A 115146-nucleotide genomic window follows, 5' to 3' on the forward strand; every position below is an offset into this window, starting at 1 on the left:
TGTCCCGATCGCGGACCGGTTCAGGCCGATGAGCAGGTCTCCCTCCCAATGGCCCGGCACAGCACGATCCTGCACTTCTGCTGGGCGACTGGAAATCATCACGTCCTCGCTGACATGCGCCCAAGCCTTCGCACGCGCTCTCGCTCGCGGAACGCGCAACGCGCGCCCGGTGCGCAAGCAGCCCACCAGCTCACGCTTAAGCGCACCGCGTCCTTGAATGTAGAGGGCCTGGTAAATGGCTTCGTGAGAGATGCGCATGGAATCATCATCCGGGAAATCGACCTTCAGCCGGTTGGCAATCTGTTCAGGTGACCAGCCATTGACCCATTTCCGATCACCGCGACGTGGCTTGTTTCGCCCCTTGAACGGCGCCTGCCGTGGCCCAACAATCTCACGCCCCTCAGCGTCATGCACCTTGCCTTCCAGACGCTCTTGTACGTAGTGGTGCAGCCGCGCGTTAGTCGCCAGTTTCGCTGCCTTGGGTCGTTTGGCAAATCGTTCCGCCTTCCACTGCGCGACCGAAGCACGATACTCGAGACGACCACCACGAGTTGCAGCGTTACGCGTGAGCTCCCGCGAAACGGTTGATGGGCTGCGCCCGATACGGCGGGCCATTTCGCGCACCCCCAAGCCTTTGGCCGAAAGCAATGCTATCTCTTCCCGCTCGGCAAATGACAGGTACCTACCGGATATAGGGTTCGACATGAAAAGTGGCATGCCGCCACGATAGCGGAACCAGCGAGAGCCTACCGCTTGAGATACACCAACTGCCTCTGCCGCTCTTTCGCTCGTGATGCCGGTGGAGATTTGCTTCCAAAATAGCCGCTCGGTTTCATGCCGGAGCGACGGTGCGCCCGGCGAAGGCATCGCTCCTCGCCCTGTCAACTGATACACCCGCTTTGCACTTCGCGCCATGCAACACCTCCTTGATCAAGGGTGTTGCGACGACCGGTTGAATCCGCCCAATACGTCAGCATTCGCTACAGCGAACGACTGGCCGAAGCGGGCATCGAACCGTCGGTCGGCAGTCGGGGCGACAGCTACGACAACGCGCTGGCTGAAACGATCAACGGCTTGTACAAGACGGAGCTGATTCATCGCCGCACCTGGAAAACTCGGGAATCTGTCGAGTTGGCAACCCTGGAATGGGTGGCCTGGTTCAATCACCACCGACTGATGGAACCACTCGGCTATATCCCGCCCGCTGAAGCTGAGGCAAACTACTATCGGCAACTGAAAACCGCTGCCGCTGAAACCGCATTAACTTAAACCAACCAGCCTCCACGATTCCCGGGCCGGTTCAGTCCAAGACTTACCAGGCTTTTGACCGAGACGGAATGTATGTGACGGTATCGCCCGTCGGTACCGTCACCTTCCGCTACGATTACCGTCTCAACGGCCGCCGCGAGACGTTGACCATCGGCCGCTACGGGCCGGCTGGCGTCTCGTTGGCTTTGGCCCGCGAAAAGCTGATCGACGCCAAGAAGGCCGTCGCCCAGGGCAAGTCCCCGGCGCTGGAGAAGCAGCGCGAGAAGCGCCGGCTGACCTCTGCCAAGACCTTCGGCGACATGACTGAGAAATGGCTGGCCGGGGCTCGGATGCCTTGATTTACGAGGTGGATGCGCTGATGCAGGCCATGACCACGCTGCGGCCTCAGCGGGTCGGTCTGTTGCTGCGCCACCGCCACAGCATCAAGGCCAAACGACTGCTCTTGGCGTTGGCCGAGCGCCATCGGCATGCGTGGCTGGTTGTCGCGAGGGGCTAAGAGCGGTTGACGTACGGTGGATTTGCATCTGCGCTTAGTAAGAGCGCTCAATCCGTTGAGGTCGCAAGAACGCCGGGGAGTTACCGATTACGACGCCACGGACGACGCGCTCCAGCTTACCCGCCGCAACGAGCCGCCTGAGTACCATGGTCGGCAGGCCTTGTTTGACCAGATCGCGGGCGCGCAGCAACGGTTGGCGATCGATCGGCACAGCCTTCTGGGGGAAGTCGGTGAATGAATGGGCCAGTCATATTCACTGTACAACGAATCCCGCCGTCGCCAGGCGGAGGACCGAATCTGTGGCGATGGAGGACGGGGCCTGGGTATACTGTGAGTGCGCCCCGTTCTACCGAGCCGGTAGGTAATCAAGGACGCGTTACGGACTCCGGTGGCGGATCCAGCCGTTGGGAGGATTGTTCTGGAACTGTCCGCGTGGGAGGCAATCCGAGACCCGCTGGACTTTGCATTGATAGAGTGGGTCGGTCACGCGAACATCACACCAAGTCATGACCAGCAAACGCTCTTCCACCAAGTCACATCGATCCCCGAAGCTTTCCCGCACCCACGCCCCCGATCACATGTCGCCCGCCGACTGGCAGCGCGCCTTGCGTCGGAAATTCGGGCAAGAACAGACGTTCTCGCTGGAGAATCTCGGGACGGAGACGTATTTCTCGGAATTCCGCGTCGGCAATCCGGCGTCGAACTCCAGCTATCGCGTGTCGATTCGTGGAGCCCGCCCGGGCGACAACTTTTGCGCCTGTGCCGATTACGCCACCAACGAACTCGGCACCTGCAAGCACATTGAATTCGCCTTGTCGCGACTACTGCGCAAGCGCGGCGCAAAGGCGGCCTTCGCCCGTGGTTATCAGCCCGCATTCTCGGAGCTGTATTTGCGCAACGAGGGAGGGCGAGCGGTCCATTTTCGCGCCGGCACGGATTGTCCGGCAAAGGTGGCCAAAGCGGCTGCCGCTTTGTTCGACGAGTCTCGGCGATGGCATTTGCCGGAGGTCCGTTTCGAAGATCTCGGGCGCTTTCTTTCCAGTGTGGCGAAGGCCGGGCACGAATTGCGCGCCCACGACGACGCTCTCGATTTCATCGCCGGCCGTAACGACGCGGCGCGCCGTGCCATGATGCTCGATGAGCAGTTTCCGCAAGGAGCGGCGACGCCCTCGCTGAGGAAGCTGCTCAAGGTGCCGCTCTACCCTTACCAGGCCGAAGGCGCATTGTTCGCCGTGCGTGCCGGGCGCGCCTTGATCGGCGACGAAATGGGCCTCGGCAAGACGGTGCAGGCCGTCGCGGCGGCGGAAATCCTGATCCGGCATTTTGGCGTGTCGAAAGTGCTGGTGATTTGCCCGACTTCGCTCAAGTATCAGTGGCAGAGCGAAATCATGCGGTTCTCCGGCCACGCATCGAGGGTGATCACGGGCGGCCTTGCCCAGAGGCGGGGCGAATATGCGGGCCAGGATCTCTACAAGATCACCAACTATGAGAAGCTGAAATCGGACCTCGACATGATTTCCGCGTGGGCGCCGGAATTGATCATCGTCGACGAGGCGCAGCGTATCAAGAACTGGAACACCATTGCGGCGAAAGCTCTCAAGCGAATCGACAGTCCCTATGCCGTCGTGCTAACGGGTACGCCTCTCGAGAACAAGCTGGAGGAACTCGTTTCCATCGTTCAGTTCGTCGACCAGCACCGTCTCGGGCCCACGTGGAAGCTGCTGCACGAACATCAGGTCAAGGACGAGGCGGGACGCGTGACGGGATACACGGGCCTCGACAAGATCGGCCAGACCCTGGCGCCGATCATGATACGGCGCCGCAAGTCCGAGGTGTTGCTGCAGTTGCCCGGGCGCACCGACCAGAATCTGCTGGTGCCGATGACCGAGATGCAGATGGCGTATCACATGGAAAACGCGGACATCGTGGCCAAGATCGTCCGGCGCTGGCGTAATACGAGGTTTCTGTCAGATCAAGACCAGCGGCGCCTCACCTGTGCTTTGCAGAACATGCGCATGTCGTGCAACAGCACCTATCTGCTGGACCAGGAAACCGATCATGGCGTGAAGGCCGACGAATTGGTGACGCTGTTCGAGTCGCTTTTCACGCAGCCGGACGAGAAAGTCGTGGTGTTCAGTCAATGGACGCGCACGCATGAGATCGTCATTCGCCGGCTCGAGAAACTCGGCATTGGTTACGTCAGCTTCCATGGCGGCGTGCCGTCGGAAAATCGGCCCGCGCTGGTGCAGCGCTTTCGGGACGATTCGGACTGTCGGGTGTTTCTGTCGACGGACGCAGGCAGCACAGGGCTCAACCTCCAGCACGCGTCGACGCTCGTGAACATGGATCTGCCGTGGAACCCGGCGGTGCTGGAGCAGCGCATCGCGCGCATCTATCGGTTGGGCCAGAAAAAGCCGGTACAAGTCGTCAATTACGTCGCGAAGGGAACGATCGAGGAGGGCATGCTGTCGGTGCTGGCTTTCAAGCGCTCGCTGGCGAAGGGCATCCTCGACGGCGGCGCCAGCGAAATTCTGCTCGGCGGGTCGCGCCTGACCCGTTTCATGAAGGACGTCGAAAATGTCACGGGACGCATGGGGGAGAGCGGGGTCATGGCCGCGGCAGAGGAAGCTGCGAGCGGCGCCGCCGTGTCCGGCATCGTGGCGCGTGACGCGAGCGTCGTGGAAACCGAGCTCGCCGGTGCCGGAGAGCGGCCTCAAGCTTCGGCCGTCGATACAACACAACGAGGCGCGTCCTTCGAGCCGTGGTCAGGGTTGCTGCAGTTCGGCGCGGTGCTGGCGTCGGCGTTGAGTGAGCCAGGCGATGGCGCGGTTGCCGCACACCCATGGGTCGAGCGCGATGCCGTGACGGGCGAGCGAAGTCTCAGGTTGCCGCTGCCATCGGCCGAGACGGCAAGACGGCTGACCGAGATGCTGTCGACGATCTCGGATGCTTTGCTCAACGGCAGCGCAAACCGAAGTCGCTGAACCTGGGAGTTGGGGCAGGCATCTTCGAGGCGGCTTCTTCGGGGCGCATTCGAGTCGTGCCTGGCGGTGAGATTGGGTAAGAGCTAAGCGCAAGCCCGTTCCTCTAGCGCCGCCCTGACCCACCCGAATCCCACGCGCTCTTGCTCGAGCCGCAATCCATGACGAATCCGGTTGTCACGAAGGTCGTCAAAGAGTTCGCGCTCTTGCGCCGTGAGTCGCGGCAGATCGCGTATGACCTGATCGCCTTCGTCTCCCCAGAACGCTTCATGCGCCATCAGTGTCGCGCGGTCCATCAAGAACGAGCCGGCGTGCCTGAATCGGCGGCGCAATTGATCGAGAATGGCAAAGCCGTGCGTGTCGATGTCGCCCCAGTAGTGGAGCGCACAGTCCGTGAGCCATCGCGCCGACTCTAGCGCTTCCCAACCGTAGCCCGCCCCGAAAAGCACGATCGACTGCGGAACGTCGGGAAACGCCAAAAAATTTATCTCGTTTTCGGTAATGAACACCTGGCGGCACGGCAGCGCGAGGCGCGCGAAGCTGTCGGCGTCGAGTGCGATGTCGGGCCGGCCCATGCCGGGCAGAACGGCGAGCCTCTCATCGAGCACGCGAAAGCGAATCCGATGCGGCTTCTCGCGGAACCCGTAGCGAGCAGCGAATTGGGCGGCGCCTGTCCGGCTGCTGTCGATTGCCTCGGACGGCAGCACGAGATCGAGCCATTGGGCGAGGACGCCGCGCCGCGCCTCGATGAATTTCGTGTCGACGTCGGCGATTTCGGCTTGGCGAAGATAGACGCCCGGCTGCGGATGGGCTTGCAGCCAATCGACGACTGCCAGCAGCCGTTCCCAATCGCCGGCGAATTCGAGCGCTTGCAACGGGCGCTGCGCAAGCCACGTGGTGAGCTTCGGCTGGCGGGAGCGTGTGATTTCGAGCAGCCGCTCGAACTGCGCTGCGTCGCGGCGCTTGCCGGCGACAGCGAGCGCATCGTCCAGACTGTCGACCCAAGCTGCTTGTGGCACGCGCTGCAGGCCGAGAATTCGATGATTGATTTCTCGCCATTCGATGCGTACGCGCGGTGTCGCGGCAATCTCCGTGATCCATGCGCGTACCGCATCGAAGCGTTCGGCCAATTCGGACGAGCTCGGGCCTTTTATCGGCAGACGTAGCGGAAATAGCCCCTCGGTGCCGTCCACGAGGCTTCGCAGCCATTCGCCGCGCTCCCACAGGCGTTGGAGGCGGACGCGCAGTTCGGCGGCCGTTGTCCAATTCATTGCTCGAACTCCGCCTTGCGCGCGCGGTACTCCTCGATCGACAGGTTGCGCAGCTTCGACGCGCGTCCGCCTTCGTTCTGAACGAATCCGACGCTCGAAACGAACGGCTCGATGATGTGAATCTTCTGTAGCGGCGTGACGATCAGCAGTTGCAGGTTCAGCTTCTGAAACAATGTGAGACCATACTGCGCCGATTCGTCGGAGCCTCGGCCAAACGCTTCGTCGATGACGACGAAGCGGAACGATCGAGAACGCACGGCGCCCCATTCGAGGCCGAACTGATAGGCGAGGCTCGCGGCAAGGATCGTATAGGCAAGCTTTTCCTTCTGGCCACCCGATTTACCGCCGGAGTCCGAGTAGTGCTCGTATTCGCTGTCGTCTTCGCGCCAACGCTCGCTGGCGGCGAACAGAAACCAGTTGCGCACGTCGGTCACTTTGGCGCGCCATCGCCGGTCCTGCTCGGTCAACCCTTCGCGGCCGCGGAAGCGGTCAATGATCCGTTTGACTTGCAGGAACTTGGCTTCCGAGTATTGGCTATCGTCCGAGCCGGTGAGTTCGCCCTCGGTGCAAGCGCGCAGGTCGCCCTGGAATTCGCGGATCTCGGCGTCGGGGCTGGGCTGACTCTCGAGGACGATGTATCGGCCCGCGTTGTAGTCGATTTGTCGCAACGATTCGTTGATGCGCTCGATGCGTGCCTTGATCGTCTCCCGTTCGCGCGCGAGCTGGGCGTGGAAGTTGGCGATCTCGTTGATCGTATTGACGTTGAGCAGCTCTTTGAAACGCGCCTCGAAGCGCGGCAGATCGTCCGCTTGCAGCCGCGCGAGCATGTCACGGTACTCTGAGCTCGCGTCGAGGCTCGCATCGAAGTCGGCAGTTTCGAGCTTGTAGGCATCCTTGAAGGCCGCCATGGCCTTGACGATTCGTTCGGCAAGGCGGCCGAGCGACTTCGTTTCGTTGTCGATGCGGGTTGTCAATGCCTCGCGCACGTCCCGCTCGCGGTTGTCGCACGACTCGACGGAAAGCTGGTGTTCGCCGAGAATCTCCGCTCGCAGGGCCTCGATTCGCTCTGCAAGTTCGGCATTGACTTGCTCAACGAGCGCGTGCGTCTCGCTGAGCAACGCTTGGGCTGCCTCCCGCTTGGCCAGTATGCCGCCCAGTTCCGAGTCGGTTTCCGAGATCGCCGCTTCACTCCCCTTCAACGCCAATTGCGCCGAGTCCAATTGGGCCGTTAGCTCCGCGAGGGCGTCGCTTGCCGATTCGAGGCGCGCTTTTTCGTCTGCAAGGCGCGCGATTGCAGCGGCGCAACTCGGCCAATCGATTTCTCGAAACTCGACGAACTCGCCGGCACGCGCGAGTGCTTCGAGTTGCTCTCGCACCTTGGCGTGCTCGCTTTGGGCCTCTCCCAGTCGTTGCCCGATCTCGCCGAGCCGAACCTCGAGCGCTCGCCGTTGTGCTTCGAGAGCCGCAATTTTGGCCGTGTTGCTCCAGCCGAGCACGTAGCGGCTGCGATCGTCAAGCGCGTGGCGATCGTCTTTTTCGTGGCGTTCCCCCGGCGCTTTCGCTTGGCCAGCATGCGTGATCGCGCGCGTCTCGCGCCGGAACTGCTCCTGCGTATCGCAGCATGCATAGTCGAAACGGCGGCCGATTTCGCGCTCGAGCCAGCTGTAGAACAGCGAATCGGGCTTGATCGCGAGCTTGTGCGCGAGCGAGTCGCGGTGTAACTCCATGGCCTCGACTACGCGCGCGGCGCGTTCGGCGCGCACGCGAAAGTAGACGAGCCGCCCCCGGAGATGAGTGTGATCGACCCACGCCGCGACGTTCGCATAGTGTTCGTCGGGCACGAGCAGCGACAGGCCGAAGTTGCGTAGTACGCGCTCGGCGGCGCCCTCCCAATCGCGCGCGTCCTTACGCACCTGAATGAGTTCGCCCGCGAACGGCAGGGCATCTTCCTCCAGACCGAGCGCCGAGCATAGGCTCGATCGCATCGCGACTTGTTCCTTCGGGATGTTGTTGCGTCGGGCTTTCAGGCTCGCTATTTCGTCCTCTAGCAGATCACGCCGCGCTTTCCCTTCGCGGAATGCCACGCTCCATTCGGTAATCGCATTTTGCTTTTGCGCTTCGTCGTCGACGAGCGAGCCGCGCTGCTCGGCCAGACGCTGGCGCTGGGAAACGAATGCAGCCTCATCCGTAGCCTCGGTTTCGCCGAGCAACGTAACGATGGCGGCATAGCGTTGCGCGCGTTCGCGGCGCCGCGCACTTTCTCGCTCCTGCTCGCGCATTTCGACATTGAGCTGTGCGATACGATCGCCTCCTTGTTCGGCCACGGCGCGGCGTAAATCGTCCACGCGCTGACGCGCCTGGTCTCGCGCTTCTTCGTGCCGGGCCTTTCGCGAGGTCGCCCGCGCATGATCCTCATCGAGCAATTGAAGGCGGCGCTCGATGAGGCCGAGCTTGAGTCCAGCGAAGTAGGGCTTCAATGCTTCACGGCACGCTCGCCAGCCGTCGAGAGCATGTCCTTGCTCGCTGTGGCGGTCACAGTCGTCTACGAGCGGTGTCAGCAGTTCCACTTGGCGTTTGGCTTTCAGTACCGCCTCGTGTGCGCGATTCAGATCGTCGAAGTGAGTGATCAATGCGTCGACGCGCGGTGCGATCTCGAACGGCTCGAGCATGTGGCTGCGTACGAAGTCGGTGAGATTGCCCACCGATTTCATCGATACCGTTTGATGAAAGAGCTCGAGCGCCTGCTCGCTTTCGATCCCGAAGCGCCGCCGGAACCAGGCACTGTATTTCGGAAACGTGTCCTCGATTTCGGCACCCAATCCTCGCAGCTTTTTGCGCAGTTGTGCGATGTCGGTGCCGAAGCGCGAGAAGTCGGCTGCGATCGAGAGGTTGCGCTCGGCACAGACGAAGAATCGCGCGGGTTGAGCCTGCGTGTCTTTCATCCAGAACACCTGTGCGAGTGTGACCGTGGCATCGTACCCGGCGTTACGAAATACCCCCAAGATCACCGAATAGTTGTTGTGATCTCGCAGACTCACGGGCTTGGCGGTCCCAGTGACCTCGTTGCGCTCCGACTTGTAGTAGCCGAGCACATACGAGCGCAGCGTGCGTTCCTTGCTGTCCGCGCCCGCCGCCTTGTTGTAGGCGATGCGCTGCGCGGGCACGAGGAGCGTGGTGACGGCGTCGACGAGCGTCGACTTGCCGGAACCGATGTCTCCTGTCAGCAGGCCGTTGCGGCCATCGGCCCGCAGCACCCAGACCCGCTCGTCGAAGGTTCCCCAGTTGAAAACTTCGAGCCGCTCGAGGCGAAAGCCCGTCAGGGTGTCGTCGGCGGCAAAATCGAAGCCGAGCGCGCGCGGTTCATTCATCGCGACTCTCCCGTTGGTCCGAAACCGTCGAATCTTGAAGGTGCGCCCGATAGCCCGCGAGCCGGGCGTCGAAATCGAGCAGCCATTGCGCATCGACGAATGCTTTGAGAATACGCCGCACCTCGAATGTCGGTGGCCCGCTCGTGGCCTTCATCCGGCGCAGGAAGCCCAGTTCGACGATCTTGTTCACGTGTGTATCGATCTGATCGACCAGGCGTGCCTCGTTAGTACTCGCGGGAAGGAATACGCGTGCGAGTTCGACGATGTCCTCGCGTGCAAGAACGAGCCGTGTGTCGCCGCCGCCGGCATCCCATTCCGCCAGTTTCTTTCGAAGCAGTGCGAGCAACAGGCTCACGGGGAACGAGAGTGGGCGCCGGACAACGAGCCGGGGTAGCTTGGTCTGGTCCACGCCGGCTTCGGCGTCGTGCTCGGCGCGGCTTTTTACGAAGGCGTAGCCTTCCGCCTCGTCCACGATCAGTTCGAGGCCGAGCACGGCGACGTAGTCGCGCACGTGTGTCTGCAATTCGAGCAGCGCGGTCCAGAGGCGCTCGTTTCCATCGCGATAAACCACGCCCTTGAGCAACGCGATGGCAACCGCCGGCAAATCACCTCGACCAAGCGACGAGGCTTGCTGTTCTTCCGTCATCTCTACCTTGTGAAAATCACGCGCGGCATGGTCGCACGCTTGACGATTACTGTTCCGTTGGCGTCGTTCGCCTGCCATTCGATGGTATCGGAGATGGTCTCGTCGACAGTCGCCCGAAATGATCCCGCTTCGGCGCCCAGTTGCATATAGGCGACGAGCTCGGCGAGCCCATGCGTGAGCGGCTGTGAAGCGGTCAATTCGGCAAGCGTCACTTGCGGCCGATCCTGGAGGCATCGGCGGATGTGGCCTGCGAGGCGCGCGCGATCAGCGACGATCTGCGTGTAGAGTGCAGAGGGATCGAGGTCCGCCTCGCCGGTCTCGAGTGCGACGTTGGTGATGAGAGGGCGCGGCGCCGGCACGTAAAGCGGGCGCTCCATTGGCAGTTCGATATCAGCGGATGCGGTCTCGATCTCCGTGACGGCGCCTGGCGGAGGCGCTTCGCGCAGCGCAAGCGCTTTCGTTTCGATACCACGCAGAATGTCCATGATGCGGCGGTTTTCTAGCCACGCTTGATCGTCGAGGAAGCGTCGAAGCTGCTGCGAGAGCTGAGCAACGGTGCGTTGCGTATGTTCGCCCGCTTCCAGCCAGTCATAGTGAACGCGCCGCATGCGCGCGTCGGGCCGCATTTCCATGATCGCGGGCAACTCGAGCACGCGCTCGAGCCGTTCCGAGAGTTCCTCTTGACGGCGGCTCGACATCAGGAAGTCCCAAAACGCCCGGAAGCTGCTGCCCTGATCCGAATCGGCGATCGCGTCGCGCTCGCCCATGATTTCCTCGATGAGCGCGCCCTTCGATCCTTCCCAGAGCGCGATTCGCTCGCGTACATGCCGGTCCAGCAGCCGAAAATTTTGTTCGACTTCGCGGAAGTCAGTGAGCAATTCGCGCGCCATCTGCATGAATTGCTGAAAGCGATCCTTGAGCGCGGCATCGTCTAGCAGCCGGACGTCACCCGCCTCCACACGAGCGATTTCTTCGTCGATCTGGCCGCGCCGCGCGTGGAGCTCGGCAAGACGCTTTTCCGGATCCGCCTCGCTGCCTTCGCCCATCTGCCGAAGCAGCTCGAAAAGTGTCAGGAGCCGCGATTCCGTGCCGACAAAGCTGCGTTCCGTCAGCGTGCCGAGCCACGCGATCGCTTTCTCCGCAGCGGGGGTTAGGTCGAACTGCGGTTCATCGGAACCTGGGCGATAGAACTTGCGCAACCATCCCTTTTCGGGGCCAGCCCAGTCGTTCAGATATTCGAGCGCGGGCTTCGGGAAAGCGCCTTCGCCGAGCAGTTCGCGCAACCCATAAAGCTCGTCCTCGAGTGCTTCGGCAAGAACAGGGGCCGCCACGACGCGTACGTTTGGTGCGACGAACACTCGATGCAGGAAACTGACCGCGAGCGGCGCATGATCGGAGCGTAACAGGCGCCAGGCGGGGTGCCGCGTGCGCAGCGCATCGAGGGTAGGGTAGTCGAGGGGCATCGGTACAAGATGATGGGTGCGGCACCCATGGGAAGATCGCCGACTGTGGCTCGAAAAGCCATTATCCTACCAGGGCTTCCGCATGAAGACGTGCGTCAGAAAGGCCGAGGATGGCGTCGCGCATGACGGTGTCCCAAGCCGCGAGGTTACGGATGTTCTTCAAGCTGAGCTTTTTCGGCTGGCGGTTCTGAGCCAGCGGGCAAGATTGAGCGTGATCTTGCGTAGGCTGGCCATGTTACGGGTGGCCAGCAGTTCCAGAATCGCCGTAATTTCGTTGCTCTCATCGGCTGTACTCACCTGCCCAAGACTGAGGCCATTGTTCGAGCACCAGGCCGATATTGGCCGCATGGGAGCCTTGCTCGGCGGAGAGCGCGTCGAGGAGCGGCTGCGCGTAATAGACGTTGGCGACGCTCAGGCCGCCCGCGCAAGCGAACAGCGCGACCGCGCCGCGCGGCAGCGTCGCAGACGCCGCCGGGGAATCGATCGTGCGAATCGAAGAGGCGGCAGACGCCGCTCGGGGAGCTTACATGCAGGCGTTCCGTTTTTGTGGTTGCAAAATGAAACTATTTAGTAGGGTGAATCTGATAGTTTTAAAATGAAACTAGGTGATGCAAGATGTTGGTGCAAGGCTCGATGCGGAGGCGGGATCGTGAACGCGGCGAACGGCGCGTCAGCAGGAAAGCGGGTTCGAAGCCGTGAGTCTTCCAAGTCGTCCCGTGCGTATCGCACGCCGCGCAACCCGCAACCCGCAACCCGCAACCCGCAACCCGCAACCCGCAACCCGCAACCCGCAACCCGCAACCCGCAACCCCGCGTGCCGCCGAATGCCGCCGCGCGACGGCGAGCGTGGGCGGGCCGATCCGGTCTATGCTACGGAGCCGATGTCGGCCGCGGCCGGCCGTCCCGCGAACGATCAACGAACCCGTCAAGGAGAATTGAAATGAACGCGTCCCACCCGAAACCGTGAGAGCAGAGGAAGTGGGTGGATCCTCACGGGCCAACGGCATCGAAGTGCCCAAGTGGAAAATGCACGCATTTCCCGGCAACCGGAGGATCCACGATGAACAGTATGGCAGTGGGCGTAGATATCGCCAAGAACGTGTTCCAGGTGCATTACGTCGATCAGGGCAGCGGAGAGATCGTCAACAAGCCGATCAAGCGGGCGAAGTTTCTGGAGCACTTCGCGAACCGTGCGCGGTGCCTGATTGGGATGGAGGCGTGCGGCGGCGCACACCACTGGGCGCGGGAACTGACGCGGCTGGGTCATGAGGTCAGGCTGATGCCAGCGGAGTTCGTGAAGGCATTCAACATCCGCAACAAGAATGATGCGGCGGATGCGCGGGCGATCTGGCTGGCGGTGCAGCAGCCGGGCAAGCCGGTGGCGGTGAAGACGGAAATGCAGCAGGCGATGCTGGCGCTGCACCGGATGCGCGAGCAGTTGGTGAAGTTCCGCACGATGCAGAGCAACGGACTGCGCGGGTTACTGACGGAATACGGCGAGGTGATGAGCCGGGGGCGAGCGAAACTGGACAAGGCCATCCCGGCGGCACTTGACCGGCTCGCGGAGCGCCTGCCGGCGGCGCTGATCGATACGTTGCGGGAGCAGTGGAGCGGGTTGGCGAGGCTGGACGGGCAGATCGCCGAGATCGAACGCCGGATGCGTGAATGGAAGAAGGAGGATGAAGCGGTTGCGGCGATCAGCGAGATTCCCGGCGTGGGGCTGCTGACGGCAACAGCGGCGGTGGCGATGATGGGCGATCCGAAGGCATTCAGTTCGGGGCGCGAGTTTGCGGCGTGGGCCGGCCTGGTACCGAAGCAGACCGGCGCGGGCGGCAAGGTGAACCTGCACGGGATCAGCCGGCGCGGCGACACCTATCTGCGAACACTGCTGATTCACGGCGCGCGAAGCGTGTTGAGTCATGCGAAGGAGCCCGGCCCGTGGGTCGAGCAGATGAAGAAACGGCGGCCAGCGAATGTGGTGATCATGGCGCTGGCCAACAAGATGGCGCGGACGATCTGGGCGGTGCTCGCTCATGACCGGCCGTACCGGAAGGACTACGTGAGCGTGAAGCCAGCTTGAGTGGCTCACGCAAGAGTAGAAAGATCAACGCTTAACACAGGGTGAACGTCGAAAGGTTGCGCAGCAATCGAGTGTGATGACAAATCAGGTAGGACCGGGACTCGCTAAACCTGCATGGCTTGAAGAGCTCCGAATGCTCGCCAGGAGAATGAGGTGCGAGTCAGCGTATTTCATAGGGGCCCGCAGCGGCAGGACCGGCTGCAACAAGGCCGGATATAGAGCTGCAGCCCATCCTGTCCGTTAAAACACACGAAAACTGTTGCAAACGGGACGCGTTCATATAGAAGCCATGGCACTTTCGATGTACGACGTCTCGATTCCCGCGCTGATTCGCGGCTTGAACAACCTGTCGGCCGTGCTCGACAAGGGCGATGCGCACGCGCGCTCGCAGGGCATCGATCCGGCCGAACTGGTTCGCGCGCGGCTTCGCGACGACATGTACTCGCTCGACGCGCAGGTCCAGCGGGCGAGCGATACCGCGAAGGGGTGCGGCGCGCGGCTCGCGGGCATTGCGGTGCCGTCGTTCGCCGATACGGAAACGACGTTCGCCGAGCTGCGCGCGCGCGTGGGCAAGACGATCGATTTCCTGAAGACGATCCAGCCGGTGCAGCTCGACGGCAGCGAAACGCGCACGATCGAGCTGCCGCTGCGGGACGGCGTGATGACGTTCGACGGCAAGTCGTACCTGCTCGGCTTTGCGCTGCCGAATTTCTATTTTCATACGACGACCGCGTACGACATCCTGCGGTACAAGGGCGTGCCGCTCGGCAAGATGGATTATCTCGGCGGGCGCTGACGCGCGGCCGGCGCGGACGCCGTTGTCGGTGTGGCGTCCGCGGGCGGTGATTCGAGGCAATTGGGGGCGATTCAGGGGCGGTTCGGTGACCCGGCGACTCACCGGTCGGGAATGCGCGCGATGCCGGAACAAGGAAAAACATGCCTGGGCAGAGTCTGGAGGGCGCTAGGCCCGTGATCGTCGACGATGAGGCGACGGGCATGGCGTCGGCGTATCCGGCCCGAAAGATGGGGGTGACCGAGCCGATCGCGAAGCGCGTATGTATGACGAAGCGTCGGCTGTCGGATTACGTCGCACGAAACGAGCCGGGGCGCCGGCGAGGCGCAAGAGGCGGATAGCAGAAAGCAGAAAGCAGAAAGCAGAAAGCAGAAAGCAGAAAGCAGAAAGCAGAAAGCAGAAAGCAATGACGAGCGATAGCGACCGCTAGTCTTTGCAAGCCGAACGAAGCCGAACGGACGAAAAGCCGTCCTCGACAGCCGCCCGCCGACGGCCATGCCGCGAGCGGCCGGCGTCTCGCCGGCCGAATCCGCTCCCGCCGCGCGTTCGGCTGCGCCTAGAACCTCACCCCGGTCGCGCACCCGCCCGCAAACCCGCCATTGCCGCCAACGCCGCCACACATCGCGCCGCAGCCCGACGACAGTCCGGCGGCGACGAGCGAAGCGGCAAAAACGAGGGCGCGAACACCGCGCCGAGTGGCGATCGACATTGCTTCGTTACCCTGAGCGAGCGCGGAGCGGCAAGCGCCGTGCGGTTGGAGAGGCCGGAGCAAGAATAGCGCCTTCTCTCGCGTCCGAGTCCGGATATCGAGCATTTGCTCGGACGGGCTGGACCTCGGCGCGCCGCCTGCTAAAATCCGCATGCCGCATTGTCATGAAATCCCGATGAAACTGCTTGACGCTCTAGTCGAACAACGTATTGCCGCTGCCGCCGCGCGGGGGGCGTTCGACGATTTGCCGGGCGCCGGCGCGCCGATGGAACTGGACGACGATCTGCTCGTCCCGGAGGAAGTGCGCGTCGCGAATCGGATCCTGAAGAACGCGGGCTTCGCGCCGCCCGCGGTCGAGCAACTGCGGGCGCTGCGCAACCTGCAGGACGAACTGCGCGCGGTCAGCGACCGCGCGACGCGTTGCCGTCTGCAGGCGAAGATGCTCGCCCTCGACATGGCGCTGGAGTCGCTGCGCGGCGGCCCGATGGTCGTGCCGCGCGAATACTGCCGCCGCATCGCCGAGCGTCTGTCCGAGCGCGTGCTCGGCGACGCGCAGGGCGAAGCGGGGCCGATGTGAGGCCCGCCGACGCGCCAGCAGCCGGCGTTGCACCCGACGAACCGCAATCGCCGCTCGCGTCCGCCGGCGCCGAGCGCGATCGCCGCTACATGCGCCTGGCGCTCGAAGCCGCCGAGCAAGCGCGCGCGGCGGGCGAAGTGCCGGTCGGCGCGGTGATCGTGCGCGGCGACGAGGTGATCGCCCGCGGCTTCAACCACCCGATCGGCGGCCACGATCCGTCCGCCCACGCCGAGATGGCCGCGCTGCGCGCCGCCGCGCGCGCGCTGCGCAATTACCGGATGCCGGGCTGCGAACTGTACGTGACGCTCGAGCCGTGCCTGATGTGCTCGGGCGCGATCATGCACGCGCGGATCGCGCGCGTCGTGTTCGGTGCGACCGATCCGAAGACGGGCGCGTGCGGCAGCGTCGTCGACGCGTTCGCCGATGCGCGCCTGAACCATCACACGACGGTCGAAGGCGGCGTGCTCGCCGACGAATGCGGCGTGGCGCTCAAATCGTTTTTCGCGGAGCGGCGGCAGGCGATCCGCGAGGCTCGCCGCGCGCAGCAGGCGCCCGATGCGCCGCCGCGCGACGAATGAACCGAGCGGCGCGGGGCGCCTCTAAATACGTCTGATCGATTCTTCCCAGCGAATTCATGATTTCCACGTCCCGCACGCCGCGCACCATCCGCCTGCTCGCTCCTTCCGGTTATCCGCACGACCCCGCCGCCATCGACCGCGCGCTCGAACGCCTGAGCGTCGAGCAGCATCGCGTCGAGAACGTCGACGCAACGCAACGCCGCTATCAGCGCTTCGCCGGCACCGACGGCGAGCGCGCGGGCGATCTGAACCGGCTCGCCGACGCGTCGCTGCCGCTGCCCGACATCGGCCTCGCGGTGCGCGGCGGCTACGGCGCCGCGCGAATCCTGCACGGGCTCGATTACCGGGGGCTCGAAAGCCGGCTGCGCGACAGGCCGATCGCGCTCGTCGGCCACAGCGACTTCACCGCCATCCAGCTCGCGCTCTACGCGAAGGCGCGCGTGAAGACGTTCGGCGGGCCGATGCTGTCCGCCGATTTCGGTGCGGAGGCGCCGAGCGAGTTCACGCTCGCGCATTTCTGGCAGACGCTCACGCAGCCATCGACGACGATCGTCTCCGATGTGCCGCAGACGCAAGTCGTCAACGCGTCGGGCACGCTGTGGGGCGGCAATCTGGCGATCGTCTCGTCGCTTGCCGGCACGCCGTACATGCCGCAGATCGAAGGCGGGATCCTGTTCGTCGAGGACGTCAACGAGCAGCCGTTTCGGATCGAGCGGATGATCTACCAGCTTCATCTCGCGGGCATCCTCGCGCGCCAGCAGGCGCTCGTGCTCGGCCAGTTCACGGGCGCGCGCCCGTTCGAGTACGACAACGGCTATGACATGCAGACGATGATCGACCAGGTGCGCGGCGTGATCGGCATTCCGGTCGTCACGGGGCTGCAGTTCGGCCACGTGCCCGATCTGCTGACGCTGCCGTTCGGCGCGCGCGCGGAACTCGTCGCGAACGAGCACGGCTTCAGGCTCACGATGTCGGATTATCCGTGCCTCGCGGCGTGAGCGCCGTGCGCATGCGGATGCGAAACGAAAAGGCGGGCGCCCGCCTTTTTTTGTGCGTTATTGCGCAACTAACGATCCAGCGTTGCGATACATCCGAACTGCCTTGACGTACCAGTCAGAGGCGAAATTGTTGACAAAAAATATAGATCGCTTGTGTCGATAGTCTCGGCTGCATGCGGAAAGGGCCGCATGCGATGCGCCATGGAAGGGCGCTGGTACCGATATCGGGCCAGCCATATCGCCAAGATTGTGCAAAATCACGAAACAAAATTGTTGACAATATTTATGTCCAACCTAGGATGCTGTCCGTAACGAGATGCGAACCATGACGAAGAAAGATGCCGCTCCGACGGGCGCGAGCCCCGAGTCGATCGCCGAACGGATTCGCACTGCGATCCTCGAGCATCGGCTCGCGCCCGGCACGAAGCTGACGGAAGCGCAGTTATGCGAAGTGTTCGGCGCGAAGCGCGGCCCGATCCGGCAGGCGCTCGCGCTCCTCGCGACCGATCGGCTCGTCGATCTGGAGCCGAATCGCGGCGCGTTCGTCGCGAGTCCGACGCTGCAGGACGTGCACGAGGTGTTCGAGATGCGGCGAATCGTCGAGCTCGCGGTGATGGAGCGGCTCGCGACGGGACCGGGCGCGAAGCGCCTGAAGGGCGTCGCGGCGATGATCGACAAGGAGCGCAGCGCATTCGAGCGGCGCGATTTCCCCGCGTGGATTCGCCTGTCCGGCGAGTTCCATACCGAGCTCGCGGCGCTGACCGGCAACACGCTGCTGCGCGATTGCCTGGACGGGCTCGTCGCGCGGTCGACGCTGATGTCGGCGTTGTATGAATCGCACGGGCGCAGCCCGTGCTCGTTCGACGACCATGCGCAGATCCTCGCGGCGCTCGAAGCCGGCGACGCGAAGCGCGCGGCGCAACTGATGGCGCACCATCTGCAGCATGTCGAACTGAAGATGCTCGATCGGCCGGCGCAAGGCACGGTCGATCTGCGCGAGGTGTTCGGCAATCCGGGCTGACGGCCCGGCCGCCGTCCGCTCCAAGCACTCACTGAACTGACGGAATGCCGGGAGGTCGCGCACGCGGTCGCCCGCCAGGGCGGCGCCGGGCGACCACGCTCGGGCCGCGTTTCGATGACGATCGCGCGGCTCGCCCGCGGCAGGCAAGGAGATGTCATGGCTCAGTTCAGTGTGGCGCAGCAAAGCGCCTCGTATCGGCCGAACGAAGATCGCCCCGGCGACGACCCGGACGGCGGCGCGGCGGTGCCCGCCGGCTACAGCGAACGTCTGTACAACGAAGATCTCGCGCCGCTCGCGAACCAGAACTGGGGCGCATACAACATCTTCGCATTCTGGATGTCCGACGTGCACAGCGTCGGCGGATACGTATTCGCGGGCAGCCTGTTCGCGCTCGGCCTGACGAGCTGGCAGGTGCTGGTCGCGCTGATCATCGGCATTTCCCTCGTCAACGTGCTGTGCAATCTGATCGCGAAGCCGAGCCAGCAGCTCGGCGTGCCGTATCCGGTCGCGTGCCGCGCGACGTTCGGCGTGCTCGGCGCGAACGTGCCTGCCGTGATCCGCGGGCTCATCGCGATCGCATGGTACGGAATTCAGACTTATCTCGCGTCGAGCGCGCTCGTGATCGTCGTGCTCAAGTTCTTCCCGCAATGGATGCCGTATGCGGATGTGCATCGCTACGGCTTCCTCGGACTCTCGGCGCTTGGCTGGGCGGGCTTCATGCTGCTCTGGGTGCTGCAGGCGTTCGTGTTCTGGAACGGGATGGAGACGATCAAGAAGTTCATCGACTTCGCGGGCCCGGCCGTCTACGTCGTGATGTTCATCCTCGCGGGCTACATGGTGTGGCGCGCGGGCTGGCGCAACATCGGCCTCACTCTCGGCGGCGTCAAGTATCACGGCGCCGAAGTGATTCCGGTGATGGTGACGGCGATCTCGCTCGTCGTGTCGTACTTTTCCGGGCCGATGCTCAACTTCGGCGACTTCTCCCGCTACTGCGGGCGCTATGCAGGCGTGAAGCGCGGCAATTTCTGGGGGCTGCCCGTCAACTTTCTCGCGTTCTCGCTCGTCACCGTGATCACGACGGCCGCGACGCTGCCGGTGTTCGGACAACTGATCACCGATCCCGTCGAGACGGTCGGCCGCATCGACCATCCGACCGCGGTGATCCTCGGTGCGCTGACCTTCATGATCGCGACGATCGGCATCAACATCGTCGCGAACTTCGTGTCGCCCGCGTTCGATTTCTCGAACGTCGCGCCGCGCCTCATCAGCTGGCGCGCGGGCGGGATGTTCGCCGCGGTCGCGTCGGTGTTCATCACGCCGTGGAATCTCTTCAACAATCCCGCCGTGATCCATTACACGCTCGACGTGCTCGGCAGCTTCATCGGGCCGCTGTACGGCGTGCTGATCGTCGATTTCTACCTTGTGAAGCGCGGCGCGCTCGAGCGTGACGATCTGTACACGATGTCGACGGACGGCGCGTACTGGTATCGCGGCGGCGTGAACCGGCGCGCGATCGCGGCGCTCTTGCCCGCGGCCGCGATCGCTGTCGCATGCGTGATGGTGCCGGCGCTGTCCGGGCTCGCGAACTTCTCGTGGTTCATCGGCGCGGCGCTCGGCGGCGTGTTCTATCGCGCATTCGCAAAAGCATGACGGAGTCCGTATGAAGATCAAGCTCATCAATCCGAACACGACGCAGCGGATGACCGACGCGATGGGCCGCTGCGCGCGCGAGGTCGCGGCGGCGGGCACGGCGATCGTCGCCGTGAGCCCGACGATGGGGCCGCCCTCGATCGAAGGCTATTACGACGAGGCGCTCGCGACGCCGGGCCTGCTCGCCGAAATCGCGGCGGGCGAGCGCGACGGCTTCGACGGCTACGTGATCGCGTGCTTCGGCGATCCGGGGCTGTACGCGGCGCGCGAGCTCGCGCGGGGACCGGTGATCGGCATCGCGGAGGCGGCGATGCATGCGGCGAGCGTGCTCGCGCCGGGCTTCGCCGTCGTGACGACGCTCGCGCGCACCTGCGGGATGGCGTGGCATCTCGCCGAGCGCTACGGGATGAAGCGCTTTTGCCGCAACGTGCGCGCGACCGACGTCGCGGTGCTCGATCTCGACAAGCCCGGCTCGGCCGCGCGCCGCGTGATCGTCGACGAATGCCGGCGCGCGCTCGACGAGGACGGCGCGGACGCGATCGTGCTCGGCTGTGCGGGGATGGCGGAGTTCGCGCACGAGATCGAGGCGGCGATCGGCGCGCCGGTGGTCGAGGGGGTGACGGCCGCCGTCAAATGGGCGGAGGCGCTGATTGCGCTCAAGCTCTCGACCGCGAAGCGTGGCGACTTCGCGCGGCCGCTCGCGAAACGCTACGACGGCGAGTTCGCGCGCTTCAGCCCGGGCGGCGCGCTCGCGCCCGCGCATGCCGCGTCTGCGTCTGCAGGCGCCGCGACGCCCGCCGCGTCGGGGTCCACCGCGGCGGCCTCCGACGTTTTTCCGCAACCGCACATACATTCCGTCTGACATGCACTATCCGTGTGCCCGTATGGGCGGTCCCGGGCGTTTTCGCTACACTGGGCCATCCTTCGCACCGGCCGAGCAGCGCCAGTTTCCAGGCGCGGCGCGGCCGGCGCGAACCTGCTGACGGGGCATCACTTCGCATCCAATCATGGCATTCGATCCCAACTATCCACGCGATCTGATCGGCTACGGCCGATATCCGGTGCAGGCGAACTGGCCGGGCCGCGCGCGCGTCGCGGTGCAGTTCGTGCTCAACTACGAGGAAGGCGGCGAAAACTGCGTGCTGCACGGCGATCCCGCATCCGAGCAGTTCCTGTCCGAGATCGTCGGCGCGGCCGCGTATCCGGCGCGCCACATGAGCATGGAGTCGATCTACGAATACGGCTCGCGCGCGGGCGTATGGCGCATCCTGCGCGAGTTCGAGAAGCGCAGGCTGCCGCTCACCGTGTTCGGGGTCGGCATGGCGATCGAGCGGCATCCGGAGCTCGCGCGCGCGTTCGTCGAACTCGGCCACGAGATCGCCTGCCACGGCTGGCGCTGGGTCCATTATCAGGACATGACGGCCGAGCGCGAGGCCGAGCACATGAAGCTCGGGATGGAAGCGATCGAGCGCGTGACGGGCGTGCGCCCGCTCGGCTGGTATACGGGCCGCGACAGCCCGAACACGCACCGGCTCGTCGCCGAATACGGCGGCTTCCTGTACGACTCCGATTACTACGGCGACGACCTGCCGTTCTGGATGGACGTCGAGGTGTCGGGCGGCGCGACGGCGCCGCAACTGATCGTCCCGTACACGCTCGACACGAACGACATGCGCTTCGCGACGCCGCAGGGCTTCAATACCGCCGATCATTTCTTCCACTATCTGCGCGACGCGTTCGACGTGCTGTACGACGAGGGCGACGAAGCGCCGAAGATGATGTCGATCGGCATGCACTGCCGGCTGCTCGGCCGCCCCGGCCGTTTCCGCGCGCTGCAGCGCTTTCTCGATCACGTCGAGCGGCACGATCGCGTGTGGGTGACGCGTCGCGTCGACATCGCGCGGCACTGGCGCGAGCATCATCCGTATCAGCCCGCTCGACACGAGGGGGACGCATGATAAAGGCGATGCGCTACATGCTCGGTCAATTGAATGCGATGTCGACGGATGCGTTCGTCGCGGCGCTGTCCGGCATCTTCGAGCATTCGCCGTGGGTCGCCGAGGCGGCCGCGCAGGCGCGCCCGTTCGACAGCATCGACACGCTGCATCGGACGATGAGGCGCGCGGTCGAGACCGCGGGCGATGCGCGGCAGCTCGCGCTCGTCAACGCGCACCCGGAGCTCGCCGGCAAGGCGGCGGTGCACGGCGAACTGACCGCCGAATCGACGCGCGAGCAGAGCGGCGCGGGCCTCGATTGCTGCACGCAGGAGGAGTTCGACAAGCTGCAGCGGCTGAACCGCGCGTATCGCGAGAAGTTCGGCTTTCCGTTCATCCTCGCGGTGCGCGGCTACGACCGGCACGGGATCATCGCGAACTTCGAGGCGCGCATCGATCATTCGCGCGACGAGGAATTGCGCGCGAGCCTTGAGCAGATCTATCGGATCGCGCGCTTCAGGCTTGACGATCTGATCGACGCGTGAGCGTCGGCTGAACGCTGCGGCCGGCGCGGCGCGGGGCGATGCCGCCACGCGCGGCGAAGCGGCTTTCGGCGAAGCAAAAACGAATCAGGCGATGCGCGGCGCGGCACGTTCGCCGCGACGACATCCGCCGCGGTGCGCACGGCGCGCCGCGTTTCCCGCTGCGCACGCACGCGACGACGTGCGGCGACGGCTTTCCACTCATCCGCATCACGCATCACGACAAGGACAATACGATGGCTCTTCCGCTTTCCGATCCGAACGCGCCCGAGTTCACGCGGCGCTACGTGAATCTGGCCGATCCGCGTCTCGGCGCGCAGGCGCTCGAGGCGAGCGACGATTTCTTCGCGCCGAAGGAGCGCATGCTGAATCCGGAGCCGGCCGTCTTCATTCCGGGCAAGTACGACGATCACGGCAAATGGATGGACGGCTGGGAGACGCGCCGCAAGCGTACGACGGGCTACGACTGGTGCATCGTGAAGCTCGCGCGTCCCGGCGTGATCAAGGGCTTCGACATCGACACGAGCCACTTCACCGGCAATTTCCCGCCCGCCGCGTCGATCGAAGCCGCGCACGTTTCCGAAGGCGCGCCGAACGAAGCGACGAAGTGGGTCGACGTCGTGCCGTCGACGACGCTGCAGGGCAACAGCCATCACTACGTCGAAGCGCACGACGCGAACGCGTACACGCATCTGCGCGTGAACATCTATCCGGACGGCGGCATCGCGCGGCTGCGCGTGTACGGCCAGCCGCAGCTCGATTGGGCGGGCGCGAGCAAGTCCGAGCGGTTCGATCTCGCGGCGATGGAGAACGGCGGCTATGTCGTCGCGGCGAACAACCAGCACTTCGGCCTCGCGTCGAGCCTGCTCTTGCCGGGCCGCGGCGTGAACATGGGCGACGGCTGGGAGACGCGCCGTCGCCGCGAGCCGGGCAACGACTGGGCGATCATCGCGCTCGCGCAGCCGGGCGTGATCCGCAAGATCGAAATCGACACCGCGCACTTCAAGGGCAATTATCCGGATCGCTGCTCGATCCAGGCCGCATACGTGACGGGCGGCACCGACAGCTCGCTCGTCACGCAGGCGATGTTCTGGCCGGTGCTGCTCGGCGAGCAGAAACTGCAGATGGACAAGCAGCACTATTTCGAAACGGAGCTCGCCGCGCTCGGGCCCGTCACGCACGTGCGCCTGAACATCGTTCCGGACGGCGGCGTGTCGCGCCTGCGCGTGTGGGGCACGCTCGACCAATGAAGACGCTCGCGATCGAACCGTTGACCCGCGCCGCATTCGCGCCGTTCGGCGACGTCATCGAGACGGACGGCGCGAAGCAGATCCCGATCAACCTCGGCACGACGATGCGCTTTCACGATCTCGCGCACGTCGACGTGGCCGACGAAGGCGGGCGGCCGCTCGTGAACCTGTTTCGCGGACAGCCGCGCACGCTGCCGTTCGAGGTGACGATGCTTGAGCGGCATCCGCTCGGCAGCCAGGCGTTCGTGCCGCTCGCCGACGCGCCGTATCTCGTCGTCGTCGCGCCCGCGGGCGAGCTCGATCCGGCGAAGATCCGCGCGTTCGTCACGCGCGGCTGGCAAGGCGTCAACTACGCGAAGGGCGTCTGGCACCATCCGCTCATCGCGCTTCAGGGCGTCAGCGATTTCATCGTCGTCGATCGCGGCGGCGACGGGCTCAACCTGAACGAGCAGCGGCTGCCAGAGTCGCTGTGGCTGACGGAGGATGCGTTGCGCTTGGTGTCGGCTTGAGGCTGCGCGTCGCGATGCGTGGCGCGGTGTCGTCGATGCGGTGCGATGCGCGGTACGTTACGCGCGCTCAACGGTAAGGATGCGAAGTCGTGCATGACCCAAGCGGGTCGCGATCGTGCGGAAACGGTGCGAGCTTGTCGGACGGTTCGCACTGAACGATCGGAGCACGGTCGTTTCGACATCGCGCCGCATCGACGCGGTTCCGGCTCGAGAAGAGGGATGCCCGCCAAAAAAAACAGGCTCGCAACGCGAGCCTGAAAAGCATGGCGATCGTTGGTCCGAACCGCCGAATCGCCGAATCGCCGAACCGCCGAACCGCCGAACCGCCGAACCGCCGAACCGCCGAACCGCCGAACCGCCGAACCGCCGAACCGCCGAACCGCCGATCCAACGATCCGTCAGTCCACCGGGTTGCCGGCCCGCCGGTCCGTCCGACATCTTCACACATCTATTTCGTCGCGCCGCGCTCGAACCACGCGGCGATCCGCATGCGCTCGCCGTCGGTCATGTGCGTGACATTGCCGATCGGCATCGCCTTCAGTTGCACCGCCTGCTGATAGATCCGCGGCGCGTTTTGCGCGATCTCGTCGGACGTGTCGAACATCACGCCGGCGGGCGCGCTGCCCATCAGCGTCGGCTTTGCCGAGTGGCACGCGACGCAGCGCTGCTGCAGGATCGGCGCGATGTCCTTGATCGCCACCTTCGGCGCGTTCGCGGCCTGCGCCTCGGGCGCGATCGGCTTCGGCATCGTCGCGACGAGCGCGACCAGCATCAGCGCGACGCCGCCGAGCGGCAGAAACCAGAGCTGCTGGCCGCGATGGCGCATCACGAAGAACTGACGAATCAGCGCGCCCGCGAGCATGATGATGACGAGCACGATCCAGTTGTACTGGTTCGCATACGTCATCGCGTAGTGGTTTGACAGCATCGCGAACACGACGGGCAGCGTGAAATACGTGTTGTGCACCGAGCGCTGCTTGCCGCGCTTGCCGTAGATCGGATCGGGCGTTTCGCCCTTGAGCAGCTTGTCGACCATCTTGCGCTGGCCGGGGATGATCACGAAGAACACGTTGGCCGTCATGATCGTCGCGAGCATCGCGCCGACGATCAGATACGCGGCGCGGCCCGAGAACACGTGGCACGCGAGATACGCGGCGGCGACCACGTAGACGCCGACGAACACGCCGAGCAGCTTGTCGCGGTTGCCGAGCAGGCGGCACGCGGAGTCGTAGACGATCCAGCCTGCGAGCAGGAAGCCGAGCGCGGCCGAGACCGCGACGACGGGGCCCATGTCGAGCACGTTCCTGTCGATCAGATACGTGTTCGGTGCGAGCAGGTACAGCACGAAGAAAAGGCCGAAGCCGGACATCCACGTGGTGTAAGACGGCCACTTCGACCAGTGCAGGTCTTCCGGCATCTCGGGCGGCGCGACGAGATATTTCTGCATGTTGTAGAAGCCGCCGCCGTGCACGTGCCACAGCTCGCCGAACACGCCGCGCGCCTTCGGCTGCGCGTCCTTCGGCGGCTTCAGGCTGTTGTCGAGCGCGACGAAGTAGAACGACTCGCCGATCCATGCGATCGCGGCGACGACGTGCAGCCAGCGGATCGCGAGATTCAGCCAGTCGGTGATGAAGCCTTCCATGAAACGTCTCCTGAGTCGATCGTTGTCGTATGTGGGCAGCGATACGTGGTCAGCTGCCGCGATAGGTGCTGTACGACCACGGCGACACGAGAAGCGGCACGTGATAGTGCGCGGCGGGATCGGCAATGCCGAAGCGCAGCACGACGAGATCGACGAAGCGCGGCTCGGGCAGCGCGACGCCCTGCGCGGCGAAGTAGTCGCCCGCGTGGAACACGAGTTCGTAGGTGCCGGCCGTGAGCGCCTCGCCTTCGAGGAGCGGCGCGTCGCACCGGCCGTCGTCATTGGTGAGCACGGTTTTCAGCAGGCGGTATCCGTCGGCCGAAAGCGCATGGAGTTCGATCTTGATCGCGGCGCCCGGACGGCCGTGCGCGGTGTCGAGTACGTGGGTAGTGAGCTTTCCCATTCGCAATGTCCTTGTGTAGTTGCGAGGATCGGCGGCGGCTCGATCCGATGATGCTGTGGCGGATCGAGGCTCCACGTCAGCGGCTACATACCCGTCGGCGGATCGCAGCGAGCGCCGTGCAGCCATTGTAAAAAGGTTCGGACAGGAAACCGTGAGCGATAACGAAGATAATGCGCGCCGCATGACGGCGCGCCCAAGCGCGTCCATGCGCGTCGGAGCGCGTGCGCGCGCGGGCCGCGCCGGCGGACGGCGCTCGGGCGATGCGGCGCGTCTTTGCGTTGTCCCGTGATCGAAAGTAGCCGAACATATTGGCTGCGTGAAGACGGATATGCGCGCGGCCCGCTTGCGCCGCGCGCCGCGTTGCGCGATGCTCGGCCGGTGCGCAGACGCCCGGCGGTCCGACGACGATCGCGGCCGGCCGCGCACCCCGAAGACGGCGGGTACGCCGGGTAACCGGGCCAGGGCGTTCGAACGGACGCGGCGGCGCGGTGCGTGCCGCGCGTCGCGTTCGAGCAGGACGCACCGCCTCGACGGCGGAACGATACGGAGATCGAACGACGATGGAACGACACCCGAGCGCGCGCGACGGCGCGCAATCCCTTACCCCGACCCGTCCGAAGACGCTGCTCGTCAAGCACGCCGACGTGCTCGTGACGATGGACGGCGCGCGCCGCGAGCTGCGCGACGCGGGCCTTTACGTCGAAGACAACCGGATCGTCGCGCTCGGGCCGAGCGCCGAGCTGCCCGCGCACGCGGACGAGGTGCTCGACCTGCGCGGCCATCTCGTGATCCCGGGGCTCGTCAACACGCATCACCACATGTACCAGAGCCTCACGCGCGCGATTCCCGCTGCGCAGAACGCCGAGCTGTTCGGCTGGCTCACGAGCCTGTATCGGATCTGGGCGCACCTGACGCCGGAGATGATCGAGGTGTCGACGCTGACCGCGATGGCCGAGCTGCTGCTGTCCGGCTGCACGACGTCGAGCGATCATCTGTACATCTATCCGAACGGCAGCCGGCTCGACGACAGCATCGCGGCCGCGCGGCGCATCGGCATGCGCTTTCACGCGAGCCGCGGCAGCATGAGCGTCGGCCAGCGCGACGGCGGGCTGCCGCCCGACTCGGTCGTCGAGCGGGAGCCGGACATCCTGCGCGACACGCAGCGCGTCATCGAGGCCTATCACGACGACGGCCGCTACGCGATGCTGCGCGTCGTCGTTGCGCCGTGCTCGCCGTTCTCGGTGAGCCGCGGGCTGATGCGCGATGCGGCGGCGCTCGCGCGCGAGTATGGCGTGTCGCTGCACACGCACCTCGCGGAGAACGTCAACGACGTCGCGTACAGCCGCGAGAAGTTCGGAATGACGCCCGCCGAATACGCGGAGGATCTCGGCTGGGTCGGGCGCGACGTGTGGCACGCGCACTGCGTGCAGCTCGACGCGCCGGGCATCGCGCTCTTCGCGCGCACCGGCACGGGCGTCGCGCATTGCCCGTGCTCGAACATGCGGCTCGCGTCCGGCATCGCGCCCGTGCGGCGGATGCGCGTCGCGGGCGTGCCGGTCGGGCTCGGCGTCGACGGCTCCGCGTCGAACGACGGCGCGCAGATGGTCGCCGAGGTGAGGCAGGCGCTGTTGCTGCAGCGCGTCGGCTTCGGGCCCGATGCGATGACGGCGCGCGATGCGCTCGAGATCGCGACGCTGGGCGGCGCGCGCGTGCTGAACCGCGACGACATCGGCGCGCTCGCGCCCGGCATGGCGGCGGATTTCGTCGCGTTCGACTTGCGCGCGCCGCAGTTTGCGGGCGCGTTGCACGATCCCGTCGCGGCGCTCGTGTTCTGCGCGCCGTCGCAGGCGGCGTACAGCGTTGTCAACGGGCGCGTCGTCGTGCGGGAAGGACGCTTGACGACGCTCGAGATCGAGCCGCTCGTCGCGCGGCACAACGCGCTTGCTCGCACGCTCCATGAAGCCGCGCGCTGAGCGGCGTGTTCTGCCGCTCCTCGGGCGCGCATTCGACAGGGCAATCGACGGCGCAATCTGCCGCACAGTCGGCCGCACATTCGGCTGAGCACTCGACGGCGCGCTGCGCAAACGACTTCGCCGTCGATTGCGCGATGCGCGCCGCTTGCACCGCGCATCGCGCAGCCCGCGCGCTCACATGTCGATCAGCGTGCGGGTCGCCTCGGCGACGAGCCCGCGCAGCCAGCGCACTTCGTCCGAGTAATGACAGCGCTCGTGCCAGAGCTGGTAGTACTGCATCGGCGGAAAATCGAGCGGCGCGGGCACGACCGACAGCGGCAGGAACTTCGCGTAGTGATCGGCGAAGAGCCGCGTCGTCGTGAAGATCAGGTCCGACTTCACGAGCACGTACGGCGCGAGATTGAAGTACGGCAGCGTGACGACGACGTGGCGCTTCAGGCGCTCGCGCGCGAGATGAACGTCGATCGCGCCGCGCTGGCCGACCGAGTACGGCGTCGGCGCGAGATGCGGCGCGTTCAGGTACTGGTCGAGCGTGAGACCGCCGCGCTTCGCGAACGGATGCGTGTTGCTCACCAGGCAGACGATCTCGTCGACGAACAGGTTCGACAGGTGCAGTTGCTCGGGCGGCTCCGGCCAGTTGCCGACGACGATGTCGAGCTTGCCGTCCTCGAGCGCGAGTTCGTAGTCGAACGCGGGGCCGAGCGAATGGAATTCGAGCGTCGCGTTCGGCGCGGCTTGCCGGAAGCGTTCGACGACGGTCGGCACGAACAGCACGTTCAGATAATCGGGGCAGCCGATCCGGTAGCAGCGAATCGATGTCGCCGGATCGAAATTGTGCTGCTGGAACTTGATCCGCTCGATCTCGCGCAGCGCGTTCTGCACGGGCTCGAGGAGGCGCAGGCCGTACTCGGTCGGCACCATGCCGGACTTGCCGCGCACGAGGAGCGGGTCGCCCGTGATGTCGCGCAGGCGGCGCAGCGCGGCGCTGATCGCCGGCTGCGACTGGTTCAGTTTGACGGCCGCGCGCGTCACGCTGCGCTCCATCAATAAGGTGTGCAGGACGCGCAAAAGATACGTGTCGATCGCCTCGCGTTGCTGGCTCATGCTCTCTCCGTTTATATGTGCAGGCTGATCGATCGGGGATGGGGGTATATGGTTTTTAATATGGACATAAAGGAGCGTCAAGCGCGGCTTTTTCGAATCGCTCCGCGCGGCGTGCATGATCGGCGGGGCGCGAACATTGCGCGCGGCGGACGGTGCGCTTGCGGCCTTGCCGCGCAAAGGCGATGAAGGCGCGCGACGAAGACAAGCGAAAAAAGGGATGGCGTGACGGAGCGTGAGGGACGCCGAAAGGACGACGAAAAGTCGGGCACGTCATGCGATGCGCTTCGCGCATGGCGTGCGCCTTGCCGGGGGCGCATGCCGTTCGCCGGCGACTGCCGACTGCCGACTGCGGATTGCGGATTGCGGATTGCCGGCAGAGGCGTTCTCGAATTGCCGCCGACTTCGACGATCGGCACGACGTCGAACACGTCGAACACGTCGAACGAATCGCGCTTGCGCGTCACGCACCTCCGCGACGCCGGCCGCCAGACGAGCCGAACGCATGACGCCCAACGCAAGCGGCTCGCCGAGCACGCACCGCATGAACGCGGCAAAAGCGTGCTCGACGCGCGCCGCGCGTTTGCGATGCGCCGTCCGTGTACACGGTGCGAGCGTTCCAAACGACCGTTTGACGCCGCACCCGGCGCGGCCGGTCAGTCTTCGATGCGCAGTCCGACCTTGAGCGTCACTTGCCAGTGAATCACCTGGTCGCCTTCGATGTGTCCGCGCAAGTCAGTCACTTCGAACCAGTGCAGATTGCGCACGGTCTTCGCGGCCTTCGTGATCGCATTGCGGATCGCGTCGTCGCTCGATTGGCGCGACGAGCCGGTGAGCTCGATCAGCTTGTAGACGTGGTCGTTCATGACGTTCTCCAGTGAATCGTTCGACGTTTAGTCCAGCAGCGGTGCGCGCGCATCCGTCGTTCTCGCGCATGCCTTCTTGAGTGATAGGTATGATGGGCGGCAACTTCAATCGGTATTCGAACGAGAGGAAAGGGGAAGACGTGGACGTGGGATTTTGCGGACCGGGATTGATGGGCGCGCCGATGATTCGGCATCTGCTGTCGGCCGGCCATCGGGTGCACGTATGGAACCGCACGCGCGAGAAGGCCGACGCGCTCGCCGGGCACGGCGCGCGGGTCGTCGATACGCCGGCCGAGCTTGCCGCGCGTGCGGAGACGGTGATGCTTTGCGTGCTCGACGCGCATGCGGTCGGCGAGGTCGTGTTCGGCGCGTCGGGCGTGCTCGCGGGCGATGCTGGAGAGGCTGGAGATGCCGCCGCGCGCCGCGTGCGGCGCATCGTCGATCATTCGAGCATTACGCCCGCGGCGACGCGCGCGTATGCGGCGCGTGCGGCGGCGCTCGGCGTGAGCTGGGTCGACGCGCCGGTATCGGGCGGCGTGCCGGGCGCGGAAGCGGGCACGCTCGCGGTGATGGCGGGCGGCCCGCTCGCGGACGTCGACGCGGTGCGAGCGCTGATCGGCGCGTATGCGTCGCGCGTCACGCATCTCGGCGACGCGGGCGCGGGGCAAACGGCGAAGCTGTGCAATCAGGCGATCGTGACGGCGACCGTCACGGCGATCGCGGAGGCGGTGGGGCTCGCGCAGGCGAGCGGCATCGACGCGGCGCGCCTCGCCGAAGCGCTCGCGGGCGGCTGGGCGGATTCGGTGCTGCTGCAGACGTTCGTGCCGAGGATGACAAGCGGCGGCCATCCGCCGATCGGCGCGCTGAAGACGTTCCAGAAGGATGTCGACGCGATTGCCGACGCGGCGCGCGACGCGGGTGCGGTGATGCCCGTTGCCGCGACGGTGCAGCAAGTGCTGCGACTCGGTGCGGCGATGGGGCTCGCGCAAGCCGATTTCGCGGCGTTCATCGACATCGTGCGTCCGCAGGCGAGACGGAGCGAGTAGGCGACGCGCACGCCGACAACGCGCCGCCGCCGCACGATCGCGAGGCGGCGCGCTGATGAAGAAACGGGCCGTTTCAAACGGCCCGTTTCATATGGCGATGGCTACAGCGAGCGAGGCGTCGTGTCGCCGGCGTTCGGCTGCCCGATCCCGCTTCGCAGCCCGGCTTTCACGCCCGCACCAAATTCGGGCAGGATGCGCGCGCGGGCGCGACTCGCGAACACGAGGAAGCCGAATCCGTTCGCTTCGTACCAGTAGCCGCCGTTCTCCAGCCCGTCGAGCGGCTGTTCGAGCGCGTTGGCGATCGATTCGATACAGCGCTTGCGCAGTTCGGCGATCGCGGGATACGGCGGCTGCGCGCCGCGTATGCTGCAGAGCAGGACGTCGAGGCCGGGCAGCACGTGCGCGTAGAGCACGGGCTCGTCCTGCGCACGGGCGCGCGCGATCTTCGTGTCGAGCTGGGCGAACGGCTTCGCATGACGCAGCACCGCGAGGAACGATTCCTGGCCATCCGGTTGCGCGCGTCGGCGTTTTTTCGGGAAGGACATAAACACTCGCCTCAAAAACAATTGCAAGAAATGCGGCATCCTCATGCGACCCACTCCCGGCTATGCGCGCCGCATGTCGATCTTTTATAGCATACGAAAATGCCGGCTTCACGAAGTTCGCCGATGCCACATTGCCGTGCGTCGACCGAACCGGGTGAGAGCCTACGATCGCCAAAGCCAGCGCTTTTGCGCCTGCACTGTCGTTGAGTCTCCATGATAGACCCGGTAGCGCCGCGCGTGCGACCGAACGTCGCAAAAAATGATTCGGGTATTCTCTGCCCCCGCGCGCGGCGCCGCGTCGCGCGCGGGGGCAGAGATCATCCGGACGACCCAAAAAAAAGCCCGCGCGAAGCGGGCTTGGTTGCGATCGTGCGGCGCACGCGTTCAGCGCTGCTTCAGCGAATCGCGGATCTCGCGCAGCAGCAGCACGTCTTCCGGCGTCGCGGCGGGGGCGGCGTCGGCCGGCTTGCGCAGCTTGTTGATGAACTTGACCATCAGGAAGATGATGAACGCGAGAATGGCGAAGTTGATCAGCACGGTGATGAACGAGCCGTAGCCGAACGTGGCGACGCCCGCCGCCTGCAGATCCTTGAACGATTCCGGATTGCCCTTGAACGACGGCGGAATCTGCCCGAGCAGCACGAACTTGTTCGAGAAATCCAGGCCGCCCGTCAGCACGCCGATGACGGGCATGATGAGGTCCTTCACCACCGAGTCGACGATCTTCGAAAACGCTCCGCCGATGATCACGCCGATGGCGAGATCCATGACGTTGCCCTTGACGGCGAATTCCTTGAATTCCTGGATGATGCTCATGGGCGGCTTGCTCCTGTCGAAAATGAAATGGGGCGCAGCGCAACGATTCGTTACGGCACGTTGATGGCCGTCATCATAACGAACCCGATCGTTTATCGGTAGTTCATCTGAGAAATCTTAACAAACGAGATCGATAAGAAAATGGGCCGTTTCCGGCCCATTTCGCCGTTCTAACCGTGCATCGTCAACCGTTGTTGCTCCAATCGTCGCCACTGCTGCCGAGATCGACGCCGCCGCCGCCGTCGGAGCCGCCGCTGTCCCAGCTGCCGCCCTGGCCGAAGTCGACGCCCGGATCGGCCGCGCGGCGCTGCGCTTCGTCGTCGACGATCACGTCGCGCTCGATCACGCGGTCGCGGCCGTGCGACATCGCCTGGCCGAGCAGCACGCCCGTCAGCAGGCCGCCCATGCCGCCGCCGAAACCGCCGCCCTGCTGGATCACGACGGGCGGCTGCTGCGGTTGCGGCGGATACGGCGAGTAGGGCGGCTGGCCTGGCGCGCCCGTCAGTCGATCGGCCTCCTGAGCAAACACCGAGCCCGAGTTGCCGGGCGCGCTAGCCGCGGCCGCGTTCGGATCGGGGCGGCCTTCGACGCGCGCCTTCAGGCTCGCGAATTGTTTCTCCAATTCTTCGAGTCGGTACGGCGGCGCCGGATTCTTGCCGTTCGACAGCGTCTCGACGAGCTCGCGCGCCTGCGTTTCGAGCGCCTCGATCTCGCCGTTGAGCGCGGCGGCGCCGGGTGCCGTCGACAGCCGCGCGTCGAGCTTGAGCGGGCGCACGTCGTTGAGGACGTCGGTCGCGCGCTTCAATTGCGCGCGGCGCTCTTCGTCGACGCGCTTGTCGTCCGTCGAGCGCGCGCGGCGCAGCGTCCAGCGCAGCACGAGCGCGATCGCGCCGATCAGCACCGCGATGCCGATCCACATGCCTGTCGACGGTCCGCGATGCACGGGCGCGGCGGGCGCCGCGGCGAACTGCGACTGCGCCTGCGCTTGCGTCTGCGGTGCAACGAGCATGCCGCCCGACGTCGCCGCCCGCGGCGACTGCGCGGCCATGCGGCGCGCATCGGCGCGCACGCGCGCTTCCGTTTGCGCGAAGCGCGACGGATCGGTGAAGCGCAATTGAGGATCGAGCGACTTCGCGCGTTCGATCTGCGCGAGCGCCTCGGTGGAGCGGCCTTCGCGGTCGAGCACCTGGCCGTACAGATAGCGGGCGCGCGCGTTGTCCGGATACGCGTCGATCACTTGCGAGAGCTGCGCGTCGGCGCGTTGCCAGTTGCCTTGCGCGATCGATTGCTGGATTTGCTGCAGCGACGGCACCGCCGCGCTGGCGGCGGCCGACACGAGGATCAGCGACAATCCGACGGCTGCGAGAAGCTTTTTCATGATCGGTTCGGGCGCTCGGCCCGTCTCCTTGCGGATTTTCGCGCGCGGCGGCGGGCGCGTTCGGTGCGCACCGCCGTCGCGTCGCGAAGCGTCGGCGGGCGGCGTGCCGCCGTTACTGCGCCGGCGTGTTCAGTTGCTTTTTCAGCGCTTCGAGGCGGTCCTCGACGGACGGGCCCTTGTTCAGCGCCGCGAGCTTGTCTTCGAGCGCACGGCCGCTGTTCGTGTCGGCCGAATTCAGGCGCGCGTCGGAGCGCGCGTTCGACAGCGCGACCTTGTCCTCGAGCTTCTGGAAGTCCTCGGACAGGTTCTTGCCGCCGATCCCGCCGAGCGCGGTGGCCGCGACGTCCTTCGCCTGCGCGATTTCCTGCTTCGCCTGCAGGATGTTCGAGCGCGCGTTCAGGTCGTTGCGGCGCCCGCGCATGTCGGCGATCTGGCCTTTGAGCTTGTCGACCGACGGCTCGAGCGTCTCGAGTTCGCGTGCGAGCGAGTCGCGCTCGGCCTCGGCGTTCGCCTGCGCGGCGAGCGCTTCGCGCGCGAGGCCTTCGTCGCCCGATTGCAGCGCGCGCTTCGCGCCGTCCTCGTATTTCTTCGCGCGCTCGTCGGCGGTGTCGCGCTTGCTGCGCTGCGTCGCGACCTGCGCTTCGATCTCGATCAGCGAGTTCTCCGCGCGACCGATGCTGTCGTCGAGCTCCCGCACGATCTGCCGCGCGTCGCGCGACGGATCCTGCACCGAGTCTGCCGCGTCGTTCAGCAGACCTTTGATCGTGCGCGAAATAGAGTCGAAAAGCGACATGGATTCCTCCGTAAGTAATGAACGATGCGCGCGTCGCGCATCGCGTGCGATGCTTCGCAGCGGCGCGAGGCGGTGGCGTCGGCGGATATTACACCACCGGTTCGCTTAAACACCGCTTAAACGCGGGCCCCGACGGGCGGCGCGAACACCGCCGGCCGGAACCGAAAATGCGGACGGGCGACGCAAATTTCCAGTGCATCGCACGCAATTATTTCGCGCGAGCGCCTTTCAAAACGAAAGCGAAAGGCGCTCAGCGTTCCGCCTTCATCATAGGAGCGTTCGCGGCGCGCGACGGTGCGCGGCGCAACGAATTCGAGGATTTTTTACAAAAAATCCTGAAGGGCGCCCGTCGATTTCATTAAAATGCGCTGTCACGCTGCGGACCGGACGCCGTATGGACCGACGCGCGCCGGGATCCGTCGACGTGATACGCTCCACGACGCTACGTCTACCGTTCCGCGCACGCGCCTCGCATGCGTTCGAGGCGCGCCTCGTGCGCCGCCAATCCGACATGCCTATTATCAAACGACCGTCTTCCTCCCGCGCCACGAACGAGCACCATTATTCGCTACGACGTTCGCCCGCCGGCGCCTACTACACCGATGACGATGACGACGACCGCGCGGAGCGCCGCACGGGCGGCGACGGCGGTTCGCGCACGTTCGGCTCGCGTGTCGCGCTGTGGTTCGCCGGGCTGTTCGCGACGCTCCTCGTCGTCGGCGCGCTGATCGTCGGCTACGCGCTCGTCGTGATGGGGCCGCAGTTGCCGTCGCTCGACGCGCTCACGAACTATCAGCCGAAGGTGCCGCTGCGCGTCTACAGCGCGGACCACGTGCTGCTCGGCGAGTTCGGCGAGGAGCGCCGCAGCCTCGTGCGCTTCCAGGACATCCCCGACGTGATGAAGAAGGCGGTGCTCGCGATCGAGGACTACCGCTTCTACGAGCACGGCGGCGTCGACTTCCTCGGCATCCTGCGCGCGGGCGTCGCCGACATCCTGCACGGCGGCGCGCGGCAGGGCGCGAGCACGATCACGATGCAGGTCGCGCGCAATTTCTTTCTGTCGAGCGAGAAGACGTACACGCGCAAGATCTATGAAATGCTGCTCGCCTACAAGATCGAGAAGGCGCTGACGAAAGACCAGATTCTCGAGCTGTACATGAACCAGATCTATCTGGGCCAGCGCGCGTATGGCTTCGCGGCCGCCGCGCGCGTGTATTTCGGCAAGGACCTGAAGGACATCACGCTCGCCGAGGCGGCGATGCTCGCGGGCCTGCCGAAGGCGCCATCCGCATACAACCCGGTCGTCAATCCGAAGCGCGCGAAGGTGCGCCAGGAGTACATCCTGAAGCGGATGCGCGAGATCGGCTACATCACGCAGCAGCAGTACGACCAGGCGGTGAAGGAAGAGATCCATACGCGCACGCCGGGCAATCAGTACGCGGTGCACGGCGAGTACGTCGCCGAGATGGTGCGGCAGATGATGTACGCGCAGTACAAGGACGAGACCTACACGCGCGGCCTGACCGTCACGACGACGATCAACGCGGCCGACCAGGAAGCCGCGTACCAGGCGGTGCGCCGCGGGATCATGGACTACGAGCGCCGCCACGGCTATCGCGGACCGGAAGGCTTCGTCGCGCTGCCGCCCGCGGGCGACGAACGCGACGAGGCGATCGACGACGCGCTCGCCGATCATCCGGACAACGGCGATCTCCAGTCGGCCGTCGTGCTCGCCGCGTCGCCGACGGCGGTCGAGGTGCAGTTCGTCGGCGGCGCGACGACGACGATCAACGGCGCCGGGCTGCGCTTCGCGTCGGGGGCGCTGAGCTCGCGCGCGTCGGCCGCGCTGAAGCTCAAGCCGGGCTCGATCGTGCGCGCGATGAAGGACGCGAAGGGCGCATGGCAGATCGTGCAACTGCCGCAGGTCGAAGGCGCGCTCGTCGCGATCGCGCCGCAGGACGGCGCGATCCGCTCGCTCGTCGGTGGCTTCGACTTCAACAAGAGCAAGTTCAACCACGTGACGCAGGCGTGGCGGCAGCCGGGCTCGAGCTTCAAGCCGTTCATCTATTCGGCGTCGCTCGAAAAGGGCCTGGGGCCCGCGACGATCATCAACGACGCGCCGCTGTACTTCCCGCCGAGCGTGCCGGGCGGCCAGCCGTGGGAGCCGAGGGACGACGATCAGCCGGATGGTCCGATGTCGATGCGCACCGCGCTGCAGCGCTCGAAGAACCTCGTGTCGATCCGGATCCTCGCGTCGATCGGCACGTCGTATGCGCAGGACTACGTGACGCAGCGCTTCGGCTTCGATCCCGCGAAGACGCCGCCGTATCTGCCGATGGCGCTCGGCGCGGGCCTCGTCACGCCGCTGCAGCTCGCGTCCGGCTACGCGGTGTTCGCGAACGGCGGCTACAAGGTCGATCCGTACCTGATCGCCGAGGTCGACGACGCGCGCGGGCAGACACTGCAAAAGTCGCAGCCCGTCGTCGCGGGCTCGACCGCGACGCGCACGGTCGACCCGCGCAACGCGTACGTGATGAACAGCTTGCTGCATACGGTCGCGACGGCCGGCACCGGTGCGGGCACGAACGCGCTCGGCCGCGGCGACCTGCAAGGCAAGACCGGGACGACGAACGACGCGAAGGACGGCTGGTTCGCCGGCTATCAGCAATCGCTCGTCGCGGTCGCGTGGATGGGCTTCGACCAGCCGAAGAGCTTGGGCAGCCGCGAATTCGGCGCGCAGCTCGCGCTGCCGATCTGGGTGAACTACATGCGCACGGCGCTCAACGGCACGCCGGAGCAGCAGATGGCGATGCCGGACGGGCTGACGACGATCGACGGTGAGCTGTACTACGCAGACCGCACGCCGGGCGCGGGCTTCGTCGCGAACGTCGACTTCAACCCGGCCGCGAGCCCGACCGTGAACGCGAACGATGCGCTCGGCTCGGCCGGCGCGGCGGGTTTGACGCCGCCGCCGGTGACGCCGGAGGAGAAGCGGCAGATCATCGACATGTTCGAGGGCAACAAGCCTTGACCTCCTGATGAAGACGGGCGCCGGCGGCGCCCGTTTTTTTTCGTCGACGCGATCGGGAATCGGCCGCTTCGTCGGTGACGGCGCCGCGCGGCCGCGTTTGCGGGCGGCGTGCGCGGGTTTGCTTTCGTGACGCGACGAACCGGCGGTGCCGCGCATGCGGCTTCACGTCGACGTGCCCGGATGACGCGCGTCGTGCGACAACGCTCGATGCAGCGCCGCTGCGAGGCCGTGCGCTCGGGTCGCTTCGAGTCGCTTTGAGTCGCTTTGAGTCGCTTTGAGTCGCTTCGATCGCGCGGGCGGAAGCGACGCGATCGGTGCGGCGCCATCGGCGCGGCACGCTCAGAACGATGCGCACACGCGCGCCAGCACCAGCCCGACCGATTGCTGATGAAACCGCTCGACGTATGCGCGCCGGATCGCGGCGAGACGGTCGAGCGTCGCGGGCGAATCGGCGGCAACGATACGGATCACGAAGCTTTCCTCGCGCACGATGTCGCCCGTCGCGCGATTGCGCCATTGGCCGTGCGTGTCCCATGTCGTGAGGCCGTCGGGGAAGCGCGGCGTGACGACGTCGGCGACGAAGCGCTCGCGCTCCGCGCCGGTGACGGGCTCGCGACCTGCTACGTCGCGGCCGAACAGCAGGTCCGCCTGCAATTCGCGCGTGCCGCCCGCGTGCGCGCAAAGCGGATCGCTTGCGGCCGAGGGCGGCGCGCTCGCGCATCCCGGCAGCGACGCGACGGCCGCGCAGAGCGCGATGCCGATCCAAATCGAACGTGAAGAACGCATCGGATGATCCTCGTCGATGATCGTGGTCGACCGGCCTTGCAGTCGCCCAGCCGCGAGTGCGCATGCATGCGACGAGCGATCTCGCAAAGCTCGATGCCCGCGCGCCGCGCACGCAACGCCGCGTACGCGAGCGCCGGTGCAAAGCGCTGCGCGCTCAAGCACTTGCGCAGTTGTTCGGCCGCTTATCAACAAGCCTGTCAACACGATCTGTGGAAAACACGGCGCCCGACGCGATGTGCAGCCGGTGCGACTCGATCGTGCAACGCGCTGCACCGGGGCGGGCGATCCGAATCGGATCAAGCGGTTAGCGTGGCTGCCCCATGCTTATCAACAGCCCTTTCAACAAAAACTGGGGATAACCGCGTGGTGTCGCCGGGCCGCCCGGCGGGCCGGCGACGCATTTCACGGCGCTGCCCGAAAACGCCGCGCGATCAACGCGTTAGCGTGCTTGTCCGCGGCTTTTCAACATGCTCTTCAACACGAACTGGGGATAACCGGCATCACGGCCGCGGCGTTCGATGCAGCCGCGCATGCTCGAGATGCGCGGCGAGCGCCGTCGAATCGATGTTGGTCCCCGACAGCAGCACGCCGACCCGCCTGCCTTGCAGCGTCTCGCGCAGCGGCCCGAGGAGGGCGGCCGTCGTGGCTGCGCACGCGGGCTCGACCGCCACTTTCAGATGTGCAAACAAATAGAGCATCGCCGCACGCAGCGCGTCATCCGATACCGTGACGATCCGGTCGACATGGCGGCGGCACAGCTCGTAGCTGTACTCCTCGGTGTGCGGCGCCATCAGCGAATCGGCGATCGTGCGCATCGCGCCCATCCGGATCGGGTGATTCGCGGCGAAGCTGCGGCTCATCGCGTCCGCGCCTTCGGGCTCGACGCCGTACACGTGCACGTGCGGATTCGCGAGCCGCAGCGCGGTCGACATGCCGGCCGCGAGGCCGCCGCCGCCGATCGGCACGATCACCGCGTCGAGGTCGGGCGTTTGCGTCGCCCATTCGTAGCCGAGCGTCGCGGTGCCGAGGATCGTGTGATAGCCGTTGAACGGATGCACGAAGAAGCGGCCTTCCTCGGCCTCGATTCGCCGCACGATCTCGAACGCCTCGGCGGGACTCGACGCCATCACGACTTCCGCGTGGTATTGGCGGCACAGCGCGATGCGCGCCGGGCTCGCCGTGTCGAACATCACGACCTTCGCGCTCGTGCCGAGCCGCATCGCCGCATAAGCGACGGCCGCCGCGTGGTTGCCCGCCGACACGCAGGTGACGCCCGCGCTCTTCCTGTCCTCGCCGAGCGCGAGCAGATTCGTGAACGCGCCGCGCGCCTTGAAGCTGCCGCTCGCCTGCAGAAGCTCGAACTTGAAGTTCACGTGCGTGTTGTCGAGCGACGGCAGATCGGCGCGCTCGAACACCGGTGTGCGCGTCAGCCATGGCGTGAGCGCGAAGTGCTGCGCGGCGATTTCGTCGAGCGTCGGAATCGGCTCGCCGTTGATCGTCAAGTGAGCGGGGCGGTGAGTTGAAGTCGGCATGTGCGTGCGCGTATCGATGACGGAGGCCGATCGTCCGGCCGGAACGAAGCTCGCGGCGGCGCGCCGCATCAAGCGAGCGTCATGCCGTGCACGAGCTTGTGCAAGAAGCGCTCGCACGACGCGAGCTGATCGAGTTCGACGAACTCGTTCGGCTTGTGCGCCTGCTCGATGTAGCCGGGCCCGCAGATGACGCTCGGAATGCCCGCGCGCTGGAACAGGCCCGCTTCGGTGCCATACGCGACCTTGCGCTTCTCCTGATCGGCGGTGAGCGAGCGCACGAGCTGCGTGATCGCCGCCTGCTCGGCCGCGTCGAGGCCGGGCGCCGCGGCGACCTTCGAGAATTCGATCGCCGCGTTCGGATGCTCGCGGCGCATCCGCGGCAGCAGCGTGTCGCGCGCGTATGCGTCGATGCGCGCGAAGATCGCGTCGGGATCGAGCGTCGGCAGGTTGCGGAACTCGAACGAGAACCGGCATTCGGCGGGCACCGTGTTGACCGCGTTGCCGCCCTGGATGAGGCTCGTTTGCGCGGTCGTGAACGGCACGTCGTACAGCTCGTCGAACGGACCCTGCGCGCGGAATTCGTCGGCGAGATCGCGAATGTGGCAGATGAGGCGCGCCGCGTATTCGATCGCGTTCAAGCCCTTCGGCGTCAGCGACGAATGCGCCGCGTGGCCGCGCACGCAGCAGCGGTAGACGTTGATGCCCTTGTGCGCGATCACGGGGCGCATGCCGGTCGGCTCGCCGACGATGCAGCCGGCGGGCGCGATCCCGCGCGCCTTCAGGTCGGCGAGCATCAGCGGCGCGCCGACGCAGCCGATCTCCTCGTCGAACGACAGCGCGAAATGGATCGGCTGCGCGAGCCTGGCCGCCTGCATCTCGGGCAGGAGCGCGAGCGCCGCGCCGATGAAGCCCTTCATGTCGCAGGTGCCGCGCCCGTAGAGCTTGCCGTCGCGCACTTCCGGCTTGAACGGATCGCTGTCCCACTGCTGGCCGTCGACCGGCACGACGTCGGTGTGGCCCGACAGCACGATGCCGCCGTCGGTCGCGCCGTCGTGCGCGGGCAGGGTGGCGAACAGGTTCGCCCAGCCGTCGCGGGCGTCGTGCGTGAGCGTCGATGCGATGCCGGCCGCGGCGAGCGTGTCGCGGACCATTTCGATGAGACCGAGATTCGGCACGCGGCTCGTGGTGTCGATCGACACGAGTTTTTTTACCCAAGGCACGCTGAGCGGTTCGGCGGGCGACGTGGAAGCGGACGCGGACGGTGCCGTTGCGTCGAGAACGGACATGGCGGAACTCCGGCAGAGAGGCAGAAGAATGCAAAGATCATACTCAAAAACGACAGGGGGCGCGCTCGCGCGCCGCCTTGCGGCGCAGCATCGCGCGCCGTTCGCCTGCGCGGACGCGGGCGCTTGTGCGCCGTCGGCGCTTGCGTATTTGAGGGGGGCGTCGCCGCATCGATGAAAAGGCTTGACTTAGTTCTATTTTGGAACTTAATCTGGCCGGGCATGACCGAACGTGCGTGAGCCGTGAGCCGTGAGCCGTGAGCCGTGAGCCGTGAGCCGTGAGCCGCGAGCCGCGAGCCGCGAGCCGCGAGCCGCGAGCCGCTGCGGCCGGCACGGCGTAGCGTCCGGCCGCAGCAGGAAGCGGCGGTGCGCCGGGAAGGTCGCGGCCGGCATCGGTCGCGGCCGGTCGCATCGCAATCGACGCTTGGCAGGAAAGGGAGAGAAAAATGAAATATCTGCGCATCGAGCGCAAGGATCGCGTATTGACGATCACGTTCGATCATCCGCCGTTCAATTTTCTGACGACCGCGATGATGCGCGAGCTGAAGAGCGTGCTCGACGGGCTCGAGCACGACGCCGGCGTCGGCGCGGTCATCCTCGCGAGCGCGGTGCTCGACGCGTTCCTCACGCATTTCGACGTCGGCGAGATCAAGGCGGCCGCCGAGGGAATGGCGGTGCCGCTGCCGGCCGCCGTCACGGACGCCGCGATGCGCGTCGAATCCGCATTGAGCCACGTGCCGGGTGCGCGCCGGTTCGTCGAGCGCACGCCGATGGCGGGCATCGCGCAGATGAACCTGTTCCACGAGGTGACCGCGCAGATGCGCGCGATGGACAAGGTGTTCGTCGCGGCCGTCAACGGGCGTGCGATGGGCGGCGGCTACGAGATGGTGCAGGCGTGCGACCTGCGCGTGATGACGGACGGCGACGCCGATCGCGGCCACGTCCTTGGGCAGCCGGAAATCTACATCGGGCTGCTGCCGGGCGGCGGCGGCACGCAGATGCTCGCGCGCACGGTCGGCGTCGCGCGCGCGATCGAGCTCTGCCTCGACGGCCGGCTGCTGTCGCCGCGCGAGGCGCTCGCGCTCGGGCTCGTGAACCGCGTCGTGCCGGGCGAGCAATTGCGCGCCGAGACCGAGGCGCTCGCCGAGCGCATGGCGCGCCGGCCGAGCCACTCGATTCGCGCGGTCAAGCGGGCGATCTACGAGGGCGGCTCGCTGCCGCTCGAGCGCGGCATGGCGATCGAGAAGGCCGAATTCCTGTCGGCCGCGACGCAGCCGAGCGCGCGGCGCGCGATGATCGCGTACGCGGACGAGATCGGCCGGCTCGTCGACAGCGGCGGCGAGATCGGCATCGACGAGCTGCGCTCGTGGATCGACGGCGTCGCCGTCGATTTCGCGCGCCAGTAGCGCCGCCGGACCGGCGTGCCGGACCGGCGTGCGTCGGCCGCTAGCGCGCGCCCGCCTGCGCGCGCGGCTGGGTCGGCTGGCCGAGCGCGCGCAGCGTCTCCTTGACCGTCGACACGCGCACCGCGAGATCCGGCGTGCGCGTCTCGATCCGCAGCTTGTCCTGGCCGGCGAGCTTGATGTGCCGGTGCTTCTGCACCATTTCGATGATCCGCATCGGATCGATCGGCGGATTCGGCACGAACTGCAGCCCGATCGCCGCCTCGCTCGCATCGATCTTCACGATCCCGAGCGGCTTCGCGGCAAGCCGCAGCCGGTGCGTCTCGACGAGCGCGTGCGCCTGCGGCGGCAGCTTGCCGAAGCGGTCGATCAGTTCCTCCTGGATGCCGTCGATCGAATCGCCGTGCTCGCAGTTCGCGAGCCGCTTGTACAGCGACAGCCGCTCCTGCACGTCGCCGCAATAGTCGGCGGGCAGGATCGCGGGCGCGTGCAGGTTGATCTCGGTCGTCGCGGCGAGCGGCGCGGTGAGGTCGGGCTCCTTGCCGTTCTTCAGCGCCTTCACCGCGTCGTTCAGCATCTCGGTGTAGAGCTGGAAGCCGATCTCGTGGATCTCGCCCGACTGCTTGTCGCCGAGCACCTCGCCCGTGCCGCGGATCTCGAGGTCGTGCATCGCGAGATAGAAGCCCGAGCCGAGCTCCTCCATCTGCTGGATCGCTTCGAGCCGCCGCTGCGCCTGCTTCGTCAGCGCCTGCGGATCGTGGACGAGCAGGTACGCGTACGCCTGGTGGTGCGAGCGGCCGACGCGCCCGCGCAACTGGTGAAGCTGCGCGAGGCCGAACTTGTCCGAGCGGTGCATGATGATCGTGTTCGCGCTCGGCACGTCGATGCCGGTTTCGATGATCGTCGTGCAGAGCAGCACGTTCGCGCGCTGCGCGACGAAATCGCGCATCACGCGTTCGAGCTCGCGTTCGTGCATCTGGCCGTGCGCGATCACGATCCGCGCTTCGGGCACGAGCGCCTCGAGCATCGCCTGGCGATTCTCGATCGTCTCGACCTCGTTGTGCAGGAAATACACCTGGCCGCCGCGCTTCAGCTCGCGCAGCATCGCCTCGCGGATCACGCTTTCTTCCTCGCGCCGCACGAAGGTCTTGATCGCGAGCCGCTTCTGCGGCGCGGTCGCGATCACCGAGAAATCGCGCAGCCCCTCGAGCGCCATCCCGAGCGTGCGCGGGATCGGCGTCGCGGTCAGCGTCAGCACGTCGACCTCCGCGCGCAGCGCCTTCAGCGTTTCCTTCTGGCGCACGCCGAAGCGGTGCTCCTCGTCGATGATCACGAGGCCGAGCCGCTTGAACTGCACGTCCGACGACAGCAGCTTGTGCGTGCCGATCACGATGTCGACGCTGCCTTCGTTGATCTGCGCGATCGCCGCGTTCACTTCCTTCGTCGACTTGAAGCGCGACAGCTCGGCGACCCGCACCGGCCAGTCGGCGAAGCGGTCGATGAAGGTCTGCGTGTGCTGCTCGGCGAGCAGCGTGGTCGGCGACAGGAGCGCGACCTGCTTGCCGCCCATCACCGCGATGAACGCTGCGCGCAGCGCGACTTCGGTCTTGCCGAAGCCGACGTCACCGCACACGAGGCGGTCCATCGGCTTGCCGCTCGTCATGTCGCCGATCACGGCCGCGATCGCCGCGGCCTGGTCGGGCGTCTCCTCGAAGCCGAAGCTCTCGGCGAACTTCACGTAGTCGCGCGGCTCGAGCGCGAATGCGTGGCCCTCGCGGGCCGCGCGGCGCGCATACAGGTTCAGCAGTTCGGCCGCGGTGTCGCGGATCTGCTGCGCGGCGCGGCGCTTCGCGCGCTCCCACTGGCCGGAGCCGAGCGCGTGCAGCGGCGCGCTGTCCGGGTCCGCGCCGCTGTAGCGCGAGATCACGTGCAGTTGCGCGACGGGCACGTACAGCTTGCTGTCGCCCGCATATTCGAGATGCAGGAACTCGGTGTCGCCTTCGCCGAGATCCATCGACACGAGGCCCATGTAGCGGCCGATGCCATGCTGCGCATGAACGACCGGGTCGCCGACCTTCAGCTCCGACAGGTCGCGCACCATCGCATCGACGTTGCTCGCTTGCTCTTGGCGGCGGCGCCCCGCGCGGCGGCCGAGCGCGCCGTACAGTTCGGTCTCGGTGACGATCGCGTAGCCTTCGCCCGGCACCGCGAAGCCGTTGGCGAGCGGCGCGACGCCGAGCGCGAAGCGTTCGTCGCTTTCGAGCCACGCGGCGAAGCTGTCGCTGCCCGCGGGCCGCAGACGGTGCTCGGCGAACAGTTGCGCGATCGTCTCGCGGCGGCCCGCCGATTCGACGGTGAAGAGCACGCGGTTTTCCGTCGTGTCGAGATACGCGGCGAGCGCGGCGAGCGGCGCGTCCGAGTGACGGTCGAGCGCGAGGCTCGGCAGCGGAGCGGCCCAGCCGCCCGACGGCTGCGCGGGCAGCGCGATGCGCGCGAACGGCTTCGCGAACGCGTAGAAATCCTGGTCGGACAGGAAAAGGCGCTGCGGCTCGAGGATCGGCCGCTCGCGGTCGTGCGACAGGAACGCGTAGCGCTGCTTCGTGTCGTTCGTGAAGCGCTTGATCGTCGCGTCGAGATCGCCCGCGAACACGAGATGCGCGCCGTCGGGCAGATAGTGGAAGAGCGTCGCCGTCTCGTCGAAGAAGAGCGGCAGATAGTATTCGATGCCGGCCGACGGCACGCCGTTGCCGATGTCCTTGTAGATCGGCGCGCGGCTCGGGTCGCCTTCGAACGTCTCGCGCCAGCGGCTTCTGAACGCGGTGCGCGCGGCCTCGTCGAACGGGAACTCGCGGCCGGGCAAGAGGCGCACGTCGCGCACCGGGTAGAGGCTTCGCTGCGTGTCCGGATCGAACGCGCGGATCGAGTCGACCTGATCGTCGAACAGGTCGATCCGGTACGGCAGCGGCGAGCCCATCGGGTACAGGTCGATCAGCGAGCCGCGCACGCAGTATTCGCCGGGCCGCACGACCTGGCTCACGTGCTCGTAGCCCGCGAGCGTCAACTGCGCCTTCAGCTTCGCCTCGTCGAGCCGCTCGCCCTGCGTGAACGCGAACGTATAGGCGGCCATGAACGACGCGGGCGGCATCCGGTAGAGCGCCGTCGTCGCGGGCACGAGCAGGATGTCGCAGCGGCCTTCGCCGAGGTCGTGCAGCGTGGCGAGCCGCTCGGACACGAGATCCTGGTGCGGCGAGAACGTGTCGTACGGCAGCGTCTCCCAGTCGGGAAGGACGCGCACGCGCGTGTCGGGCGCGAAGTAGCCGAGCTCTTGCGCGAGCCGCTGCGCGTCGACTGCGTTCGCGCAGATCACGGCGAGAAGCGGCACCTGCGCGCGATGCACGGCGAGGTAGCGGGCGATGACGAGCGCGTCGGCGGAGCCGTGCGCACCGTCGAACGCGAAGCGCTGGCCCGCTTTGACGAGCGCGACGGGGGACTGCGATGGGGAGGCGTTGTCTGGCATAACGAGCGGCTGGTTGGCGGACGCCGGATGGGGACGAGCTCGGCGCGGCTCATCACGGCGATAGACGTATTATAAAATCCGTCCTTCGATTTCATCTTTTCCTGTGTTTTCTCCTGTGACCTCCCGACTATTCGCACTGATTCCGTGCGCCGGCACCGGCAGCCGTTCCGGCTCCGCGCTGCCGAAGCAATACCGCACGCTCGCCGGACGCGCGCTGTTGCACTACACGCTCGCCGCGTTCGACGCGTGCAGCGAGTTCGCGCAGACGCTCGTCGTGATCTCGCCCGACGATCCTCATTTCGACGCGCGCCGCTTCGCCGGCCTGCGCTTCGCGGTGCGGCGCTGCGGCGGCGCGTCGCGGCAGGCGTCGGTGATGAACGGGCTGATCCAGCTCGCCGAATTCGGCGCGACGGACGCCGACTGGGTGCTCGTGCACGACGCCGCGCGCCCCGGCATCACGCCTGCGCTGATCCGCACGCTGATCGGCACGCTGAAGGACGATCCCGTCGGCGGCATTGTCGCGCTGCCGGTCGCCGATACGTTGAAGCGCGTGCCGGCGGGCACCGACGCGATCGAGCGCACCGAGCCGCGCGCCGGCCTCTGGCAGGCGCAGACGCCGCAGATGTTCCGCATCGGGATGCTGCGCGACGCGATCCAGCGCGCGCAGCTCGACGGCCACGACCTGACCGACGAAGCAAGCGCGATCGAATGGGCGGGCCATACGCCGCGCGTCGTGCAGGGCAGCCTGCGCAACTTCAAGGTCACGTATCCGGAGGATTTCGACCTCGCGGAAGCGATCCTCGCGCATCCGGCGCGCGCTTCCTGAATCGCATTTTCATCATCGCATCACACTCGGATCGAATCACATGGATTTCAGAATCGGACAAGGCTACGACGTGCATCAGCTCGTTCCCGGGCGGCCGCTCATCATCGGCGGCGTGACGATCCCGTACGAGCGGGGGCTCCTCGGCCACTCGGACGCGGACGTGCTGCTGCACGCGATCACCGATGCGCTTTTCGGCGCGGCGGCGCTCGGCGACATCGGCCGTCATTTCTCCGACACCGATCCGCGCTTCAAGGGCGCCGACAGCCGCACGCTGCTGCGCGAATGCGCGGCGCGCGTCGCGCAGGCGGGCTTTTCGATCCGCAACGTCGACAGCACCGTCATCGCGCAGGCGCCGAAGCTCGCGCCGCACATCGACGTGATGCGCGCGAACATCGCGGCCGATCTCGGCTTGCCGCTCGATCGCGTGAACGTGAAGGCGAAGACCAACGAGAAGCTCGGCTACCTTGGACGCGGCGAGGGCATCGAGGCGCAGGCGGCGGCGCTCGTCGTGCGCGAGGCGGCGGCATAATCGACTGCTAGGCGGCTTGGGTGGCTTGGGTGGCTTGGGTGGCTTGGGCGGCTTGGGTGGCTTGGGTGGCATGGGCGATTCGGGCGATTCGGGCGGCCTGAACGGCGGCGCGAGGCTCCCCTGCTGGCGGGTCGCCGGGAAGCGATCGGCGCGAAGGACATCGCCGAATCGGCGAATTGCCGCAGACGCTCGAAAAGGCGTAGATGCCTGGAGCGTTCGAAGCGATTCAAACCATGCGGTCGATGCGATCCGACGTGCGACGAAGCAAGCCATGCGGCGAGCCACGTTGCGCGCAAGGGCGCAAAGCGCCGAAGAAATCGACCGACCCGGGCAACCGGCGCGCGCCCGCCGCGCCACCGTCCTGGTGCGCGAGCACAAACAAAAACGCCACGCGACAGATGCGCGTGGCGTTTTTTGTTGCGGCGACGGCCGTCATCGCACCGTCATCGCATTCACTGGCCTTCGGCGGCGATCACCTGCGCGGCGGCGTTGATCACCGACGCGATGCGGCCGACGTCGCGCAGCTGCGTGACGGTCATCCCTTGTTCGTTCTTCAGGAGCGCGTAGTGCGACTTCACGCAGAAGTGGCACTTGCCGACGATCGACGCGGCGAGCGCATACATCTCGAACTTGCGCTTGTCGACGCCGCCGTGCGACGCATACGCGCCCATCCGCAGCTCGGCGCGCTGCGTCTTCAGGTCGGCGTCGTCGGCCATCTCGACATACGGATACCAGGTGTTGTTCATCCCCATCAGCGCGGCTGCCGTCAGCGCCGCGTGGGTTTCCTCGGGCGACAGCACGCCCGCTTCGCGGATCGCGTTGACGAGGACGGTGCTCTTCGCCGCGAACGCCGCCGCAAGGGCCACGCCGACCGCGTCGGCGCCTTCGAGCGACGAGCGCGAGATCGTGCCGTCGAGGTTCAGGCGAATGTCCTTCGCGTAGTCGGGAATTCGCGCCTTAATCGAATCGATGAATTCCATTGATATCTCCTATGATTGGGCCGTTAAAAAAGCCCGCAGGCATGACGCAGCGCCGCGGGCTTTCGTGCATCGAACGCTTACAGCGTCGCGCCGCCGATCGCGCGGTTGCACGGGCAGAGTTCGTCCGTTTGCAGACCGTCGAGAATGCGCAGGATTTCTTCCGGGCTGCGGCCGACGTTCAGGTTGTTCACCGACACGTGCTGGATCGTGTTGTCCGGGTCGACGATGAACGTCGCGCGCAGCGCCACGCCGGCTTCCTTGTCGCGCACGCCGAGCTGGTCGATCAGCTCGCCCTTGACGTCGCCGAACGAGTAGTGGTTCAGCTTGTCGAGATCCTTGTGCTCACGGCGCCATGCGAGCTTGACGAATTCGTTGTCCGAGCTGCCGCCGAGCAGGACGGCGTCGCGCTCTTCGAACTGCTTCGTGAGCTTCGCGAATTCGACGATTTCCGTCGGGCAGACGAACGTGAAGTCCTTCGGGTAGAAGTAGACGACCTTCCACTTGCCCGGGAACGACGCTTCGGTGACCGTCTCGAAGGCCGACTGGCCATTTTCTTCATGGTTGTTGAAGCCCGGCTTCGCGGCTACAACGGTGAAAGCTTCGAGTTTATCGCCCACGGTTTTCATGCGGATGCTCCTGTGTGAGTTGGGAAAAACGGCTACCTGCGGTCAAGCTACCGATGCGCTGCAACGTCTCCGTGACAGCATAGGGAAAACTATAACTCTATTAAATTTTTCTATCAATAGATTTTAGCTAACGAACCTCATAGAAATTTTCAAAGATGCCGATAGGGTTCGACCATCGGATGAGGGATTCGTCGTGCGTCACGCGACCGCACGCGCTTTCGCGCTCGGAAACTCCAGCGTGACTTCGAGGCCGGCGTCGGGCGCGCGGTTGCGCAGCCGCAGCGTGCCGCGGTAGCGGTTGACGAGGCGCAGCACGATCGCCATCCCGAGCCCGGTGCCGTCGGCTTGGCTGCGTGCGGCATCGACACGGTAGAACGGGCGCATCACGAGCGGCAACTGATCCTCGGGGATGCCGGGGCCCTCGTCGGCGACGACGAGCTCGACGCGCGCATGCGTCACGCGCGTCTCCAGCAGGATGCGCGCGATGCCGTCCTTCGTGCTCTGCCCGTACTTGCGCGCATTCTCGACGAGATTGCCGATCACGCGGCGCATGTCCGTCTCGTCCGCCTCGATGACGGCGGCGGGCGCGAGGCGTATGTCGAGCTGCACGCCGTCCTCGCTCACGATCCGCGCGGCGACCTCGCGCGCGACGTGCGACAGGTCGACGGGCTCCGGCGTGCGCTGCGCGGGGCGCGCGTAGTCGATGAACGCGGCGATGATGCGGTCCATCTGCTCGATGTCGTCGACCATCGCGTCCTTTGTCGCCTGGTCGGACGGGCTCATCTCGGTCTCGAGCCGCAGCCGCGCGAGCGGCGTGCGCAGGTCGTGCGAGATCCCCGCCAGCATCAGCGCGCGGTCCGCCTCGAGCTGCTCGAGGTCGCGCACCATCTGGTTGAAGCTGCGGTTGGTGTCGGCGGCGACGCCCATCCCGCGCTCGGGCAGCGGCTCCGGCGTCTGGCCGGAGCCCACCTTGCGCGCGGCGAGCGCGAGCCGCGAGAACGGCTGGTTCACGAGGCTCGTGATGAACGCCGAGCCGAACAGCGACAGCGCGAGCGCGAAGAGGCCCCAGCCCGCCCATTGCAGGCCGGTGACGGTGTCGAGCTGATCGCGGTCGAGCGCGACCCAGTAGTCGTCGTCGTCGATCTTGAAACTGATCCACACGCCGGCGATGTCGTTGACCGATTGCGCGATCACCGTGTCGTCGCCCAGGCGGCTGCGGATGTCGTGCTCGATCAGCCGGTTCAGCGACTCGTCGGGCTGCAGCTTGAACTTGTCAGTCTTTTCGCGCGGATAGACGCGCACGCCCTCGTTGCTCTCGAGATCCTGCAACAGCGCGCGGCGCAGGTCGGGATCGGAATAGAGGAGGGCCGTGCGCGTGAGCTTCACGATCGCGACGAGCTGCAACGCGACGCGCTGCGCGCGCGGCTCGCGCTCGATCACCCGGAAGCTCTGGAACCACGCGGCAAGACTCACTGCGATCAACAGCGCGATCAGCAGGAAGGTGCGCCAGAACAGCCCGCCGAACACGAGCGTCAAAAGGCGCCGGTCGATACGCATAGGACTGGCTGTCTAACTGGCGTCAAAGGGCGTGGCGTCGGAGGCGCGTGCCGCGTCGAAACGGAATTCAGGCCGCACCGTCGGGGATGAACACGTAGCCGAGACCCCACACCGTCTGGATAAAGCGCGGGCTGCCCGGATCCGGCTCGATCAGCTTGCGCAGGCGCGAGATCTGCACGTCGAGGCTGCGGTCGAACACTTCGTACTCGCGGCCGCGCGCGAGCTCCATCAGCTTTTCGCGCGACAGCGGCTGGCGCGGATGGCGCGCGAACACCTTCAGCACGGAGAATTCGCCCGTCGTGAGCGGAATCTCCTGGCCGGATTTCGTGAGCGTGCGCGTCGCGAGGTTCAGTGCGAACTCGCCGAACTCGAACACCTCGGTCGTTTCGGAGGGCGCGCCCGGCAGTTCGGCGGGCGCCTGGCGGCGCAGCACCGCGTGAATGCGTGCGACGAGCTCGCGCGGATTGAACGGCTTCGGCAGGTAGTCGTCGGCGCCCATCTCGAGGCCGACGATGCGGTCGACATCCTCGCCCTTCGCGGTGAGCATGATGATCGGCGTGCGGTCGTTGCTGCCGCGCAGGCGGCGGCAGATCGACAGGCCGTCCTCGCCCGGCAGCATCAGGTCGAGCACGAGTAGATCGAAACGTTCGCGCACCCAGAGCTTGTTCATCGCCGTCGCGTTCTCGGCGACGTACACGTTGAAGCCCTGCTCGCCGAGATAGCGGCGCAGCAGATCGCGCAGGCGCGGGTCGTCGTCGACGACGAGAATTTTCGAGGGGTTTTTCGTTTCCATGAGTGGCATCTTATCGCGATTAGGAAAAACCGCGAGGTTGCGGCTTTCGACGGGTTACAGTCAGTTACAAAATTTACCCGCGCTATTGTGCCGAGTAAAGACAGTCGCGACAGACTCCTTTACTCGAAGACGACATTCGGTGGATACTCCCTCCACTTAACATTTACATGGTTTGCACGCCCGATTCTCGCAGGGTTTGTACGTGTGCCAAAGGTAGCCGGTTGCCGCGTGACGAAGGGAACAAAACGACGAAAGAGGCGAGGCCAGTGATGCGGCCGACGAAGATGGCGTTCGTGCTGGCGCTCGCGTGCGTCGGCTTCCTCGCTTCGGAGTTCGCCTGTGCGCAGCGCCCGGATCGCGGCGCGGCGTCGTCGCACAAGGTGCCGCGCGGCAAGGGCGCACCGGCGCGTGCCGCGTCGCCCGATCGCGGCGAGCCCCCCTCCCGCTCGGCCGCCGTCCCGCCCGATCTCGATCAGCGGCGCCGCGACGGCCACATGACGCCGGAAGAACGGCATCTCTTGCGCCAGCACATCGAGGACGCCGTCCGCGAACTATACAAGCGTTGAATCGTTAAATCCTGCGCGTCGTCGGGCGCTGGCCGCCCTGAAAAACTCCGTATCAATTCGATCGTCAACTGCGCGTCGTCGCGAGCCGTTGAATCGCCATCACCGACGGTCGCGCGCCGCGCGAGCTGCCGTGGTTTTCCTCTTTCGGAGAACGGTCGACGATGAGCGATTCGAGCACGGCCGGGCGGTCCCCGGCGAAGGCGGACCGGATGCCGGCCTCGATGCAGGCGCTTCTCGACGCGGACGACGCGCGCTTCCTGCTGACGCGCACCGGCTTCTCGCCGCCGCCGCGCGACGTCGCGCATTTCGTTGGAATGACGCGCACGCAGGCGCTCGCCGAATTGCTCGCCGGCACGCGCACGCAAAGCGTCACGCCGCCGCCCGACTGGGTGCGCGAGTTGCCGCCGTCGCGCGCGGCGCGCGCCGCGTTCACGCCCGACGAGCGGCGCGCGGAGCAGCAGTTGCGCAACCGCCGCTACGACGAGTTGCGCGCGTGGTGGGTGCGCGAGATGCTCGTGACGCCGTCACCGCTCACCGAGCGGATGACGCTCTTCTGGCACAACCACTTCACGTCCGGCCAGGACAAGGTACCGTTTCCGCAAACGATTGCGGCGCAAAACGCGCTGCTGCGCGCCGATGCGCTCGGCAACTTCGGCGCGATGCTGCACGGCGTCGCGAAAGATCCGGCGATGCTGCAATACCTCGACGGCGCGAGCAATCGCAAGGGCCGGCCGAACGAGAACTTCGCGCGCGAGGTGATGGAACTTTTCACGCTCGGCGAAGGCCACTATACGCAGCGCGACGTGTCCGAGGCCGCGCGCGCGTACACCGGCTGGGGGCTCGATCCCGATACGCTCGCGTACGCGTTCCGGCCGAACGTTCACGACGACGGCATGAAGACCGTGCTCGGCGAAGCCGGGCGCTTCGACGGCGACGCGGTGCTCGACATCCTGCTCGCCCGTCCCGAGACTGCGCGCTTCGTCGTTGCGAAGCTGTGGCGCGAATTCATCTCCGATACGCCCGATTCCGACGTCGTCGAGCACGTCGCCGCGCGATTCAGGCAGAGCGGCTACGACATCAAGGCGGCGCTCGCGGGGCTGCTGTCGTCGGATGCGTTCTGGGCCGATCGCAATCGCGGCGTGCTCGTCAAGTCGCCGGCGGAGCTCGTGGCCGGCACCGTGCGGCTCTTCGACGTCGGCTATGGCGACGCCGCGCCGCTCGCGAGCACGCTGCGCACGCTCGGCCAGAACCTGTTCTACCCGCCGAACGTGAAGGGGTGGCCGGGCGGCGCGATCTGGATCAACAGCTCGACGCTGCTTGCGCGCAAGCAGTTCGTCGAGCAGATGATGCGCGCGACGGAGGCGCCCGGCATGCGCGCGGCGCCCGGTTCCCACGACATGGCCGGCAAGCCGGTGCCGATGCGGCGAGGAATGCGCTTCGATCTCGACGCGTGGCTCGCCGCGTATCGGACGAAGCCGCAGGCGCAGCCGGACCTGTCGATGGCGTTGCAGATGCAGCATGCGGTGCTGCCGATTTCGCCCGTCGCGGCGATCGAGGCCGGCGCGACGAGCAGCGCGTATTTGCAGGCGCTGCTGATGGACCCGGCGTATCAACTGAAGTGACGAACATGAAAACGACGACGAGGCGATGCCGCGCGACGCGGCGATCCGCAGGGCGCGTCGAACGCAGAACGAGGAAAGCAGGATGAAACGACGCGATTTTCTGGCCTTGGCGAGTCTCGCCGGGGCCGCGGGCGTATCGCTCTCGATGCCGCACGCATGCGCGGCCACGGCGGCCGGCGCGGCGTCTGCCGTGCACGGCGCGTTTGCGCGTGCATCGGGCGCCGTGAGCTATTCGAACCTGCTGATTCTCGTCGAGCTGAAGGGCGGCAACGACGGGCTCAACACGGTGATCCCGTATGCGGACGCGCTATACCGCACGCTGCGTCCGACGATCGGCGTCAAGCGCGAGCAGGTCGTGCAACTCGACGAGCGCAGCGCGTTGCATCCGGCACTCGCGCCGCTCGTGCCGATCTGGCGCGACGGGCGGCTGGCGATCGTCGACGGCGTCGGCTATCCGCAGCCGAATCTGTCGCATTTCCGCTCGATCGAGATCTGGGATACCGCGTCGCGCGCCGATCAGTATCTGCGCGAAGGCTGGCTCACGCGCGCGTTCGCGCAGGCGGGCGTGCCGCCTGGCTTCGCCGCCGACGGCGTCGTGCTCGGCAGCGCGGAGATGGGGCCGCTCGCGAACGGCGCGCGCGCGATCGCGCTCGTCAATCCCGCGCAGTTCATTCGCGAGGCGCGGCTCGTGCAGCCCGTGTCGCTGCGCGAGCAGAATCCCGCGCTCGCCCACGTGATCGACGTGGAGAACGACATCGTCAAGGCGGCCGACCGGCTGCGTCCGCACGCGGGCATGCCCGCGCTCGCGACCGCGTTTCCGGCCGGGCCGTTCGGCACGTCGGTGAAGACCGCGATGCAGGTGCTCGCCGCGTGCGACACGCCGCAGCGCACGCCAATGCCGGGGCAGGGAGTCGCGGTGCTGCGCCTTACGCTGAGCGGCTTTGACACGCACCAGAACCAGCCCGGCCAGCAGGCGGGGTTGCTGAAGCAACTGGCGGAAGGGCTCGTCGCGATGCGCTCGGCATTGACGGAGCTCGGGCGCTGGAACAATACGCTCGTGATGACGTATGCGGAGTTCGGCCGGCGCGCGCGGGAGAATCAGAGCAACGGCACCGATCACGGCACGGCCGCGCCGCATTTCGTGATGGGCGGGCGCGTGCGCGGCGGCCTGTACGGTGCGCCGCCCGCGCTCGCGCGGCTCGATGGCAACGGCAACCTGCCCGTCGCGGTCGACTTTCGTCAACTCTATGCGACGGTGCTCGGCCCGTGGTGGGGGCTCGACGCGACGAGCGTCCTGCAGCAGCGCTTCAAGCCGCTGCCGTTGTTGCGCGCGTGACGGGCGGCGCGCGTCAGCGGCGCCGCGCGGCGCGCCATGCGATCCACAGCTTGCGGATCGGCGTGAGCGCGAGCCGCTGGTGCAGCACCTGGAAGCCGTCGCGCTCGATCTCGTCGAGTACCGCGAGCGCGAGCGCGCCGAGCGCGCGCAGCGTGCGCTGCGTAGGGCGCTCGCTGGCGGGGATGCCGGACAGCGACGTGTTGAGCGCATCGCGCGCACGCGAGGCCTGGAAGCGCATCAATTCGGTGTACGCGGGGCTGTAGCGGCGGTTGAGGAGGTCGGCCGCCGTCACGCCGTAGCGCTGCAGTTCGTCGATCGGAATGTAGATGCGGCCGTGGCGCGCGTCCTGCCCCAAATCCTGTACGAATTGCGCGAGCGTCAGTGCGTGCCCGAGCGGCTGCGCCCAGCGCGCGTCGTCCGCGGCCGGCCGACTCGCGCTCGCGCGCGCGACGAGCCCCGCGAACGTGCCCCCCGTATGGTCGACGTAGCGGCGCAGGTTCGCGAAGTCCAGATAGCGTGCCTGCTCGAGATCCATCCCATAGCCGGCGACGAGCGTTTGCAGCGCGTCGACTTCGCGTGCGATGTCCGGATGGTGCGCGGCGAGCGCCTGCGATACCGGATGCGACGGATTGCCGGCCGCGAGCGCGGCGAGTTCCTTTTGCCACCACGCGAGTTTCGTGTGACCGATGGTTGGATCGCTGACTTCCTTCACCGTCTGTTCGAGCTCGCGTCGCAGCGCGAAGAGCGCGGCGACGAGCGGCTGGCGCGCGAGCGGCGCCTGACGCAGTGCATAGTAGATGCTGGAGCCGGGCGGTGCGGCTTTCTGCTGGCAGTATTCGTCGAAATTCACGGGGACAGGAACGAGTGGGGCGAGATCGGCTCGGACGGGCGCGGGGCCGTTCGACGGCGCGGCGTCGCGGCCGCCTCGCGGAGACATCGGCGGATTCTAGCATCGCGGCAAAGGAGACGCCGGCCGCTAGAGACAAGCGCAGGGAGATCGGTTAGAATCTCGCGCTCGCGCTTTTCGGGCGGTCGCGGCAGCGACGCGCAAGCCCGTTCGGCGCAGTATTTTTCGCGTGCGTGAGTGGCGAAATTGGTAGACGCACCAGGTTTAGGTCCTGACGCCCGCAAGGGTGTGCCGGTTCGAGTCCGGCCTCACGCACCATCAAGCATTTCCATACGACACCCAAAATCACCATAAGGCATTTGTTTTTCAATGGCTTGTGTCGATTTTCGCGGTTGCCTTCCTCCTCCTGATCGCCACACGAAAACACGCTAAACCACGCCCCGCTACGCAGGGGGTTACGCATGGCGTCGTTCGCAACGACCGCGGCTGGCGGCTGGCGCGCAGAAGTCTACATCAAGGGCGTTTGGGACTCGGCCTCCGTGATGCGAAAGCCGAGGCTCAAGCCCGGGCGCTCAAGCGCGAGACTGAATTGCGATCGATCGCTGCCGGATAGGGCAGCAAAACTCATACGCATCGCGATTCCGCGGTTTTTTCGCAGGCGGGAATCATCTTTCTATATGAACCTGATACGCGCTTGCCAACGCGCGACGCGAATGAAATTCGACAAAAAAAGCCGCCGGATCGCAGTTGATACGTTTCTTGATGGCCCTTGGGCGCCGCCTTGATCTCGTTTGCGGAAAGCATCCGGCCGGGTGTCCATGCCGGATGAGGCTTCGGCGATCGCGATGGGGTAGCCGGCAGTGCTGGTGAACCCGAATGTAGGAAATGACCGTGCCAAAAGTGAATCGTTTTGAATGCATCGGGTAGAAATTGGAAAATTCAAATATGCCTTTGAATGCAAATGATATTTCACCGATGCAAAAGAGGGCGTCTCGGTACAGTGCCAATCGGCGTGTTTCAAACATGAGGCACAAAGTGCTCGCCGAAATTAACGGGGCGAATCGAGCAGTGTGGAAAATCCACATTTCTCTTTGCATTCAGCCGCTTGTCGGCTTGGCATCGCCGATGCGTGATGGTTTGCCGGATTGGCGCAGTCGGCCAAGCCGTCCCCCCATCACCTCAGGAGAATTCCATGAGCAAAACTCTATTGGCGTCCGCTGCAGTCCTCGCCCTAGGATTCAGCGGCTACGCGATGGCGAACCCATGTGGCGATAGCCAAACGTCATGCAATCAGCGATCCGATGACGGATCCAACAGCCTGTCCAACACAGTAAGCTCGGCTCAAACCAGTACCGCCGGGTCCAATGCAAATGAAATCTCGTCTGGCTCAAGGGTCTATCAGGATTCCTATAACACCTCCAAGATCGTCGCAATCAGCAAGCTCGACGGATTCGTGAGCAACGTCCAAATCCATGGCATCGGCAACCAGGCGACCAACTGGGGCGACGCCAGCGGCGGACGCGGCGGCAGGGGGGGCGCCGGTTCTGGCTATGGCGGCACGGGTGGAAACGCCGGCGCAGGCGGCTTGGGCGGCGCGGGCGGCAGTGGGGGCAGCGCGCACGACGGCAGCGCCACTGCGGGCAACGCCAGCAACGGCCGCGTGACGGCCGGCAACGGCAATGCCGGTAGCGGCGGGGACGGCGGCTCACCTTCCGCCACCGGTGGGCAAGGCGGCGATGCCAGTGCCACTGGCGGCAGGAGCGTCGGCAGGGGCGCAGGCGCAATCGCAGCTTCGGTCGGACTGGGCGGCGACGGCACGGGCAGCGGCTCAGGCCATGGCGCCGGCATGGGCAGCGGTAGCACCGGGCGTGCCACCGCCACGACACGCGGCGGTGGAGCAGCAACGGCATCAGGCGGCGGCACAGGAACTGGCACCGGCACCGGTACCGGTACCGGCACGGGTAGCGGCGTAGGCGGCGCGGGGTCGGCGGGTGCATCGATGGCTTCGGGCGGAGCAGGCTCGGGCACGGGTGGCTTGGCGACAGCTTCGGGTGGCGCGGGCGGCACGGCGACGGCCAGCGCGGGCAGCGGCGGCGGAGGCGGCGCGGGCACGGGCGGCAACGCGACCAACGGCGACAATTCGACGTCGGCTAGCAACGGCAACGCGATCGCAGGCAACGGTGCGGGTGGCGGGGTCGGCGCGGCAGGCGGCGCAGGCGGCACCGGCAGCGGCGGCACCGGTAACGGCGCAGCCGGCGGCGCGGGTGGCGCAGGGGGATCCAACACCGTCAATGCGGGGTCGTTCAGCATTTCCAACGCAATGGCGAGCGTCGGACAAAGCGCAGCCGGCATCATGGTTGCCAACCAGAACAGCGGCATGGCGTCGCTCGTCCAGCAGGCTGTGACCGTGCAGGCGAACCTGACCGTCGGGCGTTAGAACAGCCCGTCAGCACAGATGAACCATGCGAATTGCCGTGGGGTGCTGGCCATCCCACGGCTATCGTTCCATGGCCAGACGGACAAGACGGACGGCGGGGGCGAGTGGGCCGAATGGCCGGCCCGCCGTCATCGTCGAATTTCGTCCCGATTTCCGTCGGTCGACGGTCACGCAAATTCCGCTCTCCGCGCGTGCTTGGTTCGAGCAAGCTCGCGCGGGGCGCAAGGAGACAACCATGCGAGTGCGAAAGGCATTTTCGCTGGCGATATTGCCTGCGGTGCTGCTGCTGCCGGGTTTGACGGCTCAGGCGGCGCCTGACGAGTCACGATCAATTGCCATGGATGCGCCTGTGCGTGCTGCGTCGAGTTCTGCGCCTTCCGCACCGGTTGCACTCGTGGACGGCGCTGTGCTCGCTACAGCCGCGGTCGTCGCGCCGCCTGCCGCAGGCGCCGCGACCGCGCACGAGGACAGCTTCGGGGTCGCGATGACTCCCGAGCAACTCGACGAGCATCGGGGCGGCGATGCGCTGGTCGGCCAGAACTATCTGACCGGCGTGGTTTCCGACAACACTGCGAGCAGGGTTTCGACGGGTTCGAATTCGATTGCCGACGGGTCGTTCGCCAATTCGAGCGGCTTGCCGACGGTCATTCAGAATACCGGCGCCAACGTGCTGATTCAGAACGCAACGGTACTCAACGTGCGCTTCGGAAACTGAGCGATGAAACACTTTGCTGCAGTGTCGATGGCGTCGCTCGCGTGCGCGGTATCCTGCCCGGCCGCACATGCGGACGAGATGACCGTCGTCGATCCGGCGGGCGCGGGCTACGCGATGCGAGTCACGAGTCTCAAGGAGGCGCGCTTCAAGCGGACCGTCAGGCAGCAGTACGATTTCAGTTGCGGGTCGGCCGCGGTCGCGACGCTGCTGACTTACCAGTACAACTATCCGATGAACGAGGAGATTGCCTTCGCGCAGATGTGGGGGAACGGCAATCAGGAGAAGATCCGTCGCCAGGGATTCTCGCTGCTCGACATCCGGCGCTTTCTCGAGGCGCGCGGGTTCGTCGCGGACGGCTACGAACTGCCGCTGCAAACGCTCGCAAACACGAACACACCGGCGATCGTGTTGATCACCGAGAACGGCTATCACCATTTCGTGGTCGTCAAGGGGCTGCGCAACGGGCGTGTGCTGATCGGCGATCCGGCCACTGGCACGCGACCGATCCCGCAGGCAAGTTTCGAGCAGAAATGGGAAGACCATGTGCTGTTCGTGATTCACAACAAGCCCGAACTCGCGGTGTTCAACGATCCACGCGACTGGCGCGTCGCGCCGAGCGCGCCGCTTTACACCGGCATCAACCGCGACGGCCTGTACAACGTGACGGTTCCCAAGCATGGCCCGAGTGACTTTTGAGGACTGTCATGAGATCAGAGACCAGAAAGTTAGCCAGCGTCGCTACGATTGTGTGCGGCGGGATTGCGTCCACGGGCGCAGGGGCGATGCAGAATGGATCGCCGGCTGTGACCGTCGAACGTGTCGCGCAGATGAGCGGCGCATTGTCGGCATCCGAGACGAGAGGGGGCGCCGAAATCGCGCCGGCAGCGCCGCGGGCCGAGGTGACGCCCATCTCGTATGCCGCGCCGATCGCGATTCCGGAGCGCGCGGTCAGATCCTTCGCATCGGAGTCCGATCTCGCGCGGGACGATCGGAGTTGGCCTGCGGGCGTCGCGGTCGCGCTTAGCGATGAACGCCTCGACGCGATGCGCGGCGGCTTCGATCTGCCGGGCGGACTGAAGGTCTCGTTCGGCGTGTCGCGTGCCGCATTCGTGAATGGCAATCTGGTCACGGCGACCAACTTCAACATTCCGGACATCAGTCAGATCACCGCGCAACAGGCTCAGGCGCTGGCGGCCTCGAACGCGGGCGCGCTGATTCAGATTGGCCGCGGCAACGCCGTGCAGCCCGGCGTGCTGCCGGCGCTGACCGGCTCGGTGATCCAGAACACGTTGAACAATCAGCGCATCCAGGCGCTGACCACGATCAACACGTCCGTCAACACGCTGTCGATGTTCAAGAACCTGAATATCATGTCGACGCTCAACAACGCGCTTACCAGCGCGTTGCCGGGCAGGTGAGCGGGTGGCGGCGCCCTTGTCGGGCGTTCGTGCGACGCGTCGCCTGCCGCTAGCAACGCACGGCGATCAGAACGAAATCGGTACGCGCAGCGTCATTACCACGTCCGGCGTGTCGCGCGTGAGGCCTGCGCCGATCGACAGATTCAGCGTGGTCTTCGGCGTCAGTCGGTACGAGTAGCCGATGAGCAGCGTGCCGAGGATCACGCGCACCGAGCTCGGCACTGTCTGGCCGTTCTGTTTCGTGGGCAGCACGATGCTTTGGTCGTAGCCGAGGCTCACGGATGCCTTCTCGTTCAGCGCGAGTCCCATGCCGATGTTGAAGCCCCAAATGTCGCCGGGCTGCACGCTGCCGATGAAGTCCTTCTGTCCGTCGCGAATCGTGAGGCTGAGGTCGTTGCGCCCGAAGCTGTGCAGATAGCTGAAGTTGCCGAAGAAGACGACCGGATCGGACGGGAAGAGCCAGGTGAGGCCCGGCTGGATCGCGTAGAAGCCGGAGCCGGTCGGCTGCTGGAGCGGCAGGCCGGTGCCGGTGGTATTGCCGACGCAGCGCGTGACGCAGTCGGTGACCACGTCGAACGGGCTCTTGCCGGTGGCGGTCTTGAAGCGGAGCCAGCCAATGTAATAGAACTTGTCGGGCCCGCCGGCATTGAACTGGTAGCGCAGCGTCATTTCGACGTCGCCGATGCCGCGGCCGTTACTGTTGAACGCGTTGTCCTGTGCGGAGCCGGTGAAGATCTCGCGGCTGATCGTGTCGGTCGTCGAGTACACATAGGGGACGCGGACTTCGACTTCCATCCGGTTGGTGATCCCATAGCGCACTGCGAGCGCGGCTGTCAGCACCGTCGACTTGATTTCGCGCACGTCGATCAGGCCGATCAGGAGTGCCGGGATGATCGTATAGCCGACGAGTGCGACACGGTCCGACGACGAATAGCTGAACTGGAACGACGGCTCGAGGACGAATTTGTGCTTTGGCGTCAGCACGCCGGGCTGATCGAAGATCGGCGCGACGGCAGGTGTCGTGGTCTCCGGTACGGGCGCTTGGCCGACCGGCTGGCTCGGCGACGGTATTGCTTCGGCCGCGGGTTGCGCGTTGCCGGGAGCGCTGCTCGCCGTTCCGGCGACGGCGCCTGCGGCGCCAGTCTCGGCCGGCGGCGCTTCTCCGCTGGTGTCGCCGGTGCCCGCGCCGCGCTTGTTCGCGAGCGCTCCGGCGTCCAGTGCCCGGCTCAGGCGTGCGAGATTCGCCTCTTCGTCGGCAAGTTTGCGCTTGAGCGCTTTCAGTTCCTTGAGATGACTATCGAGTGCCTGGCGTAGCGTGGAGATGTTCTCCTGCGCCGACTGAACCTCCAGCGATTGCGCTTGCGCTTCGGCATGAAAGAGCAACACGGTTGCATAGGTGATGGTGCGGATGTGGCGAAATGGCATGCGCTTCATGGTGCGTCTCCATGATTAGGCTTGCAGATTCACCCCCGGTGTACTTCGACAACAGGCCGGCGCACACGGCTTCGGATCGCTTTGGATCACTTCGGGTCGTAGGGCGCCAAGCCTGAACGAGTGTCGCGTCACACGCGGGCCAATGGATGTTTCTTTGGCGGCATCGATGCGCGCTCGGTTGAGCGGAAGGCAACTTCGGCAGCAAGGCCGCGCTCCGATATAGGAATGTCACGTCGACAACATCACCACAACGTCATAACCCGCCATCAAAAAAAACGCAGCGGCGGACTTCAAAAGGCTAATGCAGGCAGCGTTCGAAAGCCAACCAGACAAACCCTTGATTGTGTGGCGTGCTACACAAGGACACCTGCTTCGCGGGGGCTTCCATGCTAACGCAATGCACGTTTCGCGCCTGCGATATACGGGGCGAGCGCCGTCTCCATGTGCACGTGCACGTCGTTTTTTTGCAAGCGTCAGACGCATTGTTTCGATCCGACGAAGCACTGGGTGGCTGCCCATTGTCGGCGGAGCGATCGTATGCGAATCGCACGGGGTTATCTCGTGAAACGGCCGCGTCAAACGTGAACCTGGTTAACCACCGTTCCGCGCGGCGGTGAATTGAAATGCACCGCACAGGCTGCGGCAGGTTCAGCTTGCGCGTATCGGCATCTCGCCGCGACGCGCGACGAACTATTTTGCCTCCCAAAGTCGCCGTTAAGGCGGACAGTGGTGAGGGGCTGAAGAGGGGAGATGACGGCCTACGACGTTCGGCGGAAGTCGGCCATGAACGGCCGGTCGCAGTGACGTTTCCATTGAATGCCTTTGGCGATGACCTAAGCTGAAGTGGGTCCGGCGCGCAGCGGCATGGTCGGCCAAGCAGGGACGGTCAGCGGATGTTGAGCGTCCGGTTCCGAGCACGTGAAACAACCCTCACTGACCGTTATGAAGAACGGCCAAAAGCAATGGGCAATTGTCGCCGCAGCTTCAGTTGCGGTTTGCTGGTTCGCCAGCTCGTCCAAGCGGCTGGCGCTCTGGCGACGTAAGCCGCTTAAAGGGAGGATGGCAATGAAGTACATGATCAGCTGGGTCGAACGCCCGCAAGGTTCGCCTGCGGAATACGAGAATGCCCAGAAGCGAATCCTTGCTGTGTTTAGGCAGTGGAAGGCGCCAGCCAATTTCAAGATCGAGTCGTTCGTTGTGCGCGTGGGCGAGTGGGGTGGGCATAGGTTGGTTGATTGCGACGATCCGTTGGCGGTCCACAAAGCTTGCTCGACATTCCCCGCATTTGAATTTCGGGCACACCCCGTAGTTGCCGTCGAGGACGCCGTCCGGGTCGAGCTCGAAGCGATCGCCTGGCGCGACGGACTGAAAGGCAAGTGACATTGGGGAGGATCATGTCGTCATCATGTCGTGCGCAACCGCGACACTATCCGCTTCGGGCGGTCACGCCCGAAGCGGATCAAGCCCCTCGACCAATCGCATCAGCGCATCCAGTCACCCTTGCTTCAGGACCCGCGTGCAAGTGCTCGACCGTTGCGCCGCGTATTCCCACACAGCGGGTGTCGGCAAGGTCCAGTCGTCGATAGTGTCTATCGGCGTGTCAAAGTGCGGGCCGAAGGGCAAACAGCCCCGGCGTGAAACACGCATGAAACCGGGGCTGTCGGGTACGTCAATGCAGTTGTCGCTTCAGATCGGAAAGTTCCGAATGCATCGAACTTACTGCATTCATGATCTTGGCATCGAGACCACCGGCCTGTTGGCACGCACGTTCAGCACGATCACCGATACGTTCGAGATCGTCGACGCACTGCCGGATACGATCTTCATCGTTGGACGTCATGAACTTCTTCGCTGACTTGCATTCCTTGTCCAACTCATCCACCCAGTTGATCAGGTCCTTTGGAATCGTCCTGTCGGCGTGACAGGTCCGTGATGCCTCGCTCACGGTTTGCTGCAGATGGGCAAAGCGCTTTTGGATTTCACTGGCTTGCAACATGATGAATTCCTCCTTGAACGTCAGTTCCGGATGAACTCGGGCAGCAGATATCTCAGCGTTGCCCGTCATATCGCCAGTCGCTCGCTTCAATCGGCCGTCGGCAATACTGCGTCGCATCAAAGCTGCAACCGAGCCCGCGGAAGGTGCACTTTCTAGTGTAGGCCACTACCGTACGGAATAGTAAGCCGGACAGGCCGCCACGACGCGACATGGAAGGGCCGCGCCGTGCACCGCTGACGGCGCAGGCTGATTGCCCGAGGCAATATCGCCTGTGCGCTTGCGCCCGGTGAACTGCAAGGACTCCGGACCCCGAATACGTATGGCCCTGGATGCCAGACGCGTCGTCCCATCGATAAGCGATCGATAAAAGACGGAAACCGGACAATTTCGCTCGGGGTCAAATACGCTCGGCGATGTTCCGCTTCGCGCCATGCGGCGAGCGCGTGCCGCCGTTTATCCATCGGAACATGCGACGCACGCCTTCGGCACGCGCGGCGCTTGCGGCGCGTCATCCGTGTGCGGTTCGACGTATCGAGTCGAGCGGCATCTGAACGCTGTATTCGATCGAGCGATCGCGGCCGATCGTTTCGCACAATCTTCCGAACCAAGCACACAATCTGCAGTCGATTCATCGAGACACGCGCGCGGCGGTACCGCCTGCCGCTGTCGAGCGACTTCCTCAATCTTTTGCTTTCTTGCCAGACCCGCATCACGTCCAATTCACTCGCGCTGGATCCGGTTTTTTTCGATCTTCTCGCCGACAGCCGCCTTCGGCTGACCGGCGCTTCGCGGCTCGACTCCGAGGTGCCGTACGCGGACGGCCCGCGCTGGCTCTACGAGGACGCGCCGTTTTGCGTGCTGGCTCACGACACGGACGAAGACCCTCGCTAGATCTATGCGAACGAGACCGTGCAGCGATGTTTCGAATACAGCAGGGACGAGAGACGACGGCGCTGTATTCGCGGCTGTCCGCGGAGCACCCGAATCGCGAAGCGCGCGCGAGGCTGCTCGAATCGGTGCGCATGCGAGGCTTCGCGACCGGCTATCGCGGCTTGCGGATTTCGAAGTCGGGACGGCGCATCTGGAGCGAAGATGTCACCGTCTGGAATCTGATCGATCACGAAGGGACGTATCGGGGCAGGCCTCGACCTATCGCCGGTGGACGGAAATCTGATTCGCGGTGGCAGTTCGCCGTTCGCCGCGCGCTGCCGAGTCGCCGCGGGCCGACGCGAGCTGGAGTTGCGTGCCGAGAACGTATCGCTCGGCGAATGCGCGTCGCTCGGCGATCGCATATTCGAGCGGCCGCCGCGCTCTTTCTGCTGCCGCTGCCGCTGCGCATGCGGCTCGCTCGCACGAACAGCCGATCAATACGTCGACCGATAGTCGGCCCCCTGATCGAACCGGTTCTGCCAATGCTTCAGGTATTGCGCGGCGAGCGCCGGATTGTTCCAGACGACGAGCACGTTCTCCGAATTGCGCGCGGCCGCGGCTGCGCTGTAGTTGAACGAGCCCGTCTCGACATGGCGGCCATCGACGACGATGTATTTGTCGTGATGGATCGCATAGCGGTCGATCGTGCGCGTCGGCACCTTCGCGTTGACGAGCAGGTTGAGCGCCTGCTTCGATGCCTTCGAGCGATTGCCGTCGTTGTCGACGACGAGCGCGACGTCGACGCCGCGACGATGCGCGTCGAGCAACGCCCGCACGACTTTCGGCGACGTGAACGAATAGCCCGCGAGGCGGATCGACGCGCGCGACGCGCCGATCACCTTCAGCACGAGCGTCTCGGCGCCGCCGTCGGGCGAGAACGCGGCTTCGACGACCTGCCCGGCGGGCGCCTCCTTCGCGGGCGACGGCAGCGCGTCGGCGATCAGGTCGAAGAGGCGGGTAAGCAGCGATTCGGAATTCGTCTTGCTGACGGCGGGCGGCGCAGCAGACAGGAAAACGACGGCGAGACACGCGGCGGCGAGCCGCTTTTGCAACTGCATGTGATTCTTGGACGCTCGAAACGAAGGAGGACGAGAGTGTAACGGCAACAGCGCGATTTTTCGCCGCTTCGCCGAGAACTTTGTGCCGGCGGATGAAGACGCACGGCGCCGCGCGGCGCCGCATCGTTTCGTCTGGTTTCGTTTCGTCAGTAGCCGAAGCTCGTTGCCATCTCGTCGATCAATTGCCGCTGAAACGCGTTGAAGCGCTCGCCGGGCTGCTGCGCGATCGCGAGTTCGAGCATCGGATCGGCGACGTCGGTGCGCATGTCCGACAGCGCCTCGACGATCGCATGTCCGCAAAACGGTACGTAGGCCTCCGAATAACCGCCTTCGTGGACGACGACGAGCCGCCCGCCGCAATGCCGCTGCGCGGCTTCCTTCACCGCATGCGTCATGAACCGGTAGCTGTCGCTGTGCAATTGCATTCGCGCGAGCGGGTCGACCGCGTTCGCGTCGAGCCCGCTCGCGACGACGATGAGCTCCGGCTTGAACGCATCGAGCGCGGGCAGCACGATCCGCTCGAACGTGTAGCGGTACGCATCGTCGCCCGCGCCCGCGAGCAGTGGAACGTTGACGTTCGCGCCGACGCCCGCGTCCGCGCCGCGCTCGTCGGCGCCGCTGTAGCCGGGCGGAAAGCAGCGGTCCTGATGCAGCGAGATCGTCAGCGTGTGCGGATCGTCATAGTAGATCGCCTGCGTGCCGTTGCCGTGATGCACGTCCCAGTCGATCACGGCGACGCGCTCGATCCGGTGCGTCGCGCGCGCGGCTTCGAGTGCGATCGGAATGTTCGCGAACAGGCAAAAGCCCATCGGCTTGTCGCGCAGGCAATGGTGGCCCGGCGGGCGCGACAGCGAGAACGCGTTTGCCGCGCGTTCGGCGAGCACGACGTCGACGGCGGCGAGCGCGAGCCCCGCCGACAGCGCCGCGATTTCGTAGCTGCCCTTGCCGAACGGCGCGAGCTCGCCGAGATCGCCGCCGCCCGCGTCGCTCGCGCGCCTGAACGCTTCGAGGTAATGCGCGGGATGGATGCGCAGCAGATCGGCGTCGGTTGCGGCGGGCGCGCTTTGCATGTCGAGACGTGCGGCGAGCCCCGATGCGTGCACGAGCGACAGCAGTCGCCGCTTCGAGTCGGGCGATTCCGCGTAGCCCGCGCTCGACGGCGGCTGCACCCAGCCGCCGACCGGAAAGAACAGCGCATGCGCGCCGCCCGTGTGCCAGAAAGTGCGTTCGTCGGTGAAGAAAGCGGTTTTTTTCATTGCGATGAGCTGAAGCGATGAAGGAGAGGGAAGCGACATGCGGCGTCAATGCGCGCCGCGCTCGACGCGCAGCAGCGCCGCGAGCGAGAGGACGGACACGGTTGCGGCGATCGTGAACAGCGCGCGCAGCGTGCCGCCGCCGTCGAGCAGCAGCCCGGCGACGAGCGGCCCGGCGGCGAGCCCCGCGCCGATCACGAAATTGAGCGTCGCGATCAGGCGTCCCGTCGTATCGACAGCCGCGACGCTCGCGAGAATGAACGGCAGGACGAACGTCCACGCAAACTTGAAGCCGAAGATCGCCGTCGTGTAGCCGGATGCGTTCGGCATCGCCGCGAGCATGACGAGCGATGCGGCGAGGATGCCGTATCCGACGTAGAGCATCGCGCGCCGCGCGGCGCGGCCGCCTAGGTACGACGCGAGCGCGGCGCCCGCGATCCCCATCAGGCTCGCGATCGCGAGTACGTTGCCGCTCGCCTGCGCGTCGAAGCCGACCGCGGCCGCGGCCTTGTTCGCGAAGGTCCACACGCCGCCGATCGCAAGATAGAACGTCCGCACGCCGCCGATCGCGAACGCGGTCGGTGCGCGCGACGCATCCGGACGTGCGCCGTGAGCGCGTCGGGGACGCGCGCGCGGTACGGCCGGAAAGCGGTTCGCGAGCGGCGCCGCGCACAGCGCGAGCGCGGCGAGCACTGCATACAGCGCGCGCAATCCGACTGCATCGAACAGATGCGGCAGCAGAAAGAGGCCGGCCGCGCCCGCGATCAACTGGCCGACGACCCAGAGCCCGTAGACGCGATCGCTATTGCTGCTCGCCGCGGCGCTCGTCATGCAGAGCACCATCAGCGTGCCGCCGCCGAGCGCCGTTACCGCGCGCAGCGCGAGGAGCGGGACGAAGTCCGGCATCGTCACGGCAGTCGCGAGATTGCCGACGCAGAACGCGGCGGTCGCGCACCACGCGACGCGCCGCGCGTCGACGCGGCCGAGCCACAGATACGACGGCAGCGTCGCGAGGCAGAACGCGCCCAGCTCGACGAAGAAGTACGTGCCGATCTGCGAAGCCGACAGTCCGAGCTGCGCGCCGAGCTGCCCGGCGACGGCGGGCGCGACGAGCAGCAGGAGCGGCGTGATCGCAGCGAACGCGACGAGCGCGGCGAGCGTGCCGCTCGTGAAATCGGGCGCGTCGTCGGACGGCGTCGCGCACGGCAGCGTGGAATCTTGCAGCAATGTTTTCATGGTCGTGATCTCGAAGGCTCAATTCAGAAGACGTGGTACATGCCGAGCATCGCGCCGAACTGCGATGTGCCGGCGAGCGGCGTCGGGTCGTATTCGTAGACGGTCTGTGCGCTCTGGCCGCTGTTTTTCGCGTAGCCGAGGTTCAGGTACGCGACGGTGCGCTTCGACAGCGAATAGGTCGTGCTCGAGATGAAGAGCGTCGGGTGGCCGATCCGCTGCGTCGGCGAATCGGTGTGATAGATGCCGCCCGCGAAGCCGAGGCGTCCGCTCGTCTGATAGCGCGCGCCGCCCCAGACGATCGTGCGCGCGGGATCGAGATCGCCCGTCAGGCGTTCGACGCCCGCATAGACGGTGAGCGGCAGCGACGCGAACGCATAGCGCGCGGCGAGCGTGCCGATCGCGCGCCGCTGCGCGGAGCGCTCGACGCCGCCGTCGAGCGTGCCGTGCGATTGATGCACGACGGCGCTCGCCGACAGCCCGTTGCTCGTGAACTGTCCGCCGAACTCGAGCACGCGCCCGGCGCGCGTGTTGCCGGCGATGCCGCCCGTCGCGGCGAGCGCCTCGACGTCGAAGCCTGCGAACGTCGCCGACTGGTACTTGATCGAGTTGTCGATGAAGTTCGCCGACAGCGGCACGAGGACGCCCTGGCCGCTGTACGCCGCGTACCAGAGCGGGTCGTAGAAGAGTGTCTTGTCGAACAGCGTGCTGAACTGACGGCCGAGCGTGACGGTGCCGGCCGGGCCGCCGATGCCGACGTACGCGCCGCGAAAGAACGCGTAGCCCGGCACCGTCGACGTGCCGTCGTTCAGGTTGATGCCCTGCTCGAGCTTGAAGAGCGCGCGCCAGCCGCCGCCGAGATCCTCTTCGCCTTTCAGTCCGATCTGGGACGGTAGGATTCCGTAATTCTGCAGTTGCCATGCGCCTTTGGGGCCGTCGGCATGCGACAGATATTGCACGCCGGCATCGGCGACGCCGTACAGCGTGAGCGTCGACTGGGCATGCGTCGAACCGGATAGCGCAGCGAGCGTCGCGGTTGCCGCGAGCGCGCGCCGTCTGCGTGTGTGCCTGAACGTCCTCATCGCTTTGTTTCTCCAAACCGGGTGATCGTTTTTGTGGGAGGCGTCCGCAGTGTCGGTAGCGGCGATGTCGCTGCAAAGCCGTTCAGATGAACGGTGCGGGAAACCCTCAAGGCGTCCTGAATGCCGTCGTGCCGGTGTGTGTGCGCGGTCCGGGCGCGGCGGCACGGATGGCGCAGCGCGGCAGCGCACCGATACCGTTCAAATGGATGGGGCATTCGTGCGTTCGCGCGCGGGCGGTTTTCAAAAAAGGCCGGCGGCTATAATCGATCGCTCATCGAAGCGCACAAGGCCGGCGATACGAGCGGGCAAGGGAGCGGTCAGTGGTGGCGATCAGAGGGGGGATCCGGCAGGACATCGATGCGCTGCGCGACGTGCCGGCGGCGATCGTGCTCGACGAAGCCGCGTGGCCGCCGCTTGCGCTGCGCAGGCGCGACTTCGACGGCGTCACGCAGACGCCGGGCGCGGCGTCGCGCGAGCTGAGCCTGTTGCTGCTCGACCTGTATGCGGTTGCGAGCCGCGCGTCGATCGGCGAATTCGAGTGCCGGTTCTTCCAGCTGCTGTCGCGCTATCTGCCGTTCGACGCCGGATGGACGGGCGTCGCGAACCACACGCCGACCGGCCCCGTGATGCACAACAGCTATCTGTTCCGGCTGCCGCACGAGTTCTTCGCCGACTGGAAGCGCGTGCGCGATTGCGATCCGCTCGCGCATCGCACTTTGCATGGCGCGTATGGCCAGGCGGCGATCCTGTCGGTCGTCGAGCCGGGACTCGACGGCCGGTTTCGCGACTGGTGCGTCAAGTACGGGCTCGCTCAGCTCATGTGCGTGTGCACGCTCGACCGTCGTTTCGGACTCACGACGTTCATGTCGATCTACCGGCAGGGCTTGAATCGTCAGTTCACCGAAGACGACGCGCGCCGCTACGAAGACGTCATTCCACATCTCGCGGCCGCGCTGACGATCAATCGCGCCGCGCAATTGGGCCGCTTGCGCAGCGAGGCGGCCGCATCGACGGTGCGCGCGATCTGCGACAACTTCGGCGTGCTGCATCACGCGGACGCCGGCTTCGGCGCGGTGCTGCGAACCGAGTGGCCGGACTGGAGCGGCTCGCGGCTGCCGCCGGCGCTCGTCGATCACATGCGCCGCCATGCGTCGCAGGCGTATTCGGGTGATGCGCTGCGAATGCGCTGCGTGCCCGTCGCCGGATTGTTCCAGCTGGAGGTGCGGCCTCGCTCGCTGCTCGACCGCCTGAGCCCGCGCGAGCTCGCGGCGATCCGCTATTACGGCGAAGGGCGCTCGCACAAGGAAGTCGCGCAGCAAATGGAGATCGCGCCCGCCACCGTGCGCCACTATCTGCGCTGCGCGTATCGCAAGCTCGGGATGCACGACAAGAGCCAGATCTCGGGCGTGCTCGGCGAGATCGCTCGCGCTGCGCAAGGCATTGGCGCGGGGCGCGACGGCGACGAGTGATGCGCGATCCGAGCCTGGCGCCGCGCCGAGAAATGGTGGTGGCTGCAACTATTTGACTCTATGCTCGTCGCTTCATCGAACGAGGAGACACGCATATGGATCGAGCACCGGTGCGCGCGGCGATCGTCGGGATCGGCGCGATCGGCGGATTGTTCGCGGCGGCGTTGGCGCGCGCGGGCTGGGACGTGAGCGCCTTCGCGCGCGGCGCGACGCTCGACGCGTTGCGCGAGCACGGGCTGCGGATCGTCGGCGCTGCGGGCAAGCCGGGCGAAGAGGCGGCGGTCGCGTTGCGCGCGAGCGACGACGCGCACGCGCTCGGCGTGCAGGATTACATCGTCGTCGTGCTGAAGGCGCAGGCGCTGCCCGACGTCGCCGCGCGCGTCGCGCCGCTCGTCGGGCCGCGGACGGTCATCGTTGCCGCGATGAACGGCCTGCCGTGGTGGTTCTTCGACAGCTTCGGCGGGCCGCTCGACGGCGCTGTACTCGACGCGGTCGACCCGGGCGGCGCGACGGCCGCGGCGCTGCCGCCTGCGCGCTCGATCGGCTGCGTCGTCCATCTTTCGGCGGCGACGCGCGAGCCGGGCGTCGTCGTGCGCGGGCGCGGCAACCGGCTGATCGTCGGCGCGCCGCGGCCCGAACTGCGCGATCCGACCGCGCGCGTCGCCGACGCGCTCGCGGCGGGCGGCTTCGACGTCGAGCGCTCGGCCGACATTCGCACCGACATCTGGGCGAAGCTCTGGGGCAACATGAACATGAATCCGCTGAGCGCGCTGACGGGCTCGGCGGCGGATCGCCTGCTCGACGATCCGCATACGCACGAGCTCGTGCTGCGGATGATGGAGGAGGCCGACGCGATCGGCGCGCGGCTCGGTTTGTCGGCTGGGATGAGCGGTCCGGAGCGGATCGCGGTGACGCGCCGGCTCGGCGCGTTCAAGACGTCGATGCTGCAGGATCTGGAGACGGGGCGGCCGCTCGAGATCGGGCCGATTCTGGGGGTGTTCCCGGAGCTCGGCCGCAAGCTCGGCGTGCCGACGCCATATTGCGACGCGGTGCTCGGGCTGCTGCGACAGCGTGCGTTCAATTCCGGGCTGTGACGTGTCGTGCGGCGGGCGGTGGCCGATCGACGCGGGCGGTTCGTGAAGGCGCCGCGCGACGGCGCTGCGTGCGTTCGCGCGAACGGGGCGGGCGACGCTTGGGCGCGTGCCGTCGACACGAAGCCGCGAGGCTCGCCGATCAGCCGATCGGCAAATCGGTCAATTCTCCGAATTCGAACGTGAGCGAATAGTCTGCTGAAAACGCAAACGAATCGTCACCGCCGCGACTACCCGATTCACGGCCCCGACGCCCGCGTACCAAGCGGGTCCGGCCGGCCGCCCGTCGAGCGTTCAATCCGTCCGTTCCCGCGCGCGGGCGATGATCTTGTCGAGCGCGTGGCTGAACGCGGCTTTCTCGCTTTCGCTCAGGCAATCGAGCAGCAAGGCGTTCCATTTGCGCGCGATCGGCATGATTTTCCGGTTGAGCGCGGCGCCCGCCGGCGTGAGCGCGATCAGCACGACGCGTCCGTCGGCGTCGCTCGGGCGGCGCTTGGCGAGCCCGCGCCGGATCAGCGCCTCGGCCGCGCGGCTCGCCTGGCTCTTGTCGAGGTTCGCGCGCCGCGCGAGCTCCATGATCGAGAACGGCCCGAACGCGCCGACTGACGCGATGATCCGCGCCTCGGGCAGCGATACGCCGAGCTTCGTCTGATACAGATCGCCGATGCCGCGGTCGGAGAGCTTGTTCAGCACGTGCATCCGGTAGGTCATGAACTGGTCGAGCCCGACTTTGCTGCCTGTCATGTCGTGTCCTGAATGAGGGGTGCGGGCCCGATTGTTGCCGTATCGCGGCGCGCGGTCAACGGTGCGCCGCGCGGGCCGCACGTGCCGAGCGTCAGGCCCGGCCGTAGCGCAGCCGCGTCAACTGCTCGGCCTCGTTCTCGAGCAGGCGCGCGGCGTCGCGCAGCGCGACGTCGAGCGTGATCGGGCCGGGCGCGGGCGAGAAGCAGCCGTCGAAATGACCAGACAATTGCGGCAGCGCCGCCGCATCGACCGCGCCCGACAGCAGCGTCGCCGGCACGCCTGCCGCGCGCGCGTGCCGGCACGCGACGAACGGCGCCTTGCCGTGCAGCGTCTGCGCATCCGAGCGGCCTTCGCCCGTGATCATCCAGTTCGCGCCCGCGAGCGCCGCGTCGAGGCCGATTTGCCGCGCGACGACATCGGCGCCCGGCTCGAAGCGCGCGCCGAGCACGTGCAGCGCGAAGCCGAGCCCGCCCGCCGCGCCGGCGCCGGGCAGATCGCGGGCGCGACCAGCGGAAGTCCCGGTGGGACGGCGGACGAGCGCCGCCTCGACGAGCGCCGCGAAATGATCGAGCGCCGCGTCGAGCGGCGCGACCTGCGCGGGTGTCACGCCCTTTTGCGGGCCGAACACGGCGGTCGCGCCGTGCTCGCCCGTGAGCGGATTGTCGACGTCGGACATCGCGACGAACGACGTCTCGGCAAGGCGCGCGTCGAGCTCGGCGACGTCGACGCTCGCGACGTGCGCGAGCCGCTCGGGCGTCGGCTCGATCTCGCGGCCGTGCGCGTCGAACGCGCGCAGCCCGAGGCCGGCGAGAAGGCCTGCGCCGGCGTCGTTCGTGCTGCTGCCGCCGAGCGCGACGTAGAACGCGCGTACGCCTTCGTCGAGAAGGGCGCGGATCGCGTCGCCCAAGCCCCGCGTGCTGCGCGCGGCGACGGGCACGCTCATGCCGGCCGGATCGGTGATGCCGACGATTTCCGCCGTCTCGACGATCGTCGTGCGCGCGTCGATGAGGCCGACGGCCGCGTCGCGCGGCGCGAGCGACGCGCCGGGCACGCGCAGCGTGCGGCGCGTGCCGCCGTGCGCGAGGAGCGCGTCGAGCGTGCCTTCGCCGCCGTCCGCCATCGGGCAGCGCCGCACGACGGCGTCGGGGCGCGCCCGCGCGACGCCCGCGGCGATCGCGTTCGCCACCTGTTCGGCGGATAGCGACCCCTTGAACGAGTCGGGCGCAATGACGACAACGGGCGCGGGCGAATGCTGCGACATGGTGTCTCCGGATGCTGTTCGTGACGACGGGCGGATCGCGCGGGCGGGCACGGCGGATGCGGTGGGGCGTGCGTGCGGCGCGAAGACCGGCGGGATCGAAAAGGGAGCTTACCGGATGGCCCGCGGGTGCGGGATACCGCGCCGCGCATGTCCGGGATCGCACGGAGGGCGCCGCGCGCGCGATGCTGCGGCGCGCCACCGCCTGAACTCGCGGTGAGAGGAAAATAGTTTGCTAGAATAGTCGATTCTTCCGGCCAAAGCCGTTGCTCCAAGCCGCCGATCGAGTCGCACGCGGAAGTTGCGCGCGGGGTTGAGCGGGTCGCCAGCGCGGCCTGTGCCCGATGCGCTCGCACGAGCGAACGGACGGTGCGCGACAGCGCGTCCGTCGCAAGGCTGGCACGGCAAGGAAAAACCGATTCGCTCGAATAATTTTAGGACGATTGAAGCCATGGCTAACGTTGTTGAAAACCTCGGCAAGCTCGAACGCCGTGTGACGATCTCCCTGCCGAAGGATGTCGTGCAGAAGGAGATCGACGCCCGTATTCAGAAACTCGCGAAGAACGTGCGCATGCCGGGCTTCCGCCCGGGCAAGGTGCCGCTCAAGATGGTCGCGCAGCAGTATGCGGGCCAGGTCGAGGCGGAGGTGCTGAGCGACAAGATCGGTCAGGAGTTCTTCACGGTCAGCCGCGCGGAGAACCTGCGCGTCGCGGGCCAGCCGAGCTTCGAGCCGAAGCAGGACGCAGCGGAGGGCGCGTACGCGTTCGACGCGACGTTCGAGGTGTACCCGGAAGTGAAGATCGGTGCGCTCGAGACGGCTGAAGTCGAGCGCTCGACGACGACGATCGGCGACGCCGAAATCGACCGCACGCTCGACATCCTGCGCAAGCAGCGCGTGCACTTCCACGCGCGGGGCGAAGGCGGCGAGCACGGCGACGGCGGCGCGGACACGGCGGCGCAGAACGGCGACCGCGTGACAGTCGATTTCGTCGGCAAGATCGACGACGTCGCGTTCCAGGGCGGCACGGCCGAAGACTTTGTGTTCGTGCTCGGCGAAGGGCGGATGCTGCCCGAATTCGAGACGGCGGCGCTTGGCCTGAAGACGGGTGAGTCGCGCGAATTCGAGCTGAAGTTCCCGGACGATTACCACGGCAAGGACGTGGCGGGCAAGACCGCGCAGTTCACGGTCACGATGAAGAAGGTCGAGTGGCCGCACCTGCCGGCGATCGACGCCGATTTCGCGAAGTCGCTCGGCATCGAGGACGGCGATCTGACCAAGATGCGCGGCGAGATCAAGGAAAACCTCGGGCGCGAGGCGAAGCGCCGCACGCAGTCGATCGTGAAGAACCAGGTGATGGACGCGCTCTTGAAGATTTCCGAGCTCGACGTGCCGAAGGCGCTGATCGAGCAGGACCAGCAGCGCCTCGTCGAGATGGCCCGTCAGGATCTCGCGCAGCGCGGCGTGCCGAACGCGAAGGATGCGCCGATTCCGGTCGAAATGTTCGCCGATCAGGCCGAGCGCCGCGTGAAGCTCGGCCTCGTGCTGGCCGAGCTGGTGAAGGCGAACGGCCTCGAGGCGAAGCCGGAGCAGATCCGTGCGGAAGTCGACGAATTCGCGAAGAGCTACGAAGACCCGAAGGAAGTGGTCCGCTGGTATTATTCGAATCAGCAGCGCCTCGCCGAAATGGAAGCGTTCGTCGTTGAGAGCAACGTCGTCGATTTCGTGCTGGGCAAGGCGAAGGTGACGGATAAGGAAGTAAGCTTCGAAGCACTGGCGAGCGCAACGGCGCAAGCATAAGTGTTGCTCTAGCGGCGTGCCGGCTGTCGGGGCGACAGCCGGCACGCCGTTTTTTCATGATGCGGCGCCGCGTGCGACGTTCTCCGGTTCGTTTCCTGCCGTTCAATACTCATTCTCGGACAAGGCTCATTGAATGATTAATCGCGCTCAATTGCTGGACACGTTGGCTTCGCAAGCCCCGCGGGATTTCGAGGCGCAAGCGCTCGGGCTCGTGCCGATCGTCGTCGAGACGAGCGGTCGCGGCGAGCGTTCGTACGACATCTACTCGCGCCTCCTGAAAGAGCGCATTGTGTTCATGGTCGGCGAAGTCAACGACCAGACGGCGAATCTCGTGGTCGCGCAACTGCTGTTCCTCGAAAGCGAGAATCCCGACAAGGACATCAGCCTCTACATCAACAGCCCGGGCGGCTCGGTTTCGGCCGGGATGGCGATTTACGACACGATGCAGTTCGTCAAGCCGGACGTGTCGACGCTCTGCATGGGCCTCGCGGCCAGCATGGGCGCGTTCCTGCTCGCGTCGGGCGCGAAGGGCAAGCGCTATGCGCTGCCGAACGCGCGCGTGATGATCCATCAGCCGCTCGGCGGCGCGCGCGGCCAGGCGTCGGACATCGAGATCCAGGCACGCGAGATCCTCTACCTGAAGGACCGCCTGAACCACCTGCTCGCCCAACACACGGGTCAGGACGTCGAGCGCATCGCGCGCGACACCGACCGTGATAATTTCATGTCCAGCGAAGATGCGAAGGCGTACGGGCTGATCGATCACGTGTCGATCAAGCGCCCGTAAGCTTTAGTGGGGTGCCGCCCCAATAGGTGCGGCACCCGCCACACGCCCCGAGCATCTGCGGCAAAAGAACATCGCCGCCGTCTCCCGAGTATTTACCAGGTCATGGTATCGGGGACAAACGGCGTATCATGTAACTCACGTGTCCGGAGGCTCTAATTCATGGCGGACAAAAAAGGTTCGAACAGCGAGAAGCTGTTGTATTGCTCGTTTTGCGGCAAAAGCCAGCATGAGGTGAAAAAACTCATCGCGGGGCCGTCGGTGTTCATCTGCGATGAATGCATCGATTTGTGCAACGAGATCATTCGCGACGAAGCGGCCGCGGCGGGCGTCGAAGCCAGCCTGTCCAAATCCGACCTGCCGAGCCCGCAGGAGATTCGCGACATCCTTGATCAATACGTGATCGGGCAGGAGCGCGCGAAGAAGATCCTCGCCGTCGCCGTCTACAACCACTACAAGCGCCTGAAGCATCTCGACAAGAAGGACGACGTCGAGCTGTCGAAGAGCAACATCCTGCTGATTGGCCCGACGGGCTCCGGCAAGACGCTCCTCGCGCAGACGCTCGCGCGCCTTCTGAACGTGCCGTTCGTGATCGCCGACGCGACCACGCTGACGGAAGCCGGCTACGTCGGCGAGGACGTCGAGAACATCATTCAGAAGCTGCTGCAAAACTGCAACTACGAGGTCGAGAAGGCGCAGCGCGGGATCGTCTACATCGACGAGATCGACAAGATCAGCCGCAAGTCGGACAACCCGTCGATCACCCGCGACGTGTCGGGCGAGGGCGTTCAGCAGGCGCTCCTGAAGCTCGTCGAGGGCACGATGGCGTCGGTGCCGCCGCAGGGCGGCCGCAAGCACCCGAACCAGGATTTCATCCAGGTCGACACGACGAACATCCTGTTCATCTGCGGCGGCGCGTTCGACGGCCTCGAGAAGGTGATCACCGACCGCACCGAGAAGACCGGCATCGGCTTCGGCGCGACCGTGAAGAGCAAGCAGGAGCGGGACGCGGGCGAAGTGCTGCGCGAGGTCGAGCCGGAAGACCTGATCAAATTCGGGTTGATCCCCGAGCTGATCGGTCGTCTGCCCGTCGTCGCGACGCTCGGCAAGCTCGACGAAGCCGCGCTGATGAAGATCCTCGTCGAGCCGAAGAACGCGCTCGTCAAGCAGTATCAGAAGTTGTTCGCGATGGAGCGGGTCGAACTCGAAATTCGCCCGGACGCGCTGCAGGCGGTCGCCCGCAAGGCGATCCGTCGCAAGACGGGCGCGCGCGGGCTGCGTTCGATCATCGAGCAGGCGCTCCTCGACGTGATGTACGAACTACCGACCCTCAAAGGGGTCGGCAAGGTGATCATCGACGACAATGTCATCGAAGGAGACGGCAAACCGTTACTCATTTATGAGGACACGCCGAAAGTGGCGGGTTCGAATTGATCGGCTTTGAAGTTTCGTGAGCAAAAAAGCCGTTCATGGAATCGTGAACGGCTTTTTTTCGTTTATCTTGTGGGTCACTCTGACTCGAACCGCACGGTCACTTTTTTACTGAATATTTCCCACGCGCTGAAGGCTTGCAATCCGCTGTGCCGGCCTTACTTACCGAACAATTGATTCCACTCATGGGGAAATGAAATGTCAGGCACCCAACTTCTCCCGCCGGAACGCACTACGCTGCCGCTGCTGCCGCTGCGGGATGTCGTCGTTTTCCCGCACATGGTGATCCCGCTCTTCGTGGGCCGGCCAAAGTCGATCAAGGCCCTCGAGGTGGCGATGGAAGGCGGCAAGCACATCATGCTCGTCGCTCAGAAGACCGCCGCCAAGGACGAGCCGACCGAAAAAGACATGTACGACGTCGGCTGCATCGCGAACATCCTGCAGATGCTGAAGCTGCCCGACGGCACCGTGAAGGTGCTGGTCGAAGGGCTGCAGCGCGCGCAGGCGCTGTCGATCGAAGAGCAGGAGACGCAGTTCTCGTGCGAAGTGATGCCGCTCGAACCGGACCACGCCGACAGCGCCGAAACCGAAGCGCTGCGCCGCGCGATCGTGTCGCAGTTCGATCAGTACGTGAAGCTGAACAAGAAGATCCCGCCTGAAATTCTGACGTCGCTGTCGGGTATCGACGAGGCGGGCCGGCTCGCCGACACGATCGCGGCGCACCTGCCGCTCAAGCTCGACCAGAAGCAGCATATCCTCGAGATGTTCCCGGTCATCGAGCGGCTCGAGCACCTGCTCGCCCAGCTCGAAGCCGAGATCGACATCCTGCAGGTCGAAAAGCGCATCCGCGGGCGCGTGAAGCGCCAGATGGAGAAGAGCCAGCGCGAGTACTACCTGAACGAACAGGTCAAGGCGATCCAGAAGGAACTGGGCGAAGGCGAGGAAGGCGCCGATCTCGAGGAGCTCGAGAAGCGCATCAACGCCGCGCGCATGCCGAAGGAAGCGAAGAAGAAGGCCGACGCCGAACTCAAGAAGCTGAAGCTGATGTCGCCGATGTCGGCGGAAGCGACTGTCGTGCGCAATTACATCGACACGCTGATCGCGCTGCCGTGGCGCAAGAAGAGCAAGGTCAACAACGACCTGGCCAACGCCGAGAAGGTCCTCGACGAGGATCACTACGGCCTCGAGAAGGTCAAGGAACGGATCCTCGAGTACCTCGCGGTGCAGCAACGCGTCGACAAGGTGAAGGCGCCGATCCTGTGCCTCGTCGGGCCTCCGGGCGTCGGCAAGACCTCGCTCGGCCAGTCGATCGCGCGCGCGACGAACCGCAAGTTCGTCCGCATGGCGTTGGGCGGCGTGCGTGACGAGGCCGAGATCCGCGGTCACCGCCGGACCTACATCGGCTCGATGCCGGGCAAGATCCTGCAGAGCCTGTCGAAGGTCGGCGTGCGCAATCCGCTCTTCCTGCTCGACGAAGTCGACAAGATGGGGATGGATTTCCGCGGCGATCCGTCGTCGGCGCTGCTCGAAGTGCTCGATCCGGAGCAGAACCACACGTTCGCCGACCACTACGTCGAGGTCGATTTCGACCTGTCGGACGTGATGTTCGTCGCGACGTCGAACTCGCTGAACATTCCGCCGCCGCTCCTCGACCGGATGGAAGTGATCCGTCTGTCGGGCTACACGGAGGATGAAAAGGTCAGCATCGCGCAGCGCTACCTGCTGCCGAAGCAGAAGAAGAACAACGGCCTGAAGGAGGGCGAGATCGAGGTCGCCGAGCAGGCGATCCGCGACATCATCCGCTACTACACGCGGGAAGCGGGTGTGCGGTCGCTCGAGCGCGAAATCTCGAAGATCTGCCGCAAGGTCGTGAAGATGCTGCTGCTGAAGAAGGCGACGGGCGCGATCAAGGTCGACGGCGCGAACCTCGACACGTTCCTCGGCGTGCGCAAGTACGATTTCGGTCTTGCCGCGAAAGAGAACCAGGTCGGCCAGGTCACGGGTCTCGCATGGACCGAAGTGGGCGGCGATCTGCTGACGATCGAGGCGGCCGTGATGCCCGGCAAGGGCAACGTGATCCGCACGGGCTCGCTCGGCGACGTGATGAAGGAGTCGGTCGAGGCCGCGCGCTCGGTCGTGCGCTCGCGCTCGCGCCGGCTCGGCGTCAAGGACGAAGCGTTCGAAAAGCAGGACATCCACATCCACGTGCCGGAAGGCGCGACGCCGAAGGACGGTCCGTCCGCCGGCATCGCGATGACGACGGCGCTCGTGTCGGTGCTGACGGGCATTCCGGTGCGCGCCGACGTCGCGATGACGGGCGAGATCACGCTGCGCGGCGAAGTGCTGCCGATCGGCGGGCTGAAGGAGAAGCTGCTCGCAGCGCACCGCGGCGGCATCAAGCTCGTGCTGATCCCGGAAGAGAACGTGAAGGATCTCGCGGACATTCCGGACAACGTGAAGAACGCGATTGAAATCGTGCCGGTCCGGTGGATCGACAAGGTGCTCGAACTCGCGCTCGAACGTCTGCCGAGCGCGCTGCCCGAGGAAGAGGCGAAGGCGGCGGCGCCCGTCGCGGAACCCGCGAAGGACGCCGGCTCGACTGAGGTCGTCAAGCACTGAGTGCGCGCAGGTAGTTCGCGCTTCGCGGACAAGCCCACGGCCGAGAGGCCGTGGGCTTTGTTTTTGCGCGCGACGGCAGGTAGCGCTCGCGAGCGAGTCTGCGAGCGGCGGACGCGTCTTGACGTTTTCGTTTCGGCTTCCTCTAATGGATGGAGGCGGTGCGCGGCGCTTTTTTCCTGCTTGCGCGCCGAGCGACGAACAAGCCGACCGACTCCGGAGCGTGGATGAACAAGACCGAATTGATTGAACATATCGCAAGGCAGGCGGACCTGTCGAAGTCGTCGGCGGCGCGTGCGCTCGACGCGCTGCTCAGCGGCGTCACGAGCACGCTGCAGCGGGGCGGCGCGGTGACGATCGTCGGCTTCGGCACGTTCGAGGTCGGCAAGCGCGCTGCGCGCGGCGGCCGCGACCCGCGTACCGGCGAGGCGATCGAGATTCGCGCGGCGAACATGCCCAAATTCAGGGCTGGCAAAGCACTGAAGGATGCGCTAAACTAACCAGCTTGCTGTTTGAAGGGGCGATACCCCGATCGAGAACGGCGTGTATTCGGAGCGGGTGCTTAGCTCAGTTGGTAGAGCGGCGCCCTTACAAGGCGTAGGTCGGGAGTTCGAGCCTCTCAGCACCCACCAGTTCCGTTTCGCGACACGCGTTCGACGCAGCCCGAAGAAGACCGCAGCAGTGACTGAAACCCGCATGGCGATTGCCTTGCGGGTTTTTTGTTTTGCGGCGCCGTTGGAGAAACGCGGCTCGCTTGAAGGTGCCGCTTCCGGCCGGTCGCCGAATTGCCGCGATGACGGCGCCGGGGCGCGCATTGCGGCGCCACACCGCGATTGTTTGGCGTCGTCCGCCCGGCCCCAAGATGCCATGGGTGCAGCGTCGTCGGCTCGCATGCGCGGGCGCCGCGCGCTCACCTCACGGCTCGCCGCGGCGCGGCTCGTGGCGTGCGAGGCCTGCGGCGATGCCGCGTCACGTCACGCGGACTGCCGCGTCCGATCCCGGCGCTTGTTCACCGCGTCGTCGAGCATCCGCTCTGCATTTTTGAACGCGTCGCGCAGCGCGACGTACACGTCCTCGTCGGATTCGCGATTGGACACGAGCTCGCGCCCCGGGATCGTCACGTCGATGTGCACGTCGAACGGCTTGCCCTGGTGCTTGTGCTTGTCGTCGAGGATCACGCTGATCCGGCAGCGGATGATGTCGGCGCAATAGCGTTCGAGCTTGGCGGCGTGGCGGGTGACGGCCTCTTCGAGCGCGTCGGAGCGAGACATGCCTTGAATCGAAATTTCGAGCGGTAATTTCATTGTTGTACTCGGTGAAAGACGAAGTTGGTCGTGCGTATGCGCCGTCGACCACGGACCGTGCGCGAAGCGGATTTGCGCGGCCCGGGGCCTTGCGGGCGGACGCCTTCATTGTTCGTCGTGGCGCGAATTGCGGCTTGACGTCGATCAACGCTGGGCGATTGCGCTCAGGCGAGCATGGAGTGCGTTCACGGTGCGAATGCGCTGTGGTGCGGCGGCGCATCTTGTGCGAGCGGGAAAGGTGCGGCGCGCATGGTGTGCAACGCGAGCGCCGTCCATCGCCGCGCTCGGTGCGCGAGCGCCCGAATGCGCGGCATGGCTTCGTTGACTCAGGTCAACGTCGGCGCGGACGCCTGCCATAGGCTGAGGCTGTCATTGCATTCGTTCGGCGTCATGCAAGGAGCGTCCCCATGAACCATCGCACGCGGCCTTTCAAGGCAGGCAGTCACGAAGAGGTCTATCCCGGACTCGCGCAAGATCCTTGTGCGATGCGTCGCAAACTGCGTGAGCCGACGGTGTGCCCGACCTGCGGCGCGGTCTTCAGCGCCGGGCGCTGGCAGTGGCTCGCGCGTCCCGACGATGCGCACGAGCATCAATGCGGCGCCTGTCAGCGCACCGCCGAGCGTCTGCCGGCCGGCTATCTCCATATCGACGGACCATTCGCCAACGAGCATCTGTCCGAGCTGCTCCAACTGCTGCGCCATCACGAGGAGCGTGCGCGCGCGGGGCGCCCGATGCAGCGGATCATGTCGATCGACACCGACGGCGGCGCGACGGTCGTGACCACCACCGACGTCCATCTGGCGCGCAATCTCGGCTCGGCGCTCAAGTCCGCGTATCAGGGCTCGCTCGACCTGAAATACAGCCTCGATGAACAACTCGTTCGCGCGTATTGGCGTCGATGAACGGCGCGTGCTTGCGGGGTAGTCCGCGCGTTTCGGCCGCTGGCGCGCGCGCGTTTGCTGCAGCCTCGTCGTGTGCTGGCAGCCGATGCGATGCGCAATCGTCGTGCGCGAGCATGTCGATGTCGTGCGATGGCGCAGACCAAGTTCGCCCGAACGCCGGCGTCGGCGACCCGGCCGCCGTGCGGCGCGGCATCCGGGCCGACCACCCGTGCAGGCCGGTTCGATCGATGTGCTCTCGAGCCTGGAGGCGGCATGCCTTGGACCGCCGATCGCCACCCGGTCTCGATGTGCAACATGACGCCTTTGGTTCGCGACAAGGCGATCGAGATCGCCAATGCGTTGCTGAGAGAACGGGTGTCGGAAGGTAGCGCGATCGCGTAGGCGAAGCGCTAGGCCTGGCCTGGGCGAGGTGCCGCTTCGTTGCGCACGCAACCGGCGACGAATGGACGCGATGAGCGTGGCTGGCACGGCGACCGTCGACGCTCCCGATTGAGCGACGCGGTTTTTCGCGCTCGTATCGGCCGGGCGATTGTCGACGTGCGGCGGCAGTCGGTTGGTGGTGCGACACGGTGCGATTCGCGCTTTGGCGTTCATGCCGGCTGCCGTTGCCGATGAGACCGGCAATTCGCGCGTTTCACATCGTCGACGGGAGGCGGGAGCGGTGAGTGGCGATTGGCGATTCATGAGGCGCGGGCCGTCGTGGATCGTGCCCCCGAATCGCGAGCAGCAAGCAAATTGCCGTTGCGCTCGAACGACAACTTCGGATATCATTGCCGATTAACCGCGCTGTCGCGGTAGCTGCTGGGTTCGACCGAACGCGCGCCTTGCCCGTCCAGGGTTCGAGCGAGCCGGGCGCCTTGGCATGCGTTCCGGTGCCGTGATCCCCGCATGCAAGCAAGACCAAGGAGCGGTAGTTCAGTCGGTTAGAATACCGGCCTGTCACGCCGGGGGTCGCGGGTTCGAGTCCCGTCCGCTCCGCCATCATTCCGAAAGGCGAACTCCGGTTCGCCTTTTTTCTTGCCCGCTGTTGTAATATCGGGCGTTTTGTCCAGCTCACGCCGTCACGCATGCTCGATTTCTTTCGCAATCACCAGCGCCTGATGATGTTCTTCCTGCTCCTGATCGTGCTGCCGGGGCTTGGGATCGTCGGCATTCAGGGTTTCCGTGGGTTCTTCGACGAGAGCGCGAACGTCGCGGCCGTCAACGGACGCAAGATCACGCGTACCGAGTTCGACGGCATGCTGCGCCAGCAGATCGACCAGGCGCGCCAGGCGCTTGGCGCGCAGTTCGACATGAAGGCGTTCGACACGCCGGAGCGCCGTCAGCAACTGCTCGACGGACTGATCCAGCAGCGCGCGCTCGCCGACGAGACGCAGCGCCTGCACCTGACCGCATCGGACGGCGCCGTGCGCCAGACGCTCCTCGGCGATCCCGTGATCTCGTCGCTGAAGAAGCCGGACGGTTCGTTCGACGCCGAGCGCTACACGCAGATGCTCGCGATGCAAGGCATGACGCCCGATCAATACCAGGAGCGCGTGCGCTACAGCCTCGCGCTGCAGCAGATTCCGACGAGCATCGTGTCGAGCGCGTTCACGCCGAAGAGCGTCGCGCGCCGCCTGACCGAACTCGCCGAGCAGCAGCGCGAGGTGCAGCCGATGGTGCTGAAGTCGGCCGATTACGCGGCGAAGGTGCAGCCGACCGATGCGCAGATCTCCGCCTATTACGACGCGCACAAGCAAGCGTTCGCGACGCGCGAGACGGCGACGATCCAGTACCTCGTCTACTCGCAGGCGACGGCCGCCGCGGCGGCGCAGCCGAGCGACGTCGACATCAAGAAGTACTACGACGACAACATCGCGCACTACCGCACCGACGCGCAGGTGCGCGTGAGCCACATCTTCATCGCCGCGGCGAAGGACGCGAGCGCGGCCGACAAGGCGGCCGCGAAGGCGAAGGCCGAGCAGTTGCTCGCCGAAGTGAGGGCGCATCCGGACCAGTTCGCGCAGATCGCCGAGAAGAACTCGCAGGACGCGCCGTCGGCCGCGAAGGGCGGCGACCTCGGCTTCATCACGCGCGGCTCGACCGCGGGCGGCACTGCGTTCGACGACGCCGCGTTCGCGCTGAAGAAGGACGAAATCAGCGGCGTCGTGCAGGGCGACTTCGGCTTCCACATCCTGAAGGTGACCGACGTGAAGCCGGCCGTCGTGAAGCCGCTCGCGGAGGTGAAGGATTCGATCGCCGCCGACCTGAAGCAGCAGTTCGCGGCGAAGGCGTTCGCCGACAACGCGGAAGGCTTCTCGTCCACCGTGTACGAGAAGGCGAAGAGTCTGCAGCCGGCCGCCGACAAGTACAAGCTGACGGTCCAGACCGCGACGGTGTCGCCGCGGCCGAACCCGGCGCTGCCGCCCGACAGCCCGCTCAACAATGCGAAGTTCCTCGCGGCCGTGTTCGCCGTCGATTCGGTGAAGAACGGCAACAACACGCAGGCGATCGACGTCGGCAACAATACGCTGGTCGCCGCGCGCGTGACGAATCACCAGCCGTCGGTCGTGCCCGCGCTCGACGCGATCAAGGACCCGGTGCGCGCGAAGGTGGCCGCCGAAGAGGCGGCGCGCCTCGCGAAGCAGGATGGCGAAGCGAAGCTCGCGGAGTTGCGCAAGTCGAAATCGACGGCGGGCTTCGCCGCGGCCGACAAGATCTCGCGCACGCAAGCGCACGGGCTGCCGCCCGCGGCGGTGAGCGCGATCTACAAGGTCGATCCGAAGACGCTGCCCGCGTACGTCGGCGTCGATCTCGGCGGCGACGGCTATGCGATCTTCCGCGTGAATGCGGTCGTGGCCGCGGCGCCCGTCGACGATCAGCGCCTCGGGGCCGCTCAGCAGCAGCTCGCGCAGGTGTACGCGCAAAGCGAGACGGAAGCGTATCTCGCGTCGCTGCGCACGCGCTCGAAGGTCAAGCTCTATGGCCCGGCCGCCGGCACCGCGCAGGACGGCGCGAACTGACGACGAACGGCGCGCGCGAGCGTGCCGGTTCGATGAGGAAACAGCCCCGCCATCGTGCGGGGCTGTTTCGTTTCTGCGAAGTCGACCGCCTCGGGCGGCTCAGCGGGCGTTCGGGGCTCGATTCGTCGAGCGGTGTCGGGCGCGATGGCCGGGGCAGCGGGCGACGGCGCGATGCGAGGCCGCATTGGCGTGCCGGCATGCGTCGTATTGGCCGGCCTGTCGGCGCCCGGCGTCTCCGCGCATCGGCGCACCAGCGCATCAATGCGACGACGCGCGCAACAGCGGCTTGAGCGCCGGCCATACGTTGTCGAGCAACCGGCGCTGCGCGGCCTGTGTCGGATGGATCTGGTCGGCCTGGAACATGTCGGGCTTGTTCTCGATGCCGGCGAGCAGGAACGGCACGAGCGGCACGCGCATGTCCTTCGAGAGCGCCGTGTAGACGCCGTGGAATTTCTGCGTGTAGTCGGGCCCGTAGTTCGGCGGCACGTACATGCCGACGAGCAGTACCTGCGCGCGCGCCTGCCGCGCCTGCGCGACGATCTCGCGCAGATTGCTTTCGGTCGCGGTGAGCGGCACGCCGCGCAGCGCGTCGTTCGCGCCGAGCTCGACGACGACGACGGCGGGCTTGAGCCGCGCGAGCACCGCGGGCAGCCGCGCGCGGCCGCCGCTCGTCGTGTCGCCGGAGATGCTCGCGTTTGCGACGCTATAATCGATCCGCTCGGCCGCGAGGCGCGCGCGCATCAGCGCAACCCAGCCCGTGTCGCGCGGCAAGCCGTATTCGGCCGACAGGCTGTCGCCGAGCACCACGATTACCGGCTTGCCGCCGTGAGCGTCCATCAACGGCACGGCATTCGTTGCGGCGGATGCCGGGCCGGCGAATGTCGCGATCACGGCGAGCGTTGCGCCGACCTTCCAGTGAAATGTGCGTTTCATGCTCAAGATTACCGATCCGATCATCGAAGTACGAAATGTGTGCAAGCGTGTCGCCGATGCCGTCGGCGAGCTGACGATTCTCGACGGCATCGACCTGACGGTCCGTGCGGGTAGCAGCGTCGCGATCGTCGGGGCGTCCGGATCGGGCAAATCGACGCTGCTCGGCCTGCTCGCCGGCTTGGACAGCGCGACCGAGGGCACGGTTCGCCTGTTCGGCCAGGATCTCGGCCAGCTCGACGAGGACGCGCGCGCGGCGCTGCGCAACGGCGCAGTCGGCTTCGTGTTCCAGTCGTTCCAACTGATGCCGCATCTGACCGCGCTCGAGAACGTGATGCTGCCGCTCGAACTGCAGGGCGGCGTCGGCGCGCGCGAGACCGCGAAGCGGGCGCGCGCGTTGCTGGAGGAAGTGGGGCTCGGCGCGCGCACCGGCCACTATCCGAAGCTCTTGTCGGGCGGCGAGCAGCAGCGCGTCGCGCTCGCGCGCGCATTCGTCACGCGTCCGGCGCTGCTGTTCGCCGACGAGCCGACGGGCAGTCTCGACGCGGCGACGGGCCATGCGGTCATCGACCTGATGTTCGAGCTGAATCGCGCGCACGGCGCGACGCTCGTGCTCGTCACGCACGATCCCGAGCTCGCGCGCCGTTGCGGCACGACGGTCGTGCTCGAAGCGGGGCATTTGCGCGGCGCGGATCACGTGCGGCACGAGGCGAGCTGACGCGGGGCGCAGCGCAGGCGCGACGCTGGTGCGTCGCCGATCATCATCGGTCGGCGGTCGGCGAACCTGCCCGTCTCGGACCGATTCGGCGACGCTGCGGGCACCCGCGCTGTGGGGCGGCGTTCGGCTTGGGCGGCGCAGTGCGGAGACGCCGATGCTGCGAGACGCCGAGACGCCGAGACGCCGAGACGCCGAGTCGCCGAGTCGCCGAGTCGCCGAGTCGCCGAGTCGCCGAGTCGCCGAGTCGCCAAGACGCCGAGTCGCCGAGTCGCCGAGTCGCCGAGTCGCCGAGTCGCCGAGTCGCCGAGTCGCCGAGTCGCCGAGACGCCAAGACGCCAAGACGCCAAGACGCCAAGACGCCAAGACGCCAAGACGCCAAGACGCCAAGACGCCAAGACGCCAAGACGCCAAAACCGCAGCCGGACCCGCCCGGAATCGATGCATCGCGCGCGCCGAGCGGCGCGACGCCGCCGCATCGCGTCTGCCGCTCGCCTCGCCGCATACGTCTTGCCTATTGACCCAGTGCCTTTCGCGCGCGCGCGATCAGCGTCGATGTCGATGAATCGTGCTTCGCCGGATCGGCCTGCGCGGCCGTGAGATCGGTCTCGACGACCTTGCCGAGGATCTTGCCGAGCTCGACGCCCCACTGATCGAACGGATTGATGTTCCAAACGGCTGCCTGTACGAGCACCTTGTGCTCGTACAGCGCGATCAGCGCGCCGAGCGTGCGCGGCGTGAGCGCGTCGACGAGCAGCGTCGTCGTCGGCCGGTTGCCCGGGAACGTCAGGTGCGGCGCGAGCTCGGGCTTGTCCGGGCCGGCGATCTTGCGCGCTTCGTCGAGCGTGCGGCCGAGCATCAGCGCCTCGCTCTGCGCGAAGCAGTTCGCGAGCAGCTTCGGATGATGGCTCGCGAGCGGATGCTCGGGCGTGAGCACGGCGATGAAGTCGATCGGCACGAGCGTCGGGCCCTGGTGCAGCATCTGGAAGAAGGCGTGCTGCCCGTTCGTGCCGGGCTCGCCCCAGGTGACGGCGGACGTCGGGTAGTCGACGAACGCGCCGTCGATCCGCGCGGACTTGCCGTTGCTCTCCATCTCGAGCTGCTGCAGATACGACGGCAGGTAATGCAGCGCTTCCGAGTACGGCGCGACGAGGTAGCTCTGCGCGCCGAAGAAATGGCGATACCAGATGCCGACGAGGCCCTGCAGCACCGGCAGGTTGCATTCGAGCGGCGCGGTGCGGAAGTGCTCGTCCATGTCGTGCGCGCCGGCGAGCAGCTCGTCGAAGCGCTCGGGCCCGATCGCGATCATGATCGACAGGCCGACCGCCGACCACAGCGAATAGCGGCCGCCGACCCAGTCCCACATCTCGAACACGTTCGTCTCGGCGATGCCAAACTTGACGACCTCGGCGGGATTCGCCGACACGCCGACGAAGTGCTTCGCGAGCGCATTCTCCGGGCAGCCCTTGGCGACGAACCAGTCGCGCAGCGAGCGCGCGTTCGTCATCGTCTCGAGCGTCGTGAAGGTCTTCGACACGATGATCGCGAGCGTCTCTTCCGGATCGATCTGCTCGAGCACGCGCGCGAGATCGGCGCCGTCGACGTTCGACACGAAGTGCGTCGAGATGTCGGGCGTCGCGACGTGATGCAGCGCATGGACGACCATCTTCGGCCCGAGGTCCGAGCCGCCGATGCCGATGTTCACGACGTGGCGGACCCGCTTGCCGGTATAGCCCGTCCACGCGCCGCTGCGCACGGCGTCGGCGAAACGCGCCATCTTCGCGCGCTCGGCCGCGACCTGCGCGTGAAACGGCGCGTCGGGCGAATTCGCGCGCAGCGCGGTGTGCAGCGCGGCGCGGCCTTCGGTCGGGTTCACGATCTCGCCCGCGAACATCGCGTCGCGGCGCGCCTCGACGCCCGCTTCGCGTGCGAGCTGCACGAGAAGACGCAGCGTCGCGTCGGTGATGCGGTTCTTCGAGAAGTCGGCGGCGAGGCCGCCGCCTTCGAACGTGAAGCGCTCGGCGCGCGTGGGGGCGGGATCGTTGGCGAGGGCGAACCAGTCGCGCAGATGCGCGTCGCGGATCTCTTCGTAGTGCGCTTGCAGCGCGGGCCAAACGGGGAGCGAATTCAGCGTCATGGCGATCAGGAGCGAAACAGCACGAATCGGGGAAGGCCGCGCCTGCATGCCGGCGCGCGGCATGCAGGCGGACGAGGAGCCCGCCTGCGGCGGGACGATCAGTATAGCGGCGCTTGGCCCGGCGTGGCGGGGCGCGTATAAAACAGCCGATTGATCAGCACGCGCACCACGGCTGCGAGCTCGCCCGCGGCCATGCCCGCCGGGCCCGCGCCCGCCGCGCACAGCCGCTCGGCGGCGAGCCCGTGCAGGTAGACGCCCGCGAGCGCGGCTTCGTAGCGCGGCATCCGCTGCGCGAGGAACGCACCGATCAGGCCGCCCAGCACGTCGCCCGTGCCGCCCGTGGCGAGCGCCGCGTTGCCGGTCGGGTTGATCGCGACGCGGCCGTCGGGCGCGGCGATCACGGTGCCGGCGCCCTTCAGCACGACGACCGCCGAGAAGCGCGCGGCGAGCGCGCGGGCGGCCGCGACGCGGTCGCGCTGGACGTCGGCCGCATCGGTCGCGAGGAGGCGCGCGGCTTCGAGCGGATGCGGCGTGAGGACCGCGGCGTCGCCCGCGCGGCCGCGCGCGGCGAGCGCATCGGCGAGCTCGGGCGTCTTCGCGATCAGGTTCAGGGCGTCGGCGTCGATCAGCTTCGGCGCGTCGAGCGGCAGCAGCGCCGCGAGCGTGCGCGCGGCGCGCTCGCTCGCGCCGAGCCCGCAACCGATCGCGAGCGCGGTGAGCGCGGCGGTCGGCAGCGCGTCGGCGGGATGCAGCATCAGCTCTGGATACGGCGGATCGTACGGCGGCGCGCCCACGCCGACGAAGCCGACGTGGACCTTGCCCGCGCCTGCGAAGAGCGCCGCGCGCGCGGCGAGGATCGGCGCGCCGCACATGCCGGTGTCGCCGCCGATGATTGCGACGCTGCCGTACGTGCCCTTGTGCGAGGCGAACGCGCGTTCGGGCAGGCGCGCGCCGAAGAGGTCGGGGGCGTTCAGCCGGATCGCGGGCGCGGCGAGCGCGTCGAGATCGAGGGGCGCGACGTGAATCTCGCCCGCGAGATCGCGCCCGTCGCCGGTGTAGAGGCCGGGCTTCGCGGCGATGAACGACAGCGTGTCGGTTGCCGCGACGGCGGGCCCCGCGCCGACGTGCACGCCGGTGTCGCTGTCGAGGCCGCTCGGCACGTCGAGCGCGAGCACGCGGCCCGTGTGCCGCGCGCGCGCCGCCATTCGCTGCGCGATCGCCGCGAACGCGCCGTCGAGCGGCCGCGCGAGGCCGATGCCGAACAGGCCGTCGACGAGCCAGCCGTAGCCGTCGAACGATTCGGGCGCCGCGTCGTCGATCGGCACGTTCGCCGCGCGCGCGCGTTCGAGCGCCCAGCGCGCGTCGTCGGGATTCGCTTCGATCGGCATCCAGACGTCGGCCGCGAAGCCGAGCCGCCGCAGCTCGGCCGCGGCGACGAGCGCGTCGCCGCCGTTGTTGCCGGGGCCGACCGCGAACCAGACGGGCCGCGGGTCGCTGACGAGCCGCGTGGCGAGCCACTGCGCGGCGGACTTGCCCGCGCGGTCCATCAGCGTGTGCGGCGGCAGCCCGGCGGCGGCCCCGGTTTCGACGTCGCGCAGCTCGGCGACGGTCAGGAGCGGCTCGCTCGCGTGAATCGGCGGCGCGTCGAACGGATCGAGCGAGTGAAGCAGGGGAGAATCGGCAGTGGCGATCATGGGCGGCTCGCGATCACGCGCCGCCCGCGTGCAGCCGGGTGGCGTCAGGTGGCAAAGCGCTCCGCGCGCAGCGCGGCGAGCGTGTCGGCGGGCACGCGCTGCGCGCCGCCGCCGACGTAATCCGCCACCACTTTAGCAGACCCGAACGCGAGGCCCCAGCCCGCCGGGCCGTGGCCGAAATTGACGAAGATGCGCGGATCGGCAGTCGGCCCGACGACCGGCAGACCGTCCGGCGACAGCAGCTTCGCGCCTTGCCACGCGCGCGCGGCGGAGATCTTCGCGGTGCCTGGCAGCCAGTCGTGCGTCGCCTGGCCGAGGAGCGCGAGCGCCGCTTCCGACAGCGGCTCGGGCAGCGGCCGCGCGATGTCCTTCGCGCTTTGCAGCACCGCGCCGCCGCCGATCCGCAGCCGCTGGCCGAGTCGCGTGATCGTGATCCGCTTGACCGAATCGACGATGCTCAGATGCGGTGCGTGCTCCTCGTACGCGAGGGGCGCCGTCAGCGTGTGGACGCGCACCGGATGCAGCGGTGCGTGCACGCCGAGCCGCTCGATGAGCGCGAGGCTCTCGGTGCCCGCCGCGACGACGATCGCGTCGGCCGAGACCACGTCGACTTCCTTCGATTTCCCCGCGCGCGGATCGGCCGGGTCGGGCGCGAGCTCGACGGCCGCGCGCTTCGCGTCGGTGCGGATCGCGGCGACCGCGCGGCCGAGCCGGAACTGCACGTCGCGCTCGTCGAGCACCTGCTTGACGAGCTTCACGAAGAGCGGGCAGTTCGCCGTGCGCTCCTGTGCGAACAGCACGCCGCCCGCGAACGCGGGCTCGGCCGGCATCGACGGCTCGAGCGCCGCACATGCGTCGGGCGTGAGCGTCTCGTAAGGCAGGCCGAGGTCGCGCATCAGGTCGAGCGCGGGCTGTGCGTCGTCCCATTCGGCTTGCTCGCGCACGACGTGCAGCACGCCGCTCTTTTGCTCGAATTCGAGGCCGAAGCGGGCTTCGACGTCGGCGATCGCATCGCGCGACAGTTCGACGAGCGGCCGCAGCTTCGCGTACTGCGCGGTGAACGCGGCGGGCTCGCGCAGCGCGTCGAGGCGGCGCGTGAAGCGCCGCAGCGCGCCGTTCAAGCCCGGCTTGTAGACGACGCCGCTCTTCTGCGCGCGCCGCTCGCGCATGAAGGTCGGGCCGAACCACACGTCGAGCGGCGTCGGCAGCAGGGCGCCGCCCTGGCCGTAGCTCGCGCCCTGCGCGACCGTCGCGTGGCGTTCGACGACGCACACGCGATGGCCGGCCGCGCGCAACTGGTAGGCGGTGGCGATGCCGGCCATGCCTCCGCCGATGACGATTACATCCATGTTCGATTCGATGTCGGGCGCCGCATCCGGCCCGATTGAGGATCCGCGTGGCAGGCCGTGCCCGGCCCGGTGAAGCGCGCATGATAGCGCCAAATGACGCGCGCCGGCCGGTGCGGTGCGCGCGGCGCGGCTCGGGGCATGCGGGCGGGCGGCGTGGGGGCGGCCGTTCGGCGGGCGACTTCCGGGTATAATTACGGCCTTCTTTACGCCCCACGTCGCCAGCTTGCGCGACTCATCGACGTCAGTCCAGCCCATGGTTCACTTCTCGTGTTTTCCCGGTGCTTCGGCGCTCTCCGATTTCCGTCAAACCCGCCTGCTCGACGCGCTTCGGCAAATCGACGGCGACATCGTCGCGATCCGCGGCCAGTATCTGCATTTCGTCAATGCGCATGAGCCGCTCGCCGCGGACGACAACGCGCGCATCGACGCGCTGATGCACTACGGCGCGCCGTTCGAGCCCGCCGCCGAGAAGGGCGCGACCGAAACGTTCGTCGTGCTGCCGCGCTTCGGCACCGTGTCGCCGTGGGCGAGCAAGGCGACCGACATCGCGCAGCACTGCGGGCTGTCGCGCGTGCGCCGGATCGAGCGCGGAATCGAGTTCACGGTGACGCTCAAGGCCGGCATTCTGGGCGTCGGCGCGAAGAAGGCGCTGTCGGCCGACGCGCGCGCGGCGGTCGCGGCGGCGCTGCACGACCGGATGACGGAAAGCGTCGTCGGCTCGCGCGACGACGCGCGCCATCTGTTCGACGAGCTGCCGGCGAAGCCGCTCGCGACGGTCGACGTGCTCGCGCAGGGCCGCGGCGCGCTCGGGCGCGCGAACGCCGAGCTCGGCCTCGCGCTCGCCGACGACGAGATCGACTACCTCGTCGACGCGTTCAAGAAGCTCGAGCGCAACCCGACCGACGTCGAGCTGATGATGTTCGCGCAGGCGAACAGCGAGCACTGCCGCCACAAGATCTTCAACGCGCAGTGGACGATCGACGGGCAGGCGCAGGACATGTCGCTCTTCGCGATGATCCGCAACACCGAGAAGATGAGCCCGCAAGGCACGATCGTCGCGTATTCGGACAACTCGTCGATCATGCGGGGCGCGCAGGCCGAACGCTGGTTCCCGCGCGGCGCGAACGGCTCGGGCGAGCCCGCCGAGCGCTATGGTCGCCACACCGAGCTCACGCACACGCTGATGAAGGTCGAGACGCACAACCACCCGACGGCGATCTCGCCGTTCCCGGGCGCGGCGACCGGCGCGGGCGGCGAGATCCGCGACGAAGGCGCGACGGGCCGCGGCGCGCGGCCGAAGGCGGGCCTCGCGGGCTTCACGGTGTCGAACCTCGACCTGCCCGACGCACGCCAGCCGTGGGAAAACGCGCGCGACGCCGCGCAGCCCGTCGGCGAGCGCGATGCCGACGCGCCGCACGGCCCGTACGGCCGCCCGGACCGGATCGCGTCGCCGCTCTCGATCATGATCGACGGCCCGCTCGGCGGCGCCGCGTTCAACAACGAATTCGGCCGCCCGAACCTCGGCGGCTACTTCCGCGTCTACGAGCAGAACGTCGGCGGCCAGGTGCGCGGCTATCACAAGCCGATCATGATCGCGGGCGGCATCGGCAACATCTCCGACGCGCACACGCACAAGCACGACGTGCCGGCCGGCTCGCTCCTCATCCAGATCGGCGGCCCCGGCATGCGGATCGGCATGGGCGGCGGCGCGGCGAGCTCGATGGCGACGGGCGCGAACACGGCCGAACTCGATTTCGACTCGGTCCAGCGCGGCAATCCGGAAATCGAGCGGCGCGCGCAGGAAGTGATCAACAGCTGCTGGCAGCTCGGCGACGCGAACCCGATCCTCAGCATCCACGATGTCGGCGCGGGCGGCTTGTCCAACGCGTTCCCCGAGATCGTCGACGGCGCGGGCAAGGGCGCGCGCTTCGAGCTGCGCAAGGTCGCGCTCGAGGAGTCGGGCCTGTCGCCGCGCGAGATCTGGTCGAACGAGGCGCAGGAGCGCTACGTGCTGGCGATCGCGCCGGCCGAGCTGCCGCGCTTCGAGGCGATCTGCGCGCGCGAGCGCTGCCCGTTCTCGGTGGTCGGCGTCGCGACGGACGAGCGCCAACTGCAGCTCGTCGACGATCAGGCGACGGGCGTCGAAGCCTACCCGGTCGACATGCCGATGGAGGTGCTGCTCGGCAAGCCGCCGCGGATGCACCGCGACGTGAAGCGCGTCGCGGCCGCGCGTGCGAGCGTCGACGTGACGGGCGTGTCGCTCGCCGACGTCGCGCGCGACGTGCTCAAGCACCCGACCGTCGCGAGCAAGTCGTTCCTCATCACGATCGGCGACCGCACGGTCGGCGGCACGTCGGTGCGCGACCAGATGGTCGGCCCGTGGCAGGTGCCCGTCGCCGACTGCGCGGTCACCGCGCTCGACTACGCGGGCTTCGCGGGCGAGGCGATGACGATGGCCGAGCGCACGCCGCTCGCGGTGATCGACGCACCCGCGTCGGGCCGGATGGCGGTCGGCGAGGCGATCACCAACATCGCGGCCGCGCCGATCGCGTCGCTCGACAAGCTGAAGCTGTCCGCGAACTGGATGGCCGCGTGCGGCACCGAAGGCGAGGATGCGAAGCTCTTCGACACCGTGAAGGCGATCGGCATGGAGCTGTGCCCGGCGCTCGGCATCGGCATTCCGGTCGGCAAGGATTCGCTGTCGATGAAGACGAAGTGGGACGAGAATGGCGTCGCGAAGGAAGTCGTCGCGCCGGTGTCGCTGATCATCTCGGCGTTCGCGCCCGTCGAGGACGTGCGCCGCCATCTGACGCCGGAGCTGCGCCGCATCGCCGACGTCGGCGCGAGCGTGCTGATCGCGATCGACCTCGGCCGCGGCAAGAATCGCCTGGGCGGCAGCATTCTCGCGCAGGTCACGCAGCAGGTCGGCGACGCGGCGCCCGACGTCGACGACCCGGAAGACCTGAAGCGCTTCTTCGCGGCGATCCAGTCGCTGAACGGCGCAGGCAAGCTGCTCGCGTACCACGACCGCTCGGACGGCGGCCTGTGGGCGACCGTCTGCGAAATGGCGTTCGCGGGGCACGCGGGCGTGTCGCTGAACGTCGACATGCTGACGCTCGATGCGCAGCACGAATCCGATTACGGCGATGCGAAGGACTGGGCGAAGCAGACGAGCGGCCGCCGCGAAGACCGGACGATCCGCGCGCTTTTCTCCGAAGAGCTCGGCGCGGTCGTCCAGGTGCGCGCGCAAGACCGCGACGCGGTGCTCGGCGTGCTGCGCGAGCATGGCCTGTCCGCGTGCTCGCACGTGATCGGCGCGATCAACGAGACCGACGCGATCGAGGTGTACCGCGATGCGAAGAAGGTCTACGAAGCGCCGCGCGTCGAGTTGCAGCGCGCGTGGACCGAAGTGAGCTGGCGGATCGCGCGGCTGCGCGACAACCCGGCCTGCGCGGACGCCGAATACGACGCGATCCTCGACGCGGAAGACCCGGGCCTGTCGCCCGTGCTGTCGTTCGATCCGGCGGAAGACGTCGCCGCGCCGTTCATCTCGCAAGGGGGCGCCTTTCCGAGCGTCGCGACGGGCGTGCGGCCGCGCGTCGCGATCCTGCGCGAGCAGGGCGTGAACTCGCATCTGGAGACCGCCTACGCGTTCGACCGCGCGGGCTTCGACACGCACGACGTCCACATGAGCGACTTGCTCGCGGGCCGTGCGTCGCTCGCCGATTTCGCGGGGGCGGTCGCGTGCGGCGGATTCTCGTACGGCGACGTGCTGGGCGCGGGCGAAGGCTGGGCGAAGACGATCCGCTTCAACGACAAGCTGGCCGAGATGTTCGCCGCGTTCTTCGCGCGTCCCGACACGTTCGCGCTCGGCATCTGCAACGGCTGCCAGATGCTGTCGAGCCTCGCGTCGATGATCCCGGGCGCCGAAGCGTGGCCGAAGTTCACGCGCAACAAGTCCGAGCAGTTCGAGGCGCGCCTGTCGTTCGTCGAAGTGCAGCGCTCGCCGTCGATCTTCTTCGCCGGCATGGAAGGCTCGCGGATTCCGGTGGCGGTCGCGCACGGCGAAGGCTATGCGGACTTCTCGCAGCAGGGCGATGCAAGCCGCGTCGCGGTCGCGATGCGCTTCGTCGACCACCGCGGCAACGCGACCGAGCGCTATCCGTTCAACCCGAACGGCTCGCCCGCCGGCATCACGTCGGTGACGACGGCGGATGGCCGCTTCACGGTGCTGATGCCGCACATGGAGCGCGTCCACCGCACGGTGACGATGAGCTGGCATCCGGAAGGCTGGGGCGAGGCGAGTCCCTGGCTGCGCGTGTTCCGCAACGCGCGCCGCTGGCTCGGCTGAGCGCAGGCGCTAGATGGGGCATCGTTCTTCGCGGCGCCGGTCGGGATCGGCGCTGCCGCAAGGTTGCTGCGGCCGAGCCGCACTTTGCCGCTCGTGCGACAGGCCGGTCCGCCGCGCGAGCCTCATGAATGCGAAGGCGATTCGGCGATGCCGCGACACCGACGTTTCGTCTGCGCCGCATGCAAAAAAGCCGCTCCAATTTTGGAGCGGCTTTTTTTGCGACGTTCGGCCGCGTGCAATACGCGGTGTCGAAGCGGTGATCGTTACTGGACCTTCGCTTGCTGACGCAGGCCTTCCTCGAACGCTTGCAATTTCTGCTGGACCATCTGCTGCGCGATCTGCTGCTTGACCTGCTCGAACGGCGGCGGCGTGATGCTGCGGATGTCGTCGACGCGGATGACGTGCCAGCCGAACTGCGTCTTCACCGGCGCATCCGTCATCTGGCCTTTCTGCAACTGCTGCGCGGCCGCTGCGAATTCCGGCACGTACGCCTTCGGATCGGACCAGTCGAGATCGCCGCCGTTCTTCGCCGAGCCCGGGTCCTTCGAGAATTGCTTCGCGAGATCCTCGAACTTCGCGCCGCCCTTGATCTTCGCGATCAGGTCCTTCGCCTGCTGCTCATTGTCGACGAGGATGTGGTGCAGGTGATACTCGCGGCCCGCCGCGCTCTTCACGAGATCGTCGTAGCGCGCCTTCAGCTCGGCGTCGCTCGGCTGGTTCTTCTTCAGGAAATCCTCGATCAGCGCGCGCAGCACGGCGGTTTGCTGCGCGACGACGATCTGCGCCTTCACGTCCGGACGATTCGGAATCCCGCGCTTGATCGCTTCCTGCATCAGGATCTCGCGGTTGACGAGTTCCTGGCGCACCGCCTGCTCGAGCTGCGGCGTGTCCTGCTGACCTTGCTGAACGAGCTGCGCGATCATCGCGTCGGCGCGCGACTTCGGAATCGGCGTGCCGTTTACGACGGCGATGTTCTGGGCGAAAGCCGGAGCGGCTGCGAGAGCGGCTGCCGCGGCCCACAGACGGGGAAATTTCAGGATCATCGGGAAGTTCCTAATGAGACGGACTTATTGAGAACGGGAAGATTCTAGATATTCTTCTGGCGTATACGCAACGATCGCGAGCGCGTGAATGCCGCGCTGCATCGCATCGGCGAGCGCATCATACACCAGCCGATGCCGCGCGACGCGCGTCTTGCCGGCGAACGCGGCCGACACGATCGTGACCGTGTAGTGGCCGCCCGCGGCGGCGCCCGCATGGCCCGCGTGCTGCGCGCTGTCGTCGCGCACGTCGAGTGATTCGGGGGCGAGCGCGGCGGAAAGACGCGTCTCGATGAGCGCGATGCGCTCGGCCGGTGCGGCGTGCAGGAAGGCTTCGCTCATGTCATTCGTCCTTCAGGTATTTCGCGAGCCAGAGGCTTTGCAGGATGACGAAGACGACGATCGCGCCCGTCGTGCCGAACAGCTTGAAGTTGACCCATTGCGATTCGCTGAAGTTGCGCACGACGTACAGGTTCGTCACGCCGAGCGCCGCGAAGAACGCGGCCCACGCGAGGTTCAGCTTGTCCCAGACCGGATCGGGCAGCGTGAGCTGCTTGCCCATCATCTTCTCGATCAGGTTCTTGCCGAACGCATAGCGCGCGGCGACGAGGCCGGCCGCGAACAGCCAATAGAGGACGGTCGGCTTCCACTGGATGAACTTCTCGTCGTGCAGCACGAGCGTCGCGCCGCCGAACACGACGATCACGCCGAGACTCACCCACAGCATCGTGTCGACTTTCCTGTGCCGGAAGGCGACCCATGCCACCTGGGCGAGGGTGGCGGCGATCGCGACCGCGGTCGCCGTGAAGATGCCCCATACCTTGAAGGCGGCGAAGAACAGGATGATCGGGAACAGATCGAACAGAAATTTCATGGTGCTCGCGGCTGCGTGGCGGGCGCATGACCCGCCACCGTTGTAGGGACGCCCGTCGCGGCGCGCGCGCCGGCCGGCTTTCGGGGCCGGCGCGGGCTCACTTCCGCTCGGGTTTAGCTTCGAAGTTTAACGCAGCCGAGTTGATGCAGTACCGCAATCCGGTTTTGTCGCGCGGGCCGTCCTCGAACACGTGGCCGAGATGCGCGCCGCAATGGTTGCAGCGCACTTCGACGCGCGTCATCCCGTGCGTGTAGTCGATCTTCTCGTCGATGACTTCGCCGTCGATCGGCTTGAAGTAGCTGGGCCAGCCGCAGCCCGAGTGGTATTTCGCGCCGGATTCGAAGAGCGCGGTGCCGCAGACGACGCAGTGGTAGATCCCCGCGTCCTCAGTGTCCGTGTACTCGCCCGTGAACGGCCGCTCGGTCGCCGCATGCTGCGTGACTTCGTATTGCAGCGGCGAAAGCCGGCCGCGCAGCTCGGCGTCGTCCTCCTGATACGGATAACGCCGGTCGTCTCGATCTCCTGACATCTTCTATTCTCCTGATGGATTCATGCGGAACGCCCGCGGGGCGGCCGCGCAACGTCGCGCGGCCCGCGGCGCGGCGTCACGACGAGCAGCTCACCTCGAGCGCGCTCGCCCAGTCGGGCGGCAGCGCCGCGTAGGCGTCGTATTCCGGCTGCTCGTCGAACGGGCGCCGCAGCACGGCCGCGAGGCGCTCGATTTCGGAAAAGTCCTTCTCCTTCGCGCGGCGGATCGCCGTTTCCGCGAGATGGTTGCGCAGCACGTATTTCGGATTCGCGCGGTTCATCGCGGCCGCGCGCGGCGCGTCGTCGCGCGCTTCGTCCGACAGGCGCGTGCGGTAGAGGTTCGCCCAGCGATCGAACGCGTCGCGATCGATGAAGAGATCGCGCACCGGCGCATCGCCGCGCGCATCGTGCTTCGACACGCGTGCGAGGTGGCGGAACGTCAGCGTGAAATCGGCATGGCTCGCATCCATGATTTCGAGCAACTGGTTCGCGAGCGCCGCATCGCCTTCGAGCTCGAGCTCGAGGCCGAGCTTCGCGCGCATCGCGCGTTCGAGCGCGGGGCCGAACTGCTCGGGAAAGCGTCCGAGCACCGCGTGCGCGTCCTCGACCGCGCGCTCGGCGCGCGCGTCTTCGTTCGGCGCGTCGCGATGGAGGCCGAAGAGCGGCAGGAGCGCCTGCGCGAGGCAGAAGCAGTTCCAGTGCGCGATGCGAGGCTGCATCCGGTATGCGTAGCGGCCGTGCGTGTCCGAGTGATTGCAGATGTGCTTCGCGTCGAACGCGTCGAGGAAGCCGAACGGGCCGTAGTCGATCGTCACGCCGAGGATCGACATGTTGTCGGTGTTCATCACGCCGTGGCAGAAGCCGACCGCCTGCCATTGCGCGACGAGCTCCGCGGTGCGCCGCGTCGCTTGCGCGAGGAGCGCGAGATAGGGATCGTCGGCGTCGCGGCACGACGGATAGAAACGGTCGATCACGTGATCGGCGAGCGCGCGCAGCAGATCGGGCCGGTCGTTCGCGAAGAAGTGCTCGAAATGGCCGAAGCGCACGAAGCTCTCCGCGACGCGCGTGACGACCGCCGAGGTTTCGATTTCCTCGCGGATCACCGGCTGGTCGGAGCCGATCACGGCGAGCGCGCGCGTCGTCGGAATGCCGAGATGATGCATCGCCTCCGAGCACAGGAACTCGCGAACCGACGAGCGCAGCACCGCGCGGCCGTCGCCCATCCGCGAATACGGCGTGCGGCCCGCGCCCTTCAACTGCAGCTCGTAGCGGCCGCCGCCGTGCTCGATCTCGCCGATCGTGAGCGCGCGTCCGTCGCCGAGCTGGCCCGCCCACACGCCGAACTGATGGCCCGAGTAGACCGATGCGTACGGCAGCGACGCCGGCTGCCAGTCGCGGGTCGGATTGCCGCAGAACAGCTCGGCGAAGCCGGGCGCGTCGCGCAGCGCGGGATCGAGCCCGAGCATCCGCGCCGCTTCGCCGGAGAAGCCGACGACGTATGGCGCGGGCAGGGGCGCGGCGGGCAGCCGCGTCAGGAACGCGGTGCCGAGTTGCAGGAACGCATCGTCGCGCGGCGCGGCGAGCGTCGCGGCGAGATCGGGAAGAGGGGCGGCCGGTGCGGCCTCGCTTCTGGAAAACGACATATTGCTGATCTGTAAGTTAGCCGATATTGTAAGTCCGCGCCGCGCGGGGCGCTTGAAGCCGTCCGCGCGCCGTCGAGCCGTTCGCAGCAAACCGTATCGGAAAAATACTTCAGGGAGAAGGAAGACGATGGGTAAGCCGTTGCTGGGCCAGATGATGGATATGCCGCTTCTCGTGTCGTCGCTGATCGCGCATGCGGCGCGGCATGCGGGCGATGTCGAGATCGTGTCGCGGCGCGTCGAGGGAGACATTCACCGTTATACCTATCGCGATTGCGAAACGCGTTCCAAACAGCTCGCGCAGGCGCTGATCCGCCTGGGCGTAGGCGGCGGCGACCGGATTGGAACGCTCGCATGGAACGGCTACCGGCACGTCGAGGCGTATTACGGAATCAGCGGGATGGGCGCCGTCTGCCACACGATCAATCCGCGCCTCTTTCCCGAGCAGATCGCGTACATCGTCAATCACGCCGAAGACCGCTACGTGCTCTTCGACATGACCTTCGCGCCGCTCGTCGACCAGCTCGCGCCGCAATGCCCGAACGTGAAAGGCTGGATCGCGATGACGGACGACGCGCACCTGCCGAAGGGCGCGACGCCGTATCTCTGCTACGAAACGCTCGTCGGCGCGGAAGACGGCGATTATGCATGGCCGCTCCTCGACGAGCGGCAGGCGTCGTCGCTCTGCTACACGTCGGGCACGACCGGCCATCCGAAGGGGGCGCTCTATTCGCATCGTTCGACGGTGCTGCACGCGTACGGCGCGGCGCTGCCCGACGCGATGGGGCTGTCGTCGCTCGACGCGGCGCTGCCCGTCGTGCCGATGTTCCACGTCAACGCATGGGGGCTGCCGTACACGGCGGCGCTGACCGGCAGCAAGCTCGTGCTGCCAGGCAAGGACCTGGACGGCAAGTCGCTGTACGAATTGATGCAAGCCGAGCGCGTAACGTTCTCGGCGGGCGTGCCGACCGTCTGGCTCGGCCTCCTCAACTACATGCGCGAGGCCGGCGTGCGCTTCTCGACGCTCAATCGCACGGTGATCGGCGGTTCCGCGTGTCCGCCGTCGATGCTGACGACGTTCGAGGACGTCTACGACGTGCGCGTGATCCACGCGTGGGGGATGACCGAGCTGTCGCCGCTCGGCACGCTGTCGAAGCTCAACTGGGCGCAGTCGCAGCGGCCCGTCGACGAGCAGCGGCGGCTCCTCGAGAAACAGGGCCGGGTGATCTACGGGATCGACATGCGGATCGTCGGCGAGGATGGCCGCGAGCTGCCGTGGGACGGCGTCGCGTTCGGCGACCTGCAGGTGCGCGGCCCGTGGGTGATCGATCGCTATTTCGGCATCGACGGGTCGCCGCTTGTCGACGGCTGGTTCCCGACGGGCGATGTCGCGACGATCGACGCCGACGGCTTCCTGCAGATCACCGACCGCAGCAAGGACGTGATCAAGTCGGGCGGCGAGTGGATCAGCTCGATCGACATCGAGAACGTCGCGGTCGCGCATCCGGCCGTCGCCGAGGCCGCGTGCATCGCGTGCGCGCATCCGAAGTGGACCGAGCGGCCGTTCCTCGTCGTCGTCAGGCGCGCCGGAATGGACGTGACGCGTGACGCGCTGCTCGCGTTCTACGAGGGCAAGGTCGCGAAATGGTGGATTCCGGACGACGTCGCGTTCGTCGACGCGCTGCCGCACACGGCGACGGGCAAGCTGCAGAAGCTCAAGCTGCGCGAGCAGTTCCGGGGCCACGTGCTGCCGACGGCCGTCGACGCCTGAACGTCCGCGAAACGGGCCCGCACGCGCATCGCCGCGCGGGCCGTCACTAAATTGAACGATCGTTCTTTTTTGTTGTATCCTGCCTCTGTTTCTCAGAAAACGGCGCATCGACCGCGCGGCCTTTCGGCCGTTGGCGGACAATGACCGCATCAAAGCTGGCGCCGCCGCACCGGCCGCGCATACGCATGGAGGCAGGCAGATGGCAGTGGACTACACGACTCGCGACGGCGTCGCCGTCATCACGCTCAACAATCCGCCCGTCAATGGGCTGGGTCTGTCGACGCGGCTCGGCATCATGGAAGGGCTCGAACGCGCGCGGCGCGACCCGTCGGTTGCGGCGATCGTGCTCACGGGCGCGGGCCGCGCGTTCTCGGGCGGCGCGGACATCACTGAATTCAACACGCCGAAGGCGCTGCAGGAGCCGACGCTGCATACCGTGATCGACTCGGTCGAGGCGAGCGGCAAGCCCGTCGTCGTCGCGATCCACAGCGTCGCGATGGGCGGCGGCCTCGAGCTCGCGCTCGGCGCGCACTACCGGATCGCGTCGCCCGGCGCGCAGATCGCGCTGCCCGAAGTGAAGCTCGGCATCCTGCCGGGCGCGGGCGGCACGCAGCGCCTGCCGCGCGCGGTGGGCCTCGAGACCGCGCTCAACATGATCGTGTCGGGTGCCCCCGTGCCGTCCGAGCAGCTCGCGAAGAGCGGGCTCTTCGACGAACTCGTCGAGGGCGACCTGCTCGACGCGGCCGTCGCGTTCGCGCGCAAGGTCGGTGCGGCGAGCGGCCCGCATCCGCGCGTGCGCGACCGCGAGATCGTCCACGAGAACGCGGCGGGCTTCATCCAGTTCGCGCGCAACAGCGTGAAGGCGCTCGCGCAGCACTATCCGGCGCCGCACAAATGCATCGACGCGGTCGAGGCGGGTGTGCTGCAAGGCTTCGACAAGGGCCTCGCGTTCGAGCGCGATGGTTTCATCGCGCTCGTGCAGACGCCCGAGAGCCGCGCGCTGCGCCACGCGTTCTTCGGCGAGCGCGCGGCGAGCAAGATGCCCGACGTGCCGGCCGACACGCCGGTGCGCGACATCAAGTCGGTGGCCGTGATCGGCGCGGGCACGATGGGCGGCGGGATCGCGATGAACTTCCTGAACGCGGGGCTGCCCGTCACGCTGCTCGAGACGAAGCAGGACGCGCTCGACCGCGGGCTCGCGACGATCCGCAAGAATTACGATGCGCAGGTGAAGAAGGGCAAGCTCACGCAGGAGAAGCTCGACGCGCGGATGGCGCTCGTCAAGCCGACGCTCGCGTACGACGACCTGAAGGACGCCGATCTCATGATCGAAGCGGTGTTCGAGGAGCTCGGCGTGAAGGAGCAGGTGTTCGAGCGGCTCGACGCGGTCGCGAAGCCGGGCGCGATCCTCGCGTCGAACACGTCGACGCTCGACGTCAACAAGATCGCCGCGTTCACGAAGCGGCCGCAGGACGTCGTCGGCATGCACTTCTTCAGCCCGGCGAACGTGATGAAGCTGCTCGAAGTCGTGCGCGGCGACGCGACCGCGAAGGACGTGCTCGCGACCGTGATGCAGATCGCGAAGAAGATCCGGAAGACCGCGGTGGTGTCGGGCGTGTGCGACGGCTTCATCGGCAACCGGATGGTGGAGCAGTACATCCGCCAGGCGCTCTTCATGCTCGAGGAAGGCGCGCTGCCCGCGCAGGTCGATCGAGCGATCGAGAAATTCGGCTTCGCGATGGGGCCGTTCCGGATGAGCGACCTGGCCGGCAACGACATCGGCTGGGCGATCCGCAAGCGCCGCTACGTCGAGCAACCGGATCTGCATTACTCGAAGATCGCCGATCGCCTGTGCGAGCAGGGCCGCTTCGGCCAGAAGACGGGCGCGGGCTGGTACGACTACGTGCCGGGCGAGCGGAAGGCGCAGCCGTCGAAGCTCGTCGACGAGATGGTCGCCGCGTATTCGAAGGAGCGCGGCGTCGAGCGGCGCAAGATCGGCGACGCCGAGATCGTCGAGCGGCTCGTCTACGCGCTCGTCAACGAAGGCGCGAAGATCCTCGAAGAGAAGATCGCGTCGAAGGCGTCCGACATCGACATGGTCTACCTGACGGGCTACGGTTTTCCGCTCTGGCGCGGCGGCCCGATGCTGTACGCCGACACGGTCGGCCTCTACAACGTCGAGCGCGCGATGCGCGGCTACGCGGCGCGCGCGAACGGCGACGCGTGGCAGATCGCGCCGTCGATCGTCGAGCTCGCTGCGAGCGGACGCGGATTCAACTCGTGACGTGCGGCGGCGTCGCCCATTGACGGAGCACCACGATGCAGCGCACCGACGATGTCCTTCTCGTGATCGACGTGCAGAACGATTTCATGCCGGGCGGCGCGCTTGCCGTCGCGCACGGCGACGAAGTCGTGCCGGCGATCAACCGCCTCGCCGCGCGCTTCGATCAGGTCGTGCTGACACAGGATTGGCATCCGCGCGGCCATGTGTCGTTCGCGGCGAACCATCCGGGCCGCGCGCCGTTCTCGACGATCGCGCTGCCGTACGGCGAGCAGGTGCTGTGGCCCGTGCACTGCGTGCAAGGCACGGAAGGCGCCGCGCTGCATCGCGATCTCGACATCCCGCATGCGCGGCTCGTGATCCGCAAGGGGCATGACGCGTCCGTCGACAGCTACTCGGCGTTCGTCGAAGCCGATCGGAAGACGCCGACGGGTCTCGCCGGCTGCCTGCGCGAGCTTGGCGTGAAGCGCGTCTGGTGCTGCGGGCTCGCGACCGACTATTGCGTCGCGTGGTCCGCGCTCGACGCGCGCGCGGCGGGCTTCGAGGCCGCCGTGATCGAAGACGCGTCCCGCGCGATCGATCTCGACGGCTCGCTCGCACGCGCGTGGACGTCGCTCGCGGCGGCGGGCGTCGCCCGCGTGCAGTCCGCCGACGTCGATCCGTAGACGCCGCCGTTACCCATTTCATCGCATCGACACACAGAATCCAGAATCAGGAGACTCGGATGACCGAAGCCGTAATCGTATCGACCGCCCGCACCGGGCTCGCGAAATCCTGGCGCGGCGCGTTCAACATGACGCACGGCGCGACGCTCGGCGGCCACGTGGTCGCGGCCGCCGTCGAGCGGGCGAAGCTCGATCCCGCGCGCGTCGAAGACGTGCTGATCGGCTGCGCGAACCCCGAAGGCGCGACGGGTGCGAACATCGCGCGGCAGATCGCGCTGCGCGCGGGGCTGCCCGTCAGCGTGCCGGGGATGACCGTGAACCGCTTCTGCTCGTCGGGATTGCAGACGATCGCGCTCGCCGCGCAGCGCGTGATCGCGGGCGAGGGCGACGTGTTCGTCGCGGGCGGCGTCGAATCGATCTCGTGCGTGCAGAACGAGATGAACCGCCACATGCTGCGCGAAGGCTGGCTCGACGCGCACAAGCCGGAGATCTACTGGACGATGCTGCAGACGGCCGAAACCGTCGCGAAGCGCTACGGCATCTCGAAGGCGCGCCAGGACGAGTACGGCGTGAACTCGCAGTTGCGCGCGGCGGCCGCGCAGGCGGCGGGGCGCTTCGATGACGAGATCGTGCCGATCACCGTGCGTGCGGGCATTGCCGACAAGGCGACGGGACGCCTTTACACGAAGGAAGTGACGCTCGCGGCCGACGAGGGCATCCGCGCCGACACGACGCTCGAAGGCGTCGCGAAGATCCGTCCGGCACTGCCGGGCGGCGTGATCACCGCGGGCAACGCGAGCCAGTTTTCGGACGGCGCGGCCGCGTGCGTCGTGATGAACGCGAAGGTCGCGGAGCGCGAAGGGCTTGCGCCGCTCGGCGTCTTCCGCGGCTTCGCGGTCGCCGGCTGCGAACCGGACGAGATGGGCATCGGGCCCGTCTACGCGGTGCCGAAGCTGCTGAAGCAGGCGGGGCTCAAAGTGTCCGACATCGGTTTGTGGGAGCTGAACGAAGCGTTCGCCGTGCAGGTGCTCTATTGTCGCGACACGCTCGGGATTCCCGACGATCGGCTGAACGTGAACGGCGGCGCGATTGCGGTCGGCCATCCGTACGGCGTGTCGGGCGCGCGTCTCACGGGCCATGCGCTGATCGAAGGCAAGCGGCGCGGCGTGAAGTACGTCGTCGTGACGATGTGCATCGGCGGCGGGCAGGGTGCGGCGGGGTTGTTCGAAGTGGTTTGACGGCGGGGCGTCGGGCGCTTGCGGGCCGGAGCTGGGCGGCTTCGGCCTGCGTCGCATCGCGTGCGGTGGGCAGGCGCCGTTCGCGCTCTGCGTCGCATCGCGGCGATGCGCGTGCCGTGTGCGCACGGCGCCTGCGGCCCGCAGCGCAGCGCCGAACGCAGTTCGCCCCGCCACCACATGTGGTTCCACGGTTTGCCGAAAATGAACGCAACCGACGACAGCGCGAACGACATCACCGAGATTCCATAGATGAGCATCGGCGGCGTGCGGATGCGTCGTACGAGCAAGAGCGCGACGTTGGTGAGCGACACGACCATCGCGCCGCCTTCCATCGATGCGCGCGTACAGAGGTTGCCGGCGATCGGCGATTGCGCGATCGCGGCGGCGAAGCAGATGACGACGAACCCGGCGATCCACGGCAGCCAGATCGCAAGACGGCGACGGTGCGCGGGCAGATCGGCGTCCTTGAAGTACGACAACTGACCGGCGAGCAGCAGGAGCGACATCACGAGGCGCGACGCCGGTCCGTACAGCAGGAACAGCCAGATGTCGTGGTGCGCGATGCCGGTGACTGCGCCGTGCAGCGAATAGATCAGCGCGAAGCCGAAAAAAAACGAGCGTGAGCCAGCGCAGCAGCGGCTCGCCCGACGACAGATCGCAGCGTCAGGTCACATAGGTGACGAAGAGGTCGGCAAGCGTCGCGGCGGCGATCGCCAGTTCGTGGAAGTGATGATTCTCGAAAGTCAGGCGGGGATCGATGAAGAACCGCAGATACGCGATCAGGAACGCTGGCACGAGCGCGAAGCCGATCAGCAGGCACGCGGCGTAGATTCGCGTGATCGTGGTGACGACGCGAGGCGTTTGCTGGGCGGTGAGGGCAGTGCTCATGGCGACCTCCGCAAGGCTGGTCTTGGTTTCGATCGTGAAACCCCAGCGCGGAATCGTCGGAATGGCGTCGCCGCCGCGTCGAATTGCGCGCTGCCTCGTATCGCCGAATCGTTATCGATTAGCGTCGAGTATAGGCGGCGCGCATCGTTTGATAAACCTGCCGGACAGGCTTGATGCACGGCGGTCGGCGGGCGATTCGGGCCGCTTTTCCTCGTTTGAAATGACCGTGCTCGCCGCGGGCGATGGCGCGGCGATCCGTGCGGTCATACGATGCGTGGCCGCGCGCGAACGGGATTCGCCGATTCGGCTTGCGGCCGGGAGCATGCGGCGATGCGTGCGGCGATGCGTGCGGCGATGCGTGTGTCAGCAGCGTCAGTAGGTCGGCGGCGATTTGACGAGCGGCGCACGGAGGCTGGCTTTCGCACGGTCGGACTTGCCGGCGATGACGCCTTCCATCTGGAACGAGCGTTGCAGTTGCGACGGCGGCGTCACCGGTTTGTCCGGGTTGTGCCGGGGGGTGACGCCGAGCAGCTTGCCGACGTTGTAGATACTGGATAGCGCGCGCATTTCCCACGCGGGGAGCCTGCCCGTGCCGATCCACGCCCGGGCCAGAAAATAGTGCTCGACGCAGGCCATGATTTCGTCGTCCGGGTCGAGCAGGTGTTGCGGCCAGGAGGACAGCGGCGGACTGCCGTTCAGGCCGGGATTGCGGACCTGGTAGAGATCCCGGCTCAGGCGCAAATGCCGCTCGGCCTCGGGTTCGATCGACGAGCGGTAGCTGGTCCAGTCCGCGATCAGTCTTCGGATGACGGATGCCTTGGAAGGGGAAGACACGATGTGCTCCTTGTATTCGGGACAGGCGGGCGTCGGGGAAGATGTTCGGCGGGGCCGTCCGCAATGCGTGCAAGTGCAATTTTCGAGCCCTTCGCATGCTGCCGCGACGGGCGATTGGCGCGAAGCGGCGGGGGGCTTGGCCGTACGCGTTTCCGCGCGATCGGGCGCGCTATCGTCAGGCAAACGGAAGTATAGATCGCCGGGATCGTCTGGCAAGCGGTCGAACCGGGGGCAGATGAAGGTGACTGAGGCTCGACGCGGAACGTGATCAGATTCGATGAGTTGAAGAGGCTCGCTGTCCGACCGGCCATTTTGAGGGACGGTGCGGCGACGGCGCGCGGTGCGTCCAGAGGCCCGGCGTTTGCGATCGACATCAATCGATGCCGATCGCAGGAATCGCCGCGATGGCGAGCCGGTCGGTTGCGCGACACCGCGTCGATGAGTTGGCGGCGGCAGCCGAACTGCGCGGACGCGCTTATGCCGTGGCGTTCGTCTCTGTCGTTCAGGCCGCTCGGCGCGGTTCGTGGGCAACGCATCGCTGGGCGTCTCGGATACGCGACGAAGCTCCGGGCGGATCTCGCCGGCACATCGATCAGGCAGGCCTGCGCGACGAGCGAAGCGGCGTGCGTCCTTCGTGAAGAGCGGTCGGCGGACGAGCGCTGGACAACTGAATCGAGGCGCGTATCATGGGCCCTCAAGGGCTGTCATCGGCCGGCCCAACACTCCAGACCGTACGCTGCATCGTCTGTCTCATTGCTGCGCAGCGTTTCCCTTCCGCCCGAGCGTATTGTTGACTACCCCCTCTCGCTCTCGCCTGCCGCGTCACGCGATGCCTGGATAGGTCCAACCGTATTAGTCCGTGCGATTCGCCCATGAGGATCGCTGGGAGCGCGTCATGAGCATGTACACGCATCGCGGGTTCGAGATCCATCCGTTGACTTATCCTCACTTCCCGGCCCGAGATGGCCAAGCTTCCGACTGCGAGGCAGGCCTCGATGCCGCAGTGAAGATCTGCCTGCGCGGCACGGATGCCACGCTCGCCCGTAGCCGGACGTTCAGGCTCGTCGGCGACTCGCCATTTTCGAGTGCGGGTGATGCACGTAGGGCTTCGTTGCGTTACGCGGAGGGCGTCATCGACCCAAATCGTGGCGAGCAATGGACGCTCGCTGAGCGCGCTGGAATGCCGTTGCACGCTTGAGGGCAAGCGCCCGTGCCGGTCCTCGCCGATGGCTTCGGGATTTGCGCGAGTGGGCGCATTGTCGCGGATCAAAGCATCGAGGCGATCCGCGCATGGCCGACGTCGCGGCACGCCTAACATGAATGATGGGAGGAATCGACGCGGATCGGCTCGGGCCGCACACGATATCGTGCCGTCGAGCCGTATTTCGCATGAAAGGATGTTGGATTCCGTTGGTCCAACTGACGACGACGTCTTTCCCGTCGGCGACGACGCAACTGCAGCGTGGTCGATCCTCGGAGCAAGGGGGCGGTATCCCGGAAAGCGCGTCTGACTCGGCTGGTTTCGGTGTCTTCTGCGTTGCGTCCGCGAAGGCCGATGCGACGCCGGCTGGGAGGGCAGAATGCAATTCAATTCGACACTATTTCGTATCGACCCGACGCCGCGGCGGGCCGACGGCGAGTACATGGCTCACGCCAGGATCATCGAAGTCGATCGTGACGGGATCGAGTCAGACGTACACATGAGCGGCGACCTCAAGGGATTCGACCTGCGCGACGAGGCAATCGCATATGCGCAGATATGGGCGAAGGAATGGCTCAGGACTCGCTATGGTTGAATCGGGAAAATAGCGATCGATGCATGCGGCATGCTTCCACGATCGGCACTCGACCTCGACCCGATTGCGGCGAATATCTCGAAGCTCGAACGATCGCCTGAGCGCGCGGCGCTCGGCTCGGCTCGGCTCGTGGCGCGGGCGTTTTCGGTCGGCAGCCCGACGACTGCGCCCTGTTGCGCCGGGGCCGGTTCGGCGTCGGTCCGCAACGTGATCACCGCGTATCCGCAATACGGATGGGACGTACTGGCGAAACGCGATCGCCACCGGCGGCGAACCGCGATCGGCGACGCGCCGGGCGATCGCCGCGGTTTTGCCGGAGCGTCGCGCGGCGTGCGCTGACTTCGAGATTCGAGACAAGCCCATTGGAGCCGGCAAGTTTGGTAGGCTTGTCGCCTGCCTCGGTCCGCCTGATCTCGACGTCGCTGGGCGGCGCGGTAAAACCGGGTATCGTGTCGACGAGATCGGCATGATGTCCGGTTCCCTTATCCGGTGCTGTTCCGGGCGATGGCGATTTCCAGCGAACGAAGGCGAACCAAGACGTACCGGGTGAAGTCCGCCAGGCGAGGGATCGGGGCTGATTCCCGGACGATTGCGAACTGGAGCGAACAGAGTGATTAGGCATATTGTGATGTGGAAACTAAAGGAATCGGCCGAAGGCGCGACGCGGGCGCAGAACGCGCAGAAGCTCAAGGAGAAGCTCGAAGCGTGCCGCGGCATCGTGCCGGGCCTCCTTGCTCTCGAAGTCGGGGTCGCGACGCCCGGTCTCGAGGCGACCTGCGATGTCGTGCTCGTCTCCGACTTCGCCGACAAGGCTTCGCTCGACGCATACCAGGTGCATCCGGTGCACGAGGAAGTGAAGAAGTTCGTCGGCGCGGTGCGCGAGAGCCGCGAGTGCATCGACTACCTCGTCGACGAAGCACGATGAGCGCCGGTTCCGCCACGACCGGCCACGAGCCGGTGATCGAGAGCCCGTTCGTCGACGCGCTCGGCGTGCAGCTCGTATCCGCGAAGGACGGCGCGAGCGAGATCGTGCTGCCGCTCGCCGAGCAGCACATGAACACGTGGAACATCGCGCACGGCGGCGTCACGATGACGCTCGCCGACGTCGCGCTCGCGATGGCCGCGCGCAGCCTGACCGACGACGGCGTCGGCGTCGTCACGGTCGAGATGAAGGTGAACTTCATGCAGCCCGGGCGCGGCGAACTGCGCGCGTACGGCCGCGTGCTGCACCGCTCGACGACGATGGCGTACTGCGAAGGCGAGGTCCGCGACAGCGCGGGCAACTTCGTCGCAAAGGCGCTCGGCACGTTCAAGTACATGAAGCGGCTCGCGGTCGGCCGCGATATCGCGCGGCAGCGCACCCGCACGGACCCGGGCGCGCATCCCGGCCCGAGCGACGCATGACGCATCCGAACGGCCCCGCCCATCGGCGGGGCCGTTTGCCATTGGCGCGCGGCGAAGTGCGCCGCGACGAACGAGGAGGCAGGCGATGTCACAGATCAATCGGCAGGTGCTGCTCGTGTCGCGCCCCGAGCGCGAGGCGAGCGTCGACAACTTCAAGCTCGTCGAGACGCCGCTCGCGCCGCTTGCCGACGGCGAGGTGCGCGTGCGCAATCATTTTCTGTCCGTCGATCCGTACATGCGCGGGCGGATGAACGCGGGAAAATCCTACGTGGAGCCGCAGCCGCTCGGCGAAGTGATGGGGGGCGGCACCGCGGGCGAGGTCGTCGAGTCGCGGAATCCGGCGTTCGCGGTCGGCGACAAGGTGGTCGGCGCCTACGGCTGGCAAGCGTACGGCACGTCGACGGGCAAGGAACTGCGCAAGGTCGACACGACGCACGTGCCGCTGTCCGCGTATCTCGGGCCGGTCGGCATGCCCGGCGTGACCGCGTGGTATGGCCTGAATCGGATCATCCGGCCTCGCGCGGGCGAGACGATCGTCGTCAGCGCGGCGAGCGGCGCCGTCGGCAGCGTCGTCGGGCAGCTCGCGAAGCTCGCCGGCTGCCGCGCGGTCGGCATCGCGGGCGGTGCGGACAAGTGCCGCTACGTCGTCGATACGCTCGGCTTCGACGCATGCGTCGACTACAAGGCGGGCCGGCTCGCCGACGACCTCGCGGCCGCCGCGCCGAACGGCGTCGACGGCTATTTCGAGAACGTCGGCGGCGCGGTGCTCGACGCAACGCTCGCGCTGATGAATCCGTTCGGCCGCATCGCGATGTGCGGGATGATCTCGGTGTACGACGGCGCGTCGGCGCCGCTCGCGAACCCGGCGCTGATCCTGCGCGAGCGGCTTCTCGTGCAGGGCTTCATCGTGTCCGAGCATTTCGACGTGTGGCCGGAGGCGCTCGCGCAGCTCGCCGCGCTCGTCGCGCAGAAGAAGCTGCATTACCGCGAGACGATCGCGCAGGGGCTCGAGCGCGCGCCCGACGCGCTGCTCGGGCTGCTCAAGGGGCGCAATTTCGGCAAGCAGCTCGTCGCGCTCGACTGACACGGGCCGTGGCATCATACGGCGCTTGTCCCGAGCTTTCCGTCGGCGCGTTCGCGCCGTTTGCCCGCCGTTTGCCTTTTACGATGCCGCTGAACCCGAAGATCGCGCAGGTGCTCGACATGATCGAGCGTGCGAAACGTCCCGATTATCACGAACAGACGCCCGCGCAGGCGCGCGCGGCCTACGAGAAGAGTGCGCCGATCCTCGACGTCGCGGCAGCGCCGATGTTCTCGGTCGAAGACCTGCGGCTGCCGTCGCGCGACGGCGGCGCGTTCGGCGCGCGGCTCTATCTGCCCGTCGAGCCGAGCCTCGCCGAGCCGCTGCCCGCGCTCGTCTACTATCACGGCGGCGGCTTCACGGTCGGCAGCGTGAACACGCACGATGCGCTGTGCCGGATGTTCGCGCGCGACGCACGCTGCGCGGTGCTGTCGGTCGACTACCGGCTCGCGCCGGAGCACAGGTTCCCGACCGCGGTCGACGACGCGGAGGACGCGCTCGTGTGGCTGCACGCGCGCGCGTCGAGCTTCGGGATCGATCCGGCGCGGCTCGCGATCGGCGGCGACAGCGCGGGCGGCACGCTCGCGACCGTGTGCGCGGTGCTCGCGCGCGACCGCGGGATTGCGCTCGCGCTGCAACTGCTGATCTATCCGGGGACCACGGGTCACCAGCAGACCGAATCGCACGCACGGCTCGCGAAAGGCTATCTGCTGTCGGCCGACACGATCCAGTGGTTCTTCACGCACTACGTGCGCGACGCGTCGGACCGCGACGACTGGCGCTTCGCGCCGCTCGACGGCACGCGCGGCGCGCCGTCGTTCGAGCGCGTCGCGCCCGCGTGGATCGCGACGGCGGAGTACGATCCGCTGTCCGACGAGGGCGACGCGTATGCGGACAAGCTGCGTGCCGCGGGCAACAAGGTGACGCTCGTCGCGTATGCGGGGATGATTCACGAGTTCTTCAAGATGGGCGGCTTCGTGCCGGATGTGCGTCTTGCGCATGCGGACGCGGCTTCCGCGTTGCGCGCGGCGTTCGAAGGCGATTGAGCTCGAACGCGAGCGAGGCGATCGGCGGGGCCGGGCGCGGGCTTCGCGAATGGGACGAGCTTCACCCCCGTCGAGCGAGATTCGTGGCGGCTGCGAGGGCGGGTATGGTCGGCCGGGCGGCGGATGCCGGCGATCGGCCGATTGCCGTGGTGCGGCATTCGTCAGATGATATCGGCTTCGATTTTGCCGCTTCCGGCTGCGGCCGGCTGCGACCGACTGCGACCGACTGCGGCCGGCTGCGACCGACTGCGGCCGGCTGCGACCGGCGGCGACCGGCGGCGCGGCGCGAAACCGCCGGACACGAGGGGTGCGAACGCAGTGCGCGACGCCCGATGCGGGCTGGCTAACGAGGACGCGGCACATGGACAGCATCGAGATCGAAACCGGCGATTGGTCACGGCTGGGCTGCGACGCGTCGCGAATCCGCGATACCGTGTTCGTGCGCGAGCAGCGCATCCCGGCCGAGCTCGACCTCGACGACGACGATCCGCATGCGCGGCACGCGGTTGCGTATCTGGTCGACCGGGCGGCGGGCGCGCGGCGCCCGGTCGCGACGGGGCGGCTGCTGCCGACGGGCGCGATCGGCCGGGTGTCGGTGCTCGCCGACGCGCGCGGCCGCGGCGTCGGCTCGCGGCTTCTGCATGCGCTTCTCGCCGAAGCGCGGGTGCGCGGCGATGCGCTCGTGCGCCTTTACGCGCAGCAGCGCGCGGTCGCGTTCTATTTGCGGCTCGGCTTCCGGATCGTCGGCGAGCCGTTCGTCGAGGCGGGCGTGCAGCATGTCGAGATGGCGCGCGAGCCATGAGCGGCCCGCCCGGCGGCGTCGCGCGTAGGCGCCGAATCGGCGCGCGTGAGTGCGCAAAGCGGGGCGGGGCACGATCCGCTTGCGGCCCGGCCGGTCAGGCTGGCCGCGGCAGCGGCGGTATGCGATGAACAGCCGAGATTCCACCGCGACCGCCGATTTCGATATGGCGGCCTATGCTGATCGAACCCCGAACCC

The 115146-nt window shown here is 66.7% G+C and carries 96 protein-coding genes, 3 tRNA genes and 6 pseudogenes; 60 read left to right on the forward strand and 45 right to left on the reverse strand.

Annotated features, from left to right (window positions below; genetic code table 11):
* Positions 1–915 (reverse strand): helix-turn-helix domain-containing protein (locus tag WS62_RS26915; RefSeq protein WP_066577577.1); only part of this gene is annotated, 915 nt, incomplete at its 3' end.
* A gap of 45 nt (positions 916–960) precedes the next feature.
* Between WS62_RS26915 and WS62_RS26920 the strand changes: the two are divergent.
* From WS62_RS26920 to WS62_RS26930, 3 pseudogenes are all read left to right on the forward strand, one after another.
* A pseudogene (locus tag WS62_RS26920) lies at positions 961–1269 on the forward strand (integrase core domain-containing protein); the annotation flags it as partial.
* Positions 1270–1286: 17 nt separating this feature from the next.
* Positions 1287–1601: pseudogene (locus tag WS62_RS26925) on the forward strand (Arm DNA-binding domain-containing protein); the annotation flags it as partial.
* Positions 1592–1747, forward strand: a pseudogene (locus tag WS62_RS26930) (type IV toxin-antitoxin system AbiEi family antitoxin domain-containing protein); the annotation flags it as partial. The pseudogenes WS62_RS26925 and WS62_RS26930, both read left to right, overlap by 10 nt.
* A 52-nt stretch (positions 1748–1799) precedes the next feature.
* On the opposite strand, the gene WS62_RS38705 reads toward WS62_RS26930, so the two are convergent.
* The gene (locus tag WS62_RS38705; RefSeq protein ID WP_269435310.1) at positions 1800–1976 is read right to left on the reverse strand and encodes a type IV toxin-antitoxin system AbiEi family antitoxin domain-containing protein; all 177 of its coding nucleotides are present in this window, start codon (positions 1974–1976) and stop codon (positions 1800–1802) included.
* Between the two features lie 295 nt (positions 1977–2271).
* On the opposite strand from WS62_RS38705, the gene WS62_RS26940 reads away from it, so the two are divergent.
* Positions 2272–4749: a DEAD/DEAH box helicase gene (locus WS62_RS26940; protein ID WP_066577399.1), complete on the forward strand. Its 2478-nt coding sequence runs from the start codon at positions 2272–2274 to the stop codon at positions 4747–4749.
* Between the two features lie 83 nt (positions 4750–4832).
* On the opposite strand, the gene WS62_RS26945 is transcribed toward WS62_RS26940, so the two are convergent.
* The 5 genes and pseudogenes from WS62_RS26945 to WS62_RS38465 form a co-directional block, all read right to left on the reverse strand.
* Positions 4833–6017 carry a Wadjet anti-phage system protein JetD domain-containing protein gene (locus WS62_RS26945; protein WP_066577402.1) on the reverse strand — a complete coding sequence of 395 codons (1185 nt, stop codon included), beginning with the start codon at positions 6015–6017 and terminating at the stop codon, positions 4833–4835.
* Positions 6014–9385: an ATP-binding protein gene (locus WS62_RS26950; RefSeq protein ID WP_066577405.1), complete on the reverse strand. Its 3372-nt coding sequence runs from the start codon at positions 9383–9385 to the stop codon at positions 6014–6016. Before WS62_RS26950 ends, WS62_RS26945 begins: the two co-directional genes overlap by 4 nt.
* Complete coding sequence (locus tag WS62_RS26955) at positions 9378–10031, reverse strand: DUF4194 domain-containing protein (RefSeq protein ID WP_066577408.1); 654 nt, start codon at positions 10029–10031, stop codon at positions 9378–9380. Before WS62_RS26955 ends, WS62_RS26950 begins: the two co-directional genes overlap by 8 nt.
* 2 nt (positions 10032–10033) lie before the next feature.
* Positions 10034–11494 carry a DUF3375 domain-containing protein gene (locus WS62_RS26960; protein WP_066577412.1) on the reverse strand — a complete coding sequence of 487 codons (1461 nt, stop codon included), beginning with the start codon at positions 11492–11494 and terminating at the stop codon, positions 10034–10036.
* Positions 11495–11816: 322 nt separating this feature from the next.
* A pseudogene (locus WS62_RS38465) lies at positions 11817–11987 on the reverse strand (MFS transporter); the annotation flags it as partial.
* A gap of 567 nt (positions 11988–12554) precedes the next feature.
* On the opposite strand from WS62_RS38465, the gene WS62_RS26965 reads away from it, so the two are divergent.
* From WS62_RS26965 to WS62_RS27025, 12 genes are all read left to right on the forward strand, one after another.
* A complete protein-coding gene (locus tag WS62_RS26965; RefSeq protein WP_066577414.1) occupies positions 12555–13574 on the forward strand; it encodes an IS110 family transposase in 1020 nt (339 codons plus the stop codon).
* A gap of 289 nt (positions 13575–13863) precedes the next feature.
* Complete coding sequence (locus WS62_RS26970) at positions 13864–14370, forward strand: DUF1993 domain-containing protein (protein WP_059470522.1); 507 nt, start codon at positions 13864–13866, stop codon at positions 14368–14370.
* 881 nt (positions 14371–15251) lie between these two features.
* Entirely contained in the window at positions 15252–15653 is a 402-nt protein-coding gene (locus tag WS62_RS26980; RefSeq protein WP_066577421.1) for a DnaJ family domain-containing protein, read from the forward strand.
* Positions 15650–16231: a tRNA adenosine(34) deaminase TadA gene (tadA, locus tag WS62_RS26985; protein ID WP_066577426.1), complete on the forward strand. Its 582-nt coding sequence runs from the start codon at positions 15650–15652 to the stop codon at positions 16229–16231. The genes WS62_RS26980 and tadA overlap by 4 nt, the downstream gene beginning before the upstream one ends.
* A 56-nt stretch (positions 16232–16287) precedes the next feature.
* Positions 16288–17229: a muramoyltetrapeptide carboxypeptidase gene (gene ldcA, locus WS62_RS26990; RefSeq protein ID WP_066491757.1), complete on the forward strand. Its 942-nt coding sequence runs from the start codon at positions 16288–16290 to the stop codon at positions 17227–17229.
* Positions 17230–17554: 325 nt separating this feature from the next.
* The gene (locus tag WS62_RS26995) at positions 17555–18250 is read left to right on the forward strand and encodes a GntR family transcriptional regulator (RefSeq protein ID WP_066577428.1); all 696 of its coding nucleotides are present in this window, start codon (positions 17555–17557) and stop codon (positions 18248–18250) included.
* Between the two features lie 156 nt (positions 18251–18406).
* Positions 18407–19900 (forward strand): NCS1 family nucleobase:cation symporter-1, encoded by a 1494-nt coding sequence (locus WS62_RS27000; RefSeq protein WP_066577430.1) that lies wholly within the window; start codon positions 18407–18409, stop codon positions 19898–19900.
* A 10-nt stretch (positions 19901–19910) separates the two neighbouring features.
* Positions 19911–20762 (forward strand): aspartate/glutamate racemase family protein, encoded by an 852-nt coding sequence (locus WS62_RS27005; RefSeq protein WP_066577432.1) that lies wholly within the window; start codon positions 19911–19913, stop codon positions 20760–20762.
* A gap of 145 nt (positions 20763–20907) precedes the next feature.
* A complete protein-coding gene (puuE, locus tag WS62_RS27010; protein ID WP_066577434.1) occupies positions 20908–21858 on the forward strand; it encodes an allantoinase PuuE in 951 nt (316 codons plus the stop codon).
* Positions 21855–22379, forward strand: a complete 525-nt coding sequence (gene uraD, locus WS62_RS27015) for a 2-oxo-4-hydroxy-4-carboxy-5-ureidoimidazoline decarboxylase (RefSeq protein WP_082721326.1) — start codon at positions 21855–21857, stop codon at positions 22377–22379. Before puuE ends, uraD begins: the two co-directional genes overlap by 4 nt.
* 233 nt (positions 22380–22612) lie before the next feature.
* Positions 22613–23626, forward strand: a complete 1014-nt coding sequence (gene alc / locus WS62_RS27020) for an allantoicase (RefSeq protein ID WP_066577582.1) — start codon at positions 22613–22615, stop codon at positions 23624–23626.
* Positions 23623–24135: an ureidoglycolate lyase gene (locus WS62_RS27025; protein WP_066491764.1), complete on the forward strand. Its 513-nt coding sequence runs from the start codon at positions 23623–23625 to the stop codon at positions 24133–24135. The genes alc and WS62_RS27025 overlap by 4 nt, the downstream gene beginning before the upstream one ends.
* Positions 24136–24583: 448 nt before the next feature.
* Here WS62_RS27025 and WS62_RS27030 read toward each other — a convergent pair whose 3' ends face one another.
* Positions 24584–25777 (reverse strand): urate hydroxylase PuuD, encoded by a 1194-nt coding sequence (locus WS62_RS27030; protein WP_066577436.1) that lies wholly within the window; start codon positions 25775–25777, stop codon positions 24584–24586.
* A gap of 49 nt (positions 25778–25826) precedes the next feature.
* The gene (gene uraH / locus WS62_RS27035; RefSeq protein ID WP_066577438.1) at positions 25827–26180 is read right to left on the reverse strand and encodes a hydroxyisourate hydrolase; all 354 of its coding nucleotides are present in this window, start codon (positions 26178–26180) and stop codon (positions 25827–25829) included.
* 560 nt (positions 26181–26740) lie between these two features.
* Here uraH and WS62_RS27040 point away from each other — a divergent pair.
* The gene (locus tag WS62_RS27040) at positions 26741–28153 is read left to right on the forward strand and encodes an 8-oxoguanine deaminase (RefSeq protein WP_066577440.1); all 1413 of its coding nucleotides are present in this window, start codon (positions 26741–26743) and stop codon (positions 28151–28153) included.
* A gap of 174 nt (positions 28154–28327) precedes the next feature.
* Here the strand turns inward: WS62_RS27040 and WS62_RS27045 are convergent, their stop codons facing one another.
* Positions 28328–29257: a LysR substrate-binding domain-containing protein gene (locus WS62_RS27045; RefSeq protein WP_066491773.1), complete on the reverse strand. Its 930-nt coding sequence runs from the start codon at positions 29255–29257 to the stop codon at positions 28328–28330.
* Positions 29258–29910: 653 nt separating this feature from the next.
* Entirely contained in the window at positions 29911–30120 is a 210-nt protein-coding gene (locus WS62_RS27055; RefSeq protein ID WP_066491775.1) for a dodecin, read from the reverse strand.
* A gap of 89 nt (positions 30121–30209) precedes the next feature.
* Between WS62_RS27055 and WS62_RS27060 the strand changes: the two genes are divergently transcribed.
* A complete protein-coding gene (locus WS62_RS27060; protein ID WP_197422933.1) occupies positions 30210–31166 on the forward strand; it encodes an NAD(P)-dependent oxidoreductase in 957 nt (318 codons plus the stop codon).
* 101 nt (positions 31167–31267) lie between these two features.
* On the opposite strand, the gene WS62_RS27065 is transcribed toward WS62_RS27060, so the two are convergent.
* The 4 genes from WS62_RS27065 to WS62_RS27080 form a co-directional block, all read right to left on the reverse strand.
* The gene (locus WS62_RS27065) at positions 31268–31711 is read right to left on the reverse strand and encodes a hypothetical protein (RefSeq protein WP_066491777.1); all 444 of its coding nucleotides are present in this window, start codon (positions 31709–31711) and stop codon (positions 31268–31270) included.
* A 384-nt stretch (positions 31712–32095) separates the two neighbouring features.
* On the reverse strand, positions 32096–32527 hold the full coding sequence (gene mscL, locus WS62_RS27070) for a large conductance mechanosensitive channel protein MscL (protein ID WP_066577449.1): 432 nt from the start codon (positions 32525–32527) through the stop codon (positions 32096–32098).
* Positions 32528–32711: 184 nt separating this feature from the next.
* On the reverse strand, positions 32712–33905 hold the full coding sequence (locus tag WS62_RS27075) for a tetratricopeptide repeat protein (protein ID WP_066577452.1): 1194 nt from the start codon (positions 33903–33905) through the stop codon (positions 32712–32714).
* Between the two features lie 112 nt (positions 33906–34017).
* Entirely contained in the window at positions 34018–34698 is a 681-nt protein-coding gene (locus WS62_RS27080) for a PspA/IM30 family protein (protein WP_010104443.1), read from the reverse strand.
* Positions 34699–34715: 17 nt separating this feature from the next.
* Between WS62_RS27080 and WS62_RS37655 the strand changes: the two genes are divergently transcribed.
* Positions 34716–35060, forward strand: a complete 345-nt coding sequence (locus WS62_RS37655; RefSeq protein ID WP_066577455.1) for a hypothetical protein — start codon at positions 34716–34718, stop codon at positions 35058–35060.
* A gap of 149 nt (positions 35061–35209) precedes the next feature.
* Positions 35210–37729, forward strand: coding sequence for a penicillin-binding protein 1A (locus tag WS62_RS27090; RefSeq protein WP_066491925.1), 2520 nt, complete (start codon positions 35210–35212; stop codon positions 37727–37729).
* A gap of 339 nt (positions 37730–38068) precedes the next feature.
* Here WS62_RS27090 and WS62_RS27095 read toward each other — a convergent pair whose 3' ends face one another.
* The 3 genes from WS62_RS27095 to argE form a co-directional block, all read right to left on the reverse strand.
* Positions 38069–38515, reverse strand: a complete 447-nt coding sequence (locus WS62_RS27095; protein WP_066577584.1) for a DUF3574 domain-containing protein — start codon at positions 38513–38515, stop codon at positions 38069–38071.
* Positions 38516–39015: 500 nt separating this feature from the next.
* Positions 39016–40047 carry a threonine/serine dehydratase gene (locus WS62_RS27100; RefSeq protein ID WP_066577587.1) on the reverse strand — a complete coding sequence of 344 codons (1032 nt, stop codon included), beginning with the start codon at positions 40045–40047 and terminating at the stop codon, positions 39016–39018.
* Positions 40048–40115: 68 nt separating this feature from the next.
* Complete coding sequence (gene argE, locus WS62_RS27105) at positions 40116–41333, reverse strand: acetylornithine deacetylase (protein ID WP_066577458.1); 1218 nt, start codon at positions 41331–41333, stop codon at positions 40116–40118.
* A gap of 443 nt (positions 41334–41776) precedes the next feature.
* On the opposite strand from argE, the gene WS62_RS27110 reads away from it, so the two are divergent.
* Positions 41777–42736 carry an enoyl-CoA hydratase/isomerase family protein gene (locus WS62_RS27110; protein WP_066577460.1) on the forward strand — a complete coding sequence of 320 codons (960 nt, stop codon included), beginning with the start codon at positions 41777–41779 and terminating at the stop codon, positions 42734–42736.
* Positions 42737–42776: 40 nt separating this feature from the next.
* Here WS62_RS27110 and mfd read toward each other — a convergent pair whose 3' ends face one another.
* A complete protein-coding gene (mfd, locus tag WS62_RS27115; RefSeq protein ID WP_066577463.1) occupies positions 42777–46250 on the reverse strand; it encodes a transcription-repair coupling factor in 3474 nt (1157 codons plus the stop codon).
* Between the two features lie 115 nt (positions 46251–46365).
* Here mfd and ispD point away from each other — a divergent pair, with 115 nt between their 5' ends.
* Complete coding sequence (gene ispD / locus WS62_RS27120) at positions 46366–47076, forward strand: 2-C-methyl-D-erythritol 4-phosphate cytidylyltransferase (protein WP_066491791.1); 711 nt, start codon at positions 46366–46368, stop codon at positions 47074–47076.
* Between the two features lie 40 nt (positions 47077–47116).
* Positions 47117–47605 carry a 2-C-methyl-D-erythritol 2,4-cyclodiphosphate synthase gene (ispF, locus tag WS62_RS27125; RefSeq protein ID WP_066577468.1) on the forward strand — a complete coding sequence of 163 codons (489 nt, stop codon included), beginning with the start codon at positions 47117–47119 and terminating at the stop codon, positions 47603–47605.
* A gap of 226 nt (positions 47606–47831) precedes the next feature.
* Here the strand turns inward: ispF and WS62_RS37010 are convergent, their stop codons facing one another.
* The 5 genes from WS62_RS37010 to ompR form a co-directional block, all read right to left on the reverse strand.
* The gene (locus tag WS62_RS37010) at positions 47832–48041 is read right to left on the reverse strand and encodes a hypothetical protein (protein ID WP_066577471.1); all 210 of its coding nucleotides are present in this window, start codon (positions 48039–48041) and stop codon (positions 47832–47834) included.
* Positions 48042–48057: 16 nt separating this feature from the next.
* Positions 48058–48585, reverse strand: coding sequence for a carboxymuconolactone decarboxylase family protein (locus tag WS62_RS27135; RefSeq protein WP_066577474.1), 528 nt, complete (start codon positions 48583–48585; stop codon positions 48058–48060).
* Between the two features lie 77 nt (positions 48586–48662).
* Entirely contained in the window at positions 48663–49211 is a 549-nt protein-coding gene (locus WS62_RS27140; protein WP_059470549.1) for a peroxiredoxin, read from the reverse strand.
* 198 nt (positions 49212–49409) lie between these two features.
* On the reverse strand, positions 49410–50768 hold the full coding sequence (locus WS62_RS27145; RefSeq protein WP_066577477.1) for an ATP-binding protein: 1359 nt from the start codon (positions 50766–50768) through the stop codon (positions 49410–49412).
* A gap of 67 nt (positions 50769–50835) precedes the next feature.
* Complete coding sequence (ompR, locus tag WS62_RS27150) at positions 50836–51570, reverse strand: osmolarity response regulator transcription factor OmpR (protein WP_442855109.1); 735 nt, start codon at positions 51568–51570, stop codon at positions 50836–50838.
* Between the two features lie 78 nt (positions 51571–51648).
* On the opposite strand from ompR, the gene WS62_RS35140 reads away from it, so the two are divergent.
* The 4 genes from WS62_RS35140 (at position 51649) to WS62_RS27165 (ending at position 55085) form a co-directional block, all read left to right on the forward strand.
* Positions 51649–51831: a hypothetical protein gene (locus tag WS62_RS35140; RefSeq protein WP_010104413.1), complete on the forward strand. Its 183-nt coding sequence runs from the start codon at positions 51649–51651 to the stop codon at positions 51829–51831.
* Complete coding sequence (locus WS62_RS27155; RefSeq protein ID WP_066577483.1) at positions 51831–52127, forward strand: hypothetical protein; 297 nt, start codon at positions 51831–51833, stop codon at positions 52125–52127. Before WS62_RS35140 ends, WS62_RS27155 begins: the two co-directional genes overlap by 1 nt.
* Before the next feature lie 209 nt (positions 52128–52336).
* Positions 52337–53749, forward strand: a complete 1413-nt coding sequence (locus WS62_RS27160) for a DUF1800 domain-containing protein (RefSeq protein WP_082721333.1) — start codon at positions 52337–52339, stop codon at positions 53747–53749.
* Between the two features lie 82 nt (positions 53750–53831).
* Complete coding sequence (locus WS62_RS27165; RefSeq protein ID WP_066577590.1) at positions 53832–55085, forward strand: DUF1501 domain-containing protein; 1254 nt, start codon at positions 53832–53834, stop codon at positions 55083–55085.
* A 13-nt stretch (positions 55086–55098) separates the two neighbouring features.
* On the opposite strand, the gene WS62_RS27170 is transcribed toward WS62_RS27165, so the two are convergent.
* Positions 55099–55935, reverse strand: a complete 837-nt coding sequence (locus WS62_RS27170) for a squalene/phytoene synthase family protein (protein WP_066577591.1) — start codon at positions 55933–55935, stop codon at positions 55099–55101.
* Positions 55936–56163: 228 nt separating this feature from the next.
* Here WS62_RS27170 and WS62_RS27175 point away from each other — a divergent pair.
* From WS62_RS27175 to WS62_RS38475, 5 genes are all read left to right on the forward strand, one after another.
* Positions 56164–56250, forward strand: a tRNA-Leu gene (locus tag WS62_RS27175).
* A gap of 874 nt (positions 56251–57124) precedes the next feature.
* Positions 57125–58369, forward strand: a complete 1245-nt coding sequence (locus WS62_RS27180) for a hypothetical protein (protein ID WP_082721334.1) — start codon at positions 57125–57127, stop codon at positions 58367–58369.
* 235 nt (positions 58370–58604) lie between these two features.
* The gene (locus tag WS62_RS38470) at positions 58605–59084 is read left to right on the forward strand and encodes a hypothetical protein (RefSeq protein ID WP_066577488.1); all 480 of its coding nucleotides are present in this window, start codon (positions 58605–58607) and stop codon (positions 59082–59084) included.
* A gap of 3 nt (positions 59085–59087) precedes the next feature.
* On the forward strand, positions 59088–59780 hold the full coding sequence (locus WS62_RS27190; protein WP_066577491.1) for a C39 family peptidase: 693 nt from the start codon (positions 59088–59090) through the stop codon (positions 59778–59780).
* 347 nt (positions 59781–60127) lie between these two features.
* The gene (locus tag WS62_RS38475; RefSeq protein WP_156441161.1) at positions 60128–60502 is read left to right on the forward strand and encodes a hypothetical protein; all 375 of its coding nucleotides are present in this window, start codon (positions 60128–60130) and stop codon (positions 60500–60502) included.
* A gap of 66 nt (positions 60503–60568) precedes the next feature.
* Here WS62_RS38475 and WS62_RS27200 read toward each other — a convergent pair whose 3' ends face one another.
* Entirely contained in the window at positions 60569–61936 is a 1368-nt protein-coding gene (locus WS62_RS27200; RefSeq protein WP_066577495.1) for an acetate kinase, read from the reverse strand.
* Positions 61937–62854: 918 nt separating this feature from the next.
* On the opposite strand from WS62_RS27200, the gene WS62_RS27205 reads away from it, so the two are divergent.
* A complete protein-coding gene (locus tag WS62_RS27205) occupies positions 62855–63316 on the forward strand; it encodes a DUF3303 domain-containing protein (RefSeq protein WP_231748428.1) in 462 nt (153 codons plus the stop codon).
* Between the two features lie 289 nt (positions 63317–63605).
* Here WS62_RS27205 and WS62_RS27210 read toward each other — a convergent pair whose 3' ends face one another.
* A complete protein-coding gene (locus tag WS62_RS27210; protein ID WP_066491940.1) occupies positions 63606–63932 on the reverse strand; it encodes a hypothetical protein in 327 nt (108 codons plus the stop codon).
* Positions 63933–64430: 498 nt separating this feature from the next.
* On the opposite strand from WS62_RS27210, the gene WS62_RS38480 reads away from it, so the two are divergent.
* Both WS62_RS38480 and WS62_RS38485 read left to right on the forward strand, forming a co-directional pair.
* Positions 64431–64823: an MEKHLA domain-containing protein gene (locus WS62_RS38480; protein ID WP_231748429.1), complete on the forward strand. Its 393-nt coding sequence runs from the start codon at positions 64431–64433 to the stop codon at positions 64821–64823.
* A 26-nt stretch (positions 64824–64849) separates the two neighbouring features.
* Positions 64850–65011, forward strand: a pseudogene (locus tag WS62_RS38485) (MEKHLA domain-containing protein); the annotation flags it as partial.
* A 285-nt stretch (positions 65012–65296) separates the two neighbouring features.
* Here WS62_RS38485 and WS62_RS27225 read toward each other — a convergent pair.
* The 4 genes from WS62_RS27225 to WS62_RS27240 all read right to left on the reverse strand — a co-directional run bounded on the left by WS62_RS27225 (position 65297) and on the right by WS62_RS27240 (position 69488).
* Positions 65297–65920 (reverse strand): phospholipase D family nuclease, encoded by a 624-nt coding sequence (locus WS62_RS27225; protein WP_066491806.1) that lies wholly within the window; start codon positions 65918–65920, stop codon positions 65297–65299.
* A gap of 146 nt (positions 65921–66066) precedes the next feature.
* Positions 66067–67176, reverse strand: a complete 1110-nt coding sequence (locus tag WS62_RS27230) for a class II histone deacetylase (RefSeq protein WP_066577499.1) — start codon at positions 67174–67176, stop codon at positions 66067–66069.
* Positions 67177–67221: 45 nt separating this feature from the next.
* A complete protein-coding gene (locus tag WS62_RS27235; protein ID WP_066577501.1) occupies positions 67222–68409 on the reverse strand; it encodes an MFS transporter in 1188 nt (395 codons plus the stop codon).
* Positions 68410–68432: 23 nt separating this feature from the next.
* On the reverse strand, positions 68433–69488 hold the full coding sequence (locus WS62_RS27240; RefSeq protein ID WP_066577505.1) for a porin: 1056 nt from the start codon (positions 69486–69488) through the stop codon (positions 68433–68435).
* 323 nt (positions 69489–69811) lie between these two features.
* Here WS62_RS27240 and WS62_RS27245 point away from each other — a divergent pair, with 323 nt between their 5' ends.
* Both WS62_RS27245 and WS62_RS27250 read left to right on the forward strand, forming a co-directional pair.
* Positions 69812–70957: a helix-turn-helix transcriptional regulator gene (locus WS62_RS27245; RefSeq protein WP_066577508.1), complete on the forward strand. Its 1146-nt coding sequence runs from the start codon at positions 69812–69814 to the stop codon at positions 70955–70957.
* A 95-nt stretch (positions 70958–71052) separates the two neighbouring features.
* Positions 71053–72051 carry a 2-dehydropantoate 2-reductase gene (locus WS62_RS27250; protein WP_066577511.1) on the forward strand — a complete coding sequence of 333 codons (999 nt, stop codon included), beginning with the start codon at positions 71053–71055 and terminating at the stop codon, positions 72049–72051.
* Between the two features lie 291 nt (positions 72052–72342).
* Here the strand turns inward: WS62_RS27250 and WS62_RS27255 are convergent, their stop codons facing one another.
* Positions 72343–72792 (reverse strand): MarR family winged helix-turn-helix transcriptional regulator, encoded by a 450-nt coding sequence (locus tag WS62_RS27255; protein WP_066577513.1) that lies wholly within the window; start codon positions 72790–72792, stop codon positions 72343–72345.
* A 91-nt stretch (positions 72793–72883) separates the two neighbouring features.
* Positions 72884–74053, reverse strand: a complete 1170-nt coding sequence (locus tag WS62_RS27260) for a glycerate kinase family protein (protein ID WP_066577515.1) — start codon at positions 74051–74053, stop codon at positions 72884–72886.
* Positions 74054–74501: 448 nt separating this feature from the next.
* Here WS62_RS27260 and tig point away from each other — a divergent pair, with 448 nt between their 5' ends.
* The 6 genes from tig to WS62_RS27290 all read left to right on the forward strand — a co-directional run bounded on the left by tig (position 74502) and on the right by WS62_RS27290 (position 81311).
* Positions 74502–75848, forward strand: a complete 1347-nt coding sequence (gene tig, locus WS62_RS27265) for a trigger factor (RefSeq protein ID WP_066577518.1) — start codon at positions 74502–74504, stop codon at positions 75846–75848.
* 133 nt (positions 75849–75981) lie between these two features.
* Positions 75982–76635, forward strand: a complete 654-nt coding sequence (clpP, locus tag WS62_RS27270; RefSeq protein ID WP_025989765.1) for an ATP-dependent Clp endopeptidase proteolytic subunit ClpP — start codon at positions 75982–75984, stop codon at positions 76633–76635.
* Positions 76636–76794: 159 nt separating this feature from the next.
* Positions 76795–78066, forward strand: coding sequence for an ATP-dependent Clp protease ATP-binding subunit ClpX (gene clpX / locus WS62_RS27275; RefSeq protein WP_010102969.1), 1272 nt, complete (start codon positions 76795–76797; stop codon positions 78064–78066).
* Between the two features lie 195 nt (positions 78067–78261).
* The gene (gene lon / locus WS62_RS27280) at positions 78262–80682 is read left to right on the forward strand and encodes an endopeptidase La (protein WP_066491823.1); all 2421 of its coding nucleotides are present in this window, start codon (positions 78262–78264) and stop codon (positions 80680–80682) included.
* A gap of 224 nt (positions 80683–80906) precedes the next feature.
* The gene (locus WS62_RS27285) at positions 80907–81179 is read left to right on the forward strand and encodes an HU family DNA-binding protein (protein WP_066577595.1); all 273 of its coding nucleotides are present in this window, start codon (positions 80907–80909) and stop codon (positions 81177–81179) included.
* A 56-nt stretch (positions 81180–81235) separates the two neighbouring features.
* Positions 81236–81311 (forward strand) — tRNA-Val (locus tag WS62_RS27290).
* Positions 81312–81653: 342 nt separating this feature from the next.
* Here the strand turns inward: WS62_RS27290 and WS62_RS27295 are convergent.
* Positions 81654–81983 (reverse strand): HPF/RaiA family ribosome-associated protein, encoded by a 330-nt coding sequence (locus tag WS62_RS27295; RefSeq protein WP_066577520.1) that lies wholly within the window; start codon positions 81981–81983, stop codon positions 81654–81656.
* 407 nt (positions 81984–82390) lie between these two features.
* Between WS62_RS27295 and WS62_RS27300 the strand changes: the two genes are divergently transcribed.
* From WS62_RS27300 to WS62_RS27310, 4 genes are all read left to right on the forward strand, one after another.
* Complete coding sequence (locus WS62_RS27300; RefSeq protein WP_066577522.1) at positions 82391–82885, forward strand: BCAM0308 family protein; 495 nt, start codon at positions 82391–82393, stop codon at positions 82883–82885.
* Between the two features lie 129 nt (positions 82886–83014).
* Positions 83015–83266 (forward strand): hypothetical protein, encoded by a 252-nt coding sequence (locus WS62_RS37020; protein ID WP_156441162.1) that lies wholly within the window; start codon positions 83015–83017, stop codon positions 83264–83266.
* A 523-nt stretch (positions 83267–83789) separates the two neighbouring features.
* Positions 83790–83866 (forward strand) — tRNA-Asp (locus tag WS62_RS27305).
* Between the two features lie 86 nt (positions 83867–83952).
* On the forward strand, positions 83953–85887 hold the full coding sequence (locus WS62_RS27310) for a SurA N-terminal domain-containing protein (RefSeq protein ID WP_066577524.1): 1935 nt from the start codon (positions 83953–83955) through the stop codon (positions 85885–85887).
* Positions 85888–86145: 258 nt separating this feature from the next.
* Here WS62_RS27310 and WS62_RS27315 read toward each other — a convergent pair whose 3' ends face one another.
* Positions 86146–86820 (reverse strand): arylesterase, encoded by a 675-nt coding sequence (locus WS62_RS27315; RefSeq protein WP_066577526.1) that lies wholly within the window; start codon positions 86818–86820, stop codon positions 86146–86148.
* Here WS62_RS27315 and WS62_RS27320 point away from each other — a divergent pair.
* Positions 86819–87535, forward strand: coding sequence for an ABC transporter ATP-binding protein (locus WS62_RS27320; protein ID WP_066577529.1), 717 nt, complete (start codon positions 86819–86821; stop codon positions 87533–87535). The two genes, WS62_RS27315 and WS62_RS27320, sit on opposite strands and share 2 nt — an antisense overlap.
* Before the next feature lie 511 nt (positions 87536–88046).
* On the opposite strand, the gene pgi is transcribed toward WS62_RS27320, so the two are convergent.
* From pgi to WS62_RS27335, 3 genes are all read right to left on the reverse strand, one after another.
* Positions 88047–89669, reverse strand: coding sequence for a glucose-6-phosphate isomerase (pgi, locus tag WS62_RS27325; RefSeq protein WP_066577531.1), 1623 nt, complete (start codon positions 89667–89669; stop codon positions 88047–88049).
* Positions 89670–89767: 98 nt separating this feature from the next.
* Positions 89768–91363, reverse strand: coding sequence for a bifunctional ADP-dependent NAD(P)H-hydrate dehydratase/NAD(P)H-hydrate epimerase (locus tag WS62_RS27330; RefSeq protein ID WP_066577533.1), 1596 nt, complete (start codon positions 91361–91363; stop codon positions 89768–89770).
* A gap of 44 nt (positions 91364–91407) precedes the next feature.
* Entirely contained in the window at positions 91408–92712 is a 1305-nt protein-coding gene (locus tag WS62_RS27335; protein ID WP_066577536.1) for an FAD-dependent oxidoreductase, read from the reverse strand.
* A 253-nt stretch (positions 92713–92965) separates the two neighbouring features.
* On the opposite strand from WS62_RS27335, the gene purL reads away from it, so the two are divergent.
* On the forward strand, positions 92966–97063 hold the full coding sequence (gene purL, locus WS62_RS27340; protein ID WP_066577539.1) for a phosphoribosylformylglycinamidine synthase: 4098 nt from the start codon (positions 92966–92968) through the stop codon (positions 97061–97063).
* A gap of 263 nt (positions 97064–97326) precedes the next feature.
* Here purL and WS62_RS27345 read toward each other — a convergent pair whose 3' ends face one another.
* The 5 genes from WS62_RS27345 to WS62_RS27365 all read right to left on the reverse strand — a co-directional run bounded on the left by WS62_RS27345 (position 97327) and on the right by WS62_RS27365 (position 101148).
* Positions 97327–98106, reverse strand: a complete 780-nt coding sequence (locus WS62_RS27345; RefSeq protein ID WP_066491848.1) for a peptidylprolyl isomerase — start codon at positions 98104–98106, stop codon at positions 97327–97329.
* Positions 98107–98130: 24 nt separating this feature from the next.
* Positions 98131–98445, reverse strand: a complete 315-nt coding sequence (locus WS62_RS27350; RefSeq protein ID WP_066491849.1) for a BolA family protein — start codon at positions 98443–98445, stop codon at positions 98131–98133.
* Position 98446: 1 nt separating this feature from the next.
* On the reverse strand, positions 98447–98977 hold the full coding sequence (locus WS62_RS27355) for a septation protein A (RefSeq protein ID WP_066491850.1): 531 nt from the start codon (positions 98975–98977) through the stop codon (positions 98447–98449).
* Between the two features lie 97 nt (positions 98978–99074).
* Complete coding sequence (gene msrB, locus WS62_RS27360; RefSeq protein WP_066577542.1) at positions 99075–99506, reverse strand: peptide-methionine (R)-S-oxide reductase MsrB; 432 nt, start codon at positions 99504–99506, stop codon at positions 99075–99077.
* Between the two features lie 76 nt (positions 99507–99582).
* Complete coding sequence (locus tag WS62_RS27365; protein ID WP_066577545.1) at positions 99583–101148, reverse strand: protein adenylyltransferase SelO; 1566 nt, start codon at positions 101146–101148, stop codon at positions 99583–99585.
* 127 nt (positions 101149–101275) lie between these two features.
* On the opposite strand from WS62_RS27365, the gene WS62_RS27370 reads away from it, so the two are divergent.
* The 4 genes from WS62_RS27370 to WS62_RS27385 all read left to right on the forward strand — a co-directional run bounded on the left by WS62_RS27370 (position 101276) and on the right by WS62_RS27385 (position 107100).
* A complete protein-coding gene (locus WS62_RS27370) occupies positions 101276–102916 on the forward strand; it encodes a 3-(methylthio)propionyl-CoA ligase (protein WP_066577547.1) in 1641 nt (546 codons plus the stop codon).
* Between the two features lie 199 nt (positions 102917–103115).
* Positions 103116–105200 (forward strand): 3-hydroxyacyl-CoA dehydrogenase NAD-binding domain-containing protein, encoded by a 2085-nt coding sequence (locus WS62_RS27375; RefSeq protein WP_066577550.1) that lies wholly within the window; start codon positions 103116–103118, stop codon positions 105198–105200.
* A 35-nt stretch (positions 105201–105235) separates the two neighbouring features.
* On the forward strand, positions 105236–105862 hold the full coding sequence (gene pncA, locus WS62_RS27380; protein ID WP_066577552.1) for a bifunctional nicotinamidase/pyrazinamidase: 627 nt from the start codon (positions 105236–105238) through the stop codon (positions 105860–105862).
* 59 nt (positions 105863–105921) lie between these two features.
* Positions 105922–107100: an acetyl-CoA C-acyltransferase gene (locus WS62_RS27385; RefSeq protein ID WP_066577554.1), complete on the forward strand. Its 1179-nt coding sequence runs from the start codon at positions 105922–105924 to the stop codon at positions 107098–107100.
* 170 nt (positions 107101–107270) lie between these two features.
* Here the strand turns inward: WS62_RS27385 and WS62_RS27390 are convergent.
* A pseudogene (locus tag WS62_RS27390) lies at positions 107271–107988 on the reverse strand (GGDEF domain-containing protein); the annotation flags it as partial.
* 372 nt (positions 107989–108360) lie between these two features.
* On the reverse strand, positions 108361–108822 hold the full coding sequence (locus tag WS62_RS27395) for a hypothetical protein (RefSeq protein ID WP_066577557.1): 462 nt from the start codon (positions 108820–108822) through the stop codon (positions 108361–108363).
* An 895-nt stretch (positions 108823–109717) separates the two neighbouring features.
* On the opposite strand from WS62_RS27395, the gene WS62_RS27400 reads away from it, so the two are divergent.
* The 7 genes from WS62_RS27400 to WS62_RS27435 all read left to right on the forward strand — a co-directional run bounded on the left by WS62_RS27400 (position 109718) and on the right by WS62_RS27435 (position 114951).
* Positions 109718–110020 (forward strand): hypothetical protein, encoded by a 303-nt coding sequence (locus tag WS62_RS27400; RefSeq protein ID WP_066577562.1) that lies wholly within the window; start codon positions 109718–109720, stop codon positions 110018–110020.
* Positions 110021–110402: 382 nt separating this feature from the next.
* Positions 110403–110618, forward strand: coding sequence for a hypothetical protein (locus WS62_RS27405; protein WP_066577566.1), 216 nt, complete (start codon positions 110403–110405; stop codon positions 110616–110618).
* A 610-nt stretch (positions 110619–111228) separates the two neighbouring features.
* Positions 111229–111543 carry a Dabb family protein gene (locus WS62_RS27415; protein ID WP_066491873.1) on the forward strand — a complete coding sequence of 105 codons (315 nt, stop codon included), beginning with the start codon at positions 111229–111231 and terminating at the stop codon, positions 111541–111543.
* Positions 111540–112022, forward strand: coding sequence for a PaaI family thioesterase (locus WS62_RS27420; protein WP_059471272.1), 483 nt, complete (start codon positions 111540–111542; stop codon positions 112020–112022). Before WS62_RS27415 ends, WS62_RS27420 begins: the two co-directional genes overlap by 4 nt.
* 85 nt (positions 112023–112107) lie before the next feature.
* Positions 112108–113106 carry an NADP-dependent oxidoreductase gene (locus WS62_RS27425; RefSeq protein ID WP_066577571.1) on the forward strand — a complete coding sequence of 333 codons (999 nt, stop codon included), beginning with the start codon at positions 112108–112110 and terminating at the stop codon, positions 113104–113106.
* Positions 113107–113189: 83 nt separating this feature from the next.
* A complete protein-coding gene (locus tag WS62_RS27430) occupies positions 113190–114149 on the forward strand; it encodes an alpha/beta hydrolase (RefSeq protein WP_066577573.1) in 960 nt (319 codons plus the stop codon).
* 361 nt (positions 114150–114510) lie between these two features.
* The gene (locus tag WS62_RS27435; RefSeq protein WP_066577575.1) at positions 114511–114951 is read left to right on the forward strand and encodes a GNAT family N-acetyltransferase; all 441 of its coding nucleotides are present in this window, start codon (positions 114511–114513) and stop codon (positions 114949–114951) included.
* The last annotated feature ends 195 nt before the right edge of the window (positions 114952–115146 follow it).

This window comes from Burkholderia sp. ABCPW 14, from assembly GCF_001523835.1.
In the GTDB taxonomy this organism is placed as follows: Bacteria; Pseudomonadota; Gammaproteobacteria; order Burkholderiales; family Burkholderiaceae; genus Burkholderia; species Burkholderia mayonis.

Excerpts from the sequence above, each read along its gene's own strand:
- WS62_RS26940 (WP_066577399.1), top strand. The coding sequence starts at position 2,272 with ATGACCAGCAAACGCTCTTCCACCAAGTCACATCGATCCCCGAAGCTT.
- WS62_RS26945 (WP_066577402.1), bottom strand. The coding sequence starts at position 6,017 with ATGAATTGGACAACGGCCGCCGAACTGCGCGTCCGCCTCCAACGCCTG.
- WS62_RS26950 (WP_066577405.1), bottom strand. The coding sequence starts at position 9,385 with ATGAATGAACCGCGCGCGCTCGGCTTCGATTTTGCCGCCGACGACACC.
- WS62_RS26955 (WP_066577408.1), bottom strand. The coding sequence starts at position 10,031 with ATGACGGAAGAACAGCAAGCCTCGTCGCTTGGTCGAGGTGATTTGCCG.
- WS62_RS26960 (WP_066577412.1), bottom strand. The coding sequence starts at position 11,494 with ATGCCCCTCGACTACCCTACCCTCGATGCGCTGCGCACGCGGCACCCC.
- WS62_RS26965 (WP_066577414.1), top strand. The coding sequence starts at position 12,555 with ATGAACAGTATGGCAGTGGGCGTAGATATCGCCAAGAACGTGTTCCAG.
- WS62_RS26970 (WP_059470522.1), top strand. The coding sequence starts at position 13,864 with ATGGCACTTTCGATGTACGACGTCTCGATTCCCGCGCTGATTCGCGGC.
- WS62_RS26980 (WP_066577421.1), top strand. The coding sequence starts at position 15,252 with ATGAAACTGCTTGACGCTCTAGTCGAACAACGTATTGCCGCTGCCGCC.
- ldcA (WP_066491757.1), top strand. The coding sequence starts at position 16,288 with ATGATTTCCACGTCCCGCACGCCGCGCACCATCCGCCTGCTCGCTCCT.
- WS62_RS26995 (WP_066577428.1), top strand. The coding sequence starts at position 17,555 with ATGACGAAGAAAGATGCCGCTCCGACGGGCGCGAGCCCCGAGTCGATC.
- WS62_RS27000 (WP_066577430.1), top strand. The coding sequence starts at position 18,407 with ATGGCTCAGTTCAGTGTGGCGCAGCAAAGCGCCTCGTATCGGCCGAAC.
- WS62_RS27005 (WP_066577432.1), top strand. The coding sequence starts at position 19,911 with ATGAAGATCAAGCTCATCAATCCGAACACGACGCAGCGGATGACCGAC.
- puuE (WP_066577434.1), top strand. The coding sequence starts at position 20,908 with ATGGCATTCGATCCCAACTATCCACGCGATCTGATCGGCTACGGCCGA.
- uraD (WP_082721326.1), top strand. The coding sequence starts at position 21,855 with ATGATAAAGGCGATGCGCTACATGCTCGGTCAATTGAATGCGATGTCG.
- alc (WP_066577582.1), top strand. The coding sequence starts at position 22,613 with ATGGCTCTTCCGCTTTCCGATCCGAACGCGCCCGAGTTCACGCGGCGC.
- WS62_RS27025 (WP_066491764.1), top strand. The coding sequence starts at position 23,623 with ATGAAGACGCTCGCGATCGAACCGTTGACCCGCGCCGCATTCGCGCCG.
- WS62_RS27030 (WP_066577436.1), bottom strand. The coding sequence starts at position 25,777 with ATGGAAGGCTTCATCACCGACTGGCTGAATCTCGCGATCCGCTGGCTG.
- uraH (WP_066577438.1), bottom strand. The coding sequence starts at position 26,180 with ATGGGAAAGCTCACTACCCACGTACTCGACACCGCGCACGGCCGTCCG.
- WS62_RS27040 (WP_066577440.1), top strand. The coding sequence starts at position 26,741 with ATGGAACGACACCCGAGCGCGCGCGACGGCGCGCAATCCCTTACCCCG.
- WS62_RS27045 (WP_066491773.1), bottom strand. The coding sequence starts at position 29,257 with ATGAGCCAGCAACGCGAGGCGATCGACACGTATCTTTTGCGCGTCCTG.
- WS62_RS27055 (WP_066491775.1), bottom strand. The coding sequence starts at position 30,120 with ATGAACGACCACGTCTACAAGCTGATCGAGCTCACCGGCTCGTCGCGC.
- WS62_RS27060 (WP_197422933.1), top strand. The coding sequence starts at position 30,210 with ATGATGGGCGGCAACTTCAATCGGTATTCGAACGAGAGGAAAGGGGAA.
- WS62_RS27065 (WP_066491777.1), bottom strand. The coding sequence starts at position 31,711 with ATGTCCTTCCCGAAAAAACGCCGACGCGCGCAACCGGATGGCCAGGAA.
- mscL (WP_066577449.1), bottom strand. The coding sequence starts at position 32,527 with ATGAGCATCATCCAGGAATTCAAGGAATTCGCCGTCAAGGGCAACGTC.
- WS62_RS27075 (WP_066577452.1), bottom strand. The coding sequence starts at position 33,905 with ATGAAAAAGCTTCTCGCAGCCGTCGGATTGTCGCTGATCCTCGTGTCG.
- WS62_RS27080 (WP_010104443.1), bottom strand. The coding sequence starts at position 34,698 with ATGTCGCTTTTCGACTCTATTTCGCGCACGATCAAAGGTCTGCTGAAC.
- WS62_RS37655 (WP_066577455.1), top strand. The coding sequence starts at position 34,716 with ATGAACGATGCGCGCGTCGCGCATCGCGTGCGATGCTTCGCAGCGGCG.
- WS62_RS27090 (WP_066491925.1), top strand. The coding sequence starts at position 35,210 with ATGCCTATTATCAAACGACCGTCTTCCTCCCGCGCCACGAACGAGCAC.
- WS62_RS27095 (WP_066577584.1), bottom strand. The coding sequence starts at position 38,515 with ATGCGTTCTTCACGTTCGATTTGGATCGGCATCGCGCTCTGCGCGGCC.
- WS62_RS27100 (WP_066577587.1), bottom strand. The coding sequence starts at position 40,047 with ATGCCGACTTCAACTCACCGCCCCGCTCACTTGACGATCAACGGCGAG.
- argE (WP_066577458.1), bottom strand. The coding sequence starts at position 41,333 with ATGTCCGTTCTCGACGCAACGGCACCGTCCGCGTCCGCTTCCACGTCG.
- WS62_RS27110 (WP_066577460.1), top strand. The coding sequence starts at position 41,777 with ATGAAATATCTGCGCATCGAGCGCAAGGATCGCGTATTGACGATCACG.
- mfd (WP_066577463.1), bottom strand. The coding sequence starts at position 46,250 with ATGCCAGACAACGCCTCCCCATCGCAGTCCCCCGTCGCGCTCGTCAAA.
- ispF (WP_066577468.1), top strand. The coding sequence starts at position 47,117 with ATGGATTTCAGAATCGGACAAGGCTACGACGTGCATCAGCTCGTTCCC.
- WS62_RS37010 (WP_066577471.1), bottom strand. The coding sequence starts at position 48,041 with ATGACGGCCGTCGCCGCAACAAAAAACGCCACGCGCATCTGTCGCGTG.
- WS62_RS27135 (WP_066577474.1), bottom strand. The coding sequence starts at position 48,585 with ATGGAATTCATCGATTCGATTAAGGCGCGAATTCCCGACTACGCGAAG.
- WS62_RS27140 (WP_059470549.1), bottom strand. The coding sequence starts at position 49,211 with ATGAAAACCGTGGGCGATAAACTCGAAGCTTTCACCGTTGTAGCCGCG.
- WS62_RS27145 (WP_066577477.1), bottom strand. The coding sequence starts at position 50,768 with ATGCGTATCGACCGGCGCCTTTTGACGCTCGTGTTCGGCGGGCTGTTC.
- ompR (WP_442855109.1), bottom strand. The coding sequence starts at position 51,570 with ATGCCACTCATGGAAACGAAAAACCCCTCGAAAATTCTCGTCGTCGAC.
- WS62_RS27155 (WP_066577483.1), top strand. The coding sequence starts at position 51,831 with ATGCGGCCGACGAAGATGGCGTTCGTGCTGGCGCTCGCGTGCGTCGGC.
- WS62_RS27160 (WP_082721333.1), top strand. The coding sequence starts at position 52,337 with ATGCCGGCCTCGATGCAGGCGCTTCTCGACGCGGACGACGCGCGCTTC.
- WS62_RS27165 (WP_066577590.1), top strand. The coding sequence starts at position 53,832 with ATGAAACGACGCGATTTTCTGGCCTTGGCGAGTCTCGCCGGGGCCGCG.
- WS62_RS27180 (WP_082721334.1), top strand. The coding sequence starts at position 57,125 with ATGAGCAAAACTCTATTGGCGTCCGCTGCAGTCCTCGCCCTAGGATTC.
- WS62_RS38470 (WP_066577488.1), top strand. The coding sequence starts at position 58,605 with ATGCGAGTGCGAAAGGCATTTTCGCTGGCGATATTGCCTGCGGTGCTG.
- WS62_RS27190 (WP_066577491.1), top strand. The coding sequence starts at position 59,088 with ATGAAACACTTTGCTGCAGTGTCGATGGCGTCGCTCGCGTGCGCGGTA.
- WS62_RS38475 (WP_156441161.1), top strand. The coding sequence starts at position 60,128 with ATGCGCGGCGGCTTCGATCTGCCGGGCGGACTGAAGGTCTCGTTCGGC.
- WS62_RS27200 (WP_066577495.1), bottom strand. The coding sequence starts at position 61,936 with ATGAAGCGCATGCCATTTCGCCACATCCGCACCATCACCTATGCAACC.
- WS62_RS27210 (WP_066491940.1), bottom strand. The coding sequence starts at position 63,932 with ATGTTGCAAGCCAGTGAAATCCAAAAGCGCTTTGCCCATCTGCAGCAA.
- WS62_RS27225 (WP_066491806.1), bottom strand. The coding sequence starts at position 65,920 with ATGCAGTTGCAAAAGCGGCTCGCCGCCGCGTGTCTCGCCGTCGTTTTC.
- WS62_RS27230 (WP_066577499.1), bottom strand. The coding sequence starts at position 67,176 with ATGAAAAAAACCGCTTTCTTCACCGACGAACGCACTTTCTGGCACACG.
- WS62_RS27235 (WP_066577501.1), bottom strand. The coding sequence starts at position 68,409 with ATGAAAACATTGCTGCAAGATTCCACGCTGCCGTGCGCGACGCCGTCC.
- WS62_RS27240 (WP_066577505.1), bottom strand. The coding sequence starts at position 69,488 with ATGAGGACGTTCAGGCACACACGCAGACGGCGCGCGCTCGCGGCAACC.
- WS62_RS27250 (WP_066577511.1), top strand. The coding sequence starts at position 71,053 with ATGGATCGAGCACCGGTGCGCGCGGCGATCGTCGGGATCGGCGCGATC.
- WS62_RS27255 (WP_066577513.1), bottom strand. The coding sequence starts at position 72,792 with ATGACAGGCAGCAAAGTCGGGCTCGACCAGTTCATGACCTACCGGATG.
- WS62_RS27260 (WP_066577515.1), bottom strand. The coding sequence starts at position 74,053 with ATGTCGCAGCATTCGCCCGCGCCCGTTGTCGTCATTGCGCCCGACTCG.
- tig (WP_066577518.1), top strand. The coding sequence starts at position 74,502 with ATGGCTAACGTTGTTGAAAACCTCGGCAAGCTCGAACGCCGTGTGACG.
- clpP (WP_025989765.1), top strand. The coding sequence starts at position 75,982 with ATGATTAATCGCGCTCAATTGCTGGACACGTTGGCTTCGCAAGCCCCG.
- clpX (WP_010102969.1), top strand. The coding sequence starts at position 76,795 with ATGGCGGACAAAAAAGGTTCGAACAGCGAGAAGCTGTTGTATTGCTCG.
- lon (WP_066491823.1), top strand. The coding sequence starts at position 78,262 with ATGTCAGGCACCCAACTTCTCCCGCCGGAACGCACTACGCTGCCGCTG.
- WS62_RS27285 (WP_066577595.1), top strand. The coding sequence starts at position 80,907 with ATGAACAAGACCGAATTGATTGAACATATCGCAAGGCAGGCGGACCTG.
- WS62_RS27295 (WP_066577520.1), bottom strand. The coding sequence starts at position 81,983 with ATGAAATTACCGCTCGAAATTTCGATTCAAGGCATGTCTCGCTCCGAC.
- WS62_RS27300 (WP_066577522.1), top strand. The coding sequence starts at position 82,391 with ATGAACCATCGCACGCGGCCTTTCAAGGCAGGCAGTCACGAAGAGGTC.
- WS62_RS37020 (WP_156441162.1), top strand. The coding sequence starts at position 83,015 with ATGGCGCAGACCAAGTTCGCCCGAACGCCGGCGTCGGCGACCCGGCCG.
- WS62_RS27310 (WP_066577524.1), top strand. The coding sequence starts at position 83,953 with ATGCTCGATTTCTTTCGCAATCACCAGCGCCTGATGATGTTCTTCCTG.
- WS62_RS27320 (WP_066577529.1), top strand. The coding sequence starts at position 86,819 with ATGCTCAAGATTACCGATCCGATCATCGAAGTACGAAATGTGTGCAAG.
- WS62_RS27315 (WP_066577526.1), bottom strand. The coding sequence starts at position 86,820 with ATGAAACGCACATTTCACTGGAAGGTCGGCGCAACGCTCGCCGTGATC.
- pgi (WP_066577531.1), bottom strand. The coding sequence starts at position 89,669 with ATGACGCTGAATTCGCTCCCCGTTTGGCCCGCGCTGCAAGCGCACTAC.
- WS62_RS27330 (WP_066577533.1), bottom strand. The coding sequence starts at position 91,363 with ATGATCGCCACTGCCGATTCTCCCCTGCTTCACTCGCTCGATCCGTTC.
- WS62_RS27335 (WP_066577536.1), bottom strand. The coding sequence starts at position 92,712 with ATGGATGTAATCGTCATCGGCGGAGGCATGGCCGGCATCGCCACCGCC.
- purL (WP_066577539.1), top strand. The coding sequence starts at position 92,966 with ATGGTTCACTTCTCGTGTTTTCCCGGTGCTTCGGCGCTCTCCGATTTC.
- WS62_RS27345 (WP_066491848.1), bottom strand. The coding sequence starts at position 98,106 with ATGATCCTGAAATTTCCCCGTCTGTGGGCCGCGGCAGCCGCTCTCGCA.
- WS62_RS27350 (WP_066491849.1), bottom strand. The coding sequence starts at position 98,445 with ATGAGCGAAGCCTTCCTGCACGCCGCACCGGCCGAGCGCATCGCGCTC.
- WS62_RS27355 (WP_066491850.1), bottom strand. The coding sequence starts at position 98,977 with ATGAAATTTCTGTTCGATCTGTTCCCGATCATCCTGTTCTTCGCCGCC.
- msrB (WP_066577542.1), bottom strand. The coding sequence starts at position 99,506 with ATGTCAGGAGATCGAGACGACCGGCGTTATCCGTATCAGGAGGACGAC.
- WS62_RS27365 (WP_066577545.1), bottom strand. The coding sequence starts at position 101,148 with ATGTCGTTTTCCAGAAGCGAGGCCGCACCGGCCGCCCCTCTTCCCGAT.
- WS62_RS27370 (WP_066577547.1), top strand. The coding sequence starts at position 101,276 with ATGGGTAAGCCGTTGCTGGGCCAGATGATGGATATGCCGCTTCTCGTG.
- WS62_RS27375 (WP_066577550.1), top strand. The coding sequence starts at position 103,116 with ATGGCAGTGGACTACACGACTCGCGACGGCGTCGCCGTCATCACGCTC.
- pncA (WP_066577552.1), top strand. The coding sequence starts at position 105,236 with ATGCAGCGCACCGACGATGTCCTTCTCGTGATCGACGTGCAGAACGAT.
- WS62_RS27385 (WP_066577554.1), top strand. The coding sequence starts at position 105,922 with ATGACCGAAGCCGTAATCGTATCGACCGCCCGCACCGGGCTCGCGAAA.
- WS62_RS27400 (WP_066577562.1), top strand. The coding sequence starts at position 109,718 with ATGAGCATGTACACGCATCGCGGGTTCGAGATCCATCCGTTGACTTAT.
- WS62_RS27405 (WP_066577566.1), top strand. The coding sequence starts at position 110,403 with ATGCAATTCAATTCGACACTATTTCGTATCGACCCGACGCCGCGGCGG.
- WS62_RS27420 (WP_059471272.1), top strand. The coding sequence starts at position 111,540 with ATGAGCGCCGGTTCCGCCACGACCGGCCACGAGCCGGTGATCGAGAGC.
- WS62_RS27425 (WP_066577571.1), top strand. The coding sequence starts at position 112,108 with ATGTCACAGATCAATCGGCAGGTGCTGCTCGTGTCGCGCCCCGAGCGC.
- WS62_RS27430 (WP_066577573.1), top strand. The coding sequence starts at position 113,190 with ATGCCGCTGAACCCGAAGATCGCGCAGGTGCTCGACATGATCGAGCGT.
- WS62_RS27435 (WP_066577575.1), top strand. The coding sequence starts at position 114,511 with ATGGACAGCATCGAGATCGAAACCGGCGATTGGTCACGGCTGGGCTGC.